General features: G+C 45.0%; 53 protein-coding genes and 1 riboswitch (1 of these 54 only partly in view). Of the genes, 5 read left to right on the forward strand and 48 right to left on the reverse strand.

Annotated features, from left to right (window positions below):
• The 13 genes from L6I86_RS02305 to L6I86_RS02365 form a co-directional block, all read right to left on the reverse strand.
• A protein-coding gene (locus L6I86_RS02305) for a response regulator (RefSeq protein ID WP_236284297.1) crosses the window boundary here: on the reverse strand, window positions 1-547 show its 5' portion. The gene continues 1,076 nt to the left of window position 1, outside the view; the window shows 547 of its 1,623 coding nt (coding positions 1-547); it begins with the start codon at window positions 545-547; its stop codon lies off the left edge, out of view.
• A gap of 137 nt (window positions 548-684) precedes the next feature.
• The gene (locus L6I86_RS02310) at window positions 685-3,750 is read right to left on the reverse strand and encodes a discoidin domain-containing protein (RefSeq protein ID WP_236284298.1); all 3,066 of its coding nucleotides are present in this window, start codon (window positions 3,748-3,750) and stop codon (window positions 685-687) included.
• 192 nt (window positions 3,751-3,942) lie between these two features.
• Window positions 3,943-7,224, reverse strand: a complete 3,282-nt coding sequence (locus tag L6I86_RS02315) for a M60 family metallopeptidase (protein ID WP_236284299.1) — start codon at window positions 7,222-7,224, stop codon at window positions 3,943-3,945.
• Between the two features lie 254 nt (window positions 7,225-7,478).
• Window positions 7,479-11,609 carry an endo-alpha-N-acetylgalactosaminidase family protein gene (locus L6I86_RS02320; protein ID WP_236284300.1) on the reverse strand — a complete coding sequence of 1,377 codons (4,131 nt, stop codon included), beginning with the start codon at window positions 11,607-11,609 and terminating at the stop codon, window positions 7,479-7,481.
• A gap of 246 nt (window positions 11,610-11,855) precedes the next feature.
• A complete protein-coding gene (locus L6I86_RS02325) occupies window positions 11,856-15,986 on the reverse strand; it encodes an endo-alpha-N-acetylgalactosaminidase family protein (protein ID WP_236284301.1) in 4,131 nt (1,376 codons plus the stop codon).
• A 246-nt stretch (window positions 15,987-16,232) separates the two neighbouring features.
• The gene (locus L6I86_RS02330) at window positions 16,233-20,375 is read right to left on the reverse strand and encodes a glycosyl hydrolase family 95 catalytic domain-containing protein (protein ID WP_236284302.1); all 4,143 of its coding nucleotides are present in this window, start codon (window positions 20,373-20,375) and stop codon (window positions 16,233-16,235) included.
• A 184-nt stretch (window positions 20,376-20,559) separates the two neighbouring features.
• Window positions 20,560-22,167 carry a response regulator gene (locus L6I86_RS02335; protein ID WP_236284303.1) on the reverse strand — a complete coding sequence of 536 codons (1,608 nt, stop codon included), beginning with the start codon at window positions 22,165-22,167 and terminating at the stop codon, window positions 20,560-20,562.
• Window positions 22,168-22,385: 218 nt separating this feature from the next.
• Window positions 22,386-24,866 (reverse strand): glycoside hydrolase family 98 domain-containing protein, encoded by a 2,481-nt coding sequence (locus tag L6I86_RS02340; protein WP_236284304.1) that lies wholly within the window; start codon window positions 24,864-24,866, stop codon window positions 22,386-22,388.
• 104 nt (window positions 24,867-24,970) lie between these two features.
• Window positions 24,971-27,388: a glycoside hydrolase family 95 protein gene (locus tag L6I86_RS02345; RefSeq protein WP_236284305.1), complete on the reverse strand. Its 2,418-nt coding sequence runs from the start codon at window positions 27,386-27,388 to the stop codon at window positions 24,971-24,973.
• A 22-nt stretch (window positions 27,389-27,410) separates the two neighbouring features.
• Window positions 27,411-29,171 carry a right-handed parallel beta-helix repeat-containing protein gene (locus L6I86_RS02350; RefSeq protein WP_236284306.1) on the reverse strand — a complete coding sequence of 587 codons (1,761 nt, stop codon included), beginning with the start codon at window positions 29,169-29,171 and terminating at the stop codon, window positions 27,411-27,413.
• A gap of 32 nt (window positions 29,172-29,203) precedes the next feature.
• Complete coding sequence (locus L6I86_RS02355) at window positions 29,204-29,899, reverse strand: carbohydrate ABC transporter permease (RefSeq protein ID WP_236284307.1); 696 nt, start codon at window positions 29,897-29,899, stop codon at window positions 29,204-29,206.
• A 140-nt stretch (window positions 29,900-30,039) separates the two neighbouring features.
• The gene (locus tag L6I86_RS02360; RefSeq protein ID WP_236284308.1) at window positions 30,040-30,921 is read right to left on the reverse strand and encodes a carbohydrate ABC transporter permease; all 882 of its coding nucleotides are present in this window, start codon (window positions 30,919-30,921) and stop codon (window positions 30,040-30,042) included.
• 102 nt (window positions 30,922-31,023) lie between these two features.
• Window positions 31,024-32,352, reverse strand: a complete 1,329-nt coding sequence (locus tag L6I86_RS02365; RefSeq protein WP_236284309.1) for an ABC transporter substrate-binding protein — start codon at window positions 32,350-32,352, stop codon at window positions 31,024-31,026.
• Between the two features lie 200 nt (window positions 32,353-32,552).
• On the opposite strand from L6I86_RS02365, the gene L6I86_RS02370 reads away from it, so the two are divergent.
• Window positions 32,553-34,388 carry a sensor histidine kinase gene (locus L6I86_RS02370; RefSeq protein WP_236284310.1) on the forward strand — a complete coding sequence of 612 codons (1,836 nt, stop codon included), beginning with the start codon at window positions 32,553-32,555 and terminating at the stop codon, window positions 34,386-34,388.
• Window positions 34,385-35,941, forward strand: coding sequence for a response regulator transcription factor (locus tag L6I86_RS02375; RefSeq protein WP_236284311.1), 1,557 nt, complete (start codon window positions 34,385-34,387; stop codon window positions 35,939-35,941). Before L6I86_RS02370 ends, L6I86_RS02375 begins: the two co-directional genes overlap by 4 nt.
• A 121-nt stretch (window positions 35,942-36,062) precedes the next feature.
• Here L6I86_RS02375 and L6I86_RS02380 read toward each other — a convergent pair whose 3' ends face one another.
• The 29 genes from L6I86_RS02380 to L6I86_RS02520 form a co-directional block, all read right to left on the reverse strand.
• Window positions 36,063-39,536 (reverse strand): discoidin domain-containing protein, encoded by a 3,474-nt coding sequence (locus tag L6I86_RS02380; RefSeq protein WP_236284312.1) that lies wholly within the window; start codon window positions 39,534-39,536, stop codon window positions 36,063-36,065.
• Window positions 39,537-39,902: 366 nt separating this feature from the next.
• A complete protein-coding gene (locus L6I86_RS02385) occupies window positions 39,903-45,281 on the reverse strand; it encodes a glycoside hydrolase family 2 TIM barrel-domain containing protein (RefSeq protein ID WP_236284313.1) in 5,379 nt (1,792 codons plus the stop codon).
• A 445-nt stretch (window positions 45,282-45,726) separates the two neighbouring features.
• Window positions 45,727-49,179, reverse strand: a complete 3,453-nt coding sequence (locus tag L6I86_RS02390; RefSeq protein WP_236284314.1) for a M60 family metallopeptidase — start codon at window positions 49,177-49,179, stop codon at window positions 45,727-45,729.
• Window positions 49,180-49,355: 176 nt separating this feature from the next.
• Complete coding sequence (locus tag L6I86_RS02395) at window positions 49,356-49,784, reverse strand: hypothetical protein (protein WP_236284315.1); 429 nt, start codon at window positions 49,782-49,784, stop codon at window positions 49,356-49,358.
• A 130-nt stretch (window positions 49,785-49,914) separates the two neighbouring features.
• Entirely contained in the window at window positions 49,915-51,489 is a 1,575-nt protein-coding gene (locus tag L6I86_RS02400; protein ID WP_236284316.1) for a response regulator, read from the reverse strand.
• Between the two features lie 43 nt (window positions 51,490-51,532).
• Entirely contained in the window at window positions 51,533-52,360 is an 828-nt protein-coding gene (locus tag L6I86_RS02405; RefSeq protein ID WP_236284317.1) for a carbohydrate ABC transporter permease, read from the reverse strand.
• Complete coding sequence (locus L6I86_RS02410) at window positions 52,361-53,242, reverse strand: carbohydrate ABC transporter permease (protein WP_236284318.1); 882 nt, start codon at window positions 53,240-53,242, stop codon at window positions 52,361-52,363.
• 76 nt (window positions 53,243-53,318) lie between these two features.
• Window positions 53,319-54,623, reverse strand: a complete 1,305-nt coding sequence (locus L6I86_RS02415; RefSeq protein WP_236284319.1) for an ABC transporter substrate-binding protein — start codon at window positions 54,621-54,623, stop codon at window positions 53,319-53,321.
• Window positions 54,624-54,750: 127 nt separating this feature from the next.
• The gene (locus tag L6I86_RS02420) at window positions 54,751-56,544 is read right to left on the reverse strand and encodes a cache domain-containing sensor histidine kinase (RefSeq protein WP_236284320.1); all 1,794 of its coding nucleotides are present in this window, start codon (window positions 56,542-56,544) and stop codon (window positions 54,751-54,753) included.
• Window positions 56,545-56,648: 104 nt separating this feature from the next.
• Window positions 56,649-60,905 (reverse strand): discoidin domain-containing protein, encoded by a 4,257-nt coding sequence (locus L6I86_RS02425; RefSeq protein WP_236284321.1) that lies wholly within the window; start codon window positions 60,903-60,905, stop codon window positions 56,649-56,651.
• A 104-nt stretch (window positions 60,906-61,009) separates the two neighbouring features.
• The gene (locus tag L6I86_RS02430) at window positions 61,010-65,530 is read right to left on the reverse strand and encodes an endo-alpha-N-acetylgalactosaminidase family protein (RefSeq protein ID WP_236284322.1); all 4,521 of its coding nucleotides are present in this window, start codon (window positions 65,528-65,530) and stop codon (window positions 61,010-61,012) included.
• A gap of 265 nt (window positions 65,531-65,795) precedes the next feature.
• On the reverse strand, window positions 65,796-66,911 hold the full coding sequence (locus tag L6I86_RS02435; RefSeq protein WP_236284323.1) for a GerAB/ArcD/ProY family transporter: 1,116 nt from the start codon (window positions 66,909-66,911) through the stop codon (window positions 65,796-65,798).
• 32 nt (window positions 66,912-66,943) lie between these two features.
• Window positions 66,944-68,050, reverse strand: a complete 1,107-nt coding sequence (locus tag L6I86_RS02440) for a GerAB/ArcD/ProY family transporter (RefSeq protein WP_236284324.1) — start codon at window positions 68,048-68,050, stop codon at window positions 66,944-66,946.
• 26 nt (window positions 68,051-68,076) lie between these two features.
• Window positions 68,077-68,310: a hypothetical protein gene (locus L6I86_RS02445; RefSeq protein WP_236284325.1), complete on the reverse strand. Its 234-nt coding sequence runs from the start codon at window positions 68,308-68,310 to the stop codon at window positions 68,077-68,079.
• A 6-nt stretch (window positions 68,311-68,316) separates the two neighbouring features.
• The gene (locus L6I86_RS02450) at window positions 68,317-69,516 is read right to left on the reverse strand and encodes a Ger(x)C family spore germination protein (protein ID WP_236284326.1); all 1,200 of its coding nucleotides are present in this window, start codon (window positions 69,514-69,516) and stop codon (window positions 68,317-68,319) included.
• A 38-nt stretch (window positions 69,517-69,554) separates the two neighbouring features.
• Complete coding sequence (locus L6I86_RS02455; protein ID WP_420851829.1) at window positions 69,555-71,135, reverse strand: spore germination protein; 1,581 nt, start codon at window positions 71,133-71,135, stop codon at window positions 69,555-69,557.
• A 252-nt stretch (window positions 71,136-71,387) separates the two neighbouring features.
• Complete coding sequence (locus tag L6I86_RS02460) at window positions 71,388-71,717, reverse strand: spore coat protein (RefSeq protein WP_236284327.1); 330 nt, start codon at window positions 71,715-71,717, stop codon at window positions 71,388-71,390.
• Between the two features lie 30 nt (window positions 71,718-71,747).
• The gene (locus tag L6I86_RS02465) at window positions 71,748-71,975 is read right to left on the reverse strand and encodes a hypothetical protein (RefSeq protein ID WP_236284328.1); all 228 of its coding nucleotides are present in this window, start codon (window positions 71,973-71,975) and stop codon (window positions 71,748-71,750) included.
• A 164-nt stretch (window positions 71,976-72,139) separates the two neighbouring features.
• A complete protein-coding gene (locus L6I86_RS02470) occupies window positions 72,140-73,219 on the reverse strand; it encodes a HupE/UreJ family protein (protein ID WP_236284329.1) in 1,080 nt (359 codons plus the stop codon).
• Window positions 73,220-73,317: 98 nt separating this feature from the next.
• A complete protein-coding gene (locus L6I86_RS02475) occupies window positions 73,318-77,502 on the reverse strand; it encodes a discoidin domain-containing protein (RefSeq protein WP_236284330.1) in 4,185 nt (1,394 codons plus the stop codon).
• 68 nt (window positions 77,503-77,570) lie between these two features.
• The gene (locus tag L6I86_RS02480) at window positions 77,571-79,223 is read right to left on the reverse strand and encodes an ABC transporter permease (protein WP_236284331.1); all 1,653 of its coding nucleotides are present in this window, start codon (window positions 79,221-79,223) and stop codon (window positions 77,571-77,573) included.
• Window positions 79,216-80,340 (reverse strand): ABC transporter ATP-binding protein, encoded by a 1,125-nt coding sequence (locus L6I86_RS02485; RefSeq protein WP_236284332.1) that lies wholly within the window; start codon window positions 80,338-80,340, stop codon window positions 79,216-79,218. The genes L6I86_RS02480 and L6I86_RS02485 overlap by 8 nt, the downstream gene beginning before the upstream one ends.
• 102 nt (window positions 80,341-80,442) lie before the next feature.
• Complete coding sequence (locus tag L6I86_RS02490) at window positions 80,443-81,501, reverse strand: ABC transporter substrate-binding protein (protein ID WP_236284333.1); 1,059 nt, start codon at window positions 81,499-81,501, stop codon at window positions 80,443-80,445.
• A gap of 154 nt (window positions 81,502-81,655) precedes the next feature.
• Window positions 81,656-82,456, reverse strand: a complete 801-nt coding sequence (locus tag L6I86_RS02495) for a PHP domain-containing protein (RefSeq protein WP_236284334.1) — start codon at window positions 82,454-82,456, stop codon at window positions 81,656-81,658.
• A gap of 13 nt (window positions 82,457-82,469) precedes the next feature.
• On the reverse strand, window positions 82,470-83,300 hold the full coding sequence (locus tag L6I86_RS02500) for a response regulator transcription factor (RefSeq protein WP_236284335.1): 831 nt from the start codon (window positions 83,298-83,300) through the stop codon (window positions 82,470-82,472).
• The gene (locus tag L6I86_RS02505; protein WP_236284336.1) at window positions 83,278-84,993 is read right to left on the reverse strand and encodes a sensor histidine kinase; all 1,716 of its coding nucleotides are present in this window, start codon (window positions 84,991-84,993) and stop codon (window positions 83,278-83,280) included. The genes L6I86_RS02500 and L6I86_RS02505 overlap by 23 nt, the downstream gene beginning before the upstream one ends.
• Before the next feature lie 285 nt (window positions 84,994-85,278).
• Complete coding sequence (locus L6I86_RS02510; RefSeq protein WP_236284337.1) at window positions 85,279-86,223, reverse strand: ABC transporter substrate-binding protein; 945 nt, start codon at window positions 86,221-86,223, stop codon at window positions 85,279-85,281.
• Between the two features lie 30 nt (window positions 86,224-86,253).
• Window positions 86,254-87,918: a response regulator gene (locus L6I86_RS02515; RefSeq protein ID WP_236284338.1), complete on the reverse strand. Its 1,665-nt coding sequence runs from the start codon at window positions 87,916-87,918 to the stop codon at window positions 86,254-86,256.
• Between the two features lie 155 nt (window positions 87,919-88,073).
• Complete coding sequence (locus L6I86_RS02520; RefSeq protein WP_236284339.1) at window positions 88,074-88,940, reverse strand: AraC family transcriptional regulator; 867 nt, start codon at window positions 88,938-88,940, stop codon at window positions 88,074-88,076.
• 167 nt (window positions 88,941-89,107) lie between these two features.
• On the opposite strand from L6I86_RS02520, the gene L6I86_RS02525 reads away from it, so the two are divergent.
• From L6I86_RS02525 to L6I86_RS02535, 3 genes are all read left to right on the forward strand, one after another.
• Window positions 89,108-90,622: a sulfatase family protein gene (locus L6I86_RS02525; protein ID WP_236284340.1), complete on the forward strand. Its 1,515-nt coding sequence runs from the start codon at window positions 89,108-89,110 to the stop codon at window positions 90,620-90,622.
• A gap of 228 nt (window positions 90,623-90,850) precedes the next feature.
• The gene (locus L6I86_RS02530) at window positions 90,851-92,368 is read left to right on the forward strand and encodes a sensor histidine kinase (RefSeq protein ID WP_236284341.1); all 1,518 of its coding nucleotides are present in this window, start codon (window positions 90,851-90,853) and stop codon (window positions 92,366-92,368) included.
• Window positions 92,365-93,066: a response regulator transcription factor gene (locus tag L6I86_RS02535; protein ID WP_236284342.1), complete on the forward strand. Its 702-nt coding sequence runs from the start codon at window positions 92,365-92,367 to the stop codon at window positions 93,064-93,066. Before L6I86_RS02530 ends, L6I86_RS02535 begins: the two co-directional genes overlap by 4 nt.
• Window positions 93,067-93,235: 169 nt before the next feature.
• Here L6I86_RS02535 and L6I86_RS02540 read toward each other — a convergent pair whose 3' ends face one another.
• The 6 genes from L6I86_RS02540 to L6I86_RS02565 form a co-directional block, all read right to left on the reverse strand.
• Window positions 93,236-94,306, reverse strand: coding sequence for an ABC transporter substrate-binding protein (locus L6I86_RS02540; protein WP_236284343.1), 1,071 nt, complete (start codon window positions 94,304-94,306; stop codon window positions 93,236-93,238).
• Between the two features lie 29 nt (window positions 94,307-94,335).
• Window positions 94,336-95,169: an ABC transporter ATP-binding protein gene (locus L6I86_RS02545; RefSeq protein WP_236284344.1), complete on the reverse strand. Its 834-nt coding sequence runs from the start codon at window positions 95,167-95,169 to the stop codon at window positions 94,336-94,338.
• Entirely contained in the window at window positions 95,148-95,915 is a 768-nt protein-coding gene (locus tag L6I86_RS02550) for an ABC transporter permease (protein ID WP_236284345.1), read from the reverse strand. The genes L6I86_RS02545 and L6I86_RS02550 overlap by 22 nt, the downstream gene beginning before the upstream one ends.
• 277 nt (window positions 95,916-96,192) lie before the next feature.
• Window positions 96,193-96,705, reverse strand: coding sequence for a hypothetical protein (locus L6I86_RS02555; protein WP_236284346.1), 513 nt, complete (start codon window positions 96,703-96,705; stop codon window positions 96,193-96,195).
• 100 nt (window positions 96,706-96,805) lie between these two features.
• A riboswitch (SAM riboswitch) is annotated at window positions 96,806-96,934 on the reverse strand.
• A 100-nt stretch (window positions 96,935-97,034) separates the two neighbouring features.
• Window positions 97,035-97,262: a helix-turn-helix domain-containing protein gene (locus tag L6I86_RS02560; protein WP_236284347.1), complete on the reverse strand. Its 228-nt coding sequence runs from the start codon at window positions 97,260-97,262 to the stop codon at window positions 97,035-97,037.
• A gap of 125 nt (window positions 97,263-97,387) precedes the next feature.
• The coding region (locus L6I86_RS02565) for an NAD(P)-dependent malic enzyme (protein ID WP_236284348.1) at window positions 97,388-98,414 on the reverse strand (1,027 nt) is incomplete at its 5' end.

Here is a 98,414-nt window from a genome sequence, read left to right on the forward strand (position 1 = left end):
CCAGATAAGGAGGGAGCATTGTCGGAATGCGGAAGTAGTGGAGCCTATCTTGCATTTGCCCGTCTTTTAAAGTGCCGCCTACCATCTGTTCGAGAAAACGTTCCCTTAATAACGGCAGACTCTGCTGAAGCTGTATTTTGAGATGAGTCAGATTTTCTCGATGCTCCGCTTCTTTGTCCATATCTGATCTCACCTTTTCCAGCAGAGCGCGGAGTTCATATGCAGTAATCGGCTTGACGATAAAGTCGTATACTTGTAACCTCAGCGCTTGTTGAACATAATCAAATTCATCATGAGCGGTAAGGATAATGACTTTGATATAGGGATACTTCATCTGAATGTTCCGGGTCAACTCGATCCCATCCATAAATGGCATGCAAATATCGGAAATGACTAGATCCGGTCTCGATTCTGCAATCACTTCCAAAGCTTCCCTTCCATTCGCGTAATCGCCTATGCATTCAAAACCGTATAGTTCCCAATCGATACTCTCTTTGATGCCTTCCCGCACTTCGGATTCGTCATCCACAATCATGATTTTGTACAATGATAAGGACCTACCTTTCCAATATATGGACAATCATGCGAGCGTTTTCAAAGTGATTCTATGCGATATTCGGCTCTAAAAGGCCAGCCAGCAATCGCTGGTTGGCCCAATTTGTTCGGAACTGTAATTTGGATGATTTACTCTATTAATTTTCTGGCCACGAACGCAAGATCATCCACATCGATTTTGCCATCAACATGTACGTCTGCTTGCTTCACTTGATCCCAATCTGTGCTAGCAGATGTTTTACCGTAATTCGCTGCAACGATAGCAAGATCACCGATGCTTACTTTATTGTCATGGTTGACGTCGCCTGGGATTCCCGCAGGAAGCGTCGTAATGCGCACGTCGACCGAAGAAGCTTGCGCCATTGTTTCCGCTCCCTGCCCATCACTCAGCGTTGCGTCGGTTACAGCAATCCTTCCCGTCACCGTCTGCGTCACAGCTTTGGCCTTGAACTTGAGTTCAAGAATCCCGGCATCGCCTGTCACAGCTGTACCTAAGCTCGCGAGAATAAACCGGAGTTTGCCGATTGTTTCCTGCCTTGTATTTACAAATTGATTGGTGTCATTCAAAGCATGGGCCGAAACGAACTCAAAAGCGCTCGGATCGTAGTCCAGCTTAAAATCTTGTGCATATACGCTTTGTGTGACGCCGCCCTGCCCCAGCTGTACAGTGAATTCCTCGCCTGCCTGAACGGTGCCTCCTGCGGATAGCTTCGTTAAAGCGACGTTTGGCTGATTGGTAACGTGATACACATTAATTTCAGCTGCAGATGCCCATCCGCCTTGCCCTGCGGTTGCTTCCAGCTTAATAAAGGATGCTCTCGTCGCCGGGAACTCCGCTGTTTTCTCCGTCTTGTCTTTTGCCCAAGTTCCACTTGCGACGTTGGTGTACTGGATGCCATCCGTACTCGCATAAACATTGTAAGCCGTAATCATTCCGTTACTTCCCCCGCCTTGTCTAGGGAGAACCTTGATTTTATTCACGTCGTAAGTACCGCCGAGATTCAATGTGATTGATTGCGGCAGCGGATCAGACAAATCCCACTTCGTATGCCAAATGGTATTGGGATCTTCATCGAGCACATTGAAGGCTCCGTTACTTTCATTTTCCAATTCCTCACTTGTTGCCGATGCCGTCATCTCCGACTGGGGAATTGCTGGATTGGGATCCGGGGGTGATTCTTTACCTACTACACTGATATTATCAAACTGTGCTTGGTTCCACCCGCTGCCCAGACCCGCCATTCCTTTTCCTCGTCTGCTGTCGGTAATCGAAGCGATTTCGTTATTGTCTACATAGGCTTTGATATTGGTCCCCATAAAGGATAACTTTAAATTATGCCATGTATCCGCAGAAAATCCGGAAATTGTTCCTGACGCAAGTGTTACATCGTCGCCTGTCTCATAGGTATAAGGATCACAATAGCATAGATTCCACTCCCCGTTGTCGTCAATGCCGAGCCTATATCCCGTATAATCATATACGTTTCCACCGGATAATGCCCTGCCCACTCTACCGTATATACTGACCGAACCTGAATTCTCAATTAGCGTATCTACGTTGTAATCATAGTCCTGCCACTTTAAGTCTCCGAATTCGGTGAATGTACTTGGATTTGTAGAATCCCCTCTATCCCCCCAGCTATTCCATGGAATTATCGGTTTTGAAATGACCTGACGCAAGGTCTTTCCGGCTCCACCTCCGAAGCTGTTGCTTACTTCGAACGCCCCTTCGATATCGTAGGTATACTTTGGTGTTTTGCCTACTGCATAGCTTTCAAAATTCTCACTGTAACTCTTTGTAAAAGAATTATTGGCTGGTATAGGATTTGCAGCAACACCTTTGTGCTGTCCCGTTGTGGTTGTCAATGAATAGATCGAATTTGCCTCAAGATTAATCGAATACGAGCCTGCATTGACCGGAATATCATTTTGCTGAATAAACTGCTCACTACTGTTTGATTTCCATACATGAACCGCCCCGGTAGAAAGCCCCCCGGAAAGGTTAAAGGTCATAGATTCGGGTGATCCCCCCGTTACTATAACCGTACTATAATCTCCGCTGTTAGGCTTTTTAAAGGTTACATAGGAAGTTCCACTTGATGTGACGCCGCAACCGCTGTCCAAATATTTCCATCCAGGTTGAGCAAATTGGGTTGTATGTGCTGCTACCCATACGGTCGGCTGTACAATATAATTGCCTGACCAAGGTGTATTGGCCTCCATGATACCGGAATGGGCCCATTTTGCATTATTGTATTGGGAGTTAATTGCGTGCCAGACACTGGTCTTCGTAAGTTTAGCATTCACATAGTTGAGGTTCATTTCCTTTGCGAGGTTAAATGCGCCCTTCCAATCGCCAATTCCGGTCCAGCCTTCGCTTTCCCAAATCGGCAGTCCGCTATTCAGAGCATTACTTGTAGATGTACTATTGACGTAGTGGTATCCGATTGCTGCTACTGCATTTTTTAACTCGGGATCGTTGACAATTTGATTGGCGAAAGCCCAATTATCGCTTAATATATCGGGTGCTACAATTTGGACATTGGAGAGACCGTTCCTATCCAATGTTGGTCGCAATATATGTACAATATAATCTCGTACCTGCTGGGATGTCCCATTAAAATTTTCGTTCTGGTTACCGCCAATGTAATCCAGATCATAGCCCCAGACGCTTTTTAATCCCTTGATATAACTGACAAGATAATCCGCATTGTCTTGGGACCATATATTACCATCGCCTATCCAGCCTGGCGCTCCCCACTGCAAGCCGGATAGCTTGATATTGGGGTTTCTCTGTTTCGCTTCGTGGATTAGCCAGGTTTCATAACCTCGTGTCATATTCGGATTGGCATTTTCTTCTCTTGTCCTTGCATGACTCGGCTCAGTTCCACTGGTAGAATTGATATCTCCGCCGATTTCTACTTTGAGTTCTTGATAAGAAGCTCCAAAATTAGGTTTAAAAAGATAGTCCAAAATATCACTACGATAGGGCTCAGGATAGTCAATAAGAAGCTTAGTATTGCCCCCGCCGCCGCTTAACACACCTTCTCCGTCAAAGATTCTCCCCGCACCGGCTCCGTCAATATTGACGGTTGTACTACTCGCTGCATGAACACTTGAACTGATCGTAAACGATGTTGCAGAAACAGCAGCTATTAATGCAATACACGATAATTTTTTAAACTTATTTAACATATATTTCATCCTCCTTTATCGGGATAGAGTACTTAAAAACGCTTTCATAATAATTGTAAAGGTTTTCGCCCCTATTAAAATGATATAATCTACGATTTCCCTCTCATTTTTTATCCTAATCCCAAAAAATAGAAGCGTCCCTAAGGACGCCTCATCTTCTTTTTGATTTCATGAGAAATGAGCGGATACAAGTTAGTTTATAGTGGTAGGCATATAGGAAACATTGAGCTCCGCTGCCGAGGCATATCCGCCGACCCCTGTATTAGCCACTAGCTTCACGTATGCTGCATTAGTCGCAGGGAACTCCGCTTTCTTCTCCGTATTGTCGTTAGCCCAAGTTCCATCCAACACTTTCGTGAAGTGCGTTCCGTTCATGCTTACATACACACTATAGCTCGTAATGATGCCGTTAGCTTGTGATTGTCTAGGTAGATAACGGATGGAGTTCACCGCATATGTGCCGTTAAGCTTAAGTGTAAGGGACTGAGGCAGAGGGCCCGACAAGTTCCATTTTGTGTGCCAAATCGTCGAAGCACTCCCGTCAAGCACCATGGATGCTGCATTATTCTCAGATACCAGCTCTTCGTTTGATGCCGTCGCGCTCATTTGGCTTTGCGGGATGAGTTGCGGTAGCATGTAGGAAACATTGAGCTCTGCTGCCGACGCATATCCGCCAACCCCGACATTAGCTACTAGCTTCACGTATGCTGCAGAAGTCACAGGGAACTCTGCTTTCTTCTCCGTATTGTCGTTAGCCCATGTTCCATCCAACACTTTCGTGAAGCTCGTTCCGTCCTTGCTCACATACACACTATAGTTCGTTATGATGCCGTTAGCTTCTGATTGTCTAGGCAAGTAACGGATAGAGTTAACCGCATAAGTGCCGTTGAGCTTAAGTGTAAGGGACTGAGGAAGCGGTCCTGACAAATCCCACTTCGTATGCCAAATGGTATTTGAATTTCCATCGAGCACGTTGGAGGCTCCGTTATTTTGGGATACCAGCTCTTCGCTCGTCGCCGTTGCATTCATTTGGAGCTGCGGAATGAGTTGCGGTTTGTTGATATCCGCCGTTAAATTCCAGATAGCGTAAGTCGGCTTCTGGAGCCCAAGAGCAGCGACTGCGTCACGCGCACTTGACGAATATTTAAACCCCCATCGGTCAAAAAACTCCAGCAAATTCGCCCCGGCCATTCGGGAAGCGGTGAGCACTAATAAATCTTTCTGCTGCTGCAAGTCGGCAGGTAAACTGGATTGGTTCATTTCTCTATACGCCGTATGCAGCTTCGCGTAGAAGTCCCAACCGTAAGCATATTTCAACTGGGTGAACATGACTAATTTCACGAAAGGATCGTCGTTGTTTTCGAAGTCTTTGTTCGGGTCTGTGTTTGCTACATATTGAGCAGCTTGTGGGAAATAATCTTTCAACCGCGACTCATTTCCGTAATATTCTTGGACATGCAGGGAATGGAGATTGTTGGTTACCTCCCTAGTAGTGCCCCATGTCCATGCATCCATCTGAAAGTTATGGCCAAGTTCATGCCAGAACCCCCAACCGTCATGCTGAATAGCATCGAGGTTTACCAATCGCTTAGAAGCCTCGCCCTGGTGGAACATAATCGGATAACCTGCGTGCATCGACCCGACGCTGATTTGTTTGTCGGCCACATAGCGGAAAGGCCAGCTATCTAAGCTTTTGTTCGGCAGCGCTTTACCCGGAGCAAGTCCGCTCATATTTTCATATAAGCTATAAATCTCATCCCATTTAGCCATCAGCTGCTGCGGATTATCGAGCAAGCGGATATCATCCGCCGGCACCGTCAGCGCGATATGATTGCTTCGAAGTTCCGCCCATGGAGCGGGATAATTGCGAATAGTATCCTTCCACTCTTGTTCGCTTGTTTGCCCGAGCACAAAATAAGGAGCTTGGACGACACCGCCGACATTAACATTCACCACTCGTCCGGGTTTGGATGTGGTCGGGATGATGTACACCAAGCCGCCGTAAGGGCTGCTGATCCGATTGAGACCGGGATTCAGCTTTTTCTTCAGAACGACGCCAGGCAGACGATCCCATTGTGTAATCCAGTTATACCATGTCAGTTCGTCCGTATGTGCGCCGATTTGGACAACCAAATCCGGTTCGTCTGCAGGAACATCTATGGTAATCTCACTCCCTGCAGGCGCATACGATCCTGTGCTTACCCAATGCCCTGGAGTAGAATACATTCGTAAATAGCTAGTGTCTGCATAGTCCATATTCACAGCTATCGTTTTCGCGACCCTCGGTACCGTATTCTCTACCTTGCCTGGAAACACGTCCGCTCCGGCAAACTTCACACCCGTATCATCCAAGCTTGCCACAGATGATCTGTATTCAACGAGTACGCTCGTATATGGCTTTTGTAAACGATCTAACGGTAGTGTTAAAGCGCTCATGACCGCATCGCTATTGCTCTTCACTCCGCTCAGGTAGAGAGTACTTGGGACAATTGATTTCCAGCCCTGAATAATGTTGGAATTGATTCTCCACCACACGTCCTGCGGCACAATCTCACCTGCTATGGCATAATCCATAAAGGTCTTGGAACTAGCCTCAACTTGCTGCAGCGCATCGGTCAGATAAGGAAGATTGGCCTTGCCCACTTGATCCAAGGTTGGCTTCGGATTAGGGTCATTCATTGAAATGTAATCGTCGTTAATGCCAAGACCGGCTTGATTCAGCAACCATTGAGCTGGGTAATCCGTTACCTTGACGTTCTGCGGATCTTTCGCTTGTGAACGGATGGCATCCGGCGGATAAGCTGTCATGACCCATCCCTTTTCTGTAACAATGACGCTCCCGCCATTTTTAACATACACCTCCAGTGCGATTGCTTCTTCACTGCTTACGTTTCTCGGATCGACAAACGCGATCGGGTATACGAGGGGGTCCAGCGGTTGATTGGTCCAACTGCTGACAACGGTTTGATCAATAGGCAACGTCCCTCCGCTCGATATATCATTTTTCGTGATCAACTTGAGCCTTTCCGTGCCTATAAGCGCATTCGAGTAACGATTCGTGGCGCCTGTAGTCGGATTCGGGGACTTGTCTTCGGTCAGCCAAAGCAGCATGTTTCTTGTTATTTTTCCTACTGTCGTGGCCGTGCTTGCCGTTAAGTTAAAGTAGTCCCCGGCACCCGCTGCAATCACACGCCCTGTCCCGTAACGAGAAGCGCCTGCAAGCGGAGATTTGCCCTGATCAATCGTCAATGCAAATGCGTCCGTACCAAATATGGTTATTGACGAACCTGATGAGAGATCTGGATAACTTTGCAAATCGGTATACAAGAGATTCAAATCATGATCCAGGTTTGTATTAACGGAACTGGATATGGAAGCTGCTGCTGCGACTGAATGAACGGCAGAAAAGGTTGGGATCGTGGGCAAAATCAAGCTTAGCGAAAGTAAGACTGCAATTTTCTTTGTTCTCTTCATTCGTTTTATTCACTCCTGTTAATTTATTGTTTCTGCATGCCGGAATACGTCAAATTCACCTCCTTCAACATCTGAACAACTAAACAAGGGTCAATAATAAGCGCTTTCATAGTGATTCTAATTGACATATGTCTCTTAAAGAATGATACTTTCTACGATTTACCCCTCATTTTTTTACCTAATTGATAAAAAAAGGCCAACTAGCAAAATTGATTTGCTGGTTGGCCCATTCTATTAGCTACAATCTGTATGATTTACTCTATGATTTTTCTAGCCACGAGTGCAAGATCATCAATATCGATTTCGCCATCGCCAGTTACGTCTGCTTGCTTGACTTGCTCCCAGTCTGGGCTGGAAGATGTTTTGCCGTAATTCTTTGCAATGATGCCAAGATCGCCGATGCTTACGCGATTGTCATGATTGACGTCGCCTGGAGTTCCCGGAGGCGGTGTCGTTATGCTCACGTTGACCGAAGAAGCTTGCGCCTTCGATTCCGCTCCCTGCGCATCTCCTAGCGTTGCGTCGGTTACAGCAATCATTCCTGTCGCCGGCTGCGTCACAGCTTTGGCTTTGAACTTCAGTTCCAGGATCCCGGCATCGCCTGTCACAGCCTTACCGGCCCCTAAGCTTGCGAGAATAAACCGAAGTTTGCCCGGTGTATCCTTCCTAGTCTCTACGAGTTGAATGTCGTCTCTCACAGAATGGGCCGAAACGAATTCAAATACGGTTGAATCGTAGTCCATCTTAATATCTTGTGCATATACGCTTTGCGTGACGCTGCCGAGAGCTAACTGTACAAGGAATTCCCCGCCTGCCATAACGGTGCCTGCTGCGGATAGCTTCGTTACAGTGACGTTGGGAACCTCGATCACGCGATAGACTTTCATTTCAGCTGCCGATGCCCAACCATTATATCCAGTTGTAGCTTCCAGTTTAATAAAGGACGCTCTCGTCGCATCGAACTCCACTGTTTTCTCCTCAGAGCCCATCGCCCAAGTTCCACTTGCGACTTTGGTGTACTGGATGCCATCCGTACTCGCATAAACATTGTAAGCCGTAATCATTCCGTTACTTCCCCCGCCTTGTCTAGGGAGAACCTTGATTTTATTCACGTCGTAAGTACCGCCAAGATTCAATGTGATCGATTCCGGCAGTGGATCAGACAAATCCCACTTCGTATGCCAAATGGTATCTGAATCTCCATCGAGCACCATGGATGCTGCATTATTTTCATATTCCACTTCCTCACTTGTTGCCGATGCCGTCATCTGCGACTGAGGGATTTGGTTCGGATCGACAACTGAACCTGAATCCGGCGGTGGATTTTGGCTTACATCTCCTCCAACGCTGACGACCAAATCATCCATGACGAAATCGGTATCATTCCCCGTCTTCTTCTTCAACCCCATCCATGTATTTCCTGACGATGACGCGACAAATGCGAACTTGAATGTTTCAGGTGAGGTAGCTGCAGGAAACGTAGTTGTCGATACGATTGTCGTGCCATCACCGACAACGAACGCATAGTCTGTCGAACCGCTTTCGTATTTGAAACTTGCGGTATATGTCGCTCCCGGAGTGAATCGTAATGTTTGAGGCAGTGTTCGGTAAACAAGGCCTCTATTTTCCTTATGCGAGACTAATGACCAGTTCCCGCTAATCGTGTGGTCGATCGGATTGCCATTCCACCCTTTTTGGGTATACGGGGCATGCAATTCGGAAAGATGGGTACGCGGATCATTAATCCCGCCAGCTTCCGCTTTCACAAATGGATACCAGCCTGCGTCCACATGCTCAAAATCTTCTGCGAAATAAGCGTTAGTCGGATTCGCCGCACGCTCTACCTTCATCAGATGAACGTCATCGAAAGTAATGTTTGTTGTACCTGCCAGACCTTTTAGATAAAGTGTCGCTGTCGTGTGCCCTCCCGGAACGTCGAACAGTACGCGCATCCGCTGCATGTTAGTACCATTCTTGGAATCCGCAGCAATGTTATTGGTAGCGAACGAGCTGTCCGTATAGTTCGTCACCTCGTCTCCGCCATAATCCTTAACCCCGATTACAGCGCGACGCGTACCTTCTACTTCCACATTGACATAGGCTGAGTAAGTTCCCTGCGAAAGTCCTGTCAGCTGCTGGCTGACACTCACTTCTCCTCCGCTTGCAATCTTCAGTTCATTCTGTCCGAGATCGTTTCTCTGTACAGAAGCAGATGTTGTATCACCCGTTACCGTCCACGCAGCGAGCCCTCCGCTATTAAAGCCTGGGTCCTTCAAGAAGGAGCCTTCCCCGTATTTCACATCAGAAGCTACAGGCGTCGCGTCTCCTTTGTAGATCACATAAGGCGTATTCGCATCTGCGTTAATCGTAATTTGATTGTTCGACACCGTTACATTTTGCAGCGATTCCTTACCCTGATCCGTCAGCTTGTAAAGCTTCACTGTCGTGAGCCCCGACCAGCTTAACGGAAGCGTCCAGCTCGTATTTCCGCCGGTAGCATTCCAGTGATACAGCTTATCCTCTGTTTTCGGATTCCAGGGAAGCAAGTACGCTTCGTCATTTAAGATCGTGATACCATCCTTGGTTATCACTCTTTTTCCGCTAACATTGCTTACGCTTACATTATGTTCAAAATTGACCGTGTTACTCGTCCACTTGGTGATCGGGAAGTTCTGCATATATTTGGTCGGCAGGTTCGTTGCAAATGTCATCTTGATCATTTTGTCATAGTCGACCTTGCCTTGCCAGCCTTCGTATGCCTCCAGTTCCGTTCCGCCTAACAGCGGATTGCGAACGATCCATGTATCCTTCTGATGATTATGGATGAACCGGGCGATTTGACTGTTAAATCCTTTAATTGTTGTCCCGCCGTAGTTGTAATCCGTAGCCCAGTGGAACCAGATGGCGTCTCTCTCCATCAATGAAGGGAACTCCGTAGTAGCTGCCCAACCCAATTGGTTCATTTCCCGTGCAAGCTTCACCCCGTTCCAGCCATTCTCGAACCAGGCATCTGCATAAATAAAGTCGAGGTTCGGCACCGCAGTTTTCAATTCTTGCAAACGGTTGTTCCTAGCCCCTGTCGAAGCTTCGCTGCGCATTTGAGCCTTATTGAAATCGTAGGATGCGTCCAGCCAATCCCAGCCAGGTTTATTCGGATCTACTAACGTGTCGCTAAAATGTTTGGCTTCGGGGAGCGCACCGGTCGCACTAATATGCACACCGAAATAGCCTCCGTACTCATGACCTATATTGACAAGCGTGTTCAAATCTGTCGTTCCGCCTTGACGAATCCCGATATTGTTGCCGTAATCCGGATGCGCGGAGTCATGACCTTCCTGCTGGTACCCCTTGAGCTCAATAAACTGGCCCAATCCGTCTGTGTTCAAATTGATCCGCTTTGTTTCATCCAGTGTTTGTAAAAAAGGATTTGTAGCCTGACTGGCAAAGTTAAATGGAATCCGCTGTACGACAAGATCGGGAATCCGATCACTTCCTTTAGGTGTCTCCATGATGCTGCGATAAACAACAGCCGCATCTTGCCAATCAATGACACTGTCCGTATTGGCATCTCCGGTAATGACCACCTTGGCACTTGGCAGCGGTTCGGCTTCACTCATACCTTCAGGACGGTATAACCAGGACCCGCTCCAAATGCCGGTACGGGCATAGCCTACTTTGTTTACTGTCTGTTTATGAAGCCTTTCATTATCGGTATCCGTCGTATAATCTGAGATCGCATTCGTCCAGATGCCTCCCGCAAGCTCGCTCGTATTGAGGAAGGTGTACAAATAATTTTTTGGCGCTGCATCTGTCTGAGGGGTTCCAGTTACATCACTAATCGTATCACCTGTTCCTGCAACAGCCGTATACATCCGTGAACCGGCAAATTTCGCTCCGCTTTGCGTGCTTCGGACAGAAAGCAAATTGTGATTCGGTATTTCCAGAGTTTTGACTTTGGTTTCAGCATTTTCAGTAATTCCTGTAGCTTTAAAATTCAACGTATTCCCTACGACTTCCAGATCGAATGTTATCGTGACGTTGATCGCTGGAAAGGATAAGGTATAGGACGCCTTGGCATCCGTTTTGCTAAATGTTACATTCGGCGTATAGCTGATTCCGTTAATTTTGACCTGCGATAAATTATCCTCTTGACCGTACATCACTGCGTTACCATATTGATATTGAATGACACTTGGAAAATTTCGGTCTACTTCAACACGCATGACATTCGAAGCTATGAATTCGGATTGCGAATCTGTCGCTAACAGTACTGTCGAATCACTTGATAGAGAAGAGCTATCCGTAGATGAGCTGAAACTCTCCATCGCAGAAACTGACTGATCTGTAGGCGACACAAGAAACATCTGCAGAGCTAGAGTAATCATAGAAAGTTGTCCCAAACGTTTTCGTTTTTTGCCTTTTCCCATTTGTCTCCATCCTCTCATAGCAACACTAATTTCGATACGTTTTGTTTCATGTAATAATTGTAAAATAGTTGCAAGCGCATTCAAATGATATTTTTCCAACAAATCATGATATTTTAATGCTTAATAAGCCTGAAATAAAAACAGGTGCATATTGCGACAATTATCGCAACATGCACCTGATATCACTATTCTTCCTGCAATGAATTACTCTATGATTTTTCTAGCCACGAGCGCAAGATCATCAATATCGATTTCGCCATCGCCAGTTACGTCTGCCTGCTTGACTTGCTCCCAGTCTGGGCTGGAAGATGTTTTGCCATAATTCTTTGCGATGATGCCAAGATCACCGATGCTTACGCGATTGTCATGATTGACGTCACCTGGAGTTCCCGGAGGCGGTGTCGTAATGCTTACGTTGACCGAAGAAGCTTGCGCCTTCGATTCCGCTCCCTGCGCATCGCCCAGCGTTGCGTCGGTTACAGCAATCATTCCTGTCGCCGGCTGCGTCACAGCTTTGGCTTTGAACGTCAGTTTCAGGATCCCGGCATCGCCTGTCACAGCCTTACCGGCCCCTAAGCTTGCGAGAATAAACCGAAGTTTGCCCGGTGTATCCTTCCTAGTCTCTACGAGTTGAATGTCGTCTCTCACAGAATGGGCCGACACGAATTCAAATACGGTTGAATCGTAGTCCATCTTAATATCTTGTGCATATACGCTTTGCGTGACGCTGCCCAGATCTAACTGTACAAGGAATTCCCCGCCTGCCATAACGGTGTCTGCTGCGGATAGCTTCGTTAACGTGACGTTGGGAACCTCGATCACGCGAAAGACATTGATTTCAGCTGCCGATGCCCAACCATTATATCCAGTTGTAGCTTCCAGTTTAATAAAGGACGCTCTCGTCGCATTGAACTCCACTGTTTTCTCCTCAGAGCCCATCGCCCAAGTTCCACTTGCGACTTTGGTGTACTGGTTGCCATCCGTACTCGCATAAACATTGTAGGCCGTAATCATTCCGTTACTTCCCCCACCTTGTCTAGGGAGAACCTTGATTTTATTCACGTCGTAAGTACCGCCAAGATTCAATGTGATCGATTCCGGCAGTGGATCAGACAAATCCCACTTCGTATGCCAAATGGTATCTGGATCTCCATCGAGCACCATGGATGCTGGATTATTTTCATTTTCCAATTCCTCGCTTGTTGCCGATGCCGTCATCTGGGACTGGGGAATTTGGTTTGGATCGACAACCGTACCTGAATCCGGCTGCGGATTTTGGTTGAGATCTCCACCAACGCTGACGACCAAATCATCCATGACGAAATCCGTATCATTCCCCGACTTCTTCTTCAACCCCATCCATGTATTTCCTGACGACGACGCGACAAATGCGAACTTGAATGTTTCAGGTGATGTAGCTGCTGGAAACGTAGTTGTAGATACTATTGTCGTACCATCACCGACAACGAACGCATAGTCTGTCGAACCGCTTTCGTATTTGAAACTTGCGGTATATGTCGTTCCCGGTGTGAATCGTAATGTTTGAGGCAGTGTTCGGTAAACAAGACCTCTATTTTCCTTATGCGAGACTAATGACCAGTTCCCGCTAATCGTGTGGTCGATCGGATTGCCATTCCACCCTTTTTGGGTATACGGGGCATGCAATTCGGAAAGATGGGTACGCGGATCATTAATCCCGCCAGCTTCCGCTTTCACAAAGGGATACCATCCTGCATCCACATGCTCAAAATCTTCTGCGAAATAAGCGTTTGTTGGATTCGCCGCACGCACTACCTTCATCAGATGAACGTCATCGAAAGTAATATTCGTTGTACCTGCCAGGCCTTTTAGATAAAGCGTCGCTGTCGTGTGTCCCACCGGAACGTCGAACAGTACGCGCATCCGCTGCATGTTAGTGCCATTCTTGGAATCCGCCGCAATGTTATTCATAGCGAACGAACTGTCCGTATAGTTCGTCACCTCGTCTCCGCCATAATCCTTAACCCCGATTACAGCGCGACGCGTACCTTCTACTTCCACATTGACATAGGCTGAGTAAGTTCCCTGCGAAAGTCCTGTCAGCTGCTGGCTGACACTCACTTCTCCTCCGCTTGCAATCTTCAGTTCATTCTGTCCGAGATCGTTTCTCTGTACAGAAGCAGATGTCGTATCACCCGTTACCGTCCACGCAGCGAGCCCCCCGCTATTAAAGCCTGGGTCCTTCAAGAAGGAGCCTTCCCCGTATTTCACATCAGAAGCTACAGGCGTCGCGTCTCCTTTGTAGATCACATAAGGCGTATTCGCATCTGCGTTAATCGTAATTTGATTGTTCGACACCGTTACATTTTGCAGCAATTCCTTACCCTGATCCGTCAGCTTGTAAAGCTTCACTGTCGTGAGCCCCGACCAGCTTAACGGAAGCGTCCAGCTCGTATTTCCACCGGTTGTATTCCAGTGATACAGCTTGTCCTCTGTTTTCGGATTCCACGGAAGCAAGTACGCTCCGTCATTTAAGATCATGATACCATCCTTGGTTATCACTCTTTTCCCACTAGCATTGCTTACGCTTACATTATGTTCAAAATTGACCGTGTCGCTCGTCCACTTGGTGATCGGGAAGTGCTGCATATATTTCGTCGGCAGGTTCGTTGCAAATGTCAACTTGATCATTTTGTCATAGTCGACCTTGCCTTGCCAGCCTTCGTATGCCTCCAGTTCCGTTCCGCCTAACAGCGGATTGCGAACGATCCATGTATCCTTCTGATGATTGTGGATGAACCGGGCGATTTGACTGTTAAATCCTTTAATTGTTGTCCCGCCGTAGGCGTATTCAGTAGCCCAGTGGTTCCAGATAGCGTCTCTCTCCATCACATCAGGGAACTCCGTAGCAACTGCCCAACCCAACTGTTTTATTTCACGTGCTAGCCTCTTGCCGTTCCAGCCCTTCTCATACCAGACATCCACATAAGTATAGTCAAGGTTCGGCACCGCAGTTTTTAATTCTTGCAAACGGTTGTACCTGGCCCCTGTCGAAGCTTCGCTGCGCATTTGAGCCTTATTGTAGTAGAAGGATGCGTCCACCCAATCCCAGCCAGGTTTAGTCGGATCTACCAACGTATCGCTAAAATGTTTCGCTTCCGGGAGAGCCTCGGTCGCATTAATATGCACACCGAAATAGCCTCCGTACTCATGACCTACATTGACAAGCGTGTTCATATCTGCCGCTCCGCCTTGACGAATACCGATATTATTGCCGTAATCCGGATGTGCAGAATCATGGCCTTCCTGTTGATATCCTTTCAGCAGAATAAACTGATTCAATCCATCGGTGTTCTGATAGATCCGCTTTGTTTCATCCAGTGTCTGTAAAAAAGGATTCGTAGCCTGACTGGCAAAGTTAAATGGAATCCGCTGCACGACAAGATCGGGAATCCGTTCACTTCCTTTAGGTGTCTCCATGATACTGCGATAATCAACAGCCGCATCTTGCCAATCAATGGCACTGTCCGTATTGGCATCTCCAGTAATGACCACCTTGGCACTTGGCAGTGGTTCCGGTTCGATCATACCTTCAGGCCGGTATAACCATGACCCGCTCCAAATGCCGGTACGGGCATAGCCAACTTTGTTTACTGTCTGTTTATGAAGCCTTTCATTATCGTTATCCGTCGCATAATCTGAGATCGCATTCGTCCAGATGCCTCCCGCAAGCTCGCTCGTATTGAGGAAGGTGTATAAATAATTTTTTGGCGCTGCATCTGTTTGAGGGGTTCCAGTTACATCACTAATCGAATCACCTGTTCCCGCAACAGCCGTATACATCCGTGAACCTGCAAATGTTGCTCCGCTTTGCGTGCTTCTGACAGAAAGCAAATTGTGATTCGGTATTTCCAGAGTTTTGACTTTGGTTTCACCATTTTCTGTAATTCCTGTAGCTTTAAAATTCAACGTATTCCCTACGACTTCCAGATCAAAAGTTATCGTGACGTTGATCGCTGGAAAGGATAAGGTATAGGATGCCTTGGCATCCGTTTTGCTAAACGTTACATTCGGCGTATAGCTGATTCCGTTAATTTTGACCTGCGATAAATGATCCTCTTGACCGTACATCACTGCGTTACCATATTGATATTGAATGACACTTGGAAAATTTCGGTCTACTTCGACACGCATTACATTCGAAGCTATGAATTCGGATTGCGATTCTGTCGCTGACAGTACTGTCGAATCACTTGATAGAGAAGTACTATCTGTAGCTGCGCTGAAACTCCCTGCCGCAGAAACTGACTGAGCTGTAGTTCCGGAAAGAAACATCTGCAGTGCTAGGGTAATCATAGAAAGTTGTCCCAAATGTTTTCGTTTTTTGCCTTTTCCCACTTGTCTCCATCCTCTCATAGCCATACTAATTTCGATACACATTGTTTCATATAATAATTTTAAATAACTTGCAAGCGCATTCAAATGATATTTTTCCAACTAAACATGATATTTTAATGCTAAATAAGCCTGAAACAAATACAGGTGCATATTGCGACAATTATCGCAACATGCAACTGATATCACTATTCTTCCTGCAATGATTTACTCTATGATTTTTCTAGCCACGAGCGCAAGATCATCAATATCGATTTCGCCATCGCCAGTTACGTCTGCCTGCTTGATTTGTTCCCAATCTTGACTGGAAGATGTTTTGCCATAATTCGCTGCAATGATAGCAAGATCGCCGATACTTACTCGATTGTCATGATTGACGTCGCCTGGAATTCCCAGAGGAAGTGTCGTAATGCTCACGTTGACCGAAGAAGCTTGCGCCTTCAATTCCGCTCCCTGCGCATCGCCCAGCGTTGCGTCGGTTACATTAATAGTTCCTGTCGCAGGCTGCGTCGCAGCCTTGGCTTTGAACTTCAGTTCCAGGATCCCAGCATCGCCTGTTACAGCCTTACCGTCCCCTAAGCTTGCGAGAATAAACCGAAGTTTGCCCGGCGTATCCTTCCTAGTCTCTACGAGTTGAATGTCGTCTCTCAATGAATGGGCCGAAACGAATTCAAATACGGTTGAATCGTAGTCCATCTTCATGTCTTGTGCATATACGCTTTGCGTGACGCTGCCTAGACCAAGCTGTACATTGAATTCCTGCCCTGTCTGAACGGTGCCAGCAGCAGATAGCGTCGTCAAAGCGAGCTGCGTGTCGTCGCCTTTTTGTACCGTAATTTTGCTTACCGCTGTATAATTGCCACTCACCGTGGTGACCGTAATGTCCGCCGCTCCCTCTTTCAATGCAGAGACAACTGCTTTGCCGTCTTTTACTTCCACTTTAGCGACGGTATCGTTGCTGCTCGCCCAAGTTACATTCTTATTCGTTGCGTTCTCTGGAAGCAAAGTTGCAACCAACTCTGCCGATTGCCCTTCTTTCAGCGAGACTTGCACTTTATCCAGCTGCACGCCAGTTACGGGCACCTCGGTAACGCGATACACATTCATTTCAGCTGCAGATGCCCATCCACCTTGCCCTGCGGTTGCCTCCAGTTTAATAAAGGACGCTCTCTTCGCCGGGAACTCCGCTGTTTTCTCCGTCGTATCTTTAGCCCAAGTTCCACTTACGACTTTGGTGTACTGGATGCCATCCGTACTCGCATAAACATTGTAGGCCGTAATCATTCCGTTACTTCCCCCACCTTGTCTAGGGAGAACCTTGATTTTATTCACGTCGTAAGTACCGCCAAGATTCAATGTGATCGATTCCGGCAGTGGATCAGACAAATCCCACTTCGTATGCCAAATGGTATCTGGATCTCCATCGAGCACCATGGATGCTGGATTATTTTCATTTTCCAATTCCTCGCTTGTTGCCGATGCCGTCATCTGCCACTGGGGAATGGTGACGTTCGTCACAGGCGGGGCTTCACTCGCATACTCAAAAGCGTCTATAGCTGAAATGGTGCCAATAGAAGAAGGATTCTTCGTTCCTTTGTTTACGACTTTGATCGTATGTGAGGAATTTGACAGCCCAGTCTTGGCATATGCCACTACTTGTTTGCTCGTACTTGGCGCGTACAAATCAATACTCCCTTGATCGAGATCACCGTCCAAATACACATCCACAATCCCCATATTTTGCTGTTTCATGCTGATAAGCTTGACGGAAGTGCCTGTAAACGTAAGCTCTGCGTAGTCTCCGGTATTGCCCGAATATTTCTCCGTACCTGAATAATCGGAAGCATCGTCATAAGTCGACCATGTGCCGTTGTAAGTCACGCTCGTATCCCGATCATCCACCTTCATAGTCGTTGAGCTCGGCGGAGCCGGCGGTATGGAGGATACCGTATAAGTTGAACCGGCCCCCGTATTGAACTCGATCTGATCACTGTTGAGAGCTGTGTAGGTAACCGACGCGCCGTTTTGATCCTCGATGACAGCCCCATCAATATTCGGATAATAGAGAACAGCTTTGTTTCCAGTAAGGGATTTGATCTGGATGCCCGTTGCCCGAGATTGCGCCCACGTTACGCCAACCTCGAATCCATTTCGCGCTTTCAGTCCTGAATAGCTTCCGGCAGGCCATGCAGAAGGCAATGCCGGCAAAATGTGAATGTTGTCCAAATGGCTCTGAAGCAGCATCTCGGACATACCCGATGTTGCTCCGAAGTTACCGTCAATCTGAAACGGTGGGTGCGTGTCGAACAAATTGCTTAGCGTGCTTCCGGTTAGTTGGCCCCTCAGTATGGTATGTGCATGCGTACCATCCAATAAACGTGCCCACAGGTTGATTTTGTTCGCCTTGCTCCACCCTGTACCGCCATCCCCACGATGCATGAGGGTAACTTTGGCTGCATCAAACCATTGTTGTGTATTCATGTTTATCTGTTTGCCAGGATAGAGTCCGACCAATTGCGAAACATGGCGATGCGTATTGTTCGGATCATCGATGTCCTGCTTCCATTCCTGAATTTGACCGTAACTGCCGACCTTGATCGGCGAAAGCAGATTCCGCTTGGTGATAAGGTCACTTCTGAACGCACTATCAATGTTTAATTTCTCGCTTGCTTCGATTGTGTTCGTGAATAAATCCCAAGCAAGCTGCTGATCAAACGCGCATCCTTTGCTGATATCCCCTTGCTCAGGCGAGTAACACGGATTTGAAACAAGCGTTCCATCCGTATCCGTGACCAAATATTTTGTCCAGAACTGGGATGCTTCTTTCAAAACCGGATAAATTCGGTTCAATTTAGCTGTATCACCGGAAAACTTATAGTACTCCCACACATTATTGGTAATAAAAGCATTCGCGGATGGCGCCCAGCCCCAATAAAAATCCCAGCCCGGCGCAGTGAATCCGAACGGATTATTCATTGTGTTAACCGTCCAGCCTCCGCCTGTAACTCCAAAATGCTTCTCTGCGGATACTCGGCCTGGTGCCATCAGTGACTCGACATAATCAATCAGCGGAACCATCGTTTCGTCCAGGTTCGCTACTTCAGCAGGCCAGTAATTCATTTGAATGTTAACATTAAAGTGATAATCGCTTTCCCAAGGCGGCGTGTTTGAGTTATTCCAAACGCCTTGCAAGTTTGCAGGAAGAGAACCCGAGCGTGATGAAGAGATTAACATATACCTTCCGTATTGGTAAAAGAGCACTTCCAACGCTTTGTCCCTGGTAGTGCGATAGGAAGTAAGGAGCTGATCCGTCGGAATTTGCGGGATAGATTCCCCTAGATTCAGGGATACCCTGTTAAACAAAGCTTGATAATCATTCATATGATTGCTTCTCAGTGTCGAATACGACTTGATGGATGCCGAATTGATAACCGATGTCACTTGATTGTGAGGATCTGTTCCCTTATACGTCGGATAGCTATTGGCATAGTCCGTGCCGGCAGCCATCACGACCGTAAGCGCATTCGCACCTGATACGCTTATTTTTCCATTTGCTGGCGTAATGGTGCCGCCTTCGTTCGTTACTTTCACTTGCGACTCATAGAGCATCTGATTGTTGCTAACATTGCCTCGTATCGTTATCGTGTCGCCGCTTGCAGTAACTGTTCCTCCTTGGGCGCTTGTCGGCCGAACATCCAGAGATATTTGTCCGTTTTGGCTGGCGGAGAGCCTCATCACCATAACTTTATCTGGATAGCTGACAAAATACTCCCGAAGGTAATCGACGCCATTGTACGTATAGGAGACTCTGGCAATGCCATCTTGCAAATCCAGCTCTCTGCGGTAATTTGAGACCGTACTTGCACCCGGAAGCGCGAAATCAAAATACATATCGCCAAAATTTTGATATGCGCCAAAGCCGGTGCTGTTCCCGGTCAAATATGTGTTTGCCTCGCTGCCCGCTCCGGAAATGTTGCCTGCATCCAGCTTGGATCGAACGCTTGCCAGATGGGATGCAGCGCCATCCGTGTTGCCATAAGAGTAGGAATCTGAAGCATCTGGACCACCGGTCCAGAGCGTTTTTTCATTGAATTGAATGTGTTCCTGATCCACCCCGCCAAACACCATGCCTCCCATGTAACCGTTACCAATTGGAAGCGCTTGAGATTCCCAGTTCGAAGCTGGCTGCTGATACCATAACGATAGCTTATGTGCTGGAGCCGCCGCCGAACCAGTTAAGGTAATCGTTGCGGCCTTCGATTCTGCGGGGAAACCAGTAAGAACAGAAAACAGCATAGTTAAGGCACTAACTATAATCGGTACCTTTTTCACCCTTTTTTTTGCAAACATGACTATTCCTCCATCATTCGTTTTGATGTATTTTGAATCATGACCTAAATGAAACCATTGTACATTGCTTGAAAGCGCATTCAAATGATATTATTCCAACAAAACATGATATTTTAATGCTTAATAAGCCTGAAACAAATACAGGTGCATATTGCGACAATTATCGCAACATGCACCTGATTCACTATTCGTCCTGAAATGATTCCTTATAAACCTTCGGGCTTACACCCGTGACCTTCTTGAATACTCGACTGAAGTGCTCCGAATTCATATATCCGATCTTCTCAGATAGATCAATGATTTTATACCCCTGTTTCAACAATCTCTTAGACTCTTCGATACGTAAATTCGTTACATATTGAATGAAACTCTCGCCGACATTCTTCATAAATAACCTGCTTAAATAATTTTCACTAACCCCAACCCATTGGCTGACCATACCAAGACTCAATTCCTCGCAATAGTGCTGATGAATGAATTCTTTCGCCTTCTCAACGATACTATAGGGCGAATATGCTTTTTTGCTTAGCTCATGAATAAAACGATAAATATCAGAACAGACTCGCTTGATCCATTGTAATGTATCCTCAAGTGTATGAAATTGTTTCAACTGTTCAAATGGATGACTATGGTCAAACACGCCCGCCCATTGAACTTCTTGGGTATATAATAATGAGCCAAGCTCCCACAGGAAATCGGTTAGTATCAACCTTGTTTCATTAACTTCAAATCTTGTTTTTCCTTTCAATAGCTTTACATACTGGTCAAATTTAAGCTCCCATAGCGGTGCATTCTCCAGCTCAAGTAAACGTACAACCTCTATGCCTTTCGCTTTTAGACTCATTCGTAGCTCAGCACTAGTTTTTTCCACGCAGGATTTGATTCCGCTCTCTGGATAAAAGAACTTGTCATAGCCTTCAAAAAAGCACAAAGAAACTAGGCTTCTCGCCTGAGTCATTAACCTTTGCCAATGCTTTCTCCCATCAACGGTATCGCTAATTCCCATTGCTACACGGACATTCATATATTGCTCAAGTCTAGTTTTGATCAATGAGAGCGTAGTGTAAAGAAGTTCACGAATCGCGATTTCACTTCTAAGCTGCGGAACTGTTAACAGGAGAAATATTTCATTCGCGTCCTCACCATAAACGATATGCTTCAAGAACGCCGAGTCCATCTCAGTTTTAATCGTCTGCTTAATCTCCTTCTTTGAAATCATCTCCCCTGTGCTTGAAATCGACACCGCAACAGCTACTTGATTGATCTCGCCCAGCCAATTACACACTTCAGAAACGATTCGGGAATAATCCATATCTTTAGATTGGATTTCAAAGTTGAGCAGACGCGCGACCGCGCTGTCTGGAACTTCTTTTTCATTCACTTGATGGGTTATTTCCAAATCATTCGAAGCATCCAGCCTTTTAAGCATTTGCCGGGCTTTTTGCAGAACAGGCAGAATGTGCTCCTCGTCCATATTTGCTTTTACAATGTAATCAAAGGCTCCAAGTACAAAGGCTTCACGAACATAAGTAAAATCGCTGTATGCGCTTATGATAATTGGGATTGGCTTTTTCATCGAATCTATGGATTGAATAGCACCTAACAGTTCAATTCCGTTCATTTTAGGCATCTGAATATCTAACAGCATAATATCGATATCATTTCGCTTTTGCAAAATAGCCAAAGCTTCCACGCCATTCTCAGCTTCAGCTACAATCTCCATATCAAGTTCTTTCCAAACAATAATTTGGTACATGATCAGTCTCACAAGTGGCTCATCTTCTACCAGCATGACTTTATACAATCATCAATCATTCCCTTAAATTTAAATGTATGGAAAAATTCATAGATTAGGGTGCTCTGCAATGAAAATAAGTTAGCGGCAGCTCAAAACGTGATCTGTTCTGGGCTGCCGCTACAAGTAATGTCTATTCAATTTATTATCGCTTACTAGAACCTGACTTCCGTCACTTTACTCGATTACGTAGGAAATCTTGCACAGTCTTGCTTTTATGGCGTTAACAGAATTCGATCAAGGTCAGGCGCATATTCGTTATCATTGTATAACTTCAATGCGTTATTGCCTGCGTTTAGGTTAACATCGAGAGGTGCGTTTGGAGCTAATGCACTCCACGAAGTTCCATTTACGACGACTCGTTGGCCAGGACCACCGTTGACGCTTATATAGAAAGATCTACTTCCTGAAACAATACCGCTAATATTCAGTCTATAGATTCCTGCATTTGAGACATTTGCGTTTAAGGTTACGTAATTGGATGCATGATTACCGATGTTTCCGACGACTTTTCCGCCAGAAGAAAAGGAAGAATTGTTCACTACCGCACTGCCGCTTACGGTACCGCTTTCCCCTTCAACACTCGTGACAGGCGCAGAGCTGCTGCTAGTCAACAAGACTTTATCAAGGTCAGGGGCCCATGCGGTATCGTTATAGAACTTGATCGTATTGTTACCTGCGTCCAAATTCACATACAGGGATACAACAGGTGCCAACTGGCTCCAGGAAGTTCCATTAACAGTGACCTGCTGAGCGACTCTTCCATTTACACTTACCTTAAAAGATCGCGACTCCCCGGTAATGCTTGAGATATCCATTTTATACATGCCTGGATTGTCTACAAAGGTATTCAGAGCCACATAATTGGATGCGTTGCCGCCAAGATCACCAACATACTTACCTCCAGAGGCTGCAGACAATGAACGAACTGCGGCATTGCCATTTAATACGCCATTTTCTGCTTCGATCACCATAGGAGGATTAATTTGCCCGGATCCTGCCTGGTTAGCTGCGATTTCCAGATCAACAGGACCATTGTGGTTGATCGTTACTGTATACTCACTTGTAGCTGCATTCCACTGATCAGTATAAGTGAAACCATTGTCACCCGTAATGGTCAGCACCGGTTTTTGACCGTTATACTTGCCATTGACCCTGATCCTTGTCGTTCTTAACGTATCATCATTTGGATTTACAGAATATGTGTTGTAAATATACTGATTGATGGCGTCCTGATCCCACGCCGTCCCGTCATAGATTGAATCTTTATTTACCCGATAATTATTCAGATGAACTTTGAATTTATCAGTTTTCTCTGTAATGACTGCATACGTATGCGGATTGGAACCGATATAGAAATACGTGCTTGGATTCGTTTTGGGAATCAGCTTTGAACTCTGGTAGATGTCCGTATTTTCACTGCTGTTCATCCAATACCAGGTCGATCCGTTTCTGGATGCGAATGTATTCGTGCTATACGTTTCTTCCGGATACAAGTTTTGGAAATACGCTTCATCCTTGGGAGTTGTTGACGTATTTTCGAAATTTGCAAGTTCTGTCGCGTTCACATTAGTTGGAAGCAACGGGATGATGCCGTATCTGCCGGTTTTCATATACAAATCGGCGTAATCGGACATATACGGCACAGACCAAGCTGATTTGCCAATATAGGCGAATTTATTTTTGTTCAATACTTCTTGTCTAGTCGGAATATGAATGCTTCCATCTACAAGCTTATTGAGGAGCGGAACGACCAAATGATCAAAAGCAGGTGTCGTTCTGCCATTGTTGGAAGTTGAATACCAGGATCCCTCAAATTTGAAGCAAGTAGCACCCTCGCTTGCAGTTCTGACCAAGTCCATACCATACATGGTCTCCGGCATAGAGAAAATTTGTTTCCATGGGTCGTTCGTGCTGGCCGGACCGAATACCTTGCCGGATCCGTCAAGCTGCCAATGCCACCAGTCTGGGCTTACTCCCCAGTTGCCGGCAAGACCCGCCAAAAATAGTCCGAGGCCCAAACCATCAGTAGCATTATCTGTGAAGGATTCTTTGTACATGAATATAAAATTATCCTTATGGTTACGCATAGCTGTAATCAGATTGCTATTATTTTGAATCCAGTCAAGAACAGTACCATTTGTGGTAAAAATATTCGTATCTGTCCAGGCGAAATATCCGCCATATTTAGACACCATATTTATCAGATCGGCGACATATTGGGAGTGGTTCCCGTCCGCCTCGCCAAACCAACCTGTAGAGTTGTATAATTCGGCGGCATTGAAGCCAATCAGTTTGCTGTAAGTCTGCATCAACGTTTCAAACCAGCTTATAGGAATCGCCATGCTCTCCCTGGTCTCGCCGTTCATCGCCTGTACCATACAAGTAATGCCATTAGCCTGACATTCGTTAAGTCTAGCCGTAATCCAGTTTTTCACCAAATCAGTGTTATCGATATGATGCTCTGCAATCAGTACAACGGCGGAGTATGGCTTCAGATTATTCGGGACGGAATTCCATGCCTGAGTAACGGTTCCAACGTCAGTATAATAGTAGCCGATTAAGTAAAGAGGGTGTGTATTGTCTACAACTTGGCGCATCGTGGCCGCTTGCGATTGGTTGCTGGTACCTATGGATAGGATACTCGTAAAAACAAAGGATAACACTAGAATTTTAGCAAGTAGTGAGCGAATCATGTTGTTGCCTCCCTTTTAATTTCCCACTTTTTGTTAACGCTTACACAATAGACTTTTAACACATCTATTACATTATCATCCCCCCCTTCTTTCATTCAGTTTATCTACCCATGTGAGATTGCTTTTAAATCGAAGCGCTGTCCGGGCTCAGTTGTAAACACAACGCTGTAATAACCGTCCTCAAGGACTTTTACATCCATTCTGGAGTAATCTTCAAAGCTCAACTCTTCTTTGGAGCGTATACGACAAACCCCTCCGTTCAAGGACACTATTGAGGCAAGAAGCAATTTCCCGCCCGACCACTTCATCCCTACAATAAATCCACCTCTGGCCTTCAGCCCAGTAACTTTCCCCGTCGACCACTGTTCTGGTAGCGCCGGGAGCAAGTGGATGGCTTCTGTATGACTTTGCAACAGCATCTCCGCGATTGCCGCTGTAGCGCCAAAGTTTCCATCGATTTGGAATATGTCCTTGGAATAATCGATCCTCGTATCTACCATGTACGGATGTCCGTCGAACAAATTCGCAAAGGTTGAGCTCCGCAGAAGCTGGGTAAAGCAGTGATGCGCATTCTCCCCATCTTGCAATCTTGCCCACAATGCCATATTCCACGCACAGCTCCAGCCTGTGTATCCGCCTCCATGTTCCATGCGAAGCTCCAGGGACCGACGGCATGCAGCAGCTAGTTCCCGATCACGTTCAATCTGGATCAAGTCTCCAGGGAACAAACCGTACAAGTGAGATAAGTGCCTATGCCCGGGTTCCCACTCGGCGAAATCTTCGGCCCATTCCTGAAGTTGTCCGCGTCCGCCGATCTGCAACGGAAATAATTGTGACAGTGCGTCCTGCAATTCCACGCTATATTCGTAATCCTTTTCAAGTAAATCAGCTGCGGCGATGCAATTTTGGAATAACTGGCGAATTAAGAGAAGATCTAGAGTGGAAGCTTTCGCAACCGCGCAAGGTTCGCCTTCCTCTGTGATAAATTTATTTTCCGGCGATGTTGACGGGCTCGTAATGAGTAAGCCAGACGTCTCATCGCGTATGAGCCAGTCCAAACAAAATAGCGCTGCTTCTTTCATCACGGGATAAGCGGTTTCCTCCAAGTAATTACGATCCAGTGTGTATAGGTAATGTTCCCACAAATGTGCGCATAACCATGCCCCTGCCATGGGCCAGAACGCCCATACAGCCTGCCCATTTGCGGGTGAGCTATCCAGCCACAAATCCACATTATGATGCGCTGTCCAACCTCTGCAGCCGTAATGAATCTCTGCTGTCCTTCTTCCTTCAAGACTGAGCCTGTGAATCCAGTTAAGAAGCGGTTCATGGCATTCGCTTAAATTGCACACTTCAGCAAGCCAGTAATTCATTTGCACGTTAATATTGGTCGTCCAGTTGCTGCCCCAAGGTGGCCTAAGCTCCCGATTCCATATGCCTTGCAAAGTCGTGGGCTGCGAACCGGGACGTGAGCTCGACATTAACAAGTAGCGCCCGTAATGAAAATATAACGCTGCAAACTGCGGATCTTCAGCTCCGCTGCGAACCGCTTCAAGCCGGAGATTTGTTGGAAGCAGTGATGATTCCGTCTCCTCTAGCTGGAGATTGACTCTTCCCATTAGAGACCGGAAGTCTTGCACGTGTCTCCCTCTCAGTTCAGCATACGTTTTAACACTTCCTTCATTGAGCTTCTGCCGGCAAACTCGCGACAAATCTTTCTCAGCGACTATACGTTCCTTGCCGCTCTCCGAGAAATTTGTTGAGGCAGCCAGGCACATATATAGGGTATCGGCTTCACGAATCTCGATTTCGCCCTCCCCGTTAACTGTACAACTCCCTCCTGTGGTAAAAACCCGCAAATGCGCTTCAAAACGGATGCCTCTTCCTTCTTCATACAAGATCGGACTCGGATGATCTTCGATATAGTTGGGCTCTACATGGCTCGGACACGTACCTTTCAAGATAAGCTCTTTATTACCTCGACTTCGTACAGCGCTATGGAGCAGACTTTCTAGCTTGATACCAAGTGATAGCTTTCCACCCTTCGAGCAGCTAAATCCTACGATTACTAGCTGGTCAGGCATGCTGACGAACGTCTCGCGCTTATAAATAATCCCCTCGCTCATAAATGAAGTAGTCGATATTCCTGTTTGCAAATCCAGCTCTCGGTGGTAATTCTCTTCCTCACTAAGTCCGAATTGTTGAATAAGCAGGCTACCAAGCGGCATATATGATTCATGCCAGGGACCAAGCATATGACGTTCTATAAGTTTTTCGCTCGACCTAAAATCACCATTTGCAACTAGCTCCCGAGCAGAATTTAGATGCCGAATGGCGTCGTAATTGTTCGTATCCCGCGGAAATCCTGACCACAACGTATCCTCATTCAAATCGATTCGCTCTTGATCGGTACCTCCATACACCATTGCGCCGAGTCTACCGTTGCCAATAGGCAATGCTTCCACCCATTGTGAAGCCTTTTTCGTGTACCACAACGTATGGCTCGTTGAGTGCTCATTCATTCCCATTTATTAAGTCACCTTTTCATTCGTTTGTCGCTGTTTCCAAGATAAGTGGTCTTAAGGGATCCATTGTCACGGCTTCTACCGGCATATTGGTGATGTGCATTCGATGATTTTCCGTTGGAAAATTATTGTCTTCTATGAGCACATCCGAACATGCTTCCAAGATCATCAGTGGTTTCCCTGCGTGGCTAGTACCAGCCACTACATTCCCTCTAATCACCAAACCTTGCGTACTTTTGGCATCAACTAGGCCTGTTCCGTCTAAATAGAAAAAATTATGCTCGATCGTAATGTTCCGATGCACAGGATCCTTGTAGTGAGCTTCTTCATTTTCAGGCATGACACTTATGACGGGGTCACCGCATTTAATAAAATTATTATGTGATATGGTTACATCACGTACCATTCCCGATTCAAACCAGCTTTCGCCGTCATCAGCGATGAGAATGCCGCTCATCTGCATCCCGTCGAACGTATTCTTTTGAATGACGACCTTTTGCCGGGTGGAGACAAGTATGCCTCGAGTCGGAACGCTCGAGAAGTCATTCCCAATAACCTCCACTTGCGGGTTCCAGCTTACATTTTCGATCACATCGCCAAGGCAAACGTCATCAGGGATTCGTTCTGTGAATTCCAGCCAAATTTCCCGCGAGTTGACTTGTTTTGCTTTCTGAATGGTACAGCTTCCAATGGCAGTTAACGTAGAACGATGAATAAAATCCACATGATCACCCGGATAAAAAGCATCGAAACCGTACGTTTGGTGGTGCATGAATCGGACCACACACGCTTTGTCGCCAACCATCTCCATGATTTTCAAATGTGTTCCGTGCACATTGATGACATCGTCATGCGACCCGCTAAATTTACTGTTGTATATGCCAACTTTACCTTTGCAACCTGATACATGAACAAAATCGGCAAAGGCGGCCGCCGTTCGCCCCGTTCCCCGTCTTGGCTCGCAAGTAATCTGCTGAAGTGTAATATTCTCTGAAAACTGCGCAACCACGCCTAACCCATGCATATAGCCAAAATTCACCTGATCGAACACGATATTCTTACTTTGAACGATAAAGGTCCCCGTCTGGTCGCGAATACCATCTCTCATCTGGAAAATATGTCCTAAAGTTGTTTCGGGTGGCTTCTTGTAGTGGAATCTAACTTTGAAAGGTTCGAGCTCCTCCACGCGAATGGCCTCCGATGCAGGATTCCACGTTCGCCAAGTTCGATTAGAATCAGGATCAAATTCTTGCGAAGGACCTGACGAATAACGCCAGCCCTCGCCAATCCATACCAGCTTTTCTCTTTCGATGCAGTACCAGGAATCCTGGTGTATGGCACAATCCATCGATGTATCGTGGATCGCTTCGACGCGCATTTCGGACATCGTTGGTCGCTCAAAATCTACCGAAACATGTTTGATCTCGATATTTTGGCAACCATCAATAATAATGGGGGTCATCTTTCCGTGAAAAATAAGCAGCGCCCCGCCGCCGTCTATCGTTATATTCGACATTTGCTTCAAATGAATCCCAATACTTTTCGTATTGTCCGGATTTTCCAGCTCGGAAGCTGTATTAGATACAAAGTAAACTTCCTTTGATGCATGTGTATGATAAAAGTTATAGCTACCACCCTCAAATTGGATGACGACGTGCTCGTCTACTTCCGCTGCAGCACGAAGTATCCTTCTCATCGCCTCACAGGCGTCTTCACTAGTGTTCGGTTGTATGCCAAAGTCACTGATGCGAAATGTGATCGTATCTCTCGCTTTCTCCATCATCGATCTCCTCTTCCTGGTTAAACACTGTATTAGCCTTTAACTGCGCCAGCTGTCATTCCTGACACAATATATCGTTGCGCTATCAAATAAATGATGAGCACAGGAATCAGCGCAATAACGATGAATGCACATACGAGTCCGTAATTATAAGAGTGAAGTCCTTTAAAATTAAACACGCTCATCGGCATCGTCCACATGCTTGTTTTTGGTACCAGAAATAGCACATTTCCGAAATCGTTCCAAATCGCTGTAAAGGTAAGTACAATATTGGTCGAGATCACCGGCCTTAATAGCGGAAAAATGATTTGGAAGAACAAACGAATAGGTCCACAGCCCTCCACGACGGAGGCTTCATCCAATTCACGCGGTATGCCTTTCATAAACCCGACATACAAAAGAATGGAAAAGGGAATTTGTCCGGCCAGATCAACCATGATGAGTCCAGAGAAATTACTGCCCATATGCAGCAATTGCAAAAGCTTTATGGCAGGAATAAATGAAAAGGGAGCAATCATTCCAGCTAGTAAATATTTGTAAGTAAAATTCGAGAACGAATTCCGGTTTCTCTGAATAATAAAAGATGAAATCGAACAAAAAAGGACAGTCAATACAGTGATGACAGTAGATAGGAACATTCCGTTAAGAAAGCCTTGCAACATATGGCCTTGAACAAAAACCGTCACATAATTTTGGAACATGTACTCTGACGGCAAGCTTAAATTCATAATGCTTGATTCCTTTTCATTCTTTACCGAGTTAAACAAGATGAGCAAAAATGGAAATATGTACAGCAGAAAAACTAGTAGAGCGGAAGCATAAATGAAAGTCGAATGAAACAATATCCTCTTTTTATTTGAAGCTCCTATCACGACTCCATCTCCCTTCTACTGGAGAAATAGTTAATGACCATGGCAACCACAGTAATAATGACAAATTGGCTGACACTTATGGCGGCAGGATATCCGATGGATCCCGAAGACATTGACTTTGCCAAGAAGGTCGTCATAACTTCTGTTGCATGACCAGGACCTCCGCCTGTCATGGCATAAATAATATCAAATGCCTTCAGTCCCGAAATAACAGATAACAGGAAGCTCAGGTTAATAGCGTGCATGATATATGGGAGGACAATGCTGAAAAATTTTCTCATTGAGCCTGCTCCGTCAATTTCAGCGCTTTCCATCTGTTCTTTTGGAACGGATTGCAATGCAGCAAGAATGACCAGCACTGACCATCCTGCGCCCACCCAGACGTCAACTGCAATGACCGAATACAACGCGAGAGTGAAACTGCCTAGCCAATCATTCGCCAAAGAACTCAGCCCGATGCTTTTGAGCAGACCGTTTAAAAAGCCCTCAGAGCTTAATATATAATTAAAGATAATTCCTACTACGATGGTGCCGAACATAATTGGCATGTAGACTAGAGCGCGAAGAAGGTTATTACCTCTGAATTTCTTATTTAAGAGTAGGGCAATTAAGAGTCCAATAACGGTTTTACCAACCGCGTCAAAGAAGGCAAATTGAAATTGATTCCATATACTAATAAGAAATGCGTTTCCTTCGTTGAACAGCATGGTGTAATTCTCCAGCCCCACGAAATGAATGCCGGACGTTGTAATACTGGCATCTGTTATCGAGTACAGCAACCCTAAGAGTGCGGGAGAAACATAGAATATGGTAAACACCAATAGAATGGGAATGAGAAAATAAGTGGGGTAATACTTTTTAATATAAAATCGATTCAATGAAATCTCCTCCAAACCAATCCTTTAATGGCAACGATACCTGTCATTCTTTTTTTAAAATGGCAGGTATCGTTGCTTTCTTTTCGTCTATTTTACAACTTATTAAAATCCAGGAATTTTAGCAATTTTTGCATTTTTCACATACATGTCACCATGCTTTTGAACAAATTGATCCGCAGTAATTCTGCCTGCTAACAATTCTGTGTAAGCTGCCACAAGTTCATCATAAGGCAGTGGCACAACATAAGCGTCGTCGCCGTGTCTTGCAATGTTCCCTGCGCTCACAACAGCTTGAATTTCTTTAAAGGCAGGAGAAAGTTTATCGGAAACATCCACGTCCTTAAATGGGCTAATACCAGGTGATTTTTCTAAATAAGACTTCACCTGCTCTTTATCCGACAAATATCGCAATAGATCTTTTGCAGCTTCAGCATGCTTGCTGTTTTTTGCGATAAACACTTGCGTTGCGCCGCCTAAAGCAAGTTTTTCAGATCCGTCTTTGTTAGGAAGAGGAAAGAATCCAATCTGAGCATCAGCCTTCTTCTTCATAAGTTCGGAATCTATAAAAGACCCCTGAATAACAATTGCCGCTTTGCCGTCTACCAAAGCTTGTTGTTGCTGATCGTAAGTTGCCGTTAAGTCCTTATTGATATACCCTTGTTTCACCCAATCCTCGACCTGTTTATATTGATCTACGAATGCTGGGACATCTTTCCATTGGATTTGGTTTTTGTTTAATTTATCCCATATGCTTGAATCAGTTCCACCAACAATACCGTTTACAGCATTTCTGTGCTGCAGCATCGTCCATCCATCTTTAGCAGAAAAATAGAGTGGTGTAATCCCTTTTGCTTTGATTGCAGCAAGATCCTTATTAAAGTCGTCCATCGTTTTAGGGACGGAAAGACCCAAATCCTTGAAAACCTGTTTATTGTAGAACGCCCCCCAGGTAGCTAAACCCATTGGAGCCGGGAAAGCATAAATTTTTCCATCCGTATACTTCATCGATTGAAGCGCAACGTCGTTCAACCTGGATTCGAAACCTTCTCCGCTAATTTGCAAAAGTTGGTTGGCTACATCATATTTTTGATACGCGCCGAAGAAAATGTCTAAATCGCCACCACCGGCAAGCTTTGCCTTGACAAGATTATCGTACTGATCATCTTGAATTGCTTGTATATCGACTTTATTACCAGTTTTCTTCTCCCATGCGGCAATCAAATCTTTAATGCCACCGTAATTCAGTTGGCTCGTTACAGCTAGGTAACTAACAGTAACTGGCTCTTTTTTTACCGTTTCTTTTGCAGGCTCGCTCTGTGTCTTCGCGCTGTCTTTCCCGTCTGTATTCGTAGTCCCTCCACAAGCTGTTAAACTAATTGCAAAAGTGCTCGCTAAAGCTACGGTTAATACTTTTCTTGTAAACAATTTCATTGGTTTTGCCCCCTCCATCATTCGGCGCTAAAGAAGTGTTGTCATTGTAAAGGCACCGTTAACCCAAGTATAGGGGACGTGCCTTTTTAGATAAATGTAGAAATCTGACTTGCTTGTTTATACTATTTTTACTGACCTATTAATCGTTTACATATGTGATATAATAACACCAATTCTCATTCTCTGGAGCTGTTGCGAAAATGTTAAATAAACTCGGATTTCAAGGCAAGGTATTCCTTGTATTTATCAGTATTTTTTTATTCATCATAGTTTCCTTCTCATCCTATCTATTTATGTATATGAAGCGGACCCTTGTTCACACGGATCAGATTAATCTTGCACCTGCTGCGCAAAAAATATCGGATCAGATCGATATGTTGTACAAACAGCTGGGCAATGCGGCTATTAGCTATACAACCAACCAGGAAAACCTGGAAATGATGATCAATTTGTACAATGAATCTGAAAGCCATTCTTCTGAGCAATTATTGTTTAAAACGAAGCTGGCTCACAATTTAAACGCGATTTACAGCGTAGTCAGCGACTTATATAAGGTCATTATTTTCATCCCGGAGAAGAACATTTTCTTCACGTATATTCGAGATGAAGGTCTTGTTAACGAGATTCCTGCTCGATATTCGGATCCGAAAATTGTAAACGAGCGCTTCGCATCCAATCGTCTATTTACGGGTATTTCTGCTCACCTCGACGACTGGTCGACTACTCCCCAGAACGTCATCTCTGTGGCACGTAAATTCAGTACGCCGTATAATACGGATTTTGGAATGATTGAAATACAGCTTCCCTATCAAATGTTAGAAAAAGTTTGCTCAATTGATATTAACAAATCCGGAAAAGAAGTACTTGTATTAGACGAAAACGGATCTCTAGTATTTCCATATTTAGAAGACGAGGTAAAGGAAAGAAAGCACAAGGCACTACGGATAGCAAAAGCAATAAAAGACCAGCGAATGAATACAGGTGAGATCTCTGTTGACAACCAGTCGATTCTATATAGCTCCTATCCATCGGCATATACGGCGTGGACAACGGTTGTAATCGACGACGAAACGCTTCTACAACAAAATATCAGCGACTACAAAATGATTATTCTGTTGTCCAGCGCGCTCATCTTGCTGACTGTGCTACTCGTTTACTACTTCATCATTCAAAAACTGACCAGACCACTAAGACAACTTATTCGCAAAGTAAGACATGTTAGTTTAGACAACCTCGCCCTACAAGTAACGAGTGCTGAACATAACGAATTCAAGCTGCTAAATCAATCTTTTGGTGATATGTTCGATAAGTTACGTGTATCCATCAATAGTGAATACGAGTCGCGGATCCGGGAAACGGAGGCGCATTCCTCGGCGCTGCAGGCGCAAATTAACCCTCACTTTTTATATAATACACTCAGCGTGATTGCCGTTCATTGCGAAGATAACGGCGCAGAGGTAGCGACAGATATGTGTCATAGGCTTTCCCAGATGATGCGATATTCCGCATCGACTATGACTAAGAATGTCCTGCTAGCTGACGAAATTAAGCATTCGATCGACTACTTGGAACTTATGAAGCTGCATTATGATAACAGTCTATTATACGAAATCAACATTCCCGAACAAATGAACAGCATTCAAATACCAAAGCTTTCGCTGCAGCCCTTCGTGGAGAATTGCATAAATCATGGGTTCGAGCAGGTGCTGCCGCCATGGAAAATATCGATATCCGGCACAATGGTAGCCCACGATACTTGGGAACTGACCATCGAAGATAACGGTTCTGGCTTTGAGCCTGACAAATTGATTGAAATCAATCAACTGATGACCACTTATCGGGGCAATTTTCTGCACGGTAAACTATTAACGAATCTCAAGATCGGCGGATTAGGCGTCTTAAATACGTATGCAAGATTAATGGTGCAATACGGAAAGCCATTTTATTTGAACATAGATAATTTAGAAGATCGAGGTTGCAGGATTCGTATTGGTATCAAAGGACAACTAGAAGCTCTGGAGGATGACGCATCATGATTAATGTAGTAGTAGCAGAAGATAAACATCCGATTTTGCGCAGCATTGTTAAAAAAATAGAAGATTATAGCCCCGATCTAAGGATCGTAGGCGAATTCACAGACGGAATTTCCGCGTTGCAAATGATTAAACAGGTGAAGCCGCATATTGTGTTTACCGATATTCGGATGCCTGGTATGGATGGGCTTAAGCTCATTTCCGAAGTGAAGGAGCAAGCACCAGATACGATATTTATAATCATTAGTGGGTACGGGGAGTTTGATTATGCGAGGCAAGCGATGCAGCTTGGCGTCACGGAATATCTGCTTAAGCCTGTTACGCAGAAGTCGATCTTTGAAGTATTAGATAAAGCCGTGCAACGCGTAACTACAAGCAGGCAAACCAAGGAATATCATATATTTTCGCATGCGATCAAAAGCTGGAACAATACTTCGCAAGCAATTGATCACGGAGAATTACCCTACGACAGCTACTTTATTATGCTGATCTGCGCAGGCACATTCTCCAAATTTCTAATCGATGTCGCGAACCCATTGCATGATTTCTGGCTGCAAACAGATCTTTCCACGCTTCTCAATTCCCAATTCCCCGATCTCGAACCATTTTGGGTGCTTGACGGACAAGCGATGAATGAAGCAGTCGTTGTATTTAGTTGCAGCCATGGTAATGAATTAGATTTTCAAACAATGATTGATTGTATGATGGAGAAATTACCCACATCGGGAGTCCCCCTGACCGTTGCAATTAGCAACCAGGTATCAAAGATCCCTAATTTGAAGCTGGAGTACCAAATGACAAGAGCTGGTTTGCAAAAATACATGCAATTTGGCAAATCAAGTGTCGTCATTGCGAAGGACGCGAAGCTAAACTCGCCGAATGATCCTGGGCTTGAGCAAGCGATTGATGAGCAGAAACTCGTTTCACTCGTCAAGCTTAAGAAGAGGCTGCCGTTTTTTACCGAAATCGAGTCCATTATGGCTCGTTGGAAAGCAAACGATTTTACACAGAGTGCTATAGAAGCATCTATGCTTCAGATAATAAGTGCATGCAGCAGAGCAATCGTAGACAAGCGTATCACGGACAGCGATTTGAAGCTGGAACTAGATGAAATCATATCAATTTCCAAAGACTATCCCTCTCTCTTGCGAAATGTTTCATTCCTATTTGAGAACTTTTTTCTTCATCCAGGGAATTCCGAGCCGAACCCGAATTATGTCAAGGAAATCATGGAGCAAGTCGATTCCTACCTTCAGGCGCAGCTGTCCGCTGAAATTTCCATCAACGACATTGCGGATCGGGTGAACTTGAACGTATCGTACTTGAGTAGGGAATTTAAAAAATATAAAGGCATCGCTCCTATTGAGTACCTGACTCAAATTAGAATCGACAAAGCCAAACAATTGCTTACGGACGACTCGAACCTAATGTTTAAAGATATTGCCACTTTAGTCGGATACAGCAATCAATACTACTTCAGCAAAGTATTTAAGTTCATTACGGGCTTAACGCCAACGGAATACAAAAAATCCTTTCATAAGGAATCGAATAGTTAATGGAGTGTTGACATTATTTTAAGTAGACCTCCAATGCCAAAAGTTGTTAATTAGCAAAGAAACAGCGGCAGTTCATGACTGAGAAATAAAGTCATTGACTGTCGCTGTTTTAACTCAATTTTTATTGCAGTATCGCTTTGGCTACGATGGCGAGGTCAACAATATCAACCTTACCGTCATGATTCACGTCTGCTTTTTCATTCCAACCCGCTTGACCTCGTTCTGTGCCGAATATCCCTGCAACAATTGCCAAGTCTCCTATAGAGATGCTTCTGTCTCCATTGACATTTGCGGTTATTTTCTTGCTTTCAAATACTTGAATGGCTGCTTCCAGTGCTGTTTTCGCGCTGTCCACTTGCTGCTGAGTGGCGTTCAAATTATTGGCTGTTACACGGGCCGTATCGATAGCCGACTGCAATTGCGCTTTGGAGCCAATCACGTACAGACCGTCTTCACTGCCTTCCACTGCTGCAGTGTACTTCGTCTGAGCACTTGCAATCGACGCATTCAGGAGCGACTTATCTACTGGTGTACTTGGTATCCTTATTTGCAACTCGTTGGAGGCTCCGCCAATCTGCAGCTCATTGCCCTGTCCGTTCGCAATCAATACGCTTCCTACAGAAATGGTCGTATTGGATGTCTGGGATAGAGATTTGGCCGTGAATTTGAATGAGAGTATATCGCCTTGGGAAGATACGTTCGCTCCCACACTGGCAGCCACAATCCGGATTTGACCCGGCGTAATCTCCCTTTGATAGACTTGGAATCCGTCTTTTACCGAAGTAACCGATTCGAATTGCAACTTCGTTGGATCATAATTAAGCGTCAAATCCTGAGCTTTCAGTTGCTGGTATACGCTTTGTGTGACGTTGCTAAGTCCCATCGTTACATCGAATGTTTGGCCGACAGTTATTTCCTGTAAACCTGTCAATGTAGACTTAGGCAATAACGCTGTTGGCAGCACATTCACGCTGATGCTCGTGGTCAATGCTACGTTGTTCGGATTTACCACACCTGCGGGCAGGGTGACAGTTCCATTCACTGTGAAAGTCTGTGCCGCCATTACAGCCGGGTCATAGTTTGCTGCATCTACATTCCAAGTTACATTAGCAGTCTTGCTTCCTGAATCGGTAACCAATTCTACTGTAGAAGGCAAGCCAAGGGCTGCTGCCGACTTTGCTGTTCCATTAGCTACCCCTGTGAGGTTAGCTGGCGCTGTTATGCTTATTAGCTTTATATCTGCACGTTCAATGTTTAATTCAGAGATGGAAGCAAAGCCGCCATGCCCGCTCGTCGCTGTCAATCTCACGTATTTTGCCGATACTGGACTGATGGTTGCCGTTTTCTCAGAAGCATCATCCGCCCACGTACCGGACTTCATATTCGTAAAAGAAACCCCATCCGTACTTGTAGAAATGGTATATCCCGTAATATTACCGTTGGCAGTACCATCTTGTCTTGGCAGATATCTTAATTTCGAAATCGTGTAGCTTCCCCCAAGATTGAGCGTTATGGACTGTGGGAGATAGGCCATCGGAGCCCATTCGGAATGCCAGAACGTTGAACTTTCCCCGTCAAACGCTTCACTTGCTTCGTTACCGCTGTGCTGGCTAGTAGCAGTTGCTGTTATTTGCGATTGAGGGATGTCATTCGGACTGGAACCCAACGGAACGTAATTATTGGTCCGTGTTACCGTAAAACCTTGAGATGGGTCAATTGTATCTGTATTCGTATACATATTTGAAAGCGTAATACTTTTGGTTATCCCGCTCTCCCCAAACGTAGTTCCGGATATGGTGACAGCTTTAGAGCCTTTGGCTGTAAGGCTTAATCCGCCTTCCTGAAATTTATTATTCGTGAAGTTAAATCCGTTAACGCTGCCAGCATAAATGGAGGTGGTACCGCCAGTCATATAAAAAGTATTATTATTAATACTGATGTTGCTGTGTACCGTTTGATCAGGATTCGTTGATGACGCGCTTGGTTCGATGCTGATTACAGAATTACCTGGGTTGTTGAACGTATTATTGCTAATCGTCACGTTCCTGACCATACCGGATTCAAACCAACTGTTGGCATCGTCAGCAATCAGGATTGCGCTCATTTCCGTTCTGTTGAATGTATTATGATCGATCAAAACATTTCCGCGGGTTGTGACCAGAATTCCTCTTGTCGGAATAGATTCGAAAGTAGAATTGGTGATTGTGACGTCTGGATTCCAGGTTGCATTCTCTACAAAATACGTATTGACTGAAATTGAGCTTGGAACATCTTGATCCAGTGTCAAAAGAATATTGTAATCGTCCACTCGAGTCACGCCGGTTACTATAGCGCTTCCATTGGCAAGCAGGTTGGAGCCTTTAATATAATCAATTTTGTCCCCGACAGCAAATGCGTCAAAGCCCCAGCTCTCGTTATGCTTAAACTGTACTTTGATCTGGTTGGAAGACGGTTTGTCAACGATCTGCAGATGCGTGCCGTGAACGTTAATCGGATCATCGTGCGCTCCAAAAAAATGCGAGTTGTTAACCGTTATCTGCCCTTTACAACCTGAAATTTGCATAAAATCAGCCATAGAGGCATTCGTTCGCCCACTGCCCGTTTTCGGAGCGAAATTCAGTTGCTCAAAGTTAAGATTTTCACTATATTGCCCAACGATGCCTAGTCCGGGAGCAGCATAGAAGTTCACCCCTGTCCACGTTATATCTTTACTTCTGTAAATAAAAGCTCCTTCTTCCTTGCGGGAGTCGTTTCTGATTTGATAGGTATGGCCAACTGTCACGTTCGGAGCGCTTGTGTAAGTAAACCTTACTTTCCTGTTCCCTAAATCCTGCACACTAGAAGGGTTTCCAAGAGCATTCCAAACTCTCCACGTTTTTTTGGAAATTGGATCGTATTCCTGGGTTTGAGTAACATTCGCATATCCTCGCGCCACCCAATTGTCAATCGCGTTACCATTGCTGTCCACTTCTCCTGTCCATTGCAACTGATTATTTACAACCTTATATAAGGAATCTGGGTGAATATTCATATCAATATAATTGTTGCCGACTGCTGCAACCGTTATTTCAGACATAACCGGGCGCTTGAAATCAAAACTGATGTTATTCATCTTTACATTAACAGCATGATCAAATACGATCGGCGTCACCACACCATGAAACATCAGAGACGATCCGTTGCCTCGTATCGTTAAGTCGCTGATATCTTTAAACAAAAGTCCAACCTTTCTCCAACCTCCAGGCGCTTTTGCAGCATTAGTTGTATTGGAAATATAGTATTGGGCATCAATGGCAGAGGAATCCTTAAAATGATAGGTAGCTGCCGGAAAATCAAGTATAACCGGTTTTGTTGCCGTTTTCGCTGCTGCTATCGCTTCATTGACAGCTGGACCCGCATCATCTCCGGAGTAGGAGACGGTTATAACCGAATACGTTACGCCGTTTATCAATTCCGATGTCAGTGTATAATTTGTTGAAGCAGCATTTGTCCGTGGTATCAGAAACATCATTGTGAATAGTACTACAAATATCGTCGATACTAAAACTCTAGAAATTAAACATTTTTCAATTTGAAGCATTCTAGTTGTAGACATATTGTCCCCACCTTTCTTCTTTGTGAAATAACAACTCGAATTTTGTTGAAATTTCTTTTTCAATCATCATATAATTATTGAAAGCGCAAACACATGATAGAATCTATCATATTCATGATATTTTTCTCACTTTCGAACCCCATTTTGTTGCAGATCATTATCCTGTAACCTCATTGCCAGGTATCATTTTGTAAAATTATGGGCTATTGGGGCGAAAAACAAGGAGGGTGTAGCAAAAGTAGAGATTAAAGAGAGAGGGGCACGCTTGATGGTTAAAGAATACATTTTAAAAAGCAACAAAGGAGTTAAGCAGCTTGATGTGCTTAACTCCTTTGTTGCTTTTTTCGTCTATTTCCGTTTAGAGGTTTATTGCAGTATCGCTTTGGCTACGATGGCGAGGTCAACAATATCAACCTTACCGTCATGATTCACGTCTGCTTTTTCATTCCAACCCGCTTGACCTCGTTGTTTGTCGTAAGCAGTTGCAACGAGAGCCAAGTCTCCAACTGAAACGCCGCCTCCATTGATATCAGCGGTTATTTTTTTGCTTTCAAACACTTCAACCGCTACTTCCAATGTAGCTTTTGCACTATTCACTTGCTGCTGAGTAGCATTCGGTTCGTTGACCGTCGCACGGGCCAATTCCATAGCCGACTGCAATTGCGCTTTGGAGCCAATCGTGTACAGACCGTCTATGTTGCCTTCCACTGCTGCAGTGTATTTCGCTTGAGCACTTGCAATCGACGCATTCAGGAGCGATTTATCTACAGGCTGTGTACTTGGTATATTTATTTGCAACTCGCGGGAGACTCCGCCGATCTGCAGCTCATTCCCCTGTTCGTTCGCAATCACTACACTTTCTACAGAAATGGTCGATTTGGATGTCTGGGATAGAGATTTGGCCGTGAATTTGATTGAGAACATATCACCTTGGGAAGATACTTTCGCGCCCACACTGGCAGCCACAATCCGGATTTGGCCCGGCACTGTCTCCTTTTGATAGACTTGGAATCCGTCTGTAACCGAAGTAACAGATTCGAATTGCAACTTCGCTGGATCATAGTGAAGCGTCAAATCCTGAGCTTTCAATTGCTGGTATACGCTTTGTGTGACGTTGCTAAGTCCCATTGTTACATCGAATGTTTGGCCGGTAGTTACCTCTTGTAAACCTGTCAATGTAGACTGAGGCAATAACGCTGTTGGCAGCACATTCACGCTGATGCTCGTGGTCAATACTACGTTGTTTGGATTTACCACACCTACGGGCAGGGTGACAGTTCCATTCACTGTGAAAGTCTGTTCCGTCTTTACAGCCGGATTATAGCTTGCTGCATCTACATTCCAAGCCACATTAGCATTCTTGCTTCCCGAATCAGTAACTAATTCTACTGTAGAAGGTAAACCAAGGGATGCTGCCGACTTTGCTGTTCCGTTAGCTACCCCTGTGAGGTTAGCTGGCACTGTTATTCTTATAAGTTGTGGTATTTTGGGGGATTCTTTAAATACATTGATCTCGGCTGCCGATGCATATCCGCCTACTCCTGCGGTTACTTTCAGTTGAATAAAGGACGTTCTCGTCACCGGGAACTCCGCTGTTTTCTCCTCGGCGTCTTCAGCCCAAGTTCCACTTATTACTTCGGTGTACTGGATGCCATCCATACTCGCATAGACATTGTAGGCTGTAATCATTCCATTACCTTGCCCGTCTTGTCTAGGGAGAACCTTAATTTTATTCAAGTCGTAAGTACCGCCAAGATTCAATGTGATCGATTGCGGCAGCGGATTAGACTTATCCCACTTCGTATGCCAAATGGTATTTGGATCTCCATCGAGCACCATGGATGCTGCATTATTTTCGCCAAACAATTCCTCACTTGTTGCTGATGCCGTCATCTGCGAATGAGGGATTTGGTTCGATGCAACTGTACCTGAATCCGTAGGCTTGTTGCCGTATACTTCTAACTCGGTGATCGCCATACCGCCGGTATTGGCCGAGTACGGAGTTGCGTTCTCCATACCGATTCGAATCTTTGTCGTGGTGACCATGTCAAAAGTTACTGCGCTTGCTTGATTGGATGCAGTTGCCCATATAACATTTTGGTTACCTGCAGAAACCCAATGTAAACCATCCCAATACTGAACATCTAACGATTTCGGAAGATTGGTTGTTGGTGCAGTACCACCAGTGGTGAAGTACAGCTTGATAGAACTAAAGGTATTGAGTTGAGGCCAATTTACCTGCACAAACTCATAAGGACGTGTTTTGTTGACAGCTGGTAAATTTGCTGTCGCAGCTATGCTGTATTTGTTGGTCCATCCTCCGCTAGTCTTATTTCCATCCAACATTAAATTCGGATATGAGCTTCCGTTTGTGAACGTCGCCGTAGCTATGGGACCGGTTTCCGAAACAGTATCTTGGGACCCTGTACCTGCTACACTAGCAGCAAGATTAACGTTTGGAGTGAAGTTATTCGAAACATTGATTGTGGCAATTGCTTTATGAGTTAGATCAGCAATTTGGCCTTCGACCGTTATGGTACCGCTAGCTTGAACCTGACTTAATGTAAGACTAGGCCAAACTACCGGCTTGCTAATGCTGAGACCATTCGTAAAGTTGACTTTTACATGTGCCGGCAAAACCGGTATGTCTCCAGTTGCCACGGATAGGTTAACGGAAGCATTAGCAAAATCATATACATTCACATTAGCAACTGCTTGGAGACCGCCTACTTGCGCAGTGGCCTTGAAAGCTCCCACGACGTTTGTGGATGGGACATTCGTCCAATTTACAGATGACTGAGAAGTCGTACCATCAGCATGAACAACTGTAACATTGGACGGCAGGTTAACCGTACTGTCCTTCATAACGCTAACATTTAGCGGCAATATGCCGGCGTTGCCCGTCGCGTTTGCCGCTTGAGCAAATACTGTAGCCTGTGCTGGCAAAGAGCCATCAAATGATGCATGGACCGTGATTGGACCCATATGGCCTTTGTTGGACTGAACAATGACCAATACCTTGCCATTGTATGCACTGCGTTCGGAGTGCGTATTGCGCTCAACATTCCCCCACTTGTAGAGCTCGTTGCTCTCCTGCTTGCCATTGTCCACCCCGACGATAGCACCGCCTGTTACATCAAACTTAACTAAATTGCCTGCATCCGGCACTATATTTCCGTCCTTGTCGACAATATCAGCCTCAATGTAGGAAAGACTTCTGCCGTCTGCTGTAATTACATTTTTGTCAGGAGTCATACTTACCGTGTACGCTTGGCCAGCCGTTTTAACTACATCCGTCGCTGTAACCACATTACTCGTCGTATTAGCATAAGTCTTAACCTCCAAGGTACCAGGCGTAAACGGTACTTTCCATGTGAAATGAAGCTTACCGCTGCTGCCATTAGGACTTAGGTAGCCGCCTGTGTTTGTGCTGCTTGTGTTAAGCTTGTCATCTTGAGTTGCTTCCGTTGTTTCATAGTATTGCTTCCCGTAATTCGTTGTCTTTATGTCGAAGCTCTTGCGGCCGAGAGAAACACCGTTTAAGAATAGCTCCGCACTTTGTTGATTCGTGTTTACCCAAACATCGACCGTCTCGCCCTGACGCCAATTTGTCCAGTTCATCGGAAGGATATGCGCCATAGGCTGCGAATTCCACTGGCTCTTAAAGAGATAGAAGGAATCCTTTGGAAAGCCTGCGGTATCAATAGCACCGAAGGAAGATACACCTACTGGATAAATGCTATATGGAGTAGGTTCGCCAATGTAATCAAAGCCGGACCAGATGAATTGTCCAATAAATGCCTTACGGTCACGGTCTTTCTTAAGACCATACTCGTTACCCATCGTCCAAGATGCGAAGTTATTGTCGTAAGATGATGTCCCGCGAGAACCTGGAGTCTGATTAACACCGGTATTCACCAAGGTCGGATCCTGATAGACCCCACGCGCACTTGTTTGAGAGGAGGATTCGGACTCAAAAAAGGACGTGTTCGGGAATCGGGTCATTAAAACATCCACGGATTGAGCTGTGTTGTAGTTGAGGCCATAACCACTTAGCGTATTGTTGATAAGTCCCCAAGGACTGGAGGTGGTAGATGGCGGTGTCCGCTCTTGGTCGCCCCCCATAACAATAGGTCTAGTAGGATCCAATGCCTGCACATCACGCATCAAGCGGATGGATTCACTATACTCATTAAATGCACTTACGCCATACATAGATTGAGTGTCCATCCATGCAGGCTTAGTGCCTGCTCCACGTACCTCATTACCTAAGGACCACATAATTATGGATGGTGAGTTCTTGTCACGGTTAACCATTTCTTGGATGACCCAATCGCTCCACATGTATTGTGCACCTGAAGTTGTAGGAACCGGAGCAACTATTGACCCTTTCCATTCATCAGGGAGATTAGTCAAGAACCAGTTTCCGAAGTCATATGTCGCTTTGGCAGCACCCCATCCATCAAAGGCCTCTTGAATAACAACGATTCCGAGGCGTTCACAGGCCGTGATGACCTGTTTGCTTGGAGGATTGTGGGATGTGCGATACGCATTGACACCCATATCCTTCAAGATTTTGAATTTACGCATGGCGGCATCAAGGTTGTCTGCCGCACCAAGCGATCCGTCATCATGATGCAGGTCAACACCTTGAAGTTTGGTATAGACACCATTGAGATAAAAGCCACCAGAATTAGCAATTGTATTTGCATTGGTGGTGTCAACGTGCGCCAACTTAATCCATCGGAAACCGTAAGAAGTATCCATCGCATCTACAACATGAGGACCTGTCCCTCCATTGATCTCGGTGATCAGTTCTGTGCGAATCGTGTAGAGGTACGGATCGTTCGTAGACCACAGGTGGACGTTAGGTACCTGAAGGCTATCGTTCAAAGTGAGCTTTGTTGAAGGATTATAGTCAACTGGATCACTCGTATTAGTCGATACGACATTACCGTTAGCATCAATGACGGAGGTCCGAATCTGAGCAACACCGTTGGAAGCTTCAGAATAAAGATCGGCACTCACAACCACATTTGCGCTGTGATCTGCGTTATAGGCAGATTCCAGATCAGGAGTTGTATACGTAATACCATTTCGTAGAAAGCGGGTCTTGTCAGTCACAACCAGGTGAACCGGTCTAGTAATACCAGAACCTGTATACCAGCGTCCTGTAGGGGACATATTCTGTACCTTAACTACAATAATGTTTGGACTATCGTCACCATATGTGAGATACGGAGTAATGTCATAGGAGAATCCCGTATAACCGCTTGGATACTCACCAATCATATTACCGTTAACGTACACAATCGAGTCCGTATAGACGCCCTCAAAATCAATGGCAATTTTCTTGTCGCTCATCGTATCTGGCAAAACAAAGTTTTTCCGGTACCATCCCAAACCGCCTTCCAGGTAGCCTTGAGAGTTGCTGCTCGAGGAAACCTTCTGTCCTTCAATACTCCAGTCGTGAGGGACATTAACGGTTCTCCATGAACTGGCATCGAAAGCAGGATTGATAATCTCCGCCGTATTAGGTGCGCCCACAGGGTCTTGCAATCCGTTTTTCACCCCACCCGTATTGACGGTTGGAGTACGTGTTGCAAGATAGAACTGCCAATCATCGTTAAAATCGATATTACGGGTTCCGTCATTTGCTATGGTTGTAGCATTGGCAGTTGAAACCATTGGAGCACCAAGTGCGACAAGGTTTAACAACAATGGACTTAGTACAACTACTGCCATTAACACCCCTATAATTTTCCATGAAAATTTCATTTTCCTAATCCTCTCTGTACACAATTTGTAACTTTGCCAATTCTTGAAACGCTTCAATGGTATGCGCTTACAATTAGCGATAGGCAGTATGTCAACTTAATTTGAGTACTTTAATTTCTCTTATCGCCTCCGTCTTATCATCAAAGATACGATTGCATCCTGCGCATGCCACATTGTTTATTTCCTTTATTCACCAAATTAGCGATAGAAGCAAAAGCCTTAGATAAAAATCGTCTCTTTCCATCATCATATAATTATTGAAAGTGCAAACACATGATAGAATCTAACATTAACATGATATTTTCTACACATTTCGAACCCCATGTTGTTGCAGATCATTAATAAATACAGGTGCATATTGCGACAATTATCGCAACATGCACCTGAGATCGCCATGCTTTCCTGGAATAATTTACTCCATCAATTTGCTCGCCACGAGCGCAAGATCATCAATATCGATTTCGCCATCGCCAGTTACATCTGCTTGCTTGATTTGTTCCCAATCTGGGCTTGATACAGACGTTTTGCCATAATTCGCTGCAACAATGCCAAGATCACCAATGCTTACTCGATTGTCATGATTGACGTCGCCGGGGATTCCCGGAGGCGGTGTTGCAATTCTCACGTTGACTGTGGATGCTTGCGCCTGCGATTCCGCTCCCTGCGAATCGCCCAGCGTTGCGTCAGTTACAGCAATCGTTCCCGTCGTCGGCTGTGTCACCGCCTTGGCTTTGATCTTCAGTTCCAGGATTCCGGCATTACCTGTCACAGCCTTGCCCACACTTGCGATAATAAACCGCAGTTTGCCCAGTATGTCCTTCCTTGTCTCTACGAGATTAATGCCGTCTCTCAGTGGACGGGCCGAAACGAATTCAAATACGTTCGAATTGTAGTCCATCTTAATGTCTTGTGCATATACGCTTTGCGTGACGCTGCCCAGGTCTAGCTGTACATTGAATTCCTGCCCTGTCTGAACGGTGCCTGCTGCGGATAGCATCGTTAAAGCGACGTTTGGTGCCTCGATGACGCGATAGACATTCATTTCAGCCGCAGATGCCCATCCGCCTTGCCCTGCGGTTGCTTCCAGTTTAATAAAGGACGCTCTCGTCGCCGGGAACTCCGCTGTTTTCTCCGTGGCGTCTTTAGCCCATGTTCCACTTACAACTTTGGTGTACTGGATGCCATCCGTACTCGCATAGACATTGTAGGCCGTAATCATTCCGTTACTTCCCCCGCCTTGTCTAGGGACAACCTTGATTTTATTCACGTCGTAAGTACCGCCAAGATTCAATGTGATCGATTCCGGCAGTGTATCATACAAATCCCACTTCGTATGCCAAATGGTATTGGGATCTCCATCGAGCACGTTGGATGCACCATCGGTTTCAGAGACCAGCTCTTCGCTCGTTGCCGACGCGCTCATTTGGAACTGCGGAATGAGTTGCGGTTTGTCGATATCTGCCGTTAAATTCCAGATTGCGTTAGTCGGCTTCTGGAGCCCAAGAACAGCAACTGCGTCACGCGCACTTGACGAATATTTAAATCCCCAGTGATCAAAAAACTCCAGCAAATTCGCCCCGGCCATTCGGGAAGCAGTGAGCACTAACAAATCTTTCTGTTGCTGCAAGTCTGCAGGCAAACTGGATTGGTTCATTTCTCTATACGCCGCATGCAGCTTCGCGTAGAAGTCCCAACCGTATGCATATTTCAACTGGGTGAACATGACTAATCTCACAAACACATCGCTAATGCTTTCGAAGTCTTTGTTCGGGTCTGTGTTTGCCACAAATTGAGCAGCTTGTGGAAATACATCTTTTAACCGTGACTCATTTCCATAATATTCTTGGACATGCAGGGAATGAAGATTGTTGGTTACCTCCCTATTGTCGCCCCATGTCCATGCATCCATCTGAAAATTATGGCCAAGCTCATGCCAGAACCCCCAACCGTCATGCTGAATAGCATCGAGGTTTACCAATTGCTTAGAAGTTTCGCCTTGATACAACATAATCGGATCTCCTGCGTGCATCCACCCGTTGGTGATTTGTTTGTCGGCAACATAGCGGAAAGGCCAGTTATCTATGCTTTTGTCCGGAAGCGCTTTATCGGGAGCAAGTCCGCTCATAATTTCATATAAGCTATAAATCTCATCCCATTTCTCCATCAGCTGCTGCGGGTTATCGAGCAAGCGGATATCATCCGCCGGCACCGTTAGTGCGATATGATTGCTTCGAAGTTCCGCCCATGGAGCAGGATAATTGCGAATAGTGTCCTTCCACGCTTGTTCACTTGTTTGTCCGAGAACAAAATGCGGAGCTTGGATGACACCGCCAACATTGACATTCACCGTTCGTCCAGGCTTGGATTTGGCAGGGATAATGTACACCAAACCGCCGTAAGGACTGCTGATCCGATTGAACCCGGGATTCAGCTTTTTCTTCAGAACGACGCTCGGTAGACGATCCCATTTTGTAATCCCTTTGCCGGTCAGTTCGTCCGTATGAGCCCCGATTTGGACAACCAAATCCGGTTCGTCTGCAGGAACATCTATGGTAATCTCACTCCCTGCAGGCGCATACGATCCTGTGCTTACCCAATGTTTGGGAGTAGCATACATTCGCAAATAGCTAGTGTCCGCATAGTCCATTTTCACAGCTATCGTTTTGGCGACCCTCGGTACCGTATTCTCTACCTTGCCTGGAAACACGTCCGCCCCAGCAAACTTCACACCCGCACCATCCAGGCTTGCAAAAGATGATCTGTATTCAACGAGCACACTCGTATATGGCTTTTGTATACGATCTAACGGTAGTGTTAAAGCGCTCATGACCGCATCGCTACTACTCTTCACTCCGCTCAGGTAGAGACTATTAGGGACAATTGATTTCCAACCATGAAGAATGTTTGAGTTGATTCTCTCCCACACGTCCTGCGGCACATTCTCACCTGCTATGGCATAATCCATAAAGGTCTTGGAATTTGCCTCAACATGCTGCAGCGCATTGGATAGATAAGAAAGATTGACATTGCCCAATTGATCCGAAGTAGGCTTCGTATTAGGATCATTCATGGAAATGTAATCGTCGTTAATACCCAGACCGGCTTGATTCAGCAACCATTGAACCGGGTAATCCGTTATTTTGACGTTCAGTGGATCTTTCGCTTGTGAACGAATGGTATCCGGCGGATAAGCTGTCATGACCCATCCCTTAGATGTAACAATGACGCTCCCGCCATTTATAACATACGCCTCCAGCGCGATTGCTTCCTCACTGCTTACATTCATCGGATCGACAAACGCGATCGGGTAAACGAGGGGGTCCAGCGGTTGATTCGTCCAACTACTGACCACGGTTTGATCAATAGGCAGCTCGCCTGAGTTCGGCAACTCATTTTTTGTGATCAACTTTAGCATTTCCGTGCCTATAAGCGCATTTGAATAACGATTCGTGGCGCCGGTAGCCGGATTCGGGGACTTGTCTTCGGTCAGCCAAAGCAGCATATTTCTTGTCAATTTCCCTTCAGTCGTTGCCGTGCTTGCCGTCAAGTTCAAGTAGTCCTCGGCACCCGCTGCAATGATTCGTCCTGCCCCATAACGAGATGCTCCTGCAAGCGGAGATTTGCCCTCATCAAGCGTCACCGCAAATGCGTCCGTACCAAATATGGTTATGGTTGACTCGTATTGAAAATCCGGATAGCTTTGCAAATCGGAGTACAAGAGATTCAAGTCATGATCCAGGTTTGTATTATCAGAATTGGATACGGAAGTTGCTGCTGCAACGGAATGAACGGCACAAAAGGTTGAGATAGTGGGCAAAACCAAACTTAGCGAAAGTAAAACCGCAATTTTCTTTGTTTTCTTCATTTGTCATCATACACCCCTGTCGTTTAAAGCGCTTTCAAATTAGTTTAGTCGAAATTTGTCGTTTAAAGAATGATATTTTCTATGATTTCCCCCTCATTTTATTACCTGATAGCCTAAAAATGCCAACCATTAAAAATTGCTGATTGGTCCTGTCTGATAGCTATAATCTGTAGGATTTAATCTGTGATTTTTGTAGCCTGTATCTTACTTACGATCAAATATTGAGCGTCCCGCAGCAAATAATGTGCAGCCTCATCTGCAATATGCATGCCACGCTGATTATTCACTTCTTTCACAAAACTCTTCAAATCGTTGTTCGCCAATTTGGCACACAAGTTATTCGCTGTATCTGCAGGATCAAGCCACCCGGAACCCACAAAATAAGTGACTAATGCTTTTAAAGAATCAACACTTGTTGTGGTCTCATATAACGTTTCGCTGCTTGTGTCTCCCGCCAGATCATTCGCCTTTACAATCAGAACTTGCGAACCAAGCGGCAGCGAATAGAGAGGAATCGATTCCCCTTCACCCTCGGCAACCACGGGAATCATACGATCTCCATAGTTCATCATACCGTAAACGTATCCGGTGACAATGATCGTCATTTCAAGTAATTTCCTTTGAATACAAAATTTTCAGAAGTAATAAGGTAAAGCGCTTTCATAACTATTCTAAAGCCAGCCTGCAATTGCAGGCTGACCGTCTTTGTTCGAGATTATAAGCTGGAAATGATCATTAATTCATTTTCATTTCTTCCGCTAAGCCATATCTCTCCCTGTAAACTTTCGGGCTTACACCCGTGGCCTTCTTAAATACTCGGCTGAAGTGCTCCGAATTCATATAACCGATTTTTTCAGACAGTTCAATGATTTTATATCCCTTTTTTAACAATCGCTTAGACTCTTCGATACGTAAATTCGTTACATATTGAATGAAACTCTCGCCGACATTCTTCATAAATAGCCTGCTTAAATAATTTTCACTAACCCCAACCCATTGGCTAACCATCCCTAGACTCAATTCCTCACAATAATGCTGATGAATGAATTTCTTCGCCTTCTCAACGATAGTATAGGGTGAATTTGCCTTTGAGCTTTGTTCATGAATATAACGATAAATATCGGAACAGACTTGCTTGATCCATTGTAATGTATCATCAAGTGTTTGAAAGTCGTTCAACTGATCAAATGGATGACTATGATCGAACACGCCTCCCCATCGAACCTCTTGGGTATACAGTAAGGAGCCAAGCTCCCATAGGAAATCGGTTAGTATCAACCTTGTTTCATGAACTTCAAATCTTGCTTTTTCTTTCAATAGCTTCACGTACTGGTCAAATTCAAGCTCCCATAACGGTTCAGTCTCCAACTCAAGCAACCGTACAATCTCAAGCCCTTTGTCTTTGAGTGTTACCCGTAGATCTGTGCTAATTTCCATGCCCGATTTGATCTCATTCTCTGGATAGAAAAACTTGTCATAACCTTCAAAAAAACACCGAGAAACTAGGCTTCGCGCTTGATTCATCAATTTTGGCCAATGCTTGCTCCCATCAACGGTTTCGCTGATTCCCATTGCAACACGGACATTCAAATACTGTTCAAGTCGGATTTTGATCAATGCGAGCGTAGTGTGAAGAAGCTCACGAATCGCTGATTCACTTCTGAGCTGCGGAACCGTTAACAGGATGATGATTTCATTCGCGTCTTCACCATAAACGACATGCTTGAATGACGCCGAGTCCATTTCTGTTTTAATCATCTGCTTAATCGCCTTCTGCGAAATCATCTCTACCGAGCTTGAAATCGACATCGCAACGGCTATTTGATTACTCTCGCCTAGCTCATTGCACATTTCAGTAATGCTTCCAGAATACTCAAATGTATGAGCTTGATCGGTAGTTTGCAAATCAGTCGAAGCACCCAGCGTTATTAATTTTCGCTCAACTTTATGCAATACAGACAGCATGTGCTCCTCGTCCATATCTACTTTTACAATATAATCAAAGGCTCCAAGTATGAAAGCTTCACGAACATATCGATAATCATTGTAGGCACTTAAGATAATTGAAATTGGCTTTTTCATGGCATCTAAGGATTGCATAGCTCCTAACAGTTCGATTCCGTTCATTTTGGGCATCTGAATATCAACTAGCAATATATCGATATCATTACGCGCTTGCAAAGTTGCTAGTGCCTCCATGCCATCATCAGCTTCAGCTACAATTTCCATATCCAGTTCATTCCATCCAATCATTTGGTGCATAGCTAGTCTCACAAGCGGCTCATCGTCTACAATCATGACTTTATACAAGCACCCATCATCTCCAATGGCAGATTGATTTCATACTAGGCAATTACCCTTTAACCGCACCGTCCATCATTCCCTTAAATATATATTTATGGAAAAGGATATAGATAAGTGCACTCGGGAATAAAGCGACCATGATGGCTGCACATAATGAAGCTAGATCTGAACTATGATCGCCAACATAACTTGTTAATGATGTAGCAATGGTTAATAGCCTTCGAGATGGCATATAGAGCTGTTGGACAAAGATATCGTTCATGATGGCTACTCCCTTAAGAATGCCAAGTGTTGCTGTCGCTGGAAGCAACAAAGGGAAAATAACGGATCTAAAGATTCGGAAATAAGAGGCGCCGTCCAGCATAGCACTTTCATCCAACTGTTCTGAAATTTTCTCCAGAAATTGCATATAAATATAAATTTGCAAAATATCCGTGCCCACATAGATAATAATAGGGGCCCAGATTGTATCATAGGCTCCAATCTTATGAATTAATTGAAATCGTGCAATTTCAGTCGTATAGGTCGGGATCACCATGGCAAACAAAAATAATGCAACAATGATCTTCTTGCCAACAAATTGAAAGCGATTTAATACATAAGCTGTCATTGTCCCAAGCAGTGCGTTGCCAACGATACTTATCCCTACTAGTAGAAATGAATTTTGCAAGCCTCGTAACAAGTGGCCCTTGGTAATAGCAACTTTGTAATTATCCAAATTCATAAAACTAGATGGCAATGAAAATGGTGATGTTTGCGCCAGCTCCAAATTGTTTTTAAACGACCCGAAAAAAATGAGCAGGATAGGTACAAACACAACAACAGCCATACCTAGGAATAGCAAATAATATATGGTTCGGCTCAGAATACGTGCCACCTAAAGCTCACTCCTATCTTTAATCAACCATTGCTGCACCCTGGAAAGAATAATAACCAAAAGTAAGAGTATCATAGCCATTGCAGAGGCAAGACCATAGCTGTTGTTTTTAAATGCCGTACTTAATGCGAACAATCCGAATGTGCTGCTTTCAATTCCCGGTCCGCCACCGGTGATGACTAAAGGAATATCATATTGAAGTAGTGCGCCCGAGATATTAAGGAATAATATAATTTCAACAACACGCCGGATACTTGGTAACGTAATGTAACGCTGCTGCTGCCAAAAGTTGGCCCCGTCAAGCTTCGCGGATTCGTATAAATCAATAGGGATGGATTGAAGCCCTGACATAAAAAGAATGATATGAACACCCGAGAAGCGCCATACAGATACGGCTACGAGCGAGTAATTAACGACATTCACATTGCTGATCCACCCTGTAATGTAGGACTCCAAGCCTACAGCTCTCAGAACCGCATCTAACGGTCCATTCACAGGATTGTAAATATAAGTAAACATATACGCTACGGCAATCCCATTAATAATATAGGGCATGAGTACAGTGAATCTGAAAAACGAGCTTCCTAGCAGTTTCCGATTTAGCAGAACAGCCGCCACAAGTTCAACGGGAATCATACATGTATGAATAATAAAATAAAGAGCGTTATTTTTCAGCGCGTGCCAAGCTTCTGGAAAATCAAACAATACCCTTGAATAATTGTCTAAACCAATGTACTTAAACGTTGGGCTGAATCCGTCCCAGTTCGTAAAACTGTAACGAACCAATTCGATGGTTGGATAGAACAGAAATAGTAAGAGCAGCGAAACTGGCGCGAACAATAAAGTAACGATCGTTACCTTTTTTTGCAGATTATAATTCATCTATTTCACTCCTGGTTGTGAGAAAAGGTGCTATTCCCAATAGCGAAGTAGCACCTTCTCTTCTAATGATCATGAATTATTTGCTGGAATCGATGGCCTTTTTCCACTTATTGTTCAAGTCGGCTTCAAGCTTATCAATCGACTTCCCGGCAAAAATATCTTGAGCTATCATACTAGGGTCATATTGGGCTGCGGCTTTTACTTTGTTATACATTTCATCGATGCCATTGTACACAAACGGTTTGAACTGCGCCTTCTGCGCTTCTTTCACAAAGAATGCATTGTCACTCTTTACGGTACTCATTGTAGACATTTGTTTACTAGTACTCAGATAGGCTCCATATACCGGTTGGCTGAAAATCCATTGCAAGAATGCTTTTGATTCTCCAAGGTTTTTCGAGTTTTTGCTAATACCAATGTTCATATCAGACATCGTCATCGCAGTAAGCGGTTCGCTTTCAGTGCTTCTCCAAGGCATAATGAAAGCACCTAGATCATCTTCTGAATTCACTTTTTTAATATAATCAGGATAATACCATTGACCTAGCGCGGTCATTGCAGCTTTCTTCGCTTCAAAAGCTTGTGTCTGCTGGTCGAAAGAAATGGACAACGGATCTGGACCTGCAAGTTTTTTGGTTGAAATTTCTTGCAAGAACTTGGCAGCCTTGTCAAAGGAAGAGTTAGCCGTGAACGGCGCCTCGTTCTTCGGAAGGTTTGTCAAGAAGCCTTCGTCTCCGGATAGCACGTGCGGTCCGAATTCCATAAATGGATAAGATGTCCAGCTATCTTTCATTCCAAGGGAAAGCGGAACGTATTTCCCATCTGCCTTAATTTTCTCACATAAAGCTATGAATTCAGGCATTGTTTTTGGAATCTCTAAACCTAGCTCTTTGAAAACACTTGGGTGATAGTAGACAACTTCATAGAAAGAAATCAAAGGAAGACCCAGCGTTTTGCCGTCAATTTTCGCTGCAAATGTATTATCTTTCGTAATTGGCAAATCATCGAGCGGCTGTAAAGCTTGTTTATAAACTTGCAACGCAGCAGGTTTCATGTAGAATACATCGGGTAAGTCATTAGCCGCGAGATTAACCTTTAAATATTGCCCTTTATTATCCGGCACTTTAATTACTTCAACACTTACATTCGGTTTCAACTTCGTATACTCTTTGACTTTCTCTGTCCAGAAGTCGATATCCCCTTGCGCTTCCCACATGGCGAATTTCAGTTTAACCGGTTCTTGTGCTTTCTGAGCAGCAGTCGGTGCAGTTGTTGCGGGTGTAGTTGATGTTGGTGTTGTTTTAGTCCCGCAGCCTGATACTACACTTGCCATAACGATTGAAACCATTCCTAATGAAGCCATCCATTTTCTCTTACTCACTTGAAGCACCCCTTCTCATTAGATTAACGCTAGGTTGATAACCTGTAATAAGCATACAATTTATGAAAACGCAATCAAATGATACTATCTTACATAAACATGATATTTTCTACACCTTTCGAGCTCCCTACTCTTGCAGATCATAATCCTCTGACCTCGTTGTAAGGAGTGGCACACGAATCACAAATTTCGTACCGGCAGGTTCATTCGGTTGAATCGTTAAACCATAATGCTCGCCATATTGTACTTGGATACGACGTTTCACATTGGAGATCCCTATGCCGCTAAATTTGCTCTCATGGTTCTGATTCATATAGGAGTTCAGTTGTTCCATATCCATACCGACGCCATTGTCTGCAATTTCTATGTGCAAACTCCCCTTGGCAATGCATGTATTCACCCAAATCCGCCCATCAATATCCTTATCATCCAACCCATGCACAATACAGTTTTCCACGATCGGCTGCAATAACAGTTTTAATATATAGAGCGAAGATGTTTCTTCCGCAACATTCCACACGACACTTATTTTTTTGCCAAACCTGTTTTCCATAATGAAAAGATAATGCTTGAGATTCTCTATTTCCTCCGAAAGCGGATTAAGCGTACTCCCTCGATTAAAAGACGAAGAAACCAACTTCATTAACGCGACGGTTATATGACGAATATTGTCTATCTTATTTACTAGCGCTATTAACTTGATGACATTTAATGTGTTAATTAGAAAATGAGGATTGATCTGTGATTGCAGGGCGTCAAATTCTGCGATATGTTTGGCTCTTTCTTCTTCCTTGTTTTGCACAATCAATCGATGAATATGATCTAACATATAGTTAAATGTATGTCCAAGCGTCACCATCTCGGCGCTCCCCGAAGCAGCAATCTTGGCATTCAAATTCCCGCCTACCACACTTGTCATCTTCCGAACCAACAGATGGATCGGCTTCGTAAGACCGCGAACCAAGAAGAACGAAATCATCAAAAACACACACATACAGACAATCGTGAAAATAATAACCACTTTGGAAATTTGATCGTAAGTTTGCGTAAGCTTGCTGTAAGGAATTTGGTGAATCACTTTCCATCCTGTATTGGGAACGGTCGCATAGGTGACCAGCATCGATTTATCGTCCAATTTGGAAATAAAATTGCCTTCCACATCATCATTAATTTTCTCAAATATATGCTCATCCACCTGATTAATATTGGATAATCCATAGCTCGAGGCAATGACTTGTCTATTTTTATCTACAATGAGAAAATCAGAATCAACGTTTTGAGTTTGATTCACTCGTAATAAGTTCTCAAATGAGCTGCGATTGAAAGCGCAATAGATCAACTCGACGTTTTGCAATCCTGGTATGAATTCGGGGGAAACCGCTGCAGTAATCACATAAGGTTTTCCGCTATCGTGTAATACATTCTTTTTCAATCCAATAAAATGAACCTGATTGGAATTGGAAAGCGTCTTTGCATACCAATCCGTTTGATGGATGACCGTTGGATCATCGATCAAGTTTCGATTGTACGAGAAAACGCCACCATTCTTGAAAAAGAAACTTACGGAAAGAATATAGTTATTGATCGAAGCATTATACCGATTCAATGCTGAATTTAGAAAATCAATGTACATTTGACTATTACCGCTTTCAGCTTGCGACAGCAGTGTGGCATTGGTCAAAATTTCTTGATCCACCCCAATATTGGCCGTGATATACATCACTTTCTTTGTTTCTTGTTCGGCTGTGTAGGTGATGGAATGTAAGGTTTGTAAGGTTCGGCTGGTTGTTTGCGCTAACAAATCGTGCTTATACACTTGTAGAATGACGGTGGATAAGGTTATCACAGGGACGACCACCATGACAAAAAGAAGAAGATAAAGGAGAGTCGAGATTTTCCATGGCTTTCTTAACATGCTCATCTGCATAAACCTCGTTCCATTTTAGAATTCTGAAAGCAAAGCTAGGTGCATAGTGCACTAATTCTCGCACCATGCACCTATTATCGTCATTTGACCTTGATTACTTAATTCATCATCTTGCTGGCCACGATCGCAAGATCTGCAATACCGATAATACCATCGTGATTAACGTCAGCTTGCTTGACTTGCTCCCAATCTGGGCTGCTCAATTTTTTCCCGTAATTCGCAGCAACCAAGCCAAGATCACCAATGCTTACTCGATTATCATGGTTGACGTCACCTTGAATTCCCGGAGGGATTGTCGTGTCGTCGGCTTTCTGAACCGTAATTTTACTTACTGCTGTAAAACCGCCGTTAACCGTAGTGATTGTAATATCCGCTACTCCCTCTTTTAAAGCGGTCACCACGAATTTGCCATCTTTAAACTCTACTTTGGCAATTGTATCGTCGCTGCTCGCCAAAGTTACATCCATATTGGTTGCATCAATAGGAAGCACAGATACAACCAGCTCTGTCGTTTGGCCTTCTTTCAGCGTGACTTGCGGTTTATCCAGCTGCACGCCAGTTACAGGAACCTCGGTTAGAACCGGAATGCCAATTACATTAATCTCTGCAGCCGATGCATAATTATTTACTCCCTGAACGGCCTCCAGCTTCACATACGTTGCTGTTGTTACAGATGAGAATTGAACATTTTTCTCCGTCTTGTCATTATTCCAGCTGCCGTCTGCAATTTGTGTATAATTCGTTCCATCGTTGCTGGCATAAATATTGTAACCGGTTATAATGCCGTTGCCTCCACTCTGTCTTGGCAAATATTTGAGATTCGTTACTTGATACGCACCGCCAAGATACAGGTTAATTGATTGCGGAAGCGTGTTCCCATCCCATTGTGTATGCCAGATGGTCCCATTATTTCCATCCAACACATTGGAGGCTGAATTATCTTCGCCTTCCGTTTCCTGACTAGTCGCCGTTGCTGTCATTTGTTCATGTGGTATGACAACCGGTACATTATCAGACGCGGAATCAGCTCCGTATAGAATCAGTTCAGCCATGCCCACACGATAACCGCCGCCGGCAACGATTTGTTTGATTGTCACACGGACATAACTGATATTTTTGTAGGGCTTCGCGAATGCTTCCGGTGTGAACTGCTGCCCGCCTACATAGCGATTATTCAAAACCTTTTGCCATACTTGCCCATTGGTTGATACCTCCAAATCGTACGTGTACCAATTGCTGTCTTTCTCCCAAAAAATGCGGCTGCCGACTACCGTTTGAGGCTCATTGAACTTGACTGTAACTGATTGTGGCAGTTCCGTTGATTTGGCTAACCATCCGGTTCCGATCGTTGTTATGCCATCTCGTAATTTATCGGTGCCTCGCCCAGATTCAGACACCGTTGATTCATCAATGACTTGAATCGCATCATTCGGAATAATGTCACCCGGTTCTTGGTAATCTGCAGGTATCACTTTAAATTCGTACAAGGATGCCCAGTAGTTATCCGTTATGTTGTCTACGATCTTTAACCTTACATATCGGCCCCGGGAATCAGCCAGCACTGTTTCTTCCGCTCCATTAGGCGTGGTATTGGCCGATCTGTCGATCGCCTTATCCCAGTTTACGCCGTCTGTTGAAACTTCAATGTAATATTTATAGGCAGCAGCTTTCATCTCCCAGAGCATCTTAAAGCCGATTAACGAATAATTTTTACCTAAATCGACTTGTATCCATTGCGGCAAAGATGATCCATTCGCCGTCCATTTCGTAGATGCATCATCATCTATGGCATTGACAGCAAAGTTTCCTGATTGCTCCGAAGAACTTGTGATTGGCTTTCCAATTGCGATGTTTTGAAAGGAGTCTGCTGGGGACTCTAATTTCTCAACTCCCCCAACCCAAGGCGTATGTAGCCCATCTGGCACATACTGTCCTTGGTATGGTAGTGTACTTACCTCTGCATTCCCAGGAACGAGCCCTTCAGAAGTGGCATTAATTTGAATAGCTCCACTCGTACCGGAAGTTCTTACGAATGCAAAGCCAATTCCCCCTTCTACAACCTGCTCCTCAACACCTATTCTTGGGATTCCTCTGCCTACAAGCTGCCCTTCGCCCGTTACCGATATGTTAACTTTACCACTGTAATTCGGCACAATGGTTCCATTCGCATCAACAACCTTGAAGTAGACAGGGATTAAGTCTGATCCATCTGCAATCGGTTGTACCCCTCTATCTCTCACTTCAATTTCGATTTGACTTGCTTGACCTGGCGTACGAACGGTATGCGTTTTAACAACTTGTCCATCCAGGATAGCCTCAGCCTTTAATTCTCCTGAGACAAAGCTATTTAAATTGAATGTGAAGATGGGGCTTCCGCCTTTTTGCACGATATTTGGAACTGCGATTGAAGCCTCTGCTCTAGTTATTTCATTTACCAGCACGTTATTTTGATATAGTTTCACAGAATCTGCATTGCTGAAAACGTTAACTGAACGACTCGATGTAGGAGAATTCGTGCTTGCAATAAATACCATCGGACCATAAAGCGGGTCTCTTGCAGACTGCATGGATTGCAGCCAATAGTAGCCATATTTCTCATAACGATCAATATCTACAGTACCGCTTCCTAATGTCTTCGTTGTTGAACCGCGAATGTAGTCATTCCAGCTCCAGAGGAAGTAACCGCCAATCCGGTCGTTGGCGTCAAGACCACCCCAGTCCGAATATCCATTACCATTTAAATATTTTTGCCGAGTCAAATTTTGAGCGATCTGAGCTGCCTCACCCTCCTTTCTCAACGATTTGCTGGACTCTTCAAAATCTCCCCACTCGCGAGTAAAGAATGGTTTATTTGAATCAAAATCGGTCCATCGGCTCGAGTCTGAACTCCAGTTGGTATCAACCACTTTATAATTGACATCATAGTACATTCCTTGAAGTCCATGATCAGCTGCTGTATAGATTTGATTTCCTGGATACTCTTCATGCGCAGCTGCGGTTACTTCTTGCGACCAATCCGCAGGATAACCAGTTTCATTTAACGAAGTTTCCCATAAAATAACCGAAGGCCTGTTTCGATCACGCCTTATCATTTCACGCGCATCCCTGATCGTTAATGCACGAAATTTAGCGGTATTGGTGAAATTTTGCCATCCAGGCTGACATTCGATGACCAAGAGTCCGATTTCATCGGCAGCATCCAAGAAGGCAGGATCATTGGGATAATGTGTAGCACGAACCGCATTAAATCCGTCCGCCTTGATCTGCATGGCATCGCGAACCTGCATCGAATTTGAAGCTGCATCTCCTACATTTTGAAACGCTTGATGGCGGTTCGCTCCCCGCAAGTAAATCTTATTGTCATTGAGATAGAAGCCATCCGACTTATACTCAATTTTTCGGATACCTACTTTCGTCGTAATCATATCAACCAAGCCAGTAGCAGAGTAAACCTCGCTCACTAGTGAATATAGGTAAGGTGCGGAAATATCCCACAACTTTGGACTCGCTACAGTCAAATCTTGAGTAAATTGATGATCCCCGCCTGCTGATAAACTTGTTGCGGTTGTTTCATTTTGCGCGACAACTGCCCCATTTTTATCTATTAACTTGCTTAAGACTCTAGTGCTTACAGATGCTTGATTCTCATTAACTACATGAGTTTTCACATGAACTGTCGCGCTCGAAGTCGTCACATTAGGGTAAGTGACAAATACGCCGCCGCTGGCTGTTTTGTTTGCTTGCAAAGCATCGGAAATATGCAGCTTATTAGTGATTCTCATTGTTACATCTCGATAAATTCCACCATAATAATGGAAATCCAAATTCGCAAGCGGTTTGCCCGGCGGTGTATCTGGGCTGTCAGAACTCGATACTTTTACCGCGAGCACATTCGTTTGCCCGTAAATTACTTTATCAGTGATGTCAACGGAGTAACCTATATAACCGCCATTGTGCGTATAGATTTTCTCTCCGTTCAAATAAACATCACTATCGATCATGACACCTTCAAAATCAATATTGATCGTTTTCCCCCGATTACTTTCATCGATCGTAAAATAATGGCGATACCAACCAATCCCCGCGTAGACAGCGTTCGCTCCATTGGCATGTTTCTTTTCAAGCCTCATCGTATGCGGAATGGTAACAGCAGCAAACGCGCTATCATCAAATTGGGCCGCTTCAGCGCCAACAAGGTCGCCTCGATAAAACCCCCAGTCCGAATTAAAATTGAGTACGGTTCTCTCATTTCCTCCGATATTTCCCGTATCAGCACTTGCTATGAGCGATACATTTAGAAACATAATCTCCAGCACCATGATCACACACAGCATTATTCGAGTTATAGCCTTCATACCCATACACCTCAAATTCTTAGAATTACATCTTGCACTAACAAGCTAAGCTAGGTGCCTATTCATCAAGCACCTAGCATCGCCATTCTGTCCAAAATCATTACTTACTCCATTATTTTAGTGGCCACGAACGCAAGATCATGAATATCGATTTCACCATCGCCAGTTACATCTGCAAACTTGATTTTTTCCCAATCTGTGCTTGATAAAGTTTTTTTGCTTTTACCGTAATTCACGGCGACCATGCCAAGATCACCAATGCTTACTCGATTATCCTGGTTGAAGTCGCCTGGAACTCCCGGAGGCGGTGTTCCAATTCTCACATTGACCGCAGATGCTTGCACCTTCGTTTCCACACCATGCTCATCGCCCAGCGTTGCATCGGTTACAGCAATCTTACCCGTCGCCGACTCAGTCACCGCTTTGGCTTTGAACTTCAATTCCAGGATCCCGACATCACCTGTCACTGCTTTACCTAAGCTTGCGATAATAAACCGAAGTTTGCCTAGTGTGTCCTTCACCGTCTCTACGAGATCAATTCCGTCTTTCACTGCGTGAGCCGAGACGAATTCCAAAACATTCGCGTCGTAGTCCATCTTAATATCTTGTGCATATACGCTTTGTGTGACGCCGCCAATACCCAGTTGTACAGGGAATTCCACGCCTGTCTGAACGGTTCCTGTTGCAGATAGCGTCGCTGAAGCGGCGTTTGGCGTAACAACCTCATTCTGTTTGAATACAGTAATCTCGGCAGCTGAAGCAAAATTATTAACGCCTTGAACGGCCACCAGCTTCACATGCGTTGCTGTTACTGGCTTAAATGTTACACTCTTCTGCGCTGCAGATTGGGCCCAGTTCCCCGTCGCTGCTTTCGTGAAGTTCACACCATCTGCGCTTGTATAAATATCGTAGCTTGTAATGATGCCATTCGATTGCCCATCTTGTCTTGGCAAATAATTCAGCTGGCTGATGGGATAGCTTCCACCCAAATTCAACGTAATTGACTGCGGCAACGTATTGGATGACCAATTCGTATGCCAGAATGTTGATGAATCTCCATCTAATGCATTTGAAGCACTATTATTTTCATTTGCCGTTTCCTGACTAGTCGCCGTCACTGTCATTTGCTCATGTGGAATGATGACCGGCTCCTCGTAGTTCACGTTGATTTCTGCTGCGGATGCAAAACCGCCATTACCGGCTGTTGCCTCCAACTTCACATACGATGCAGACGTTGATGCGAAAGCAGCGTTTTTCTCAGTTGTATCATTTGCCCAGCTGCCGTCAGCTACCTTTGTGAAATTCGTTCCATCGTGACTAACAAAAACGTTATAAGACGTTATGATGCCATTTACGTTTCCGTCCTGTCTTGGCAAATATTTCAGATTGGTCACATTGTAGGTGCCGCCAAGGTTCAAAGTGATCGATTGCGGAAGCGAATTGCTCGAATCCCACTTCGTGTGCCAGATTGTCCCACTTTTTCCATCCAACACATTAGAAGCTGGCGTATTTTCACCTGCTGTTTCCTGGCTAGTCGCCGTCGCCGTCATTTGCGCCTGTGGAACACTTGGTGGAGGAATAACTCCTCCTACCTGCACGGTAAAATCATCCATAACAAAGTCTGAGCTATTATTGTTCAACTTTCTAATTCCCACCCATGTATTGCCTGATGGGCTTCCTGCAATCACTTTGGTCAATGTTTGCGTTGAAATAACGGTATCGAAATTGACGGAAGATATTTCTCTGGTTCCGTCGCCGATAACCAATGCGTAATCACCGGCTTGTTGATTCACGTACTTGAAGGAAATCGTATAGTTTGTGCCTGGCGCGAAGCGAAGCGTTTGCGGCAATGTTCGATATAGCAGCCCCATATTTTCCTTATGGGACATTAGCGACCAGTCTCCACTAATCACATGGTCAATCGGATTGCCGTTCCAGCCCTTTTGTGTGTAAGGCGCATGCAAGTTGGCCAAAGAAGTTCTAGGATCGACGGTTGTTCCTCCCGCATCTCCCTTCACAAACGGATACCAGCCTGCATCAACATGTTCAAAATCTTCTGCGAAATAAGCCCCTGTCGGGTTTGCCGACCGCTGTATTTTCATAAGATGAACATCATCCAACGTAATGTTGGCAGTGCCTGGTTCACCTTGCAAATACAGCATCGCTGTGGTTTGTCCTGCCGGGACATCAAACAGTACACGCATCCTCTGCATTTTGGTACCGTTCTTGGAGTCTCCGCCTATGCCATTGATAGCGAAAGAGCTATCTGCATAATTACTTACCTCGGTACCGCCGTAATCTTTGACCCCGATTCGGGCACGGCGCGTACCGTCCACTTGCACATAAACATAAGCCGAATAGGTTCCCGGCGAAAGTCCTGTAAGCTGTTGACTGACGCTAACAGAATCACCGCTTGCGATTTTCAGCTCGTATTGCCCGCGTGTATTTCGCTGAACGGATGCAGCCTGTGTATCGCCTGATACCGTCCAGGATGAAAGGTTTCCGCTATTGAAGCCTGGATCTTTCAAAGGCGTACCCTCTCCAAATTTCACATCTGGCGTTACAGAACCTGTTCCTTTGTAGACCACGTAAGGCGTATTCGCCAGAGCGTCAATTGTTACATCGTTACCTGTAACGGTCAAATCTTGAATAAATTGTTTACCTTGATCCGTCAACTTGTACAGTTTCACTGATTGTCTGTCTGACCAGCTTAACGGAAGTGTCCAAGTCGTGGAGCCTCCGCCTGCATTCCAGTGATATAGTTTATCTTCTGTATCTGGACTCCAAGGAAGCAAGTACGATCCGCCATTCAAGATCGTGATGCCATCCTTCTTGATGACTCTCGTGCCGGTAACGTTGCTAACGCTTACATTATCTGTAAAATCGATCGTGTTATTCGTCCATTTCAGAATAGGGAAATGCTGCATATATTTCGTTGGCAAATTCGTGGTGAATGTCATCTTGATCATGTCGTCATAATTAACTTTTCCCTGCCAACCTTCGTATGATTCTAGCTCTGTACCGCCAAGCAGCGGATTGCGCACGATCCATGTATCCTTCTGATGGTTGCGGATAAACCGGGCAATTTGACTATTGAAACCCTTAATCTCTTGACCACCATAGTTGTAGTCAACGGACCAATGATACCAAAGCGCATCGTCCTCCATTACAAAGGGGAATTCTGTTGTAGTCGCCCATCCCAGACCATTCTGTTCCTGTGCCAGTCTTCTGCCGTTCCAGCCTTGATCAAACCAAGCATCATTATAAATGAAATCGAGATTCGGCACTCTGTCCTTCAATTCCTGTAAGCGGCTTAATCTGGCCCCTGTCGCAGCTTCGCTGCGCATTTGAGCTTTGTTATAGTCAAACGATAAGTCAAGCCAATCCCATCCTGGTTTATTGGGGTCCACCAAGTTCTCGCTAAAATACTTGGCTTGTGGATTTGCGCCTGTGGCGCTAATGTGCACCCCGAAATAACCGCCATATTTATGGCCTTCATCGACAAGAGTATTGATATCCGCATCGGCGCCTTGGCGTATGCCGATATTATTACCGTAATCCGCATGCGCGGAATCATGCCCTTCTTGTTGATATCCTTTCAACTCGATAAATTGCTGCAGTCCATCCGTATTCAGAGAAATTCTCTTTGTTTCATCTAATGTCTTCAAGAATGGGTTTGTAGCTTGGCTGGCGAAATTAAAAGGAATTCGTTGAACAACCAGATCGGGAATCCTCTCGCTGCCAAAAGGAGTTTTCATAATGCTGCGGAACGCAACGGCCCCATCTTGCCAATCAATGCCGCCATCTCCGTTTGCATCCGGCGTGATCACAACTTTTTCACTAGGCAGGGGCTCGGTTGTGCTCATGCCCTCCGGTCTGTAAACCCATGGTGCACTCCATACACCGGTACGGAAATAGCCCGTTTTATTTACCGTTTGTTTGCGAAGTCGATCATTATCGTTATCTGTGGTATAATCCTGAACTGCATTCGTCGAGACGGCCCCCGCCAGTTGGTTCGTATTCAGTATAGAGTACATATAATTTCCAGGTGAACTATCAACGGCAGGCGTACCGGTTACATTCAGGAACGTATCTCCGGTCCCGGCAACAGCCGTGTGATGTCTTGTACCTGCGAATGCTGCTCCTGTTTGCGTACTTCTAACGGAAAGCAGATTATGATTCGGGATCTCAAACGTGCTAACTTTGGTCGTACCACTCTCCGTAATTCCGGTAACATTGTAATTCAAAACATTCTCGACAACTTCAAGATCGATGCTTATCGTAACATCAATTGAAGAAATCGATAATGTATAAGATGCCTTGGAGCCCGTTTTATTAAATGTTACAGTCGGGGTATAGCTTGTACCATTGATCTTGACTTCATTTAATGCATCTTCTTGACCATACATGACAGCATTATTAGCTAGCCATTCATACTGCAGCACTCTTGGAAATTTGTCATCAACAGTCACGCTCATCTTAGAAGAGCCTATGGTTTGTTCTTGCGATTCTGCAGCAACAACGGGAGTTGTAAATTTGGATACTGTTGTTTGAATACTCCCAACGGCTTGAACAGACATGCATAAAGCTAACAAAACCGAAAATTTCTTGACCAGTCTAATCATCCCCTTAAATAAAAATCAACAAAGATTGCACTCTGACCCTCAAACAAGTAAACAAAATGGTCGTTTTTTGTCTTCTGAACTCGAGATTTGTAACGCTTTCACAATGATTGTATTCGGATGGTAGTAATAAGAGAATGATATATTCTATGAATTACCCATCATTTCTTAACCTGCAGAGAACCAACTCAAATAAAAAAAGCAAAGCCATGATCGGCCTTGCTCTAGTCATTTGTATTCGTGCACCTTTAGTACTTGTTAATTCCATTCACTGAACGTATTTTTTGCGAACAGCAGCCACTACCCATAATAACAATGGCAGAAATAACCCGAATGTTGCTGCGTATGGCATCCATGTATCCTTAAAAAATGACGCCGCGTAGCTGCTGTTAGGGTAAGCAACAATAGAAAAAACAATCAGGATCATCCCCATGGGATACGATAAAAATCGGTAATCCTTCAAATGAAATGTTTGAGCAAGACCTAACAGAGAGGCATAGAAACAGAGGGTAGCCTTAAAATAGACACAAATGAATGCAACGCCAGCTATAACGACATCGATCCTTTGGTAAAAATCACCGATATTAATTTTTTTCGTAACGGTGAAACTTGCAAAAGTATTGGCAGCCGTTAACTCAGGACCTAGAACCGTAAGACAATAAAACAAAGGAATCGTTAACGAGATCCCCCCCATTAAGCCCCCTGTTAGAAAGGATTTCTTGACGCTATCTGTTCGGTTCATGAAGGGGATAATCATTAAAAACACGACAAGCTCCAAGCTTGGAGAGCCGACATATGGAATAATACCTCGTAGGATCGGTTTAAAACCATTTTCAAATACTGGTTGCAGTTTGATCAATTCGACTTCTGGAATCAGTCCAATCATAGCCATTAAATAAAATAGAATTAGAATTGGAAATAGTAATTCTGCCATTCGTGCAACCGTTTCAATTCCCAATCTTGCCCCCATAATAATGATGCATAGGGACAAAATATGAACGGCTTGGATCGGTGTTTGAGGCAACAGGAGCGTGATCAGATAATCACCAATATTTCGAAGGACTAAACCGGAAAGCAAATAAAAGTGGATACAAAACAATACGGAAAGTAGTTTGCCAAACCATTTGCCCAAAATCTTTTCGCTATATTGAACGAGTGTCATATTCGGAAACATCGTCCCGACCCGATGATAGAGACTAATGATGAGCAATCCCAGAGCTACTCCCATTATTGAAGACAACCAGGCATCTTGTTTAGCTTCGGAGGCGATAAAGGACGGAATATATAAGATCGAGCTTCCAATTGTGAAAACCGTCACTAATAAAGCAAATTGTTTGGATGAGATTTTCCCATTGTCGAGCACCTTACTACCTCCCTCTTGCATACAGATCGTTACCCATTACATGCCTCCGTTTATCATTTGGATGTAGGAATACCAAACAAGATTCGAATTTTAGCTATACCAAGCAACAGCAAAGGTAGGACGAGCCCAAATGTTCCAGCATAGAAAAACCAAGTGTCTTTAAGAAATCCAGCAATATAATGCTCGCTCGGAACAATTACAAGCGTTACCACAATCATGAACATCCCTAAAGGCGCGCTAAATGGACGCACATTTTGGATGCCGAACAGGTTGGCAAACACAGCAAGCGACACGTGAAAGTACATCACCGCTCGAATGAACGTTGAAATAAGCCAAATGAAAGCAATGATGGCTTCAATACGAGTCAGGAAGTCCCCGACATTAATCTTCTTGGCAAGCGCATAAGTTGGCGCTGAATTACTCGCCATAATTGCTGGCCCCAGAACGAGAATATTCAACAGGACGATGATCAGAAGAAGGATTCCTCCTAGGCATGTACCGATATAGAAAGCTTTCCCCGCGGCTTTGCTATTATTAACGAAAGGGAAAATCATTAAGAACTTAACAGGTGAGAACGAAATTACGCTTACATAAAAAAGTGAGGCACGTATAATCGGAGTAACTCCGTTCTCTAACACAGGTTGAATATGACTTACCTTGATTTGGGGAGCAACGACTGTAATGAAAGCGATCAGCAAGATGAGAAAAGGGACAAATAAAAGTTCAGCGGTTCGGGCGAAGGTTTCTACACCAAGACGCGCGGCACCAATCACAATTGTTACATACAAGATAATTAAAGAAACGATCGGTGTTTCTGGCATCCAATACGTCTTAATAAAATTGCAAACATGAAAAGGGATTCCAGCACCAGTCGTCATGACCCAGAAAAAAAAAGTGAAATTAACCAGTTTTCCAATCCACTTTCCGAACACTCTTTCAATGATTTGGTCCAAAGTAAGATCGGGAAACAAATGAGCGACTTTGATATATAACCATACAAGCATCAAGCCAGCCGCGGTACCGAATATCGCTGCCAGCCAAGCATCTTGTTTGGCAAAGGCCGCTAACGGTGAGGGAGTATGCAAAATAACCGTGCCAACTGAATACAGAAGAACAAGAATCATAAACTGGCGAGGTGATATTTGTATTTTTCCAGGCACGATACTCCCCCCTCCATGTCATCTTTTTATTTCAAGATGTTATTCATTAAGTTACTAAACGGCTGATATAAAGTGATGATCCAGTCGAGGGGGTTCGGAATCTCAACATGTAAACTCAACAAGATACTTAAACCGGTTCCCACTACGAGTAAAATGGAAAATAGCCATAGTTCCTTCATGAACCGCCCTTTGAAGAGCGCAGGCGCTTCATAGATGAAGATGGCGCCAGCCGCTGCAAGGATTCCTGAAATCGCCCACATATCCGATCACTCCTTCATCTGCTGCAGGACCGAATTAGAAACGGTTCCTAATCGGAGGGTCTTGACATCCGCTGTTACTTGAACTGGCAGGTTGGTGAACTCTTCGTCCCAATTTGTTTTCAGCTTCTTCCATGCCTTGGGATCGGCACGGTGAATAACCTCGCCAAAACCGAAAATATCGACTTTGTATTTCTTTTGTACGCTTTCGATCGTATGCTTTATCATGGCTTCAAGTTTTTGATTTGCCCTCTTATCCAATTCGTCAATCGTTTCCTGTTTCGTAAAGTCGATCTTGCACTCTACATCCTGGATATTTTGTTCGATTCGAATATGCATACTAATTTGTGGCTCTCCTTGAACAACTTTTCCTTTCACTTCCGTTTTCGAGCGGATCACCTCGGCGGATATGTTACCTCCGTCGGGACATCCCACAACTCCGATGGTACGCTGCACTTTATCCTCGATATAGTTATATGACTTGCTTTCCTCTTCATTAAGCCAGCCCAGCAATTTGTCTTTTTTCATGACTGCCAGTCCCGTGTAATGCAACATGCCGGGAGTATCTACCTTTTCTAGATTGTTCTTACTTGCTGCTTGTTTATAACTTCCCAATATCTGGATTGTACTCAACACGGGATGTTTCCCTTCACTGATTAGATCAGACATCAGACTATCCAATTGGACAGGAACGGTTGGTGCCCATGTTTTTCTGGACACCTCGAGAGTACCAAACATCGTATTCGCGGAGAGTGTTTCTAGTGGCGTAATCACTCCCAATAGTTCCCTTGCTGTCGTTCCCTTCGCTATGGCAAAGTAAAAGTCCGTTCGGATCTCCTTGTTTCTCGACAGGAAGTCAAGCGTATCGCGGATGCCGTCCCTCGCAAGCTGCTCGCCGAAAATAAGCATCCGAATATGTGAAAAGTAGAGGTGCCGAGGCGTAACCTCCGACATTCTCCGGATGGCCTGAGGCACCGTTTCTCCTCTTGCATGATAGAGTACGGACGGCGATCGGCCGCTGCTCTGTTTCTTTGCGGATGCTGCATTCGGATCCATGACTAGGACGGAAACCTCAAAATCATCCCCTGCCTTATCGATGCCGATCACGCCAGCAAAGGCGAGGTTATTAAGCTCGCGGCGACTCCAACAGCCGGTCATGACGATGAGCAGAATCAGAACAAATGGTAAGAGGAATGCTCCTCGTTTCATGTCTCACAACTCCTTTGACCGATTACTGCAGTAGCCCCTTAATTTCGTCGCGGTTTAGGTTTCTGTGGCGGTGATTTTTGCCCACGAGTTATATTTTTCTGACTGATCAGGCGAGGGCGGGTAAACATGGCCCAACGGGGAAAACGGAAAATAACATCCTTCTGGTCAACAGGTATCATGGGCGCAAAAGGACTCATATAGGGAACTCCGAATGAGCGAAGACTGCACACATGCAGTAAAATAGCAATGATGCCGACAAAAATCCCAAATAGTCCGAAGGAAGCTGCCAGCCCCATCATGGGGAAGCGAAGCATGCGAAAGGTGTTGGACATGCTGTACGAAGGAAAAATAAAGCTGCTAATCGCTGTTATGGCAACGACGATGACCATCGCAGCCGATACAATGCCCGCCTCGACGGCTGCCTGTCCAATAACTAAGGTTCCTACGACGGATACGGCAGGACCGATAGCTCTTGGCATGCGAAGACCAGCTTCCCTTAATACCTCGAAAGCTACCTCCATGATTAGCGCTTCGATGAAGGCAGGTATAGGAACGCCTTCCCGCTGAGCCGCCAAACCAAGCACCAGGGGTGTAGGCAGCATTTCTTGGTGAAATGTCGTTATCGCGATATACAGCGATGGAGCCAGTAACGTGATAAAGATCCCAATATAGCGCAGGATGCGAACTAGCGTGCTTATATCCGCACGTTGATAATAGTCTTCCGCGGCATGCAAGAAGGAAACAAACAACGCTGGAACGACAAGAACAAACGGGGTTCCATCGACTAGAATTGCGACTTTTCCTTCCAATAATTCGGCTGCAATGACATCCGGCCGTTCCGAGTTTTTAATCGTCGGAAAAGGTGTGTACGTTTCGTCTTGAATCAATTCCTCGATATATCCGCTTTCCAGGATGCTGTCGATATCGATCCGGTCTAAACGCACACGGACTTCCTCGATCACTTCATCGCTCGCGATCCCTTTGATGAACATGATGGCAACATCGGTTTTGGTCACCCGTCCGATTTGTCTAGATTCCAACCATAGATTCGGGTCTTTAATTTTGCGTCTAATTAAGGCGGTATTCGTACGCAGTGTTTCAGAGAACGCTTCCTGAGGTCCGCGGACCGTAGATTCGGTCGTTGGTTCGTTGATCCCTCTGTCCTTCCAGCCCTGTACGCCGACAGCTACTCCCTGTTCATATCCGTCTAACAATATAACTGCTTCTCCGGATAAAACCGAGTTGTACAATGTATCAAAGTCAGTTACGTCTTTGATACCGCCGATCGTGAGGGCCAAATCCTTCAACCTCTGAAACAGCCCTGAGGGAGATGACAGATACTCGGGTTGATTCGTTAAGTCCATCATGACCGTTTCCGCAACAAAGTCATTGATTATTTTTTGATCCGTTAAACCCTCCGTGTAAATAAGTCCCATGACTAACCCACCGGATTGGCTAAGGGGTATCTCACGGAAGATAATATCCGAACTGTTGCCGAGATCTTCTTTCACTTTCTGTATATTTTGTTTAAGATTTGATTGAATTGAGTCTTTCCCGGTCGGCATCTCTGTTGAAGATCTACTCTTAGACGACCGGATTAACAATCGAGTAAATTTCATGAATATGCTCCTTAGTTTTGATTTACAAGCAATGCTAGCTTTTGCACTTCTAAGGCAGCCGTTTCTTACAAATTTCGTAACCATGTTTCATTTAACAAATTAATATCTGTATAGCCCCAAATCATCACTTTTATTCGCTTTTAAAACATAAATTACAACTTTTTCAGGATAAGTATTAGCGGCTGATCCCATTTTAAAAAAATTAAAAAACGGAACCAACTGCACGCCAGTGCAACGGTTCCGTTTATTTCATTAATGAAACGTCGGAAACTGCGTTTGATAATTCGTAAATTGCGTTTTCGTTTGCTGAATTTCCTGTTGATCCGCGACTTTCATTTTGTACCAGCCCTTTTGAAACATTTGATTGAACAACTTGTACTGGGTATTGTGCGTATCGCTCAAAATGCTTTGTACCGTTTCATGCAGCTTCGGATTTTGCATTTCCAGCAGTCCCGTGTTGTACCCGGAGGACAAATATTTCTCATTTGTTAAAATCTCGTTTAAAAAATCGCGATCGTTTAATTCCGGCCCCTTCACTTGCGGAAGTTGTCCCGATTGGGGCATGGCGAGCTCTAGACTCATAGCTGTACCTCCTTTGGATGTCGCAAGCGACTAATGAAGCAGTGTGAGCAACGAATTGTAGTGGTCGAGATGCTTTTGTCCAGTTTGGTTGATAAGAGCTTTTATTTGTGGATCCGTGCACCGATTAGCGGTATCATTGCATTTCTTCATCGCGAGCAGCTCCCAAGACAAAAAGTCTTTCACATAGGAGAGTTCCTTGTCGGTAAGCACATTGCGATCGGATGTCGTCTGAGTCATCTGTGACTGGCTATCTGGCATGTTGACTCCCTCCTCCCTCAATCCATTAAAGTTTGTCTTACTCCACGTACTATTTGCCGTTAACTGCCATTTTATCCATATCGCCCCTAAAATGTGTAAAAACTTTGCTTGAAATGTGCTTGTATCATAAATAGGATTCAGGTGATCGGCATCGTACAAGCCTACTAGATGCGCTCGATCGCCCATACTACGCCGAACACGAATATGATGGCCGACAGACTGAGCGCAAACGGCGGAAACCATTTCCGGGAGCGAAATAGCAAGAGAAAAGGCAGTACCAACGCGACGACTGCCAATTGTCCTGCTTCAATACCAGCATTGAAGCTGAGCAGCGAGCTGATAAAATTACGGTTCGGCAATCCTGTCTCTTGCAGTGCGCCGGCAAACCCCATCCCATGCAAGAGACCGAAAGCAAAAGTGAGCAGCCAACGGTAACGGGGAACCTTCGCTTTCCGACGTATATACCAATTTTCCGCAGCCACATAAGCTATGGAAAGAGCGATAACGCACTCGATGACACTTGAATTAAATCGAATTATTTCCATTGCCGTCAGCAGCAGCGTGACGCTGTGTGCGGCGGTGAACGCTGTTACTATTCCCAGTGCATTCCTCCACCCAGTGGCGACAATAAGCAGGCAAAGAAGGAACAATAGATGATCATAGCCCGTCCATATGTGCATCATTCCAAGCCAAGCGTATTGCAGGAGCGTGCTGCCCGCATCGTGCTCGCCCGAGGTTTCGTAATGATGCTCGCGGGTTTCCGCATTAAAAAAAGTATCCACCACATCGTCGCCGTGTAGAATCGTAAGAAAATTCACGTGCTGCGGGTCGATATCGTCAAAAATCAATGAATAATGAACCGTAAGATTGTCAATCACAAACTTCGAAGTATATTCCAACCGTATCTGAACACCTGGATTTTCAGCCCGTTCAGAAAGCGTTGCCGAAACGAAGCGAAATGCCAATGTTTCACCATCCCGCTTCAGCTCAACGTAATGCCGCACGTAATCGGCGAGCCGATCCTTGCCGGCTTCCAGCTCCTCCGCAGTCACGTGCAAATTTTCATCCGTATCGAGAACAGGCAATCCACTTTCTGGAAGGAACAAGTCGTAGACTACTCGAGGGCCTTCAATTGTAATTTGCGAGTAGCCTTTATTAAGTTGATGCGCTTCGGCTTGCAGCGGAATTAAGTACCCACTTGCCATGATCGACAGCAAAACAATCATAATACGTAGAAACATCATTATGATACCGTCCTTTTTTTCCTCGGTACGATAAATAACGGAGGGGAGATCATAGATCTCCCCCCGGACTTACCGTTCAAACATTTGGATATTCATATTTATTGCAGTATCGCTTTGGCTACGATGGCGAGGTCAACAATATCAACCCTACCGTCATGATTCACATCCGCTTTTTCATTCCAAGCCGCTTGACCTTGTTCTGTGCCGAATGCCCCTGCAACAATTGCCAAGTCTCCAATAGAGATGCTTCTGTCTCCATTGACATTTGCGTTTATTTTCTTGCTTTCAAATACTTGAATGGCTGCTTCCAGTGCTGTTTTCGCGCTGTCCACTTGCTGCTGAGTGGCGTTCGAATTATTGGCTGTTACACGGGCCGTATCGATAGCAGACTGCAATTGCGCTTTGGAGCCAATCACGTACAGACCGTCTTCACTGCCTTCCACTGCTGCTGTGTACTTCGTCTGAGCACTTGCAATCGACGCATTCAGGAGCGACTTATCTACAGGTGTACTTGGTATCCTTATTTGCAACTCGTTGGAGGCTCCGCCAATCTGCAGCTCATTGCCCTGTCCGTTCGCAATCAATACGCTTCCTACAGTAATGGTTGTATTGGTTGCCAAGGATAGAGATTTGGCCTTGAATTTGAATGAGAGCAAATCCCCTTGTGACGGTACGTTCGCACCCACACTTGCAGCAACAATCCGGATTTGTCCCGCTGCAGTCTCCTTTTGATCGATGACTTGGAATCCGTCTTTCACCGAAGTAACTGATTCGAATTGCAACTTCGCTGGATCATAGTGAAGCGTCAAATCCTGCGCTTTCAGTTGCTGGTATACGCTTTGCGTGACGTTGCTAAGTCCCATCGTAACATCGAATGCTTGGCCGACAGTTACCTCCTGTAAACCTGTCAATGTAGACTGAGGCAATGACGCAGCTGGCAGTACATTCACGCTGATGCTCGTGGTTAATGCTACGTTGTTCTGATTTACACCTGCGGGCAGGTTGACAGATCCATTGACTGTGAAAGTCTGTGCCGTCTCTACAGCCGGATCATAGTTTGCTGCATCTACATTCCAAGTTACATTAGCAGTCTTGCTTCCTGAATCGGTAACCAATTCTACTGTCGAAGGCAAGCCAAGTGCTACTGCAGACTTTGCTGTTCCATTAGCTACCCCTGTGAGGTTAGCTGGCGCTGTTATGCTTATAAGCTGTGGTACTTTCTTTGGTTCTTTAAGTACATTGATCTCGGCTGCTGATGCATATCCACCTACCCCTGCGGTTGCTTCCAGCTTAAGATAGGACGCTCTCGTCACCGGGAACTCTGCTGTTTTCTCCGTGGCGTCATTAGCCCAAGTTCCAGTGTTGACTTTAGTGTACTGGATGCCATCCATACTCGCATAGACATTGTAGGCAGTGATATTACCGTTACCCCCGCCTTGTCTAGGGAGAACCTTGATTTTATCCACGTCGTAAGTACCGCCAAGATTCAATGTGATCGATTGCGGCAGCAGATTAGACTTATCCCACTTCGTATGCCAAATGGTAGCTGAGTCTCCATCGAGCACGTTGGAGGCTCTGTTATTCTCACCTATTAATTCCTCACTTGTTGCCGATGCCGTCATTTGATCCTGGGGAATTTTGTTCGGATCACCTAAAACCGGCGGATCTTCACCATCATAGGACCGCCCATAGACTGCAAATTCATAAATATTTGCTGTACTATTTTCAAAAGCATTTTGCCCATTTGTAATGTATAACCGAACATACCTGACAGTGGACTTCGTTATATACCTGTCCGTGCTGTTGGAAACGTTACCGTCTACTTCATCAAGGTCAACCCAAACCCTACCATTCAGACTACCCTGAAGCTTATAATCTTTGGTATTCAACGATATTGTCTCTCCGGCTTCTCCCGCATGCTTGACTACCCATCTGGCAATGTCGTAATACTGCTCAAGGTCAAACATTAGCCATTTGGCACCGTCCGTAGAAGACGACCATTTGCTACCGCTTGTTGTCAAACCATCGACCGCCTTGGACGGATCAAATCCCGTCACATTCCCGTTGGCTGTGGCATTCTTATTCAGAACAAGATTCGTCGCAATAGGATCGTAGGCTAATGTGTTAACATTGAACACATGGCTTGCATCCGAAGCATTTCCAGCTTCATCCCTAGCTTTTACTGTAAATGAATAGGCCGTATTAGCGGTCAGTCCTGTCACTTTCAAACTCGTATTTCCTGTTGTCGATCCTACTAAGGTAGAGCCATTATAAACATCGTAGCCAACTACGCCTACATTTCCGTTAAAATTATCCGTAGCCTTTTCCCATTCCAAAGTGATCATCTTGTCTGTTACAACTTTCGCTGTGACGTTGGCAGGCACGGTCGGTGCTTGCTTATCTGCGGAGAGAGCATCCGTCGTAAAATTGGTGATGGTCCAGGAACCAATCGTACTCCTTTTGTTGACATCCCTTCCGTTAATCACCACCCTGTCGGCATAAATATCAAATAGCAAGCCTTGAGCACCCGGCGAACCTTGAGCGATAATAGCTCCATCCCTAATCATGGTAAAGTACTGTTCGTTGTACATGTTGCCCGGCAGCCTTATATCGTCATGCAAATGACCAGTTATTAATATGCTCTGAGGATATTGTCCCACAATGTCCTTAATCTTTTGATCCTGCGCCTCGTCGCTATGATAATTATCAGTCGAATGCGACTTTGACACCGTATTCTCTAATGGCTGGTGGAGAAATAAGAATATCGGTTTGTCCTTACTTGCATCCTCCGCCATCTTCACCTTCAACCATGCTAACTGGGTTTCCGAGATATAGGCCCCGTCCTTGTCGTCAGCCTCCGACCCCAAATAGATGAAGTGGTATCCGTTTATCCACTTGTCAGAATAAATGCCCGGCATCCCTGTATGGGTCAGAAATCTGCTTTTCGCAAGTTCGATCCCCCCCATCCATCTAACATCGTGGTTTCCGTATGCAAAATAGCGTTCCACCTGGGGATATTTATTCATCGTGTTCATGATGACATTATATTGGTCATCTGTTCCGTAATCGGTAATATCGCCAGCAACGCTGACGGATCCCGCATTATTGCGTATTGCGTCCTGCATAGCATTATCAAGCGCAATATCTTGACTATCGCCTTGTTTCATTGCGTGAGTATCGGAAAAACCCATAAAGCTAAATTTATAGCTCGTATCCTGATTTGGATCAACAGCAGCAAGAACAGTAACATTGATGCTTATTGACAATGGAACATTATTCGAATATACATCCGACGGCAGGACAACCGTACCTGGTACCATAACAATTTGCTCGGTTTTTACCGTTCTATCGTAACCTGAGCCAGCTACGTTCCAGTTTACAAATGCATTCACATTGCCATTATCGGTCACCATAACGACCTCGCTAGGTAATCCAAGTGCCGCAGGTGTAGGCGCCGTTCCGTTGATGATACCTGTAACCGCTGCAGGAACCTTAATGCTTGTCAACGCCTTCGTCTTGATATCAACCTTAAACGTTGCTGCCTTGCCACGTACCGTGACAGTCAGTGTTTGACCGTCCACCGCAGTTGAGCTGTTGAAGCCGCTCACATCGGAAGCTCTGACTTCCTCCGCTCTAGTCGTTCCGTCGATGTAAGTTCCGGTGACGACCATGCCAGTAAGATCAAGAGTGTCCCCAACTCGGTAAATCTTCTTTGTTGGCGGCGTAGTAATAGCAATGCTGGTTAGCGTTTTTGAAAACTGAAACCAGTTGATGTTCGCTACATAAGTTTTTCCCACCGCCACCTTTAATACAAGGTATACGTCATGAACGCCGGTAACATTGTTCAAGTCCGCAGATTGCGTTTGAAATACATTCCAGTTGTCTGCAGCAGTAGTTGTAACGGCAAGCGTCCCCGCTACAGTACCTGTCGGGCTGTCGAGTCTGACTTCAATATTGCCGCCGGCATTGGACCCTTTAACAGAAATCCTTGTACTGAATTCCGCAGCGCCATTAGGACCGCTACCAAAGTCAATATTGCTATAAACTAGATACTGGTTATCATTCGTGCCGCCCACACACTGACCACCTTCGGGGCAGCCTTCGACTTTAAGATTAGTACCCGACTTGGAACTATAGCTCTCTGCTTCGATTAGACTGTATGCGTCGATTGCTGTTGCTGTTTCTGCATGCGCTAGCGGCATATAGCCGAAAGTACTGATCAAGAGAGAAAACAATAGGATGAGTGAAACGATTGACCTGCGAACCTTTGTTACCTTAACCACAAATGATCAACTCCATTTATCTATTTTATTTATCAAAGGAACGCCTATTTGAACCTTGTTCGTTTGCTTTACAAACTGACGGTCTTGCTCCCTGTTAATTTAAAGAATATCAATAAAGAGATAATGGTGGTGGCGATAAGGATGCTTGATAACGCTGCTGCCGTTCCATAACTTTGCTTTACTACCTCCGCATATATCGCGACAGACATTGTCCTTGTGCTACCGGTGTACAAGATAACGGATGCACATAATTCATTAATGACTGTGATCCAGCTCATGAGCGCCCCTGCAAGCACCCCAGGCAGCATCATGACCGCTGTAACTTTAAAGAAGGTTTTCATCGGCGAACACCCCAAACTGATGGATGCCTCTTCCAAGCTTGGACTGATCTGATACAGAATCGCCGCACTGGATCGAAGCGTGTAAGGCAGCTTTCTTAAAACATAAGCAATGACCATGATGATTATCGTCCCGCTCATCAACACCGGCTTTTTGTTGAATGCAAGAAGCAGAGTTATACCCAGTACGGAACCTGGCAAAATATAAGGGAACATTGTAATCGTATCAATGGCAGACGTTAGCAGGTTCTTCTTTCTGGTCGAAAGATACGCGATGAACATACCAAGAAGCACGATAATGAAAATGGCTATGAGACCGAACATATACGTATTGGTAACAGAATGCCACATACTTCTTAACACCGTTCTGTAGCTCTCCAATGATAAACCCGCCAGAAATCTGGAGCCTCTTGTTTCCAGGAACGATGTCACTACGACGGTCAACTGAGGGATGATAGCCAAGAACACAACGAAATAAATAGCGACATGACCCAGCATCCCTTTAAGGCCTTTCCATGCAGCTGGCTGTACGGGTCTTAAGGAGCTCATCGTGAAAGATTTTTTATTGATCATATACTTCTGACCCATAAATAGCAGTGCCGTTACAAACACCATGATGATAGCCATTGCCGCCGAAAAATTCGCCTGACCGCCTACTTCGCTAATAAATTCGGAATAAATCATAACCGGCATTACATTAAAGCCTTCTCCAATTAGCATTGGTGTGCCAAAATCGGCTAAAGCATTCATAAAGACAAGTAGTGAGCCGGCAAGCAAGGTGGGGGTGATCAACGGCAAGATGATGGTAAATACTTTTTTAACCGAATTGCATCCCAGACTTTCTGCAGCTTCGCTTAGCGACACATCAAGCTTCTTCAATGCACCAGACACATAAAGATATATGAAAGGAAATAATTTCAATGTCAGTACTAGTAAAATGCCGCCAAAGCCATAAATGCTTGGCATCTCGATCCCAAAGAATTGAAAAAATTTCGTAACGATACCGCTGCGACCGCTTAAAAGCACCCAGGAGTATGCACCGATAAACGGCGGCGATAGCATCGATATGATGATCAGGATCTCAATCAGTTTCTTGCCTTTCACTTTATATGCCGTTGTTAAATAGGCCATTGGGGCTCCGATCAAAACCGCAAGAAACGTTACGCAGCTGCTAATCAAAAAACTGTTAACCAGCCCTTGATAATAATACTTTTTCTGGAAAAACTTGATAAAATGATGAAATGTAAAAGTGCCATCCGTTGGACTTTTGAAGCCGCTCACGAACAGAGAGAACATTGGATAGAGCAGGAATATGCCGAATAATAGGGCTAAACACAAGGTTATCGCTGTCCAAAAATCAAATTTAATCTTGAATTTAGTCATATTTCTTCACGCCCTTGATTAAGCTCCGTTCTCCATCTTCGGTAAATACGTTGATTTTCTCACTCTTTGGAGCCAGATAAAGTTGATTATGCAAGTCGTAAAATTGGTTCGCATGGCCCAAATCTTGTACGAATTCGCAGGACATACCCGCATCCATCGTCATCTCTTCCTGAAAGGTTACCTCGTAATTGATATACTGGCCAAGAAACGTGCTTTTGCTGATTGTTGCCTTCAAGCCAGTATCCGCAATGGAAAATTGTTCGGGCCTCACGGCAATAATCACGTTCTGTCCATCCGTCACATCATCCACCAAATTATTCATACTGATCGAATAACCGTTCTGGAACACGACACGTTTTTCATTCCCTTTGAACCGGATGATTCCCTTGAAGAAGTTGGAATGACCAATGAAGCTCGATACGAATGTATTGGCCGGACGTGTATAAATCTCTCTCGGATTTCCAACCTGCTGAATCGTGCCTTCTTTCATAACGGCAATTCGATCAGATATGGCTAGTGCCTCCTCTTGATCATGGGTAACATAGACGGTGGTAATTCCAACATCCTTCTGTATATCCCTGATTGCGGTACGCATATCAACTCTCAGCTTGGCGTCCAGGTTCGAAAGCGGTTCGTCCATAAGGAGAACGTTGGGGCGAATGACAATAGCCCTTGCCAGAGCTACGCGCTGCTGCTGCCCCCCGGAAAGCTTCTCTGGAAGTCTTTCCTTGTAGGGATCGATTTGGACAACTCCCATAATCTCTTCCGTTCTTTTATGAACATCTGCCTTAGGTAGTTTCCTAAGCTTCAAGCCGTATTCCACATTTTGCTTTACCGTCAGGTGGGGAAAGATGGCGTAATTCTGAAACACCATGCCGATGTTTCTCTTATAGGCCGGAATCTCGTTGATGACTTGATCGTCGAAGCGGATCTCTCCGTCTTCAACAGAGCTGAAACCGGCAATCATTCTCAGCAATGTCGTTTTACCGCAGCCGGACGGTCCTAGAAGTGTGAAGAACTCGCCGTTCTTAATATCAACGGAAAGGCCCGGGATGATTGTGATTTTGCCGCTGTCGTATTTCTTAACCACATTATGAACATGAATGGCTACACTCACTTAACTTCCTCCTCTTGCTATACAAGCCTGTAACACTTGTGTTACAGGCTTGTATAGCACTTCTATTTCTCATCTAAGATGATATGAAATACGGGTATACGCTTAATTGCTTATATAAACATCTTTAAATTTGTCAAGCCATGCCTGATTGTTATCCAGTTCATACTTCAGATCTTCTTTAATGATCTTGAAATCTGTAATCGACTTTAAGCCTGACGGCGCTTGAACATCCGTCCTTGAAGCGCGCATATTCAGCTTGGTTGCCGTAAGGGTTTGTAAATCTTTGGATGTGAGGAAATCGACAAACTTTTTGGCGTTTTCCATATTTTTGGCACCCTTAATGATCTGCACAGTAGCCGGCGAAACAATAACGCCTTCTTTCATATAAATCACTTCAACCGGAGATCCTTGTCTAACGGCAGCGGACGCCAACTCTTCATGCGTGATTCCGACCACATACTCTCCATCAGAAACACCCTTAGGTACTGCGGCTGAGCTTGCAATCAACTTGCCGTCCAGATTCTTGGTCAGCTTCTTCATGTAATCCCATCCATTGCTCTCATTTCCTGCGCCGATTGTCTGTAAAATGTTCGCGATATGTGTTAATCCTGTTGAAGATTTCGATGGATCAGGGAATGCGATCTTACCTTTCAATTTCGGATTGAGGAGATCCTCATAGCCTTCTATTTTGATATCGCCAATCAGCTTTTTGTTTACCATAATCACCATCGGAATTACGTTGTTTCGAGTAATCGATCCCTCAGCGTTTTTGGCAGAGTCAATAATTGATTTCTCATTCTCTGATTTATAAGGTTCAAACAACTGTTGCTTGGGAGATATGACCGATATCGTGCCTCCCCATTCAACGTCGCCTAGCGGTTTTTCCTTTTCGGCTTCGATTCTTTTCAGAAGCTCTCCTGTTCCTGCAGTTACAACCTCTACCTTAATCCCTGTCTTGCTTTCAAATTCGGGAATCACCACATTCATGACATCCGCAGCCGCCGAAGTGTACACGACAAGAGACTTGGAAACTTCGCTTTTACTGATCAAAGGACTTGGGGAACTTGAAGCGGCGCCAGTTCCGGTCGTCGGCGAGCTTGTACAAGCTGCGCTCACCAGTACCATACATGCTGTTGCTGCTGTTGCGAAAAACCTTTTCATTCTTAACCCTCCATAACTTTGTTGTGGTACATAAATATCTTAATAAACGGGCATCCTCGGAACAATCCTCAAAAAAGGACAACTATCCTCAAATATGAACAGGCAGCTTTATCCGAGGTGTTCTCACCATGGCAAGCTGCCTGCAGTAATAAAATCAATTCATTTGAATATTTCCATCAACATATAAAGGAGTATTCAGACGTGCCATTCCGTGCCAGTCTGTCCCCCCAGACACCTCCAAACCTAATCTCTCACAACAAAGTTCATACCAATTAGATTCTTTTGGCGAGTGTGCAGGGTAATAGGCTTCAATACCATCGAGACCTAAAACTTTCATTTGTTTAAAGATCTTATATTCTTCATCTAAACTCAGTTTCATCAGTTTGGGGTGCGCCAGAAATGCTTTTCCACCACTTTTCTTTATTACTTCGAAACTTTTCTCGATCGGAGCACCATAAGATTGTCCTGAGAAATGGAAGCAATAAGCAACGAAGTCTCGATATTGGTCCCAGCCGTTAAATCGTCCATCCTGCAACATGGCATAGAACAGGCTAGACAGATAAAACCCTTTTCGATTTTGATTATGTCTCAATACTTGTTCCCAAGAATAATCGAACTTTTTAGACACGTATTTTTCAAACGTATACTTTGTGTATTCCGAAGCTTCCGCAGTTAAAGAATTTAACAATTTCAGTAGTTCGGCGTTCTTTATGTCTATGCCGTAACCAAGAATATGTACGATCTTTGGACCCATACACGATGAAATCTCCACACCGGGTAAGGTTTTAATATCCGTTCCTTCAGCAGCAGCCATAAAGGCCTCTACGCCCTCGACTGTATCGTGATCGGTCAATGCTACCGATTGTATTCCATGCTCGATGGCAAGTCCGATTAATTCCTCCGGGGTGTTGGTACCGTCAGAATAACAGGAATGCATATGATAATTATATTTCATGTCTCTTCTCCTCTTAAACTTGAATTTGCTCATCTAGTGAACGATTTTTCACGACTACCCGGTTGCCGGAACTCATAAAATCTGTGGGAGATGTGCCTGCATACTTTTTAAACACATTGCAAAAATTCTTATATTCATTGAAGCCCGTCATATTGGCTATTTCGTATTTCCTACTTTTCCCAGCTGTAAGTAATTCAATTGCCTTTTGAATCCGATACTTGTTAAGAATATCCAAAAATGTTTGTGAAGTAGATTTCTTGAATTCACGGCTCAAGTAACTAGGACTAACGCCAAGTTCGTCAGCGATACCTTCAATGCTCAACTTTTGATGGTAATCGTTCTTAATTCGCTTGATGGTCTCGCCGACATAATAATTCAACTTTTTGTCGGCATGGATATACACATCCAACTCTACCAGCTTCATATCGCCAATCGTTTTTGTTTGTTGGATAATGTCATTGAAAACCTGATCTTGCCTGACCTCCTGCCTGATACTCTCGATGATTTCCTCAAGTTTCTCTTCATTTACAGGCTTTAATAAGTATTCGCACACCTTCAGCGAAATTGCTTTCTTGGCATATTCGAATTCTGAATAACTGGTCAGAAGGAGGGTGTGAAACGGATATAACCCCACTGCTTGTTCAATCATTTCTATGCCATTCATAACAGGCATTCTGATATCGGTAATCACCAAGTCCGGCCGCAGCTTCTTGATCAGCCCAAGGCCTTCCTCGCCGTTAGAGGCGTCTCCCACAATCAAACAGTGCATGGACAGCCAATCAATCGTATTCAAAAGCCCTTTTCTAATGATCTCTTCATCTTCAACGATTAACACCTTCAACATGTTCGCATTCCCCCCTGCTAGCCGGTAATGTAATCGTAACCACGGTTCCGCCATGTTGGCGGCTTGATATGCCGATCCCGTACTGATCGCCATACATGAGCTGTACTCTTCTGTGAACATTAAACAATCCCACATGCGAAGAATTGCTTTTATTGGTTGCAAGAATATCTCGCATTTTTTCTAGAACCTTCGGTTCCATTCCCTCGCCATCGTCAGTAATGGTGACTACCAGGTCGGATTCGTCTATCTTCGCATTAATCTGTACGGATAAGGACTGACGATCTGCAAAGCCATGCTTGATTGCATTCTCAATGATCGGCTGCACAATCAGCTTGGGAACAATGCATGCCAAAGCTTCTTCATCTACATCAATGCTGAAGTTGAATTTTTCTTTAAAACGGTATTTTTGAATGAACAGATAATTTTGAGTATATTTGATGTCCTCTCCCAGGCTAACCTCTGTAATCGTATTATTGATACTGTATCTTAACAATTCAGACAGGCCTACGATGATCTTGTTCACAGAGGACGGGTCCATAATAACCATGTATCGGATTGTTTCCAGCGTATTAAACAGAAAGTGAGGATTGAATTGGGATTCCAGTTGTTTGATTTCGGACAATACGTTTTGTCGAGCCTTTTCCTTGTTCAATTCAATTAAATTTTTGATATCAGTCAGCATCTGATTGTAGGCTTCTGCGAAAATTTGGAATTCATTATTCGTGTTAACATTGAGTCGAGTATCTAGTTTGCCGATTTGAACATTCTCGATGGCCCTTATGATGTCGTCAATGACCCGGGTTTTACTGCGGGCTATTTTCCTTGCCGATAGGAAAATCGTCAAGGCTAATATCACAAACAGCAATATTAACAGCACACCCGCCAATATAAGCGCCGAACTGAAATAACCGATCGAAGTGAACGTATAAATACTAATTTCCCCGTCAAGAATTTCCGTCCTCGTCACATAATGGCTGTCTGCTTTCAAATGGATAATACCGGACTTGTCCCTGAATTTGATGTCGATTTTTCCAAATTGATTGACTAGCAATTCATTCGTGGCTGCAATTACATATCCGTACTTGTCAGCTATAACGGCGCTGATCGAGTAATTTTGGCTGATCAGCTTGATCAAATCCATCTCATTCAAGTCAAAGGTGATAAATCCGGCAACACGGCCATCTTCAACAATCGCTTTACCAACTGACAAAGTCTGATTAACAGTAATAGCAGGCGGCCTTGCCAGAACTACCTTGTCCGGCGTTTCTAGCATTCTGCTAACAAATCCCCATTTCAATGCACTTTCGCCTTGTGCATACTCTGGGATCCGATTCGTGCTTTGGAGCCAAGGCTGCAAATGACTATCGAACACAAAGAAATTTGCTTTAATATCCATTTTGTTCACAAAGTCATAAAACTCTTCATACATGTCACTAATGGCTTGCTTCGAATCCAGATAGGCCAGAACTTCTGTCGATAATCGACCTGTTTGGTTCTGATAATTGCTTACAGTCTGCTCCACGGTTTTAGTTATTTGAGCGTTAACTGAATAGTTTCGAAAAACAATTGCCCTGTAAAGACCGAAAAACAACAGAAAATAACTGAATACTGCAATGATGATAACCGGAATAAGCGCATTTACAATAATTGTTTTCCTGATATCATCTCTATAATATTTGTAATTTGTTATCATTTTCCCTCCCCTACCATCGATACCAAAGTTCAAGAAATAAAAGACGACTACCGGATAATTCATTCTTTAGCCCGTAGCCGTCTTTATATCAGTAATTACCTAAACTCAAAAATTATAGGTTTCCTACTATATTATTTTTTAATTTTGTATTTTTGAATGATATTTTCATTCCAATTCATGATATTTTTATACATTGATGGATTACATTAACCTGCTCATTCAATCTCAAACCGATATCGATGTCTTCCCCCAAAAATCAATCACGATATGCATATATGACCCTGCCTACTTTCTATTTTTTTTCGTTATTTCCGGCACATAGATCATTTCATCCGTTCTTGGTTTGAAGTTGATCGACTTTTTAACTCCGTACAAGCTCATCTCATTGTCAGTTGTTAAAGTTGTTACATCTTCTTGTGCGTTGATGATATGAACCAAATCAGGAGGAATATTTACAGCAATATCACTTCCTCCTGCCAATAAATCGATGATTCGGCTCCTATCATCCGGAATTTTACGGAACACAACACGATCCCAAGCTTTGACACGTCCACCATAAAACTTATTATATGATTCCAATGTAAGATAATCGTCGTGCACCCATTCAACAAATTTAAAAGGGCCGGAACCAACAGGATGCGTTAGAAAATAATCAAAACCATTTCTTTCAATATAGTTCTTAGGCAATATACCCGAACCTAAGCTGGATAATCGGTTGAGCAGCGCAGGTTGCGGTCCATCCGTTAAGATTTGGAATCTCAGATTGTCAATCATTCTCACTTCTATGATTTGTTTATAGTTAGGGTATTCTCTAAGAGATTTGTCTTTGGCTACTCGTTCTAAGGTATACTTCACATCAGCAGCAGTTAATGGATCGCCACTATGAAAAGTAACATTTTTCTTTAATTTGAACTCCCAGGTCGTATCGTCGATGACTTTATAGCTTTCTACGAGATCCGGCTTGATTTCCATATCAGAACTCCGTTTAAACAAATAACTAAACATATTGATATGAATCGCTTCGGTCGAAATGGAATTGTGATTATGAATGTCAAAAGTGAGCATATCAGTCGGCATACCTATCGTCAGAATTTTGCTGTTTTTGTAATTACTTTTCTCTGTAGTCCGATGATCGGAAGTACCAAGAGGCTTGGAACATCCTGCAAAAACCATGATTGCACAGGAAAAGACAAGCAATTGCCTGGCCCATATTTTCCTGCTCGTAATCACTTTAGTGACCCCCTTTATTTCCTGAATCTCTCACACATCACCAATTTCACAATGCTTTTCGACAATCCGATCTGTTTTCACTTCTGTACCTAAACCAAGTCTCTCCTTATACACCTTCGGGCTTACACCCGTGACCTTCTTAAACACTCGGCTAAAGTGCTCGGCATTCACATAACCGATCTTTTCAGACAGATCAATGATTTTATATCCCTTTTTTAACAAGCGTTTAGACTCTTCGATACGTAAATTCGTTAAATATTGAACGAAACTTTCGCCGACATTCTTCATAAATAGCCTGCTTAAATAATTTTCACTGACCCCAACCCATTGGCTGACCATATTTAGACTCAATTCTTCACAATAATGCTGATGAATGAACTCTTTCGCCTTCTCAACGATACTATAGGGCGCATTTGTTTTTGGGCTTAACTCATGTATATACCGATAAATATCTGAACAAACTTGCTTGATCCATACGATTGTGTCCTCAAAGGTATGAAATTCTTTCAACTGTTCAAAGGGATGACAATGGTCGAATACTCCCCCCCATCGAACATCTTGGGTATACAGTAATGCTCCAAGCTCCCATAGGAAATCAATTAAAATCAACCTTGTTTCATGAACATCCCATCTTGCTTTTTCTTTCAGCAGCTTCACACTTCGGTCAAATTCAAGCTCCCATTGCACTTCATACTCCTGTTGAAGCAAACGTACAATCTCCATACTTTTCGCTTTTAGCTTAATTCGTAGATCAGCGCTAGTTTCCTTACCTAATTTGATTTCACTCTCGGGGTAGAAGAATTTGTCATAACCTTCAAAAAAGCTCAAAGAAACTAGGCCTCGCGCCTGATTCATTAACCTTTGCCAATGCTTTCTCCCATCAACGATATCACTAATTCCCATTGCCACACGGATATTCATATACTGCTCAAGTCTAGTTTTGATTAGGGAGAGCGCAGCGTGAATACGCTCACGAATCATGATTTCACTTCTGAGCTGCGGAACCGTTAGCAGAATGAATATTTCGTTCGGGTTCTCATCATAAACGATATGCTTGAATACAGCCGAGTCCATCTCTGCTTTAATCGTCTGCTTAATCGCCTTCTTCGAAGTCATCTCCGCTGGGCTTGAGAGCGACACCGCAACGGCCACTTGATTGATCTCGCCCAGCCAATTGCATACTTCAGAAACGATTCGGGCATACGCCATTACATTCGATTGGATATCTAATGTGAGCAGCCCGGCGATCACTTTGTCTGTACCTACTTTTTCTTCATGGATCACTTGTGAATCATTCGAGGCACCGAGCTTTTCTAGCTTTTGCCGTGCTTTTTGCAGAACAGGCAGCATGTACTCCTCGTCCATATCTACTTTTACAATATAATCAAAGGCTCCGAGTAAAAAGGCTTCACGAACATAACTAAAATCACGATATGCGCTTAGGATAATTGGTATTGGCTTTTTCATTGCATCTAAAGATTGAATAGCACCTAACAGTTCAATTCCGTTCATTTTCGGCATTTGAATATCTAACAGCAATATATCGATATCATTACGCGCTTGTAAAATAGCCAAAGCTTCCAGGCCATCATTAGCCTCAGCTACAATCTCCATATCTAGTTCTTTCCATACAATCATTTGGTGCATGGTCATTCTCACAAGGGGCTCATCGTCTACGATCATAACTTTATACATACATTCATCATTCCCCTAAATATATAGATGAAGCTGATCTGAACTATGATCCCTTCCTACATTTCTGTGATCGCTTTCATTTTAGCCCATAACAAAAAGCCCCAACAGGTTGAAAAAATTTCAACCTATCTAACAAGGGCTCTTTCTCTCTTTTCTTATCCGCCCGATCCACTCCTATACTTCGTCGGCGATAGCCCGAAGTAAGATGTGAATGCGCGCGTGAATGCGTATAGATCGGGATAGCCGAGGAACAGGGCTATTTCGGTTACAAGCTTATCCGTTTCGCGAAGCAGCTGTGCGCCCTTGTCCATCTTGAGCCGCTGCATGTACTGAATGGGCGATACGCCCATCCGCTCAGCGAACACTCCCGAGAAATGCGATCGATGCACGCCGACGTAATGAGCGGCATCCTCGACCGAAACGCCTTCAAAAACATGTGTGTTTATGAAATCCACGCTTTTCTCCAGCCATGCCGTTCGCGTTTGCTTTTTGGACGGCATTGCGGGAGAAGGCGCCAATCGCGCGAATAGCCCGTAAAGCAAACCGATCGCCTGTAGACGTCCGCCTTCGGCATCGGGATCCCGAATCGCATGCAACAGCCGTCTCAGTATGTCCTCGGTCTCCTTGTTCAGTGCTCCACGTACGAACGGCATGTCTTGGCTCATTCCGATTGTTTCCAGCAGCTTAACCGCGTGCTGGCCGTCGAAGGCAATCCAAGTCATCTCCAGCTGCAACACGACCGGGTCAATTTTATATTCGTAGACGGCTCGTGGAAACATTCCGAAAAGATCTCCCTTTTTAAGCTCGATTTGCCGGTCCTTATTAGTAAACTGTACCTGGCCTTCCCTTACAAAATGAATACTACAGCACTCGATCCACTTCGGTCCCGCCTTATAGTTCGGCTTGGCCTCACATCTTCCTGCGCGCAGCGGCCACAAACCACCTTCCTTCTCCAACACGGAAGGGGTGCAATAGATCAATTCCGCATACTCCATATCGTACTCCTTCATTCGCAGGCGCATCATCCTGCCTCCTTTCAGCCGTTTATTCCATTTCTATAGCTTAGCCTACACCCGACATAATGACAAATCGTTGCGACATATTGGCATTCCGATCCGGGCACCCTATCCTTTACAATAAAAGCAAAAAGAAGCGCTTATCGCAGCGAAGTACGAGGAGGAGATATTGCATGAAAAAACCAAACATTCTGCTTATTACGAGCGATCAGCAGCATTGGAATACGATCGGGGCCTTCCAGCCCGAAATTTCCACGCCGAATCTGGATAGGCTTGTCCACGAAGGGACGACGTTCACGCGGGCCTATTGCCCGAATCCGACATGCACGCCGACGCGAGCTTCCATCATTACCGGCCAGTACCCGAGCCAGCACGGCGCTTGGACGCTTGGCACGAAGCTTCTCGAGGATCGTCATACAGTCGGAGAAGATTTCCAAGCGGGCGGTTACCGTACGGCCTTGATCGGGAAAGCGCATTTTCAACAGCTGGGAGCTACCGAGGATTACCCGTCTCTCGAATCGTACGAATATTTGAAGGATCACGAATTTTGGCGGACCTTTCACGGACCGTTCTACGGCTTCGAGCATATCGAGCTGACGCGCAACCATACAAACGAATTTCTGGTAGGCCAGCACTATGTGAATTGGCTTGAGGACAAAGGCTGCGCCAACTGGCGCGACTATTTCACTTCTCCTACCGGAACGATGGATCCGAACCATCTCTTTTCGTGGGATATTCCGGAGGAATACCATTACGATACGTGGATTGCCGAACGGACGAACGCAATGCTTGAGCAATATAAAAATGACGATGAACCGTTCTTCCTCTGGTCGAGCTTCTTCGATCCGCATCCGCCGTATTTGGCTTCCGCGCCATGGGATACGATGTATGACCCGGATCAGCTGACCATCCCGGTTGTCACACCCGGCGAGCATGACAAAAATCCGCCCCACTTCGGCATGACGCAGCTCGAAAGCCCGGATTTTTCAGCTTGGAGGGAAAGCGGCTTGGCAATTCACGGCTATCACTCGCACACGACGCACTATTCGGAGGACGAAAGCAAAAAGCTGGTCGCCGTGTACTACGGCATGATCAGCCTGATGGACAAATATATCGGCAAAATTCTCGACAAGCTCGACGAGCTGGGTATTGCGGACAATACGATTGTCGTCTTTACGACCGACCACGGTCACTTCTTCGGCCAGCACGGCCTGCAGTTCAAAGGCGGCTTCCATTACGAGGACTTGATCAAGCTGCCGTTCCTTGTCCGGTATCCGGGACATGTTCCAGCTGGAGAAACAAACGGCGCTATTCAATCGCTCGTGGATTTGGCGCCGACGTTCCTTAACTTTGCCGGCCTTCCGGTTCCGCATATCATGTCAGGGATCGATCAAAGCCAAGTATGGCTCGGCAAGCAGTCCCAGGCGCGCAACCATGCCTTGGTCGAATTCCGCCACGAGGCGGCGACCATTCATCAGAAAACGTACGTGGAGGCCCGCTACAAGCTAACCGTGTACTATAACCAAACGTACGGCGAGCTGTTCGATCTGGAGACGGACCCAGGCGAGCTTGACAACAAATGGGACGATCCCGCTTACCGGGTGCTGAAAATGGAGCTTCTGCTCAAATACGCATGGGCGGGTTTGGGCGCTGAGCCGATGCCGATGCCGCGCGTTTCGGGAGCGTAGGAGCTTCACAGCTCAAGATATTTAAAGTGAATAGTGACCACTCGGTTCGTTAGGCGTGATGGGATCAGGGGCAGTACCAAAAGTCGATAGTTGGCTTTTGGCACTGCCCCGCTTGTCTTGTGCTGATCCCCTACGATGTGAAACGCTTTGGAGACAGCCTCATCTTTACTTGCGAATGTGGTAAACTAATAGGATCGCATTTAAAAACCGATCGGAGGCCGCGCAACGATGACGATTCTTTTGTTTCTAGTTATGGCGGCGGCCATTTCGCTTTTCATCGTAAAAGCGAACAAGCCGTCCGCTTATTGGATGGCGCTCGTTCTGCTCGGCTGGTTTCTCAGCATGTCCGGACTCATTCTGTTCATCGCCAAATACGGCGGCTTTTATTACCGCGTCAATATCGTGCTTTTTTTCAATGACTACATCCGCAATCTTCTGCTGCATTCGCCTTTCTCGCTCGAAACCATAAGCCGCATGATCACGGTCGGCCGCTCCTTGTTTATTTACAGCTTGCTCGGCTTATCCGTGTCGCTATTTTATTATCGTCCATTCCGGCAAACCTTGAAGCTGCACGCCCTTAACGCGATACTGCCGCTTTGCAACATATTGTTTTACGACCCACATCTGTACAAACAAGCGCTTGGCATCCTAAGCCGGGAATCGACGTACGTGATCGGCTGGCTGACCCGTGGTTGGCTGATCGGATCCGCATTGGTGGCGATTACGTTAGTGATTTTGCGTTACAAGCGCAGTACGGTGCCTTGGAGCAAAAAGCAGATCCAGCATATTTTGTACGGCGTGTTCGCTCTCATGCTGTTTTACTTTTACCTCGGCTTTATGGGGCCGCTCCAGGTGACCGACGTGCGTACGTATTACGTACTGTATTCCGACTTTTCCAATTTCAATCCGCCGCTGACGCTGTTTGAATGGTATTTGAGCATCATCGTCACCGGCATTTTCTCGGCGATCAGCATCATCTCGATCTGGCGATACACAGAAATCGAAAAGCAGCTGGGCCGTACCGATTTGCAGCTGGAGCGCAAGCTGAAGACGGCCAACATGGGCGCACGCGTTTTTACGCACGGGATCAAAAATCAGCTCCTGATGGTTCAACTGCTAATCAACCAATCGATCAAAGCCAATGCGCCAGTTAATCCGGAAGCGGCAAACCAAAAGCTACATAAAGCGTCGGAAATCGTATCCCATACGATGAAGCGGCTCGACCAGCTATATAACACGTTCAAAACGACTCATCTCCAGTTGAAGCCAATTTCTGCCCGAGAGCTTTTGCTCAAGCTTCAGGAACGAATCCAAGCCGTGCCCGAGCATGTTCGGCTAAAGATCGAGCCGCCTGAATTGCCGATTTTGATTTTAATGGACGAAGCCCATTTGATCGAAGCTCTGTACAATATCATCAACAATGCAATTGAAGCGATTCCTGAGGAGAAGAACGGTCGAGTAAATGTTTCAACTTATGTGGAAGAGGAATGGGTCATTATCACGATCACCGATAATGGCGTCGGCATCGCCAAAGACCAGCTCGAGACGATTTTCGATCCGTTTTACACGAGCAAAAATACGACCAGAAATTGGGGCGTCGGCCTCTCTTACGCGAATTATATCATTAGCGGGCATTACGGACGGATTCATGTGGAAAGCTTGTCTGGTGAAGGAAGCATGTTCCAAGTGATCGTTCCCGTTTATTTCATTCAATTGCCCGAAGCGGAAAAGGAGGGAAAGCGATGAGCAAGCCGATACGCGTTGTTATAGCCGAGGATCTTGACGTGCTGCGAGAACATTTCTGCGAGCTGGTCGCTGGGGAAGCAGACATGGAGGTCGTTGGACTTGCCACAAGCGGCAAACTGGCCGTACAGCTGGCGCTGGAGAAAGCTCCGGACGTCATACTGATGGACATTGAAATGGAAGTCAAGCATGCCGGCATCGCAGCCGCGCAAACGGTGCTGGAGCAAAGCCCCCAGATCCGGATCGTGTTTCTGACCATGCATGAAGATGACGAAACGGTGTTCAACGCTTTCGAAATCGGCGCTTTCGATTACGTACTCAAGACATCAAGTAGCGAAGAGATCGTTGCCGCTATCCGCTCCGCGCACCAAGGCATCTCACAAATCCGGCCCGAAATCGCCTACAAGGTCAAGAACGAATTCGCGCGTATCCGTAAAAACCAAGCAATCCTGTTTGACGCCACGCTTATTTTGTCGCAGCTGACGCCGACGGAATCAGAAATTCTCGATTTGCTCATGAAGGAAATGAAAATCGGCGAAATCGCCAAGCACCGGCAGGTCGAGATGTCTACAATTAAGTCGCAAATCAACGTGATTCTCAAAAAGTTCAAAAAAAAGCGCACGAAGGAAGTCGTCGCTTTACTCAGACAGTTGAACGTCACCCCGCTGCTGTACAAGCCGAGAGGTGCCGGGGAGAGGTGATACCGCTGCAGCATGCCTAGGCTTCTACCTGATTTTATAACGAGTACATATCCAATTAAAACAAAACAAGTTGGCACCGATAGCGTATCGGTGCCAACTTGCCGCATATGCAGTTTTCATTGTCTACACTTGGGGTCCTGACCAGTGCAATTTCACATGCTTTCGTTTTTTACTTGGACGCATTCAGAAACGGTTGAGGCGCTATGAACTTGTCCGCCGGAACGATTTCGGTCATTTTTTCCGTCGCCACGAACAACTTTTCGAGATTCTCGTACCATTTGTTCGCCGAGCCATCCTGTAACGCCTCAGCAATTTTTTTGGACTCCATCCACTCGATGCCCTTCCGCTGCTCACGGAGAGAAGCTTCAGGCACTTGCGTATAAGCAGCCGTCAGCTTGATCGTTTCTTCTACGTTTTGAAGCTTATAATCGTTAGCTTTGATCCAAGCTTTAAGGAATTTTTCGACCGCTTCCGGCTTTTCTTTCAGAAATTTCGGGCTAACGACCCAGCTCGCTGGAAACACATAATCGGGATAAAACGTCTTGTTGTCGCCAAGTTTGATAATGTTGTCTTTGCCAACCTGCTTCTCAATCTCCGCCGTGTAAGGGGACCAAATCGCCACCGCATCGACTTTGTTCGCTACGAAAGAGGTAATGGCGCCCGCTACGTCCATGTTGACGATGTTAATGTCACTTGCCTTAAGACCGCCTTTCTCCAAGCCGAGGTTCAAAATCATTTCTCCCGACGTTCCCTTCGGTACTCCGATCGTCTTTCCTTTCAGATCTTTCCAATCGGTAACGCCAGACTTTTTCGTGGCAAGCACCATATCGCTTAAGCTGAAGCTCATCGGCATCAGAATTGTTCCTTTGCCTTGCGCGGCAAGGAAAGTCGCCCCGGCCCCGATGTACGCGATGTCCAAATCACCTGCAGCCATCGCTTGGAATTCCGGCGGACCGCTCAAAAATTTGACTGGCGTTACCTTAACACCTTCTTCCTTGAAGAAGCCCTTCTCCTCCCCGAGCACGATTGGAGGCGAGCCGTTCAAGTCGGGGAGATAGCCTACGCGAATCTCGGATACTTCCTGCTTTTTGGCGCTGCCACTCGTTGCCGGCGAAGGCTTTTGCGCGTTGCCTGCCGGTGTGCCGTTTGAGCCGCAAGCGCTGATCGCCAGCATGGCGGATAATACGATGGACGTGAACGCGACGGATTTCCCTTTGAATAAAGACAACCTTTTTCTCATAACAGACCTCTCCCTTTTAGGTGATTCGCTCACTTCTTATATTCCATGTATTCGCGGTAAACTTTCTCCCAGATTTCGTTCTTGATCTGAATGAATCGCTCATCGAGCTTCGTCGCTTGGTTGCGCGGATACGGAATATCGACGTTAATGATTTCTTTGATTCGCCCCGGACGGGCACTCATGACGATAACCTTCTGAGCGAGAATGACAGCCTCTTCGACATCATGCGTAATAAAGAAGCAAGTCCGCTTCTCGCTCTGCCAGGTGTTCAGCAACTCCTCCTGCAGCTGCGCCCGCGTCTGTGCGTCGAGCGCGCCGAATGGCTCATCCATCAGCAGCACTTCGGGCTGTACCGCATAAGCTCTTGCAATCGCCACCCGCTGCTTCATGCCGCCAGACAGCTCCTTCGGATACGCCTGGGCAAAATCCTTCAGCCCGACCATCTCGATGTAGTGCTCGGCCCGCTCACGGCGTTCCGCTTTGCTGTAACCTCTCAGCTTTAAGCCGAATTCGACGTTCTTCAGCACCGTCTTCCATGGAAACAAAGCGTATTGCTGGAAAACGACACCGCGCTCCTTCCCCGGTCCTTTCACTTCTTTCCCGTCCACCGTTACGGAGCCGCTGGAAGCATGCTCCAGCCCTGCGATAATGTTGAGCAGTGTCGTTTTGCCACAGCCGCTCGGTCCAACGACGCAAACGAATTCATTCTCATTGATCGTTAAGTTCGTATTTTGCAAAGCGACGACGTCGCCGTTGCGGCCATTGTATATTTTGGACAAATCCTTGATTTCTATTTTCGGTACTGCCGGTACAGCCAGTTCCGCCGACGATATGCCTGTTACTATTTCCGCAGCTCTTGCCATCCAGTTAGCCTCCTCTCAAGATACAGTACGCCTTTATCCATCAAAAGCCCGATCACTCCGATTACGATAATACCTAGAATAACGACGTCCATCCGGAAGTAAAGGCTTGCCTCCATAATCATGTTACCCAGTCCTTTGGAAGCGCCGGTCAGCTCTGCCGCTACGAGCGTCGTCCAAGCGCTGGCAAGACCAAGCCTGACGCCGATGAGAATGTACGGGAACGATGCCGGAACGATGACTTCGAAGAAAATGTCCCGGTCCCGTGCGCCCAACACGCGGGCCGCTTTGATCAAGGTCGGATCGACGTTGCGCACACCTTGATAAATCGAGATAACCATCACCAGGAAAGTCGAAACGAAAATGACGGTAATCTTCGCGGATTCGCCTACCCCTTGCGCCACGATAACGAGCGGGATCAGGGCAATCGGCGGAATCGTCCGGAAAAACTGGATCCATGGCTCGACGATCGATCGGATCGGATTATACCAGCCCATAAGGAACGCTATCGGTATGGCCGCCGCAAGGCCCAAGCTGAAGCCTCCGAGTACGCGGAACAGGCTGACGTAAATATTTTGCCAAAGCCTTCCGCTTGTTAGCTCGGTCCAGAAAGATTTTACTATGGTCACCGGATCAGTCAAAATAGCGCCTATTGCAGGAATTTTGGCCATGGCGAACCAGACAGCAATCCCGATGACGAACGATGCGATTGTTAATAGTTGCGTTTTACTTTTGTTTGTTTGGCCCATCACGTCATCTTCCTTTCTCTACGTTGTTTTACATGTTTCTGCGGGTTGGAGGGAACCGGCAAGCAAAGCATGATGCCAGCCTCCTTTAAAATGACACCGTTTTCTGTGATCGCTTTCATTTTAGCCCATATCAAAAAACCACGATAGGTTGAAATAATTTCAACCTTTTTGGGACAGCTTAATCGTATATTTTTCTCGAAACTAGGAAAACACGCCTATCGAATGTCATTAGAAGACAAAAGCCAGGTCCCCCATGGAGACCCAGCTTTTTCGGATTTTAGAAAATGACGTATGCTTGCGTATGGTCAAATAAGTAGGCTCGATCCCAGTAGTAGCTTTGATCCTTGTTGATTTTTGATGTCAGCCCAAGTTTTCCATTTAAATTCATTAATGCAGACGCAATTAGTTCCGATCTCAAGGGTCCCCATTCTGCTTGTTTTTCTCGAACGTAGTTCAAGCCCTCAATCAAGGTCAGACCTTTTATTCGTTGCATAGGAGCAGCCCACAAAGCCATATCACCCTTCATGCTGTTACAAGGGATCGCAAATTCCTTTACCCCCCATACTCCCGTCTTAGTAGAGATCGCAATGAGCCCACAGACATAATCTGTGCTGTTTTCAAAGAAGTGCTTTTCTGTAAGCTCACTGTCAAATCGAAAACATTCTATGTAGGTAATAGGTAGAGTACGAGTATCACGGTGATAGTCGATTGTTTCATTCATCGTTATAGTAGTGTTCCCTTGGTTTGAAATCTCTTTGGCTGACAGATTGTCAGGTAGTGTGATTGCCATACTGTCCCTCCTGTTAGACGAGTTTAGTTTGTTAAAGAAAACAAAAATGACCTTCTCTGGGATTAGAGAAAGGTCATAAAAATTTAAAGTCAGATCCTCACTCTTATCTCCCAGATTCGCATCATACAGCGTTTCTGCAAGAATTAGCACCGTGCATTCCTTTGTTAACAAAGGTTTGTCGGTTGCCGGGTATCATCGGGCTAGTCCCTCCACCTACTCTTGATAAGAAAAATGTCCATATTCAATTATTTTTATATTACTATAAAGTTCTCTGATGTCAAGGATTTAATGCCTGATCACCAATATCCGAAGGGACAACCATTTAGAGGCTAACTTTGATCTGTTTTCATTTCTGTACCTAAACCAAGACTCTCCCTATACACCTTCGGACTTACACCCGTGACCTTCTTAAACACTCGGCTAAAGTGCTCGGCATTCACATAACCGATCTTTTCAGACAGATCAATGATTTTATATCCCTTTTTTAACAAGCGTTTAGACTCTTCGATACGTAAATTCGTCACATATTGAATGAAACTCTCGCTGACATTCTTCATCCATATCTAGTTCTTTCCATACAATCATTTGGTGCATGGTCAATCTCACAAGGGGCTCATCGTCTACGATCATAACTTTATACAAGTATCATCATTCCCCAAATAATTTAAGCACCGGCCTCGTCCTAATTGGATTCTCTCAACCTTTTTCGGGCAACCCCTGTACGGTAAGCAGCATCAATCACAGCTTCTCTTACTTTTTCAACTACCTTCTGGTTAAATACGCTAGGTATGATATACGTTTCGTTCAATTCATCATCTGACACAACCGATGCAATTGCGTGTGCTGCCGCAAGCTTCATCGCTTCATTGATTTCGCTTGCCCTGCAATCCAAAGCTCCTCGGAAAATGCCCGGGAAGCACAGAACATTATTGATCTGATTGGGTTTATCAGACCTTCCCGTAGCCATGACTCTTACGTAAGGCTTGGCCTGCTCTGGATCGATCTCTGGAATCGGGTTCGCCATTGCGAAGACGATCGGGTCTTTAGCCATGGACTTCACATGATCCACTGTTAAAATATTCGGAGCTGATACGCCGATAAAAACATCGGCATTCTTAATCACGTCGGACAAGCTGCCTACCTCCAAGTTCGGATTCGTCAATTGTGCAAACGCTGCCCAATGCGGGTTGTCGTAATGAGATTCCCGCTGAATGGCGCCAAAGCGGTCCACACCGATCAAATTATGCACACCAGCGGCGAGCAGCATCTTAGAGCAAGCGATGCCTGCTGCGCCAATACCGTTCACTACAACTTTAATATCCGCCATTTGTTTGCCGGTAATTTTGAGCGCATTCAACAATCCAGCCAGAAGAACGACAGCCGTTCCGTGCTGGTCGTCGTGAAACACCGGAATATCGAGTTCCTGTTTCAACCGCTCCTCAATTTCGAAGCAGCGCGGTGATGAAATATCCTCCAGATTGATGCCACCGAATGCCGGAGCCAATGCTTTGACAATGCGAACAATTTCGTCAGGGTCCTTTGTGTCCAGACAAATCGGAAATGCGTCAACACCTGCGAATTCCTTGAACAGCATTGCCTTGCCTTCCATCACTGGCATGGCTGCCATCGGTCCGATATCGCCAAGCCCAAGTACAGCCGTTCCATCCGACACGACCGCGATCATATTCCTTTTGATCGTCAATGAGTAG

This window comes from Paenibacillus allorhizoplanae (assembly GCF_927798215.1).
Lineage (GTDB): Bacteria > Bacillota > Bacilli > Paenibacillales > NBRC-103111 > Paenibacillus_E > Paenibacillus_E allorhizoplanae.

What these genes read in the sequence shown, in the direction of transcription:
- L6I86_RS02310 (WP_236284298.1), bottom strand. Translation starts at nt 3,750, where the DNA reads ATGTTAAATAAGTTTAAAAAATTATCGTGTATTGCATTAATAGCTGCT.
- L6I86_RS02315 (WP_236284299.1), bottom strand. Translation starts at nt 7,224, where the DNA reads ATGAAGAGAACAAAGAAAATTGCAGTCTTACTTTCGCTAAGCTTGATT.
- L6I86_RS02320 (WP_236284300.1), bottom strand. Translation starts at nt 11,609, where the DNA reads ATGATTACTCTAGCTCTGCAGATGTTTCTTGTGTCGCCTACAGATCAG.
- L6I86_RS02325 (WP_236284301.1), bottom strand. Translation starts at nt 15,986, where the DNA reads ATGATTACCCTAGCACTGCAGATGTTTCTTTCCGGAACTACAGCTCAG.
- L6I86_RS02330 (WP_236284302.1), bottom strand. Translation starts at nt 20,375, where the DNA reads ATGTTTGCAAAAAAAAGGGTGAAAAAGGTACCGATTATAGTTAGTGCC.
- L6I86_RS02335 (WP_236284303.1), bottom strand. Translation starts at nt 22,167, where the DNA reads ATGCTGGTAGAAGATGAGCCACTTGTGAGACTGATCATGTACCAAATT.
- L6I86_RS02340 (WP_236284304.1), bottom strand. Translation starts at nt 24,866, where the DNA reads ATGATTCGCTCACTACTTGCTAAAATTCTAGTGTTATCCTTTGTTTTT.
- L6I86_RS02345 (WP_236284305.1), bottom strand. Translation starts at nt 27,388, where the DNA reads ATGAATGAGCACTCAACGAGCCATACGTTGTGGTACACGAAAAAGGCT.
- L6I86_RS02350 (WP_236284306.1), bottom strand. Translation starts at nt 29,171, where the DNA reads ATGGAGAAAGCGAGAGATACGATCACATTTCGCATCAGTGACTTTGGC.
- L6I86_RS02355 (WP_236284307.1), bottom strand. Translation starts at nt 29,899, where the DNA reads ATGAATTTAAGCTTGCCGTCAGAGTACATGTTCCAAAATTATGTGACG.
- L6I86_RS02365 (WP_236284309.1), bottom strand. Translation starts at nt 32,352, where the DNA reads ATGAAATTGTTTACAAGAAAAGTATTAACCGTAGCTTTAGCGAGCACT.
- L6I86_RS02370 (WP_236284310.1), top strand. Translation starts at nt 32,553, where the DNA reads ATGTTAAATAAACTCGGATTTCAAGGCAAGGTATTCCTTGTATTTATC.
- L6I86_RS02375 (WP_236284311.1), top strand. Translation starts at nt 34,385, where the DNA reads ATGATTAATGTAGTAGTAGCAGAAGATAAACATCCGATTTTGCGCAGC.
- L6I86_RS02380 (WP_236284312.1), bottom strand. Translation starts at nt 39,536, where the DNA reads ATGTCTACAACTAGAATGCTTCAAATTGAAAAATGTTTAATTTCTAGA.
- L6I86_RS02385 (WP_236284313.1), bottom strand. Translation starts at nt 45,281, where the DNA reads ATGGCAGTAGTTGTACTAAGTCCATTGTTGTTAAACCTTGTCGCACTT.
- L6I86_RS02390 (WP_236284314.1), bottom strand. Translation starts at nt 49,179, where the DNA reads ATGAAGAAAACAAAGAAAATTGCGGTTTTACTTTCGCTAAGTTTGGTT.
- L6I86_RS02395 (WP_236284315.1), bottom strand. Translation starts at nt 49,784, where the DNA reads ATGACGATCATTGTCACCGGATACGTTTACGGTATGATGAACTATGGA.
- L6I86_RS02410 (WP_236284318.1), bottom strand. Translation starts at nt 53,242, where the DNA reads ATGAATTATAATCTGCAAAAAAAGGTAACGATCGTTACTTTATTGTTC.
- L6I86_RS02420 (WP_236284320.1), bottom strand. Translation starts at nt 56,544, where the DNA reads ATGAGCATGTTAAGAAAGCCATGGAAAATCTCGACTCTCCTTTATCTT.
- L6I86_RS02425 (WP_236284321.1), bottom strand. Translation starts at nt 60,905, where the DNA reads ATGAAGGCTATAACTCGAATAATGCTGTGTGTGATCATGGTGCTGGAG.
- L6I86_RS02430 (WP_236284322.1), bottom strand. Translation starts at nt 65,530, where the DNA reads ATGATTAGACTGGTCAAGAAATTTTCGGTTTTGTTAGCTTTATGCATG.
- L6I86_RS02435 (WP_236284323.1), bottom strand. Translation starts at nt 66,911, where the DNA reads ATGCAAGAGGGAGGTAGTAAGGTGCTCGACAATGGGAAAATCTCATCC.
- L6I86_RS02445 (WP_236284325.1), bottom strand. Translation starts at nt 68,310, where the DNA reads ATGTGGGCGATTTCAGGAATCCTTGCAGCGGCTGGCGCCATCTTCATC.
- L6I86_RS02450 (WP_236284326.1), bottom strand. Translation starts at nt 69,516, where the DNA reads ATGAAACGAGGAGCATTCCTCTTACCATTTGTTCTGATTCTGCTCATC.
- L6I86_RS02455 (WP_420851829.1), bottom strand. Translation starts at nt 71,135, where the DNA reads ATGAAATTTACTCGATTGTTAATCCGGTCGTCTAAGAGTAGATCTTCA.
- L6I86_RS02460 (WP_236284327.1), bottom strand. Translation starts at nt 71,717, where the DNA reads ATGAGTCTAGAGCTCGCCATGCCCCAATCGGGACAACTTCCGCAAGTG.
- L6I86_RS02465 (WP_236284328.1), bottom strand. Translation starts at nt 71,975, where the DNA reads ATGCCAGATAGCCAGTCACAGATGACTCAGACGACATCCGATCGCAAT.
- L6I86_RS02470 (WP_236284329.1), bottom strand. Translation starts at nt 73,219, where the DNA reads ATGATGTTTCTACGTATTATGATTGTTTTGCTGTCGATCATGGCAAGT.
- L6I86_RS02480 (WP_236284331.1), bottom strand. Translation starts at nt 79,223, where the DNA reads ATGACTAAATTCAAGATTAAATTTGATTTTTGGACAGCGATAACCTTG.
- L6I86_RS02490 (WP_236284333.1), bottom strand. Translation starts at nt 81,501, where the DNA reads ATGAAAAGGTTTTTCGCAACAGCAGCAACAGCATGTATGGTACTGGTG.
- L6I86_RS02495 (WP_236284334.1), bottom strand. Translation starts at nt 82,456, where the DNA reads ATGAAATATAATTATCATATGCATTCCTGTTATTCTGACGGTACCAAC.
- L6I86_RS02500 (WP_236284335.1), bottom strand. Translation starts at nt 83,300, where the DNA reads ATGTTGAAGGTGTTAATCGTTGAAGATGAAGAGATCATTAGAAAAGGG.
- L6I86_RS02505 (WP_236284336.1), bottom strand. Translation starts at nt 84,993, where the DNA reads ATGATAACAAATTACAAATATTATAGAGATGATATCAGGAAAACAATT.
- L6I86_RS02515 (WP_236284338.1), bottom strand. Translation starts at nt 87,918, where the DNA reads ATGTATAAAGTTATGATCGTAGACGATGAGCCCCTTGTGAGAATGACC.
- L6I86_RS02520 (WP_236284339.1), bottom strand. Translation starts at nt 88,940, where the DNA reads ATGCGCCTGCGAATGAAGGAGTACGATATGGAGTATGCGGAATTGATC.
- L6I86_RS02525 (WP_236284340.1), top strand. Translation starts at nt 89,108, where the DNA reads ATGAAAAAACCAAACATTCTGCTTATTACGAGCGATCAGCAGCATTGG.
- L6I86_RS02530 (WP_236284341.1), top strand. Translation starts at nt 90,851, where the DNA reads ATGACGATTCTTTTGTTTCTAGTTATGGCGGCGGCCATTTCGCTTTTC.
- L6I86_RS02535 (WP_236284342.1), top strand. Translation starts at nt 92,365, where the DNA reads ATGAGCAAGCCGATACGCGTTGTTATAGCCGAGGATCTTGACGTGCTG.
- L6I86_RS02540 (WP_236284343.1), bottom strand. Translation starts at nt 94,306, where the DNA reads ATGAGAAAAAGGTTGTCTTTATTCAAAGGGAAATCCGTCGCGTTCACG.
- L6I86_RS02545 (WP_236284344.1), bottom strand. Translation starts at nt 95,169, where the DNA reads ATGGCAAGAGCTGCGGAAATAGTAACAGGCATATCGTCGGCGGAACTG.
- L6I86_RS02550 (WP_236284345.1), bottom strand. Translation starts at nt 95,915, where the DNA reads ATGGGCCAAACAAACAAAAGTAAAACGCAACTATTAACAATCGCATCG.
- L6I86_RS02555 (WP_236284346.1), bottom strand. Translation starts at nt 96,705, where the DNA reads ATGGCAATCACACTACCTGACAATCTGTCAGCCAAAGAGATTTCAAAC.
- L6I86_RS02560 (WP_236284347.1), bottom strand. Translation starts at nt 97,262, where the DNA reads ATGAAGAATGTCAGCGAGAGTTTCATTCAATATGTGACGAATTTACGT.